The sequence below is a fragment of the Saccharophagus sp. K07 genome (assembly GCF_014336955.1).
Classification (GTDB): Bacteria; Pseudomonadota; Gammaproteobacteria; order Pseudomonadales; family Cellvibrionaceae; genus UBA5868.
The window spans coordinates 515,329-630,671 of the sequence record NZ_QRAI01000002.1; the positions used below are offsets into that span (position 1 = coordinate 515,329).

Below are 115,343 nucleotides of genomic sequence, written 5' to 3' on the forward strand. Positions count from 1 at the left end.
CTGGCGGTACTGTGATTTCTGAAGAAGTTGGTCTGGATCTGGAAAGTGCTTCTCTGGAGCACCTGGGTTCCGCCAAACGCGTCACCATGAACAAAGAAACCACCACTATCGTTGATGGCGCTGGCGATCCGAAAGCGATCCAAGCTCGCGTACAACAAATCCGCACTCAAATCGAAGAAACCTCTTCCGATTACGACCGCGAAAAACTGCAAGAGCGCGTAGCTAAACTGGCTGGCGGTGTTGCGGTGATCAAAGTTGGTGCGGCTACCGAAATCGAAATGAAAGAGAAGAAAGCTCGTGTAGAAGACGCTCTGCACGCTACTCGCGCAGCTGTAGAAGAAGGCGTAGTGCCTGGCGGTGGTACCGCTCTGATCCGCGCAGTAGACGCTATTGCTGACCTGAAAGGTGATAACGAAGACCAAAACGCTGGTATCGCTATAGCTCGTCGCGCTATGGAAGCTCCGCTGCGTCAAATCGTTGCCAACGCTGGTGAAGAGCCTTCCGTAATTGCTGAGCGCGTACGCAACGGCAAAGGTAACTACGGTTACAACGCTGCAACTGGCGAATTCGGCGATATGCTGGAAATGGGTATCCTCGACCCTGCAAAAGTAACCCGCACTGCACTGCAAGCTGCTGGTTCTATTGCTGGTTTGATGATCACCACCGAAGCCATGATCGCAGACCTGCCAGAAGACAAACCAGCTGGCGGCCACGATCACGCTGTGCCTGGCATGGGCGGCATGATGTAATCACCGCTGGTGGAAAAAACGGTCCGAAAGGACCGTTTTTTTTGCCCGATTGGCCCCATTAATGCCTTTGCTTGTATACTTTGGCCCCACTAAACAAAACACCCGATCAGAATAGGACGGAACATCATGACATTCGAATTACCTCCATTACCCTATCCAAAAAATGCATTGGCTCCTCATATTTCTGAAGAAACCCTGGAATATCATTACGGTAAGCACCACAAAGCTTACGTCGACAAATTGAATACTCTGGTTCCCGGCACCCCGTTTGAAGGTAAATCCCTGGAAGAAATCATTAAAACTTCCACTGGCGGCATCTTTAACAACGCTGCACAAATTTGGAACCACACTTTCTATTGGCACTGCTTGAGCCCGAACGGTGGCGGTGAAGCAACTGGTCCTGTTGCAGATGCGATTCGCTCAGCTTTTGGCTCTTTTGAGAAATTCAAAGAAGAATTCACCAATTCCGCGATCAACAATTTCGGTTCATCCTGGACTTGGTTGGTGAAAAAAGCGGACGGCAGCGTTGCGATTGTGAACACCAGCAATGCCGGCACTCCGCTCACCGACGAAAGCGTCAAACCTTTGCTGACCTGCGATTTGTGGGAGCACGCGTACTACATCGACTACCGCAACGCCAGACCGAAATACATTGAAAATTTCTGGGCGCTGGTGAACTGGGACTTTGTAAACGCCAATTTCGCCTAATAGGATTGTGCGCAAAACACAGGAGGCTGCTTGCCTCCTTTTTTTTATCCGCGCAAATTGATCCTATAGTTAGTGAGCGCCCAGGAAACCGTTTTCCGCCGGGCCGGTCCACTGATAGCTGCCGATTTGGAAGTCTTCGTTGTCCGCATGACCCGTGATGTTATTGACTAGGGTGTATGTAGTTGCAGTCACGGGCAATTGGTAGCAATTTATACGCAAATTGAGAGTTAGGCTGAGAGTTACAAGGTGATTCAATGACAGAGCGTCGCGACCCGATTATTTCCACTTTGCCGCTTGATCGGGATGAGTCTCCAACCCAAAAAGGAAAGGCTCAGGCAATTGCCCAATCTACCCGGCCGGTACCACCGCCGGTATCGTCCCGTCCGGTTGTCGTGCGTTCTCCGTTGGGTCCCATAGCACTGATAGTTGCTTTGGCTGCGGCGGGCTTCGCTGGTTTTCTGTATTGGCAACTGGATCAGACGCAACAATCTTTGCAGAAATCTGCAAGTGCTCTTGCAGCGGCAGATGCGCGTATAGTGGCGGCAGATGCACGTATAGCGGAGTTGGAAAAGCGTTTGGCACTGTCCGATGACGAGTCGTCCCAATCCCTCACTGCGCTGCAGGTGCAAGTAAAAGAAAATGCGGGCGAAATTCGCAAGCTTTGGGGTGTTGCCAATGATCGCAATCGCAAAGCGATTACGCAGTTGGAAACCAAAGTGAGCGCACTGGAGAAGAATTTCGCCGGCGTAGACGGAAAAATCAAAACGGCGCTCGCAGACGTTACAGGTGAGTTGAAAGTTTTGAGTGAATTAGTGGACGCGCAGCAGGCGGTTATTAATTCTGCCGATAAAGCCTATAAAACTCAGGCTCAAACCTTGACGAATTTGAGCAATCAATTCGACAAGTTGGATAACGACCTGCGGAAAAAAGTGACTTCTCATGAAGAAGCGATAAAAGCAATCGATGCATTTCGCGTGCAAGTCAATCGCGAGCTCATTCAACTAAAAGGCGGTTAATTTCCTAATTTTTGCATTATTCGAGGTTTAAAAATACATCATGGTCACGGTTATTCGGCAGGACGATCTCATCGCCAGCGTGGAAGATGCCCTGCAATTTATTTCTTATTATCACCCGAAAGATTTTATTGACGCTGTCTACGAGGCGTATCAAAAAGAAGCTAATCCAGCAGCTAAAGATGCGATGGCGCAAATTCTGATTAATTCGCGCATGTGTGCTGAAGGGCATCGTCCGATTTGTCAGGACACCGGCATTGTGACTGCATTTGTTAATGTCGGTATGGATGTTCGCATCGAAGGCGATATGTCGCTTGAAGACATGATCAACGAGGGTGTGCGCCGCGCCTATAAAAATGTCGATAACGTTTTGCGTGCATCCATTTTGGCTGATCCAGACGGTGCGCGAAAAAATACCGGCGACAATACTCCAGCCGTTATCCACTACAAAATTGTGCCCGGCAACACCATTGATATTCACGTTGCCGCTAAAGGTGGTGGTTCGGAAGCGAAATCCAAATTTGCCATGCTCAACCCATCCGACTCTGTGGTGGATTGGGTTTTGAACGTTGTACCACAAATGGGTGCAGGCTGGTGCCCGCCCGGAATGCTCGGTATCGGCATCGGTGGAACTGCGGAGAAAGCCATGCTGCTTGCCAAAGAGGCGCTGCTGGATCCGATCGACATTCATGAGCTGCGCGAGCGCGGACCGAGCAATCGCGCGGAAGAGCTGCGCCTGGAGTTGTTCGACAAGGTGAATGCCTTGGGTATTGGTGCACAAGGCTTGGGCGGATTGACCACGGTGCTCGACGTTAAAGTGAAGGATTACCCAACTCACGCGGCCAATAAGGCGATAGCGGTAATCCCCAACTGCGCGGCGACCCGTCACACCCATTTCACCCTGGATGGCTCCGGGCCCGCTCTGCAAACGCCACCGAGCCTGGAAGACTGGCCTGTTATCACGCGAGAGGCGGGAGCCAATGTTCGCCGCGTCAACCTCGACGGCATTACACGCGAGGAAATTCAGCAGTGGCAACCGGGCGACACCTTGTTGCTCTCCGGCAAACTCTTGACCGGCCGCGATGCTGCTCACAAACGTATGGTGGACATGCTGGCGCGCGGTGAAAAACTGCCGGTGGATTTCACCAACCGCTTCATTTACTACGTAGGCCCAGTTGATCCGGTGAGAGATGAAGTAGTCGGCCCGGCTGGTCCAACCACCGCAACCCGTATGGACAAATTCACCCGTACTGTGTTGGAGAAAACCGGCTTGATTGGCATGATCGGTAAATCCGAGCGCGGGCCCGCGGCGATCGACGCTATCCGCGATCACAAGGCGGTGTACCTGATGGCAGTCGGCGGCGCGGCTTATCTGGTTTCCAAAGCGATTGTCGGCTCCAAGGTGCTGGCATTTGCGGATCTGGGTATGGAAGCCATCTATGAATTTGAAGTGAAAGATATGCCGGTAACGGTTGCGGTAGACAGCCGAGGCGAATCGGTTCACCAGACTGGACCGCGCATCTGGAAAGCCAAGATTGAAGAAGGCTCCATCACGGTCAAATAATCTGCTTATGAGGACCTCTATGAGGTCCTCGTTTTCCCTCTCTTCTCCGTTCTCTCATCTTCCTTCTTTAACATCCACAAAATTTTATTGAGCTCTGATCGAGCAGACGCTTAAAAATATTTGTCCAGGCTGGTCCAAAATGCCTCTTTATTGCGCTAACTTGGCGCAGATTCCGAACTGTGTGCGCGCTCTTGACGCCGTAGGAATTGGAATCGGTTGCTTCATTCCGGTGCATTATGCACTCGCTTTTTTCAGGCTGTAGCAAAAAAGTCAAAAGAAACTTCGATTTAGCTTCTTGAAGCAGCTGCACTATTTTTGCCTTTTATATTTGGCACATTCCTTGATATCCCATAAATAAACCTGCTTTTTAGTAACCGAATTTTTTCTGCAGAACCAATTTTTTTCTGCATATGTCAGACGGGAACGTCGGCTTTTAAAAGCCCTGCTCGATATATCTCGGTATATATAGGAGCGATGATCGCAAGGAAAATTTTCCCCGTGTGCACCACAAAAGTGGAGCGATCTTAGTGAGGCATTGATTTTATCTGCTTTGGGTAACAGTCGTGACCAAAATTCCCAAAGCCGATGGAAGTTGAGCCAAATAGCCAATCTATTTTGGCTTCGAATTAATGTGGGTTGCGTGTTAGAAAGGAAAATTTCTCCAGATGAGCACGCCAAAAGTGATGCAACAGCCTCCAGGAAAAGATGAATGAGCCGTAAAAAACTTGACCCGATTTCCAAAGATCTCTCCAGTACATCCACAGTTCGCAGAACGCTTTTAAAAGCAGCCGGCGCGGCGTCAATCGGCGCTTTTATTAGTCCCGCTATGAGAAGCATAGCCTGGGCTGCTGATGGCGGCGGCCCTGAAACTAAAAAAGCGAAACTGGGTTTTATTGCTTTAACCGATGCAGCACCTTTGTTTGTTGCTCTCGAAAAAGGCATTTTCAGAAAATACGGCATGCCGGAAGTGGAGGTTCTCAAACAGTCTTCCTGGGGAGCGACGCGCGATAATCTGGTTTTAGGTTCGGATAAAAATGGTATTGATGGAGCGCATATTCTGACTCCTATGCCGTATTTGATTTCATCCGGCGCCATGACGGCCAATAATATTTCGACGCCTATGCAGATTGTTGCGCGCTTGAATTTGGGTGGGCAGTGTATTTCGGTCGGCAAAGAATATGCGGATCTGAAATTGGGTGTTGACTCAACATCGTTTAAAGCTGCGTTGGAAGCGAAAAAGAAATCCGGTAGAGCGGTTAATGCTGCCATGACATTCCCGGGCGGCACCCACGATCTTTGGATTCGCTACTGGTTGGCCGCCGGCGGAATTGATCCCGTAAAAGATATTTCCACTATTGTTGTGCCACCTGCGCAGATGGTTGCCAACATGAAAGTTGGCAATATGGATACCTTCTGCGTGTGTGAGCCTTGGAATGCGCAGCTGATCAACCAGAAAATTGGTTACACCGCTATCACAACAAGTGAGCTCTGGAAAAACCATCCGGAAAAATCCTTCGCATTGCGTTCGGATTACGTCGAAAAATATCCCAAAGCCACTCTGGCACTGACCATGGCGGTGATGGAAGCGCAAATGTTTTGTGAAAAGCCGGAAAACAAAGAAGAAGTGGCTCGCATCTGCTCTTCACGCCGCTGGATCAATGCGCCTTACGAAGACATTATCGAGCGCATGAAAGGCAATTTTGATTACGGCAATGGCAAAGTTGTAAAAGACAGCGAATTCCAAATGCGCTATTGGAAAGATCAAGCTTCCTATCCGTTCAAAAGCCACGATCTCTGGTTTTTGACAGAAGATATCCGCTGGGGGTATTTGCCAGCCAACACCGATATCAAGGCTCTGGTGGAGCAAGTCAACCGTGAAGATATATGGCGTCAAGCGGCCAAGTCTTTGGGAGTAGCGGAGAGTGATATTCCTTCATCCACCTCAAGAGGAGTCGAAACCTTCTTCGATGGTAAACAATTCGATCCTGAAAATCCCAAAGCCTACTTGGATAGTCAGCCCATCAAATATCTGAGCTGATGTTTTAATTAAGATTTCCCGCATAGGAATTGACTATGACTTCCATAACCCATTTGCGTGCTGTTACTAAAAAACCTGAGGGTGACTCAGGTTTTATCGCGAAACCTGATGTTGCTGAAACGGCAAAAGCGCCTGCATCATCACCATCAACCAACGAAGTTCCGCCTGTGCAGGAAGTCGCCAAAGAACCTGGCTTTTTTCTGAAGACAAGCAAAAAATTCGTGAGCAACGTTATGCCGCCATTGGTAATGTTGTTTTTATTTGTCGGGCTTTGGGAAATATTATGCTCTACGCCAGATTCGTCACTGCCTTCTTTTTCGCGCACCATTAGTGAAACCAGCGAACTGATCATGCACCCTTTTTACGATAATGGGGGTAATGATGTTGGACTCGGTTGGCAAATTCTCGCAAGCTTAAAACGTGTGGCTTATGGATATAGTCTGGCGGTCTTTGTCGGTATTGCGATTGGTGTTTTGATCGGCCAATTTTCGCTGGCGATGAAAGGCCTGGATCCAATTTTTCAAGTGTTGCGCACTGTTCCGCCGCTGGCTTGGTTGCCTTTATCTCTCGCGGGATTTCAAGACAGTCATCCATCGGCGATTTTTGTGATTTTTATTACGGCGATATGGCCAATCATTATTAATACCTCAGTCGGGGTGCGCAATATTCCTGAGGATTATCGCAATGTTGCGCGGGTCATCCATTTAAAACGCTTCGGCTATTTCTGGAAAATCATGCTGCCCGCTGCAGCGCCTTATATTTTCTCCGGTTTGCGCATCGGTGTTGGTCTGTCCTGGCTGGCAATTGTTGCGGCGGAAATGTTGGTGGGCGGTGTTGGCATTGGTTTCTTTATCTGGGATGCATGGAACTCTTCATTGATCAGCGACATTATCATCGCGTTGATTTATGTCGGCATCGTCGGCTTTATGTTGGATCGATTGGTGGCCTATTTCGGCCAAGTTATTACTCGCGGCACTTCGGCAGGTTGAGGGCACTATCATGAGTTATCTGCGAATTGAAAATGTTGATATGACGTTCAATACCGGTGGACGGTCCAACAATATTTTGAAAAATGTCAATTTGAAGGTGGAGCGCGGTGAATTTATTTCCATCATCGGTCATTCCGGGTGCGGTAAATCCACAGTGTTGAATATTGTTGCGGGTTTATTAAAAGCCACCAATGGCGGGGTAATTTTGGATGGCAAGGAAGTGAATGAGCCGGGACCGGATCGCAGCGTGGTGTTCCAAAACCATTCGCTTTTACCTTGGCTGACGGTTTATGAAAATGTCGCCTTGGCGGTCGATCAGGTATTCGGTCGCAGCAAAACCAAAGCAGAGCGTCACGATTGGATTGTGAAAAATCTGGAGCTTGTGCATATGACTCACGCATTGCACAAACGCCCGGCGGAAATTTCCGGTGGTATGAAGCAGCGGGTTGGTATTGCGCGAGCGCTCGCCATGCAACCCAAGGTTTTGCTGCTCGATGAACCCTTTGGTGCGCTTGATGCGCTTACCCGCGCGAAATTGCAGGATGAGGTTATGCGGATTCAAGTCGAGCTGCAGAACACCATTTTGATGATTACGCACGATGTGGATGAAGCCGTATTGTTGTCCGATCGTATTGTCATGATGACCAATGGCCCGTCGGCAACCGTCGGGGAAATCTTAACCGTTCCTCTGGCTCGTCCGAGAAAACGAGTGGACCTGGTGGAAGATCCGGTTTATCTGCAGTGCCGTGCCACAGTGCTGAAATTTCTCTACGAGCGCCATGCTGTACCAGTCGCTGCGGTGGGGTAAGTCTTAGGTTTTTTCTCTCTAATGTTTCTGCCGCTTTGCCGCCCATAAGGGCGGCTTTTTTTCTCCACACCCCGCACCCCGCACCCCACACCCCACGCACCCAAGCCCTCTAGCGGAACCAATTGAGCGCTGGCTTATTCCTAAGTCGCAGATAGATCTCCGATCATCGGCCATTTGAGGAGCGCGCTTATGACGCAATTAATAAACGAGTCCTGTGAAGCCTGCCGTGTTGGCGCGCCCACACTTTCCGATGAGGAGTTGGCTGAGCTGCGTGCGCAAATTCCTGAGTGGGCGGTGGTAGACGAAGAGGGCATCAAAAAACTGCGCCGGCAATTCAACTTCAGCAACTTTGCTCAGGCTATGTCGTTTGCCCAACAGGTCGGTGACTTGGCAGAAGTCCATAATCACCATCCTGCTATTACGGTGGAGTGGGGCAAGACCACGGTCGTTTGGTGGACGCATAAGATTCGCGGGTTGCATCGCAATGACGCCGTTTTAGCAGCAAAAACTGATGCTTTGATCCAACAGGCCCCAATCCCGTGATCGAAGTCTAATTTGTTTAAAAATTGTTCACACTCTCGTTTGAGGTCTGGGCGAGCAGTTTATAATGCCCCTACAAGATGTCTGGCAATTCAGCAAATAATTAGAACGAGATTGGGGACACACTGATGACTGCCTGTCGTGCGGACGACTTATGACGCGACTGCAAAACCTTAATATCAGCGTCAAGCTTACGCTGATTACTGTCGCAGCCTCGACGGTTGCGCTGCTGTGTGTTCTGGTGGCCTTCGTGGTGCAGGACTTGCGGCTGGTTAAACGCATCAAGGCTGAACAGGTTGAGTCGCAACTATCCATTCTGACGGGCAATCTCGCTAACGCACTGGTGCAGAACGATCTGCATACCGTCGACTATCTCCTGAAAAATGGCACCAGCGTCCACGGCATAATCGCCGCCTCGGTATACGACCGCAACGGTGGGCTGCTGTCTCAATATCCGGTAGTTGCCGGCAAACTTACCCCTCTACCCAACCCCGAAGGTTTCGAATTTTCTTCCGTCAATTACAGCCGGCCGATTATCTGGCGCGGCAGTGAAGTCGGGCGTCTCGAAGTGGAAGTGAGCTATGCGGATATAGAACTGCGCAGTGTCTATATGGGCGCCTACTCCGCCTTGGCTTTTCTATTTGCCCTGGCGATTGCCGCCTTGGTCGCCTGGCTGGTACAGAAAATTGTGTCGCAGCCGCTGTTGCAATTGCACCGCCTGTCCCGTGCTGTCATGGAGACAGGCAATTACAGCTTGCGGGCAGAGGTTCGTAGCAGCGATGAGCTGGGGCAGTTGGGCGAGGCGTTTAATCAAATGCTCAACCAGATTGAACAGCGCGATTTGATGATGGAGCGACAGGTAGTTCAGCGCACTCGCGAATTGCAAAAACTGGCCGAGGAATTTCGCTATCGCGCACTGCACGATACACTCACGGGATTGCCCAATCGCGCTCTGCTGAACGAAGAATTTAACCGTGCTGCCGCGCACGCGCGCCGCGCGGGCAAACAATTCGCTGTCCTGTTATTGGATCTGGATAACTTCAAACACATCAACGACACCTATGGACATGAGGTCGGTGATGAGTTGCTGAAAACTACAGCAAATAAAATTCGCAGCGCTCTGCGCGCTGAAGATATCGTCTGCCGCCTGGGCGGCGATGAATTTATTGTGTTGATCGAAAGTGTACAGAACATCGAGCATATTCAAACCGTTGCCGATGGTCTGTTGCAGGCGATGCAGGACGAATTCAGCGTTGCCAATCGGCGTGTGACAATTGGTTTAAGCATTGGGGCGGCAGTGTTCCCCATGCACGGAACCGATTTGAATGAATTAAAACGCAATGCCGATGTTGCTATGTACTGCGCGAAAGAGGCGGGTAAAAATCGCTTGGCGATTTACGATCCGGCGATGGGAACGGCCAATCTGAATAAACACCGTTTGCACCACGAATTAAAACTGGCTTTGCAGCGCCGCGAGTTGGAACTGTATTTCCAGCCGCAGGTGAATTTGGAAACAAACCAGGTGGCCGGTTGCGAAGTGCTGGTGCGTTGGCATCACCATAAGCGCGGCCTGATGTTGCCGGGAGATTTTTTGTCATTTGCCGAAGAGTCCGGTCTGCTGAAAGCCATTGATCTTCTGGTGTTGCGCGAAGCGTGTCAGCAATGTCAAACATGGCGACTCGAATTCGGTTTAAGTGTTCCGGTTTCGGTTAATATTGCCAACCTGCATTTTCTGGCGGTTGCTGAATTTGCGCAGGAAGTTAGCGCGATTTTGCGTGAAACTGAGTTGCCGCCATCAATGCTGACCATCGAATTTTCCGGCGCAGCATTGCTGCAGGATTCATCCGCCGCAGGCGAGTTGGTCAAGGCGTTGCGGGAACTGGGCGTAAAAGTGGCGCTGGACGGTTTCGGTGCTAGCCTTTTTGCGGTTTCTCATTTGCACGAGATCCAATTGGACTGCATTAAATTGGATCCTTGTTTGTATCGCGGTATTGTGCAAGACCCGGATGCACGTCGCATGGCGAAAGGCTTGGTGGCGTTTACCCGGGAACTCGGTATGAATCTGGTGGTGGAAGGAGTCGAGCAGGAGGAGCAATTGCAGGTGCTGCGCTCGCTCGGTTGTTCCGTTGCCCAGGGATTTGCCTTGGCTTCGCCAATGTCTCACGCATCATTTTTACGTTGGGTAAGACATTTCCACCGCGCAAATGCGTTTAACAAAGAATTTGAGGTAGGTTGAATATGGCTGTGATCCTTCCTTTTAAACGCCCTTCAGCGGAAGAAAAATTCAAAGGCAGAACCCTGTGTCGCGAGGGGTTTCATAAATGGAAGATCGTGACGGAAAAGAAATTCGACGTGAAGCAAGGCAAGCTGGTGACAGTTTATCAGTGCGTCCGCTGTGGTAAACAAAAAGTGGAAGCGCATTAATAAATGGCTATTTAAAAATCAGTTGAATGCATTTTTGAGATAGTTTGAAAGTGGATGCTGATTTACTAAAACGCCCGATTGAGTACATCGGGCGTTTTGTTTTGGGAGAAGGGCTGCATTGATTCTGCAGCGAGAAGGGGTCACCCTTATAATAAAGGGCATATGCTCCTCTATTTAAATTTGATTCCGCTCGCTGGAATCACATCTCCTTTGTACCAAGCCTTGCCATCCCGAAACACCAGATCCCCGTCGGCAAACCAGCGTACCGCCAAGGGATAAATGCGGTGCTCTTGCGCTAGCACGCGTTTGGCGAGCAACTCTTCGGTATCGCCTTGTTCCACCGGCACTTCGGCTTGTACCACGGCAGGTCCGCCGTCCAGTTCGGCTGTTACAAAGTGCACGGTCGCACCGTGGGTGGCATCGCCGGCTTCGATTGCACGTCTATGGGTGTGCAAGCCGGGATAGAGCGGCAGCAGGGAAGGGTGGATATTCAGCATGCGCCCGAGATAGTGGTTGACGAAATCCGCAGTCAAAATCCGCATAAAACCGGCGAGTACCACCAGATCCGGTTGGTAGGAATCGATTTTGTCCCGTAAAGCGGCATCGAATTCCTCGCGGCTGGCAAACGCCTTGTGATCCAACACGGCGGTCGCTATGCCGCTGTTCTGTGCTCTGACCAAACCGTAAGCGTCGGATTTATTGCTGATAACGGCGACGATTTGCGCCGGGTAATCCGCATTGGCGGCGGCATCGATCAACGCCTGCAAATTGCTGCCGCTACCGGAGATAAGGACCACTACACGTGTTTTCATAGAAGGGAAATTCTGGCGTGTTTGGAGTGTTGCCCCTCTGGTGAGGGGCAGTAGCTGATGGCTTATACGATTTCGACGAAGGGTTCTTCTGCGTCAGCGCGCTCGATCTGACCGAGCGTAAAGACTGTTTCGCCAGCGGCTTCCAATGCGCGGCGGGTGTCTTCCGCTGCGTCGGCCGGTACACAAACCACCATACCTATACCGCAGTTAAAGGTGCGATACATTTCCCGCTCAGCCACATTGCCTTGTTGCTGCAGCCAGGCAAACACTTCGGGCAACTGCCAGCTGTTTTTCTGGATAACGGCTTTGGTGTGATCGGGCAGGACGCGCGGAATATTTTCCAGCAGACCGCCGCCAGTGATATGCGCCAGGGCGTTGATCGGGTGGGTCTTCAACACTTGCAGCAGGGATTTGACGTAAATGCGGGTCGGCTCCAGCAGGGCTTCGGCAAGGGTGCGGCCAGCGATCGGCTGATTGAGATCGGCTTTGCTGACTTCCAGGATTTTGCGAATCAGTGAGTAACCATTGGAGTGGGGGCCGCTGGATGCCAAGCCGAGCAGGACGTCACCGGGCTTCACTTTGCTGCCGTCGAGGATTTTGGATTTTTCCACGATACCGACGCAGAAGCCAGCCAGATCGTAGTCTTCGCCTTCATACATACCGGGCATTTCGGCGGTTTCACCACCGACCAGGGCGCAGCCGGACAATTCGCAGCCTTTGCCGATTCCGTTAATCACATCTGCGGCAGTATCGACATCCAGTTTGCCGGTGGCGTAATAGTCGAGGAAGAACAGAGGTTCGGCGCCGCCGACCACCAGATCGTTCACGCACATGGCCACCAGGTCGATACCAATGGTGTCATGCTTGCGCAATTGCATGGCCAAGCGCAGTTTAGTGCCGACGCCGTCAGTGCCCGATACCAGAACGGGCTCCTGGTAACCCTTGGGCAGTTCGAATAGGGCGCCGAATCCACCCAGACCAGCCAATACTTCGGGGCGGCGGGTGCGTTGAGCGACAGATTTGATGCGATCCACCAGTCGCTCACCGGCGTCGATATCCACACCCGCGTCTTTGTAACTTAAGGATTGCTTTTGCGTGTCGCTCATAGAATTGCCCATCTCACAGCTTGCGCCGACTGGCGCGGAAAAAGCCGGCATTCTACCAGCAATGTTCAGGTGGGCGAACAGCCATGATGACTTGGATGCAGGATGGAGCCAAACGAAAGGTTTCATTGGGGGTTGGCAACAGATATTGAAACGGCATGTCTCAGGAGAGACTTGGCTGCTTTAAGTCACTCTGGCGCCTTGTTACAATCGCCCGCTCTTTTTCTATAGGCTCACCGGAACCCTGTTTATGACACTACCCGCGCAGTTGCGGTTTGCGTTTTTCTGCAACCTCTGCCTGATGGTGCTTTTGTCGTACGGTGCTAATTCCTACGCCGATACTTCCAGCTATTTCAGTGCATCCGTCCCCGTCAGTTCCCAATCCACCAGTGAGCGGAACCGCGCCGCGGCGCAAGGTCTGCGCGAGGTGTTGGTGCGTATGTCGGGAGTCACCCAACTCGATGATTACCCCGCAACTCAAGAAGTTCTGAGCAACGCCAGTCGCCATATCCAGCAATTCCAATATGAATTGGTGCGAGGTGGCGATGGACGCCGGGTCGAGCATCTGGTGATGAGTTTTTCGCCCGCCGTTATCGAGCGCATTATCAAAGAAGCCGGTTTGCCCTATTGGCCAGCGAACCGCCCGAGCACCTTGGTGTGGCTGGTGGAGGACGATGCGACAGAAGGCAAACGTCTGATCAATGATCCCAATGGCCCTGTTATGCAGGGGTTGTCCGCTGCCGCCAAACAACGCGGTGTTCCTTTGTTGCTGCCTTTGCTCGACCTGGATGACCAACTGGCGATCTCGGCTGAACAGGTGTGGAGTTTTGACGAAGAGGCCATTCTCAGTGCCTCGGAGAGATATGTTGCAGACACGATTCTGGTCGGACGCTATGCCCGCAGTTTCTCCGGTGAGTGGTGGACTACTTGGCAATATTTCCAACAAGGAGGAAGTCGTCTTTATGAATATCGGGGAGTAGATGCAGCGTTGGTCGGACAGCAGGCGCTGGCTCCACTGGCCGACGAACTCGCCAGCCGTTATGCCCTGGATTCCAAGGCGGAATCCGCTGCCCAGCTGTATATTCAGATCAGCCCCGTCAATGAATTTGGTACCTACCGTAAAGCCTTGGATTATCTCCGCACCCTGGCTGTTGTGAGTTCCTATGACCTGCTCGCCATCACCGACGATACGGTGCTGCTTACATTGCGTTTGAGCGGCTCGCAGAGCCAGTTTTTGAACGCTTTGTCCTTGGATAACAAGCTGCGCGCTCGCGCGCCCGCCGTTGAGTCGACCCCGTGGATGGCCGAAGCTGCCGGAGGACCCGACAAGCCTTTGCAGCTCCAGTGGATTGGGCGTTAGGGGGCGGTTATGGATGGGGTTGGCGAGCACGCGCCAGTTCAATTAAGCCTTGGGGTATCACTCAACGACGACGCCACTTTTGCCAATTTTTACTTGGCAGAAGGCAATGAGCTGGTTGTCTACGCGCTGCGCGAATTCAGCCTGAATCGCGGCGATCAAAATCTGTTGGTGTGGGGCAACCGCGGCGCTGGGCTGACCCATCTTCTGCAAGCCTGCTGTCACTTGGCCTATGAACACAAAATCAGTGTGCAGTACCTGCCGCTGCGCGATCTGGTGGGCTATGCGCCGGAGGATGTTTGTGAGGGGCTCGATAAAGTCAGCCTGGTTTGCCTCGATGGCATAGATGAAATCTGCGGCCATCAAGCGTGGGAGCGGGCGTTGTTTCATCTGTTCAACCGCCTGCGCGACGCGGGCAATCGCTTGTTGATCGCCTCCCATTCCAGTCCGCCGTCGCTGCCGCTGACCTTGCCGGATTTGAAATCCCGTGTGTTGGGCGGCGTGGTGTATCACCTGCACGGACTCAACGATCAGCAAAAGGCCCATGCATTGCAACTACGGGCGAAAGCGCGTGGCATGGACATGTCGGATGAGGTGGCGAAATATATTCTCAGCCGTGCACCGCGCGACACCAACGAACTGTTCAATCTCCTCAATCGCCTGGACGATGCCTCCCTGCAGCAACAGCGCAAGCTGACCATTCCCTTCGTCAAAGAAGTCCTGTCGTACTAACCGATTTCCCATTGTTCGCCGCAACGGATGGTGGTGCCAGCTCCATCTGTTAACACGGAATTCACCCCGAATACAGGCGCTTTGGGTTTGTCGGGCATACCGTTGATTTGCGCCAGTGCTTGAAATGGGTATTGCTCAGGTGAGGGTATTCCGGTGCGCTGATCGACCGTAATCACCGAACAGCGCTGACAGCGATCTTTCAGCGCTATAACCGCGCTGCCTTTGCGCAAAACTTGCGTATTGTGTTCAGCAAAAGCGGGGAGGCCGGAAATCACAATATTGGAGCGGAAGCGCAGTATGTTGACTGGCGGAATATTCGATTGCAGCAGATGCAGATTCAGCGCTTGCAGCGACGCCAAATTGGTCACCAAATAGGGTGAGCCGTCAGCGAAATGGGTGTGGTAGGGGCCAAAGCGCTCGGGATCCACAGGACGCGGCTGGCGTTTGTCGAAATACACCAGTTTGGCTTTATCGACGCCGATGGCCTGGCATATCCAGCGATTGATTTCGGCGTCGGCCGCCAAGCCGCGGCAATGTGAACTCCACACTTGCACGGGTTCACTGTCTCCGGCGGGTGGCGTCAGTGCGATATCACCATCGCCCTTGCAGCTCAAAATCAGCTGGTCGCCGCGCAACGCGGTTTTGATAGTCGCCATACGCGGCAACTTTCGCTGAGTCAAAAACACGCCTTTGTCATCGACGATCATCCACTCCCGGTCGCCTTTTAACCCAGCGACTCCCAATTCCGCGCTGGACAGTTGAATACCGGCCAGGGATTTCACCGGGTAGATCCACAGCTGTTCGATGGTGACAGGCATAAATCAGTGGTCCGATTTTTTGGAGAAATTGGCCAGCTGTTCAGCACTCGCTGGTGTTTGGTATTGTGCTTTCCATTGTTCGTAAGGCATGCCGTAAATGCGTTCGCGCGCTTGTTCATAGTCGACTGTGACGCCTTGGTCGGCTGCTGCTGCCACATACCATTTCGCTAGACAGTTGCGACAAAAACCGGCGAGGTTCATCAGGTCGATGTTCTGCACCTGTTTGTTGTCGTCCAGGTGTTTCAGCAAGCGGCGGAATACCGCAGCTTCTATGGAAGTTTCTTGGTCTGCCATAAATCGTCTCTTTTGATTAACAGGTTAGAGCGAGAGTAAATCGCTCATTGCAATGTAGGGAACTGTATCGCCTGCGCGCACGCAGATATCGGCTTCGATCCAGGCAAGTCCGTCAGCCCAGACGACAGAACTCAACACCCCGGAACTCTGGTTGCTGAAGCGCTGCAATTTGCCGTTTTCCCATTTCACCCGAATCAGTTCCGGGCGTTTGTTGGGGCGGTCGATAGAAAATCCGGAGACTTGCGGACGGAATTCCAATGGTCGATAGGGTTGCCCGCACAAACCGGCAATAAAGGGTTTGATAAAAAGCGCGGCGGTGACAAAAGAGGAAACCGGATTGCCGGGCAGGGCGATAACCGGTGTTTTTCCCGCGGTGTGGTGAATATGGCCAAACGCCAGAGGTTTGCCCGGTTTTAACCGGACTTTCCACAAATTCAATTCACCGGTGCTGGAAATGGCCGCTTTTAAATGGTCTGCATCGCCGACGGAAACTCCGCCGCTGGTGACGATCAAGTCCACCGCTTCCGCCCATTCAGATAAGAGGTGGCGGGTTTTCTCCAGATCGTCTTCGACGCGGCCCTTAAATACGACTTCACAGCCCCAGTCCTCGAGCAAGGCTGCGAGCATAAATTGGTTGGAGTTGTAGATCTGACCCGGCGCGAGAGTCTGGCCGGGTTCGATCAGTTCAGAGCCGGTACTGAGAAGAGCGATTCGCGGTTTGGCAGCGACCGTGACAACGCTGATACCACACGACGCCAATAAACCGAGATGAACCGCTGTGAGCCTTTCGCCTTTTTTTGCGACTAATTGGCCGCGTTGCAGATCCTGGCCTTGCTGACGAATATTCTCGCTTGGCTTTACCGCCACCCTTACAGTTACGGTTTCCGCTGTTGCGTCACAATCTTCCTGAATCACCACCGCGTTGGCGCCGGGAGGAATTTCCGCCCCGGTAAAAATGCGCGCGGCTGTGCCCTGCTCTAGCGGCTTTGGGGGTGTTCCAGCGGCAATGATTTGGCTGATGGGCAGTGTGCAAGGTGGGGGCGAGGACGGAGCGACCAGGGCATAACCATCCATGGCGCTATTGGCTGCCGGTGGCACATCGACCAGCGCCAGACAATCCTCAGCCAGAATACGTCCGCGCGCTTGCGATAAAGGCAGGGTTTCACTGCGGGCGAGGGCGCTCGCCGCCTGCGCGATTTTTTCCCGGGCAACAAATAAGTCCAACATTCAGAGGCGCACCTGGGCATAAAAATTACAGGGGCGGGTGCGGCTGTCGAGCTGTGCGGCAAGAATCTTGTCCCAGGCGGTTTGGCAGGCGTTGGTGGACCCAGGCAGGCAGAAAATCAATGTGCGATTGGCGAGTCCGCCCAGGGCGCGGGATTGAATGGTCGAGGTGCCAATTTCACTAAAGGAAATATGGCGAAACAATTCACCAAAGCCTTCGATTTGTTTATCCAGCAGCGGCGTTACTGCCTCCGGTGTACTGTCGCGACCGGCGAATCCCGTGCCGCCGGTAATCAGCACCACTTGCGCCTCCGGCTCTGCAATCCAGGCGGAAACCACGGCGCGTATCTGATAAATGTCATCTTTGATCAGCTCGCGTTTATGCAGGCGATGACCTGCGTCAGTTAGGCGTTGCACCAGGGTATCGCCTGATTTGTCCTCGGCGAGAGTGCGGGTATCCGAAACGGTCAGCACGCAAATATTGAGAGGATGAAATTCGCTGGTGTGCGACATAGAGAATCCTTGTGCTCAGCCGCCGGTAGCGTTCATAAAACGCAATATCTGCGGCGGCTCTTCGAGATTGAAATGGTGGCGTTCAGGTTTGAGTCTTAAAGCAGCCACAAGGGCCTCGGCCAAACGCTCTTCCTGCTGCCCGGGCGGTGTATCGCGCAATATCGAGCGCAAATCGGCGCTGTGCTCATTGCCCAGGCATAACAGAATGCGGCCTTCGGCGCTGACTCTAACGCGATTGCAGGTGCTGCAAAAGTTGTGGCTGTGGGGCGAGATGAAGCCTATGCGGTTGGCGTAGCCCTGTGCCGCCCAATAACGGGCGGGGCCGCCGGTATCATCGTCAATTGCTTTCAATGAAAAGACCGATTCCAGCTGCGCGCGTATTTCCGCGCTGCTGACAAATTCGTCCAGCCGCTTGTGGTCGTCGATTTCTCCCAGCGGCATTTCTTCGATAAAGCTGATATCCAGGCCTTGCTCCAGAGCGAAGCGGGCGAGTGGTACCACTTCGTCCAGGTTGAAATGGCGCATCACCACGGTGTTGAGTTTGATGCGCTGAAAACCGGCGCGGCGGGCGGCGTCTATACCGCGCAGCACATGGTTCAAATCGCCAGTGCGGGTAATATCGTGAAAACGGTGGGGTTGGAGGGAATCCAGACTGATATTGACGCGATGTACCCCGGCATCCACCAGCGCAGCGGCGTATTGATCCAGGCGCGCGCCGTTGGTGGTCAGGCTCAGGTCGCGGTAACCGAGCCTGCCGACATTCTGGAATAGATGAAGAACGTCGCGGCGAACCAGCGGTTCACCGCCGGTAATGCGCAGTTTATCGCCGCCGAGCTGACGAAATACTTTTGCGATCAGCGTCAGCTCTTCCAGAGAAAGGACCTGGCTGCGCGGCAGAAAGGTCATGTCTTCCGCCATGCAGTAACGACAGCGAAAATCGCAGCGGTCTGTCACGGAGAGTCGCAGATAGCGGATTTGGCGACCGAAGGGGTCTGTCAGGCTGGGCTCAATCATGCGGGTTATTATGCAGACTCCCCTGGTTAAAGAAAATCGAAAGCATTGGTCTAGTGCATAGACCTCGCCAATCCGAATCCGGTTTACTTTCGCCCTCAAATGGCGCGTTTCACTTCCCTGGTGTTATCGCCAAAAGCACTATTGATCATAAATGGTGCTTAATCGTAAATCAGTTGGGACAATTTGGTGCGCATATGGATATGGTTTTTCGATCATGAGTGCTACTTGTTGGTGCCAAAATGCTTTTATTAGGTGCATACAAAATCGAGCGATTTGCACAGCTGGATTGCCTCTTCTCAAAATCAGTGATCTAAGGCTCTGTTTTTACACGGCAAAAAATAATCCTTCCACGCATTCGCAAGCTGGTACATCACTTGCTATTTCCCTGCCACTGGTTTGAGTGCGTTTATTAAAAATATTCTTCTGCATCTTTTTGATGCTTCGACAAATAAACCCGTAGCACTTTATTTGCGGCGCTTACCGGATATTTTTTTAAATGCTCAAGCTTTTCGAATCTCGGTAGATCACCGCAGCATCACCTTCGCGAATTCGCTGCTGCATCGCTTTTTGGAGTATCGCATATGAAGAAGCAAAAAATTGTCGTGGTAGGCAACGGCATGGTGGGACACAAATTTATCGATACTCTGCTGGCATCATCGAACGCGGATCAGTATCAAATCGTCACTATCGCGGAAGAACCGCGTCTCGCGTATGACCGTGTGCAATTAAGCGCCTATTTTTCCGGTTCTACCGCGGAAGATTTGATGCTCACTTCGGAAACCTACTATCAAGAAAAAGGCGTCAGCTACAAACTCAATGAAAAAGTCGTGGAGCTGAAACCGGAAGAAAATTGTGTTGTAACCGCCAGTGGCCACAAAGAAACCTATGACCAATTAGTGCTGGCCACAGGTTCTTATCCTTTTGTTCCTCCTGTACCTGGAAGGGAGCAACCGCACTGCTTGGTCTACCGCACGATCGAAGATTTGGAAGCGATTACCGCATCGGCCAAACAAAGCAAAGTTGGTGTTGTGGTCGGTGGTGGTTTGCTGGGTTTGGAAGCGGCCAACGCATTAAAAAATCTCGGACTGGAAACGCATGTTGTGGAATTCGCACCGCGTCTGATGGCTGTGCAGCTGGACGAAGGTGGCGGTCAAGTACTGCGCAGTAAAATCGAAAAGCTCGGCGTTAAAGTCCATACCGAAAAAAATACCCAGGAAATTGTTGCCGGGGAAAAATGCCGCTACCGCATGATTTTTGCCGATGGCAATTATCTCGAAACCGATATGATTTTATTCTCCGCCGGTATTCGTCCGCGCGATGAGCTCGCGCGCAAATTCGGTTTGGGCGTCGGTGAGCGCGGCGGTATCGTCATCAACAATTATTGTCAGACCACTGTCCCGAATATTTACGCTATAGGTGAGTGCGCCCTGTGGAGCAACCGCATTTTTGGCTTGGTGGCTCCGGGATATCAAATGGCCCGCGTGGCGGTCTCCCATATCACTGGTGGCACAGAGCAATTTTTAGGTGCGGACATGAGCACCAAACTGAAATTGCTCGGTGTTGAAGTGGCCAGTATCGGTGATGCACAGGCGCGCACTCCCGGTGCTCTCAGTTATGTTTATCAGGACGGTATCAACGAAATATACAAACGCTTGGTGCTGTCGCCCGATGGCAAAAAATTGATTGGTGCGGTGCTGGTCGGTGATTCCTCTGCCTACGGCAATTTGCTGCAAATTTGCCTGAATCATATGGAGGTGCCGGAATCTCCGGAGCAACTGATTGTGCCGGCATCCGACGGCCAAGCCGCTACAGGTCTCGGTGTTGATGCTCTGCCGGAAACTGCCACCATTTGTTCCTGTCACGACGTCAGCAAAGGTGCGATTTGTTGCGCGGTGCGCGATGGCGCAACCACTATAGGGGCGATCAAAAGCTCCACCAAAGCAGGTACGGGGTGCGGCGGTTGCGTCGCTTTGGCAACTCAGGTAATGAACAGCGAACTTACCAAACTTGGTGTCGATATTTGCACCGATGTCTGTGAGCATTTTTCATATACACGACAAGAGTTGTATCACCTGGTGCGGGTGGGAAATATCCGCACGTTTGAAGAATTGATAGAAAAACACGGACGCGGTTTGGGTTGTGATATTTGTAAACCCTTGGTGGCCTCTATTTTGGCGAGCTGCTGGAATGAGTTGATTATGAAAAATGAACTCGCTCATCTGCAGGACACCAATGACTATTTTATGGCGAATATGCAGAAAAGCGGCACCTATTCCATTGTGCCGCGCGTAGCCGGTGGCGAAATTACGCCAGATAAATTAATTGCCCTGGGAATGGTAGGCAAAAAATATCGCCTGTACACCAAAATTACCGGTGGTCAGCGCATAGATTTATTTGGTGCGCAGCTCGAAGATTTGCCGGCGATCTGGCAGGAATTGATCGACGCCGGTTTTGAAACCGGGCACGCCTACGGCAAAGCGGTCAGAACCGTGAAATCCTGTGTGGGTAGTACCTGGTGCCGCTATGGCGTGCTCGACAGCGTCGGCATGGCTATCGCGATTGAAGAGCGCTACAAAGGTTTGCGCGCACCGCACAAACTGAAATTTGCTGTCTCCGGCTGTACACGTGAATGTGCTGAAGCGCAGAGCAAAGACGTTGGTGTTATCGCCACCGAAAATGGCTGGAGCCTGTATGTCTGCGGTAACGGTGGAATGAAGCCGCGTCATGCGGATTTATTTGCTACCGGATTGGACGACCAAACCTTATTGAAATATATCGATCGCTTTTTGATGTTCTACGTGCGCACGGCCGACCGCCTGCAACGCACATCCGTCTGGATGGACAACCTGGAAGGCGGACTCAAATATCTGAAGAGCGTCATTATCGACGACAAACTCGGCGTAGGCGCTGAGCTGGAAAAAGAAATGCAAATGGTGATAGACGCCTATCAATGCGAATGGAAATCCACTATCAGCGATCCTGAGAAATTAAAGCGTTTCCGCACATTTGTTAACAGTAACAAGCGCGATAACACGGTTGTGTTTGTTGAAGAGCGTGAGCAAATCCGTCCGGCCAACGAAGAAGAAATCGTTCGCTTTGTTGAAGCCAATGAATTGGAAACAGCCTGATAATCGAGCTAAGTAAAAGAATGAGAGAGAAATCTTTATGAATTCAGCAGAACGGCTTGCAGAGGATTGGATGGATATCTGTGATAGCTCAGATGTTCTTCCCAATCTGGGTGTCCGCGCCTTGGTTAACGATGAACAAATTGCGATTTACCGGGTGCAGGGCCAGCTATATGCCATAGGCTCCATAGATCCCTTTAGTGGTGCCGCCGTGTTATCACGCGGCATAGTCGGCGATGTAAAGGGTCAGCTGGTGGTGGCTTCACCTATTTATAAACAACATTTCAACCTCGCGACCGGCGTTTGTCTTGAAGAGCCGTCCGTGCGGGTAAAGTCCTACCCCGTGCGTGAAATCGCGGGTCGCGTTCAAGTATTGGTATAGCTTCTGTAAAAAATTGTTACCCCCGATTCCCCTCTCGCACTCGTTTAGGCGGCGTAAGCCGCTTTTTTTATTTTGTGCCATCTCAATGTTTTCCCGGTCTATCTCTGCAGCTGAGCCGCAGGCCATTTTTTGCGATAGTGTCAGCTTTTTCCGCAATCCAGATCACCCTATTGACGCCGGGTCCGGCGTGCCCAGGGGATCTGTGTTATAACTTATGGGTCTTACTAGCTCTCCGGCGAGCATGCGAACGCATCGGGGAACCCCCACCGGAGCTCAGGAACTAAGCGTATGGGCGAGATTCGCTCCGCTGAATGATCATCGGTTTTGCATGGTGTGCACGTAACCTCGGGTCCGGTGCAGCCAGCACAAAAATAAGGAACAGGTATGGCCCGCCGGCGTGTACTTATTGTTGATGACTCCAAGACTGCGCAGGCGCGCCTGCGCAAAATGCTTGAGCGCTTCGATCTGGAAGTGGACACGGTTATGTCCGCAGAAGAAGCCTTGGGTTACCTCTCTTATCGTCAGCCAGCTGTCATTTTTCTTGACCACCATATGGAGGGGATGGACGGTCTGGAGGCACTCAAGATCATCAAATCCAACCCCGGCACGGCCTTGATTCCCGTGATCATGTATACATCTGAGCAAGGAGATGTATACGTCGGCCAGGCTCGGGCGTTAGGGGCGATCGACATCCTCGGCAAAGAGGTGATGAAGTATGCCAACCTGGAAAAGGTTCTCGGCAGCTTGGGCATCAGCCCCAGAGGGGTGGAGGAGCCAACGGCGGAAGCCACAGAACCGCTGCTGACGGATGCCGTGGAAGAGAAGCCCCTGGTGAAGCCGCTGTTAACCTCCTTTGATGCAGTGGAAGATCCGGAACCGGAAGCGGTTCCCCACAGTGATCTGGATCAGGTGCAGAAGCAGATCAGCCGGCTATTCGAGATACATATCGCCAAAGTCCGTCAGGAAATCGAAGATAGCACCAAATTCCTGCTGCGCCGCCTGGCGAAGGACGCGCAGGAGAAGAACCGCGCAACCAACCGCGCTGCGAACGTGACGCCGGAAAAAGCGCCGGAACCCGCCGTACCTCTGGAACCTTTTGTTGAACCTCCAGCAGAAAGATCGGGTTTATCGAATTTTTTCCTCGGCATCATTTTGCTCGGTATCGCATTTCTCGGTTATCACATCTATGTGAACAATCGTCATCAGGAGTTACTGGCATCCCAATACGAGGAGCTGATTAAACGCACGCGGGCACAGGAAGAGCTGGTCAATCGTCTCTTAAGTAATGTCAGCGGTGACGCGGATGCCACGGGTGCGGCAGCAGGTTCATTCGCCGATCGCCAGATTCTGCTGGATGCCCTCAGTTGGGCCGTCAATGTGAATACGCAAATTGCCTTCGGCGAAATTCCGCTGGGCGACCAGCGGATTTATATGCTGGGAGAATTGCTGGCGCTTTTGAAAGCGGCCAATTTTAATGGTGCAGTTTATCTGGATATTCACTTGGGCAATTTCTGTGTGGTGGAAGATCCCAGCGGCCGATTTATTCTGCCGGAGCCGGAAAGCAATCTCGATGAATGCATGTTTCTGGCCAATCGTGTACCGGAAGTGGCGGTTAATGACCAGGTGTCCGTGGGGTTTTTAAATTATTTGCACAGTGCACCGATTTTGCTGGAGGGCAATATCGAAGTTGAATTGTCATCTCACGCTTACTCTATTCCGCGCTACACCTACCCGGCGATAACGAACGCGGTGAGCGCTGGCGAATGGAATGCGATCGCGCAGAAAAATAACCGCATTTCTGTCTCCTTCTCTGCGAATTAATCTATCCAAATCCGACACGGACGTCGGATTCTGAACTTGATCAATAACGTTGATGTCGTCCTGCTTCGCGTTTTGGCGTAACCAGAATGCGGAACTGTTAAATCCGTTGTGATTTTTTGCATCGGACTGGAAAAGATTTTCTGGCCGAGTCACCATTGCGGGCCCTCAGAAATGTTATATCCCCTACGATGGATTTCGTGCCTTCTTTCCCAATCTTTTGCCGTTTGACAACTTTGGCGCTCGTTGCCAGCTTTGGCGCGAATGCAAATGCCATATCGTTTTTACCCTTCGATGCCAATTCCATGGCGATGGGTGGTGCTGGGGCCGTGACTGGTGTAGGAGGCGATCGACCCTATTTAAATCCCGCTGTTATTGCCGGCTTACAAAATTCTCATGGTTGGGATGCGTATTTGGGCACGCGAGTGGTTGACCGGGAGCATTTCATCGAGACGTTTGAAGAGATCGAAGAGAATTTTGAGCGCCTGCAACTGGAGAAAAAATTCCGCAATGCGCGCAATGCGTTTAGTAATGGCGACCTAGATACAAAAGTATTGCGTGACTTGGCAGCAACGGCGAATCATGTGCTCGATGAAGTCAATAAATTGCCCGACCGTTATATTCGTATAGCTGCCTCCGGTGGCGCGCATGCACTGAGTAAACATCGGACGTTTGCTGTGGGTGCGTTTATCAGTCATTACCAAGTGCTGAGTGGTGTGGTGAAAAATGACCCAGAGGACATCATCCGCATCAGTCGTCTTGCCGATACCGCATTTTCCCTCGCAGATACCATCGATAGTTCCAGACGTGTTGAGGACCTTTACCACCGTGTCGACTGGCCGGGAATCGAAGATCGTTTGCGCGAGTCGGCGGACAGCAGCTCAGTCGACGATGAGCTGCTGAATTACGAACAATTGGAAGGTGTTCGCCCGCTGCTAAAGGCTATCGACAACTACAAGGGTTATCTCAAAACGGTGAATGAGGATACCCCTGCCAAGGAGTTGCACCTCCGGGCAAAACAGCTGGAGATTCTCGCACGCCAAGTGGACTGGGATTATGTAGAGCAATTGATTCAGCAATCGGCTGACAAATGGGAATTGCACGATCAACTGCGCGATCCGAAACAAATTCCCGGCGTAGTGCCTTTTTTGGCAGCGTTACAAAATCTGCGACAGAGTTTGAAGCAGCTGGACCAGCATTTTGATTTGCAAGGGATGGCGAAGTTTTTAGCTGACGAAAGCGTTAGGGAAAATATCCAAGAAATGGAACTGGACGACGTGGATCTGCGCAATTTTCTTCGCCACGAGATTCCCAAGGATATTAATAGTCGAATTATTTATGTCGGTGCCGAAGTCACCGAAAAAGCGCTCAACTTTTCCATCATGCCCGAGCAGTTGGAAGGCTTTGCCTTCGGTCTAAATGTAAAGCAACAGGAATATTCTTCTATTGCGTTTGTGCAACGTGTGGATGAGTTTGAATTGGATGAATACAAACTGGACCACACACGATTGGATTACCAATTCTGGAATCTGGATGCCGGTTTTACCTACGCCGCTGCAAACTATTGGTCATTTGGTGCGGTGATCAAAAATATCGTATCTAAAGAACTGAAAAATCGCTTCGGTGATACTATTCACGTAAGGCCGATCGTGCGCGCAGGGCTAACTTTGGGTACTGATGATGCGTTGCTGGCAATAGATGCGGATCTGACCCGCAATGAGCCTCTGGGTTTTGATGGCGATAAACAATTTATCAGTATCGGCTCGCAATTCCGTCTCTGGGGGCCTCAAATGGTGAGGCTGGGTTACCAGTACAATACGGTCGACCGTACCGGATTGCCCAGCATCGGATTAGGCGTCGCATTTAAAAATGGCAGTTTTAATATTGCGGCGACCTACGCAGAAAAATATCCAGAAGCTGGGCTGGCATTGCAGTTTGGCATGATGTTTTAGACCGCCCGAAAGTGATTACCACGGCAGCCATTGTTGCGGCAGGCGTTGCTGTTGTATCAGCGATGCTATATCCATACTGATTGCCACACCGGCGTGAACAAAAAAACCTCCCCAGATCGAGCGGGAGCGCAAGGCGAGCATGCCGAGAAAAAGTCCGAAAAATATTGCTCCGGTTGCTTCCAACCAGGGCTTGGGAAAATGGATCATCAAATAGGGCACGACCATGATCCAGATTGCGGAAGACCCGTAATGCGGCCGCAATGTTTGCACCATATAGCCGCGATAGAAGAATTCCAGACAGGCAAATTGCAGCAGATAAAAAAATTCCCAAGCAATAAAATCCAACCAGCTGCGACTTGCCTGAGCGTAAAACGGATAGTGGTTAACGAAATCGTCGCGGTGGCTTACCAGTACCACCAAAATCAGTATCGGGCTCAACAACACCAGATAACCGCGCCAGTGTTTGTGGGTTTCGCCCCAGCGCCAGCCGTAATCGATCAGACGTTGCTGAAAAAACACTCGCAACACAAAAGCGGGAATCAAAACATAGGCAATTACGTGCCACCCGCTCCACCAGACGTAGCGACCTAAATCATAAAATCCCGTTTGATCCAGTTTGGCTATCCAATAATCGCCTGCATGACCTTGCCAAAGTGCAATTTGTGTCAGGGCAGCAACCATAGAGGATGAATTTTTGGCGTAATTCAACAAGAGCAGTGCTACACAGGTGCTGAATAAAACGATCAGCGTAGTGCGCGATGTGCTTGCGCGATCTGCAGTATAAGACGGTGGCTCGCGGTCGATTTGATCGAGTGTGCGAAAAACGGAAAGTGGGTTGAGGTAAAACGGTAACATCATATTTCTCTATTAGTGCCACATTGTGGCTTTGTGGTGTTTTTCTTAGGCCAACACAGTCCCTATTAGCGAAAGTCCAGACAAAATAGTGACCACTTCAAAAACGCGCTTGATCACCGGGTTGCCTTTTTGAATGGCGAGGTGTGCACCCCAATAACCGCCGATCACTGAACCGAGAATCAACGCGGGTAACCAGGACCATTGGGCCGGTGTCAGCATAGTCAAGGTCAGTGCGCCTGTACCATTCCAGAAAAGTCCAACCAATACCATGGTATAGGCAGTGGCGCGTTTATAGTCCAGGCCGAACCATCCCACCAGCAGTAGAGTGACGAACAGTCCTGTGCCGGATGTCAAAGAGCCGTTGAGAAAACCGAGTAGAAAAAGCCAGATCCCGCCTAAGAGCATGCCGCGTTTATCGCGGTTGCGCGGCTGCCAGACCTGACCGAAATTGGTTTGCACAAAGGAAAAAATGCCCAGGCCAATGGTGAGCAATCCCAGGGATATGCGTGCGGCATTTTCCGGCAAATTGAGAACCGTACGCGCGCCCACAATAACGCCCGGTATGCCGCAGGCGAGAATAAATAGCGCAAACGGCAATTCCAGATGTCCCTGTTTGCCGTGTTTGATGCTGGCGCCAACTCCCAGAGCGACCGTGGCAATTTTGTGAGTAGCAAGGGCGGTGGCAAAGGGCAGGCCGAGAAATATCAGCGCTGGTAGCTGTACTAAGCCTGCGCCGCCGCCGGCGAGAGACGATAAAACATTGGCGGCGACGGAAATCAAAAATAACAAAACTTGCTCAACCAACATGTCGATCATGTGGTGCACTCCTGCATAAATGGCGCTTGCTCAAGGCAGGTTTTGAGAGGCAGGGCAGGGTAGCAGCTGTCCTGAAGTCGCCGGATAAATTTTAAGGTTTGAAAGGCATCAAACCAGTGATGTATAGCGCGCTCACATTCGCCAGCGGTTTTTATTTGCCGCTCAATATGGCCCCACAATTCGTCAATGTTCGCTTGGTTTAGAGCGTTTTGAATAAAATCAGGCAAATTTGCGAGAGGGTTTTCCTGCTGCTGAATACAACCCCAAATATTAGGGATATGGGAAATCCATTGACGCAGTGCGAGGAAAACTTTTGGTGCGTAATAGGTGAAATGCTCATCGGGATTGGCAAGCGCAAGAATTTTTTCCACCGCAGGCCCGGTTCCAAACGGGACCCGGGTTGAGACGCGCGATTCAATTGCAATTTGAATTTCGCGGATATAAGAGACTGCTCCCAATTTTGCCAATTTATTTAAAAGATAAAAATCTTCGCCGCCCGCTTTTTTTGGAAAACCTCTGGCTTCGCAATAGGCTTTTGCGCGGATTGCCACGGCGCTGCCGATCGTGGGAAACGCATAAGGCGAGCCTGCCCAGTGCAAACCGCAAACGTAATAATCCAGCGCGCGTTCATAAAGCTGGGTGGCCCGGTAAACGTCAGTGTTTCCGCCGGGAGAGATATGTTTGGTTGCAAAAACTGCAGCACTTGCTTCAGACGAACCAAGTGTGGATTGAGCGGAAAAATAATTTGTCGGTAAATGCGCATCCGCGTCAGTCGTATAAATCCATTCCGAATTGCAGCGGCCACGAGCCACTAATGCCGCTGCCAAATCGCAACCGAGTTTGCGTGCGAGGCCAACCCCGTATTGCGAATCGATGGTATTGCCTGCGCTAAAACGATCCACCACCAGCCAATGCAGTCCCTCGATATTTTCCCGACAGAGCGTGAGGTTGTCGTTCCGCCAAATCACTTCGCGCTGTAGAAAAAAATCCGCAAGCGCGCGATTTTGCGGTTCTTCGGGACCCGGCGGTTGGTTGATAACGGCAATAACCAGCGTTTGGGTGCGACCGAGATCACCCGCCACAAAACGTTGCGGAAAAGCCGTGGTTTCGCGATAAAACGGCACCACCAGAATATTGTCAATGGCAATTCCCGGAAAGGTTTCCAACGCCTGCGTTTCCGCTTCCGCGTAGCGGTCCAGATATTTGGCGATGGATTTGGGCTGGCGCATTGTCAGTGCAGTGCCGCTATGATCGGCAGACTTGCAACTATCTTGGCTTCCTCATCCAGCAATTGATCCAGGCGCGCACGTATTTCTGTTTCCGGAAAATACAGCTGCGCCAGTTTGATAAATAAATCTTCGTGGCGCGCTTCTGATTCGGTAATGGCTTTGTAGAATTTTTTGAGATCGCCGGGCGGCAGAGCTTCGGCAATCAGACCGAAGCGTTCGCAGCCGCGCGCTTCGACTATGCTGCCGATCAATAAGCGGTCGAGCAAATACACTTCTTTGCCGGTGCGCGTGTGCTCGCGCAGCGCGTTGACGTAAGGATCTTTCTGGTCGGCGCCGAGGCGCAAGCCGCGCTGGTGAATAATTTTTACCACCTCGCGAAAATGCGTCATTTCTTCCAGCGCCAGATCGACCATGGCCGTGACGATTTCCGGTTTATCCGGATAGTGAGACAGCATGGCGACCGCCATGCCGGAGGCTTTTTTCTCGGCCGCAGCGTGATCGATCAAAAAAGCGTCAAAGTCAGCCAAGACAGCTTCGGTCCAGGCAGGGAGCGTTTGGTAGCGAAGTGAGTACATGGAATTAACGGAGGTCGTTCAAATCGGGCGCGTATTATAGGCCCAGACGACTCCGTTTCGTCTGCTGGCAGACAGGGGCGCTGCAAAGGCGGGCAGACGTCACAATGGATTCGGTTATAATGCCGGCCTTTCAATCTCAACAGGATATGATTGCGCCCATGATTATCAAACCGAAAGTTCGTGGATTCATCTGCACCAACGCTCATCCGGAAGGTTGCGCCGCCAATGTGCGCGAACAGATCGCCTACGTGAAGAAGTCCGGCACCATCGCCAATGGACCGAAAAACGTGCTGGTGATCGGTGCATCGACAGGTTATGGCTTGGCTTCCCGCATTACGGCAGCTTTCGGCTGTGGCGCAAACACCCTGGGTATCTTCTTCGAAAAACCACCGACCGAAAGCAAAACTGCCTCTGCCGGTTACTACAACGCAGCCGCGTTTGAGAAAGAAGCTCACGCAGCGGGCTTGTACGCCAAGAGCATCAATGGCGATGCATTTTCCCAGGAGATCAAAGACAAGACTCTGGAAATCTTGAAGAACGATTTGGGCAAAGTGGATCTGGTGGTTTACAGCCTTGCAGCTCCGCGCCGCACCGATCCTGTCACTGGCGAAGTTTACAGTTCATCTCTCAAGCCGATCGGCCAAGCCTACACAGCCAAGAACCTCAACACCGATACGTTGAAAATTTCCGAAGTTACGCTGCAGCCCGCGACGGAAGAAGAAATCCTCGGCACCGTTAAAGTCATGGGCGGTGAAGATTGGGAATTGTGGATCAAAGCCCTGGCCGACGCCGATTTGCTCGCGCCTAATTTCCAGACCGTTGCCTACACCTACCTGGGCGAAAAAATCACTTGGCCGATTTATGGCAAAGCGACCATCGGTAAAGCGAAAGAAGATCTGGATCGCGCCGCAACGGCCATCAATGCCTCTGCCGCCAAATTGAATGGCAAGGCCTATGTCGCTGTGCTGAAAGCGCTGGTCACTCAGGCGAGTTCTGCGATTCCTATCATGCCGCTCTACATCTCTCTGTTGTACAAAGTGATGAAAGAAGAGGGCACGCACGAGGGTTGTATCGAGCAGTTGTATCGCCTGTTTACTGAAGGTCTCTACACCGACACGCCGCGCCTGGACGACCACAAGCGTCTGCGCATGGACAACCTGGAGCTGAATCCGGAAGTTCAAGCCAAGGTCGAGAATTTGTGGCCGCAGGTGACCGAAGAAAATCTCTTCGAACTGACCGATTACAAAGGCTACAACGCCGAGTTCCTGAAACTGTTCGGTTTTGGGGTGCAAGGCGTGGACTATGAAGCGGATATCAGTCCAATCGTACCGGCGGATTTTCTCTAATCTTTAGAGGTGCTGTCGCTTGAGTAACCCAGCAGCGCCTTAGTGCTGCTGTTCTGGGTAAATCCATGCGATAGCACCCGCTTTTGAGTCTTCATGAGCACACCTCGTTTTCGTTCTGCACTCTTACACCCCAAGTACTGGATTACCTGGCTAGGCTTTTTAGTGTGGTACGCCCTGAGCTGGTTGCCATACCGAGTGCAATACCAGCTGGGGCGAGCCTTGGGATGGCTGCTGTATCACTTAGCCAAACGGCGCCGACAGATCGCCCGTGCCAACCTCGATTTATGTTTCCCCTCCTGGACCGAAGAACAGCGCGAAGCCGTTACGCGGGGAGTCATCACGTCCATCGGTATCGCTTTTTTTGAAACTGGCATTGCCTGGTTCTGGCCCAAATGGCGTTTGCAGCGTCTCTACACCATCGAAGGTCTGGAGCATCTGGAAGCGGCGAGAGATAACGGCACTGGCGTGATTTTGATGGCCTTTCACTTCACCCATATCGATATAGGGGCGAAGTTGTTGGGCTTGAGATTCTCCATCGATGGTACTTACCGTCCGCACAACAATCCGGTCTACGACTACATCCAGCGCACTGGCCGTGAGCGCCACACCATGCAGGGGCAGGCGATTCCGCGGGATGATGTCAGGGCAATGGTGAAGGCGCTGCGCAATGGCCGGGCCATCTGGTACGCCCCCGATCAGGACTACGGGGCAAAACACTCTATTTTTGTGCCCCTGTTTGGCATCCCGGCGGCGACTGTGACCGCTACTAGCCAACTCGCCCGTCTCGGCAAAGCGCAGGTCATTGCCTTTACCCAGACCCGCAAACCCGATGGCCGCGGCTACCATCTGAAAATTTATTCACCCCTGCAGGATTTCCCCTCGGGCGACGAAGTGGCGGATACTGTGCGCATCAATCAGTTTGTTGAAGCACGGATTCTGGAGCAGCCGGAGCAGTACCTGTGGGTTCACCGGCGATTCAAAACCCGTCCGCCCGGCGAACCCGATCTTTATGAGCAGGCGGGCGTGATACGCAAGCGCCGCCGCAAATAAAGCGTTCCCTGGCACTCGGCCGCATGATTCCAGCTTGAGTGTTGCAGGGACCGCCATTACCATAGCCAGCTTTTCCCCACCAGCAGCACAAGCGCGGAGATCAACATGTTTCAAGGCAGCATGGTCGCTTTGGTTACACCCATGCGAGATGACGGTTCATTGGACTGGGAATCCATGGCCGCCTTGATCGATTGGCATATAGAACAGGGCACTCACGCCATTGTCACCGTCGGCACCACCGGCGAGTCGGCCACTCTGGATATGCAAGAACATGTCGAAGTGATCCGCCGCACCGTGGATATGGTGAATCACCGAATTCCGGTTATTGCTGGCACTGGCGCCAACTCCACTTCTGAAGCTTTGGAGCTGACCCAGGCCGCGAAAGATGCAAAAGCCGATGCCTGCCTGTTGGTGACTCCCTATTACAACAAGCCAACTCAGGAAGGTTTGTTCCAGCATCACGCCTATATTGCCCAGCGTGTTGCCATTCCGCAGATTCTCTATAACGTTCCCGGCCGCACTGCGGTCGACATGCTGCCGGAAACCGTCGCCCGCTTGGCTGCCGTGGACAATATCGTCGGCATCAAAGAGGCTACCGGTAATCTCCAGCGCGCCAAGGAAATCCGCGAGCGAGTGCCGCAGGATTTCCTCCTGTTGTCCGGTGATGATGCGACTGCAGTGGATTTGATTGAACTTGGTGGCTTGGGCGAGATCTCTGTGACAGCCAACGTGGCGCCGCGTCTGGTAGCCCAAATGTGCGAAAAAGCGATCGCCGGTAACATGGCTGAAGCTCGCGCCATTAATGATCGCCTTATGCCGCTGCATAAAAGTCTTTTTTTGGAATCCAACCCGATTCCGGTGAAATGGGCTCTTGCACAGATGGGAAAAATTGCCGCTGGTATTCGCCTGCCAATGACGCCGCTTTCTGAGCGTTTTCACGAGCCTTTGCGCCAGGCAATGATTGCGGCGGGCATTCTGTAAAAGCGTTCCACCAGCCTTCGGAAACGGGCGCTGCTGGTACTTGGTTATCAACCGTTTCCACGATGATTAGAATTTTTCGATGATACGCAAAACACTAAATTCCGCTTTCTCCGCCCGTATTGTTCTGCTCGCGATTTCCCTAACCCTTCCTTTAAGCGGCTGTATATTCCGCGACCGCAGCCAAGAGTATCAACGTTCGGGCTCCATCAAAGAAATCACCTTGCCGGAAGGGGTTTCCAGCGTCCCACTTGAGCCTCTTTATCCAATTCCAGAAGTTCGCGAGCAAGAGAGCACTACGTTCTATGATATTCGCACAGACGGATTTGTGGTGCCGCGCCCTGAGCCTATATCCGCCGCTGGCGAGAAGGCGCGAATCAAAATTCAAAAAGTGGGTGACCGCCGTTGGATTCTGATCGATGCACCTGCTGCGCAGGTTTGGCCGCTGACACAAAGTTTTCTATCGCGCTCAGGAATTGAGGTGGCGGAGAGTTCGCCGAATACAGGCTTGGTGGTAACTGATTGGGTGATATTTAAATCCGACCCGCAAATCAAAAATCAATACCGTATTCGTATTGAAAAAGGGCTGCGTCCGGAAAGTACTGAAATTCACATTCTGCAACGCCACGCCGATGTAGACGCCAAAGATGTAGCTCCCTGGGGTGGGAAGTCGTTGAATGTAGAGCGCGAATCCTGGTTGCTGGAAGAACTGGCCAATGCGCTGGCGGGCGATATCGACAATAAAGCCGCATCTCTCTTGGGGCAGTCAGTCGGTGGCCAAGTCAAAGCAGAACTCTTTATTGATGGCACTGAACCGGCCATGAGATTGCGTCTGGAGCACTCTCGCGCTTGGGCGTCTTTGGCGCATGCCTTGACGCAAGAAGGCTATATCTTGTGGGATGAGTCCGCTGATCAACGCGTGTTTTACGCCCAGTTCCTCGACCCCGCCAAAAAACGCAACTGGTTTATCCGTTTGTTTACCTTCGAGCCAAAATCGAATGCGAAAGAACGGCGTTATCCGTTGAACGAAATCCTCGCCAATTTGGCTCCAAAGGAAGAAGTGCGCAGTTTGTTTAATGGTGTGTTAAACGTCGCTTTCTCTGATGGCTTGGAAGACGCCTTTGGATATCTGGTGGTGTTGCAGCGAGAAGGTGGCGACGTGGTGGTCAAAATTCGCGATGCCCGCGGCTCGCGCATTAACCTTGCGGATAACAAACGTATGTTATCCATCCTGCGTCGTAATCTGATTTAAATCTTCATCATGCTGCGCTTTGCCTCCCTTGGCAGCGGCAGTAGCGGCAATGCGACTATCGTGAGCGACGGAACAACTCATATATTGGTCGATTGTGGCTTCAGTGTGCGGGAAACGACTTATCGCCTAAGCCGTTTAGGGTTGGCCTTAACGGATCTCACCGCGTTGCTGGTCACCCATGAGCACAGTGATCATATTCGCGGCGTTCCGCTCCTCGCGCGGCGCTGCGCTATTCCTGTGTATATGACGCGCGGGACTTACGAATCCCGCGCCCTCGGCAATATTCCGCAATTAACGCTAATTTCCTCTGATCAGCCGTTCGCCATTGGCGAAATCACAGTACAGCCAGTGCCGGTTCCGCATGATGCCCGTGAGCCGGTGCAGTATGTATTTCGCCGGGCTGGAAGAAGCTTGGGAATTCTTACGGATCTGGGCAGTATCGATCACTGTGTGCTCGCGGCTTACGGCGGTTGCGACGCATTGTTGTTAGAGGCCAATCACGACCGGCATATGCTGGCAGTCGGTCCATATCCAATGTCATTAAAACGACGTGTGGCCGGCCCCTGGGGACATTTGAGCAATGAACAAGCGGTCGCCTTTCTTGAGCAGATCGATACCGATCGCTTGCAGCATCTGGTTGTTGGGCATATATCGAGAAAAAATAATTCTATAGCCCTGGCGGCGGCTGCTCTTGCCACTCTATCGAAACCACTTTGCGCGCCTGCTTTTGCTTGTCAGGACGAGGGATTTGGGTGGCTCCAGGTCGTTTAAAACGAACCTGTCAAGCCCTTGACTCGAATCTTTTCCACATTTGTTTCCTGCCATCCTGCTTTTGCCTGCTAGGAGACTTCAGTTGCCACTCCAAGTCGATCGATTTTTATAAATATATGAAAATAAAAGAATTTTTATTTTTGGTTAAATAAAAGACAGATTGCGCGAAGGCACTGATAACGCGGCTCAGCGGGCGTTACCAAAAGTTATCCCACAGAAATATCCACAGCTAATGTGTGTATGTGATGATTGTGGATAAGTCTGTGAGTAATGCTTTGGAAGCTTGGGGAGCAACTATGGATTAGTAGCTACTGTCACAGCATTGTGCACAGCAGCGTTGAGCATTCGGTGCTATAACTTCTGGAGAAATAAAAACAGTCGAGGAGAGTTCCGTGGAAGAGCGTAGGCGCTATGAGCGGAAAGCATCCGCTTTTCGGGTCGAAATCACACATCCTTCATTTGGCACCATTGTTGGCTTCACCATGGACATTTCCGATGGTGGGGCTCAGGTCTCCATCGAAAACCATCCGACGCCCCCAGTGGGCACGGTCGTGAACGTGGTTTTCAAAAAAATCATTGGCCCTGTTAACGCAGAGCCCGTTCCTATGAAAGTGATGCACAGTCATAGAAACATTATAGGTCTGATGTTTGTGAAGTAATGGCTGAATTAGCTGTCACAGTGCTTGGGCGGAACTATGGTGAGTTCTGCCTGTTCCAAAGAGATCAACTGGTCGCACCGCAGAGCCGGATTATCATTGAGTTTCAGCAAGCGTAGCTTTTTCAATTGGTTCAAGCTGCTGATGTCCTGAAGATCGTTAAAAGAAACGTCCAATTCTTCCAGCGATGAAAAATGATCTAGCCCGGTAAGGCTTTTTACCCCGGCGTGGCGACAGGTCAGTCGGACGAGTGCGTCTGCCGACGTTATCTTTTGATCAATAATCGTTTGTTTAACGCAATTCAGCAGCGCTTCGTCCGCCAGGGAAAATTGGCTGTAGAGCGCTGGTGGAGTGTAAATAGGCTGTTCGTTCAGTGTCACGGCGTAGCGTCCGCAGGCGCACAGCGCTGCAGCGATGGAAATAGTAGAAATAATCTTGATCGGCATCGCACGGCTGTTCATAGCGTTTCCTTTGAAATAGAGCGGGGGAGAAATTTGTTGGATGGTAGCAAGTTCAGCAACGATTCATAAGCGCCTGCTAAATTCATAGGGCCTGCTAAATTGTCATTGCAGTCCCTCTGAGGGTCGTTAAAATACCGCGGCCCACGGGTCCGCAGGCGTCTGTGACATTTATGCGGGCCTGAGAAAAGCACGACAAATTAAAACGAATTAACTGGAGACATCCTATGCGTAAATTAACTGTGGCTTTGCTGGCCTTAGTATTGGCAGCTTGTACCACCCTGGATCCATACACTGGGGAAACAAAAACCAGTAATGCTGCAAAAGGGGCTGGTGTAGGTGCGGTTGCTGGCGCTGTAGTAGGTGCTGCAACATCCAGTAAAAGCGACCGTAAAAAAGGCGTATTGACTGGCGCAGTTGCAGGAGCTGCTATTGGCGGTGGAGTGGGTGTTTACATGGATAACCAGGAAAAAGCTCTGCGTGAACGTCTCGCAGGTTCCGGTGTTCAAGTGCGTCGCGAAGGCAACAACATTCAACTGATCATGCCTGGCAACATTACTTTCGCTACCAATCGAAGCGATATCCGCAGCGACTTTTATCCAGTTCTGGATTCTGTTGCGCAAGTGTTGGCGGAATTCAAAAAGACCCGCATTAAAGTTTCTGGACATACCGATAACACTGGCGGTGCCGATCTTAACCAGCGTTTGAGTGAAGATCGTGCAGCAAGCGTCAAAAACTATCTGATTGGCAAAGGTGTTGCGTCTGGTCGAATCAACTCTATCGGCTACTCCTATCGTTATCCTATCGCCTCCAACTCCACGGCATCTGGCCGCGAAGCCAACCGCAGGGTAGAGCTGGAACTCGAGCCAATCGAATAATCCCTCGCTGTAGAGATATCGAAAAAACGGGCTTCGGCCCGTTTTTTTATGTGCTGGATTCTGCATTTTCTGTTTTGGGGTTGACTGATGGATATGGGGTGCTAAATTTTTAGCATGGTGCTAAAAATTTAGCAGGTCAGCTAGATGTCATCCTTTTCACTTCAACAATTGAGTCGGCGTGAGCGGCAAATCATGGAGATTCTCTATGAGCATCAAGCCTGCTCTGCACAAGACATTCAAGATCATTTGCCTGATCCGCCAAGTTATTCCGCCGTGCGCGCATTGCTGGCGCGACTGGTCGAAAAAGACGTTGTGCAATTTCGTCAGGAAGGTGCGCGCTATATCTACTTTCCCAAGGTGGCAGAAAAAAAAGCCCAGCAATCTGCACTCAGTCGTTTGCTCAAAACGTTTTTTAAAGGCTCTCCAGCGCAGGCAGCCAGCGCCTTGCTGGATATGGACGCCGATGCGATGACCGCGCGTGAAATAGAGGAATTGGAAAGAAAAATAAAACAGTTGAAAGCGCGTAAGAATAACGACGACTAACTTCGGCAAATCAGGGCAGCTGCGATGGAAATCGACGTTCTGAATCAAGTTTTTGGGGTTTTGCTAAAAGCATGGATTTTGGTTGCAACTGCGCTGCTTCTTGTTGATAGGAGCCGCAACAGCTCCGCTGGGACATTGCACTCTGTTTTGCTCGTGGTTCTGTTGGGGGTCGGTGCTGTGCCTTTGTTAAATGGCATGATGCCTGTCTTGCATATCTCGATTTTGCCCCCGTGGGCGGAATTAAAAATTCAGTTTTCTTTCGCTCGGGAAGACATAAATTTTTATTTTTCTCTGGCGGCCATTTGCTATTTTGCAGTGATCTGCCTTCTCTGGGCAAAACGCTTTCTTCAAGTATTATTTGTAATCGCTCTGGGATGCCGCGCAAAACGACTTGATATTGCTGATCATGTCGAGCTCGTAAAAGAAATATCCGCAATTTTTTCTGTCCGGCGCTCCATCGATCTGCGTTACTCCGATCATGTGCGCACCCCGTTAACTTATGGCGTCTTTCGTCCCGTGATCTTAATGCCGCGAGAAAGTTTGTTGTGGCGGCATGACAGAGTGCGGCGCTTTCTTTTGCATGAAATGGCACATATTGCTCGCCATGATTGGCTGGCGAAATTTATCGGATACTGTGTTGCGGCATGTTTTTGGATTATTCCATCAGTTTGGGTGCTGCAGCGAAAATTGGAATGGTTGGCAGAACTGGCTTGTGACGACAAGGTTATTACCATAGCGGGAAGACGGACGGATTACGCCGATGATTTGCTGGCCTTGACCAGCGAAGTGCAGCAACCCATAGCCGGCGCAGTTGCACTTACGGAAGCAGGTAGCCATTTTGATCGGATTTCCGCAGTGTTGGATGGCTCTAGGATCCGCCAAACCAGCCAGGTGAAATTCTGTATCTATTCACTTACCTATTGTGCGGCTCTGTTGCTTTGCAGCTCGGTAAAATTATCGCCAATTGCCGCAAATAGTGAGACCGAGTACGAATTTTATTCTCTTAAAACCATGCCGATTGTTGCGGATGCTGGCGAAGAAGGGAAAGACTTTAATTTTGATGATCGCGACCTTCTTCAGCATGAAATTCAGAAGGAAATACTGTCCGTCGCTGATGTTTCATATCCATTCGACTTGGAAGCTCGTGCAAACATTTACGATAGAAATTTGGATCTCGGGCGATTCGATATGGAACTTATGCAGGTAATTACGATTATTCCAGAATATCCACCTGAGGCATTGAAAAAAGCCCAAAAAGGTGTGGTGGAACTTGAGTTTTCAGTATTGCCGGATGGGCGGACAACCGATGTGAGAGTTTTGCGTTCTGAACCCAAAGGAGTATTCGATAAAGTAGCAATTAATGCGGTTCGCCATTATCGATTTACCCCGCGCGCGCAAACAACTGCGAGTATGACCAAAGTATTCGAATTTAAATTGCTTGAGGATGCAAAGTAACTAATCGCCGCAACAACAATAAATTAGCGGCACATTGGAGGTCATCAGATGAGTCTCTCTTCAATTTATCAAGCGTCGAATGCAATCTCATTGCAAAGCACGTCAATAGTGCGGGCGGTGCAAGTTGTGCCTGCTGCTTTTGTCGCAACAATATTGTTGCTTTTTGGTATGGATTACCTGATTAAACAGGAAAACGAATTTATTGAGCCGGAGCATGTGTTCCGCCCAATACCGAATCCGGTTCTCGACGAGCCGGGTCCAATCGAAATTCGCTATGAGCGGCCTAAGCCTCCGGATCCGGTGGAGCTGGAGCCAGCGCCGCCGGTCATTGAAATCGCTTTAGCGCCGACAAATGACTCTAATTTTGTGCCTCCAACCAAAATTGAAAACCCCATACCGCCCAAAATTGGCGCTGTTTCAGGTGATATCCCTGTGCCGACAATGCTGGTGCAGCCTTCCTATCCTGCTGTCGCAGCTAATAAGGGAATAGAGGGATATGTGGACGTGGAATTTGATGTTACCCCAACTGGGGCAACCGACAATATTCGCGTGATCGCGGCGGTGCCTCCCAAGGTCTTTGATGCCGAAACTATAAGAGCAGTGAAACGTTGGAAGTTCAGCCCAGTAATACGCGATGGTCAGCCAATAGCCTATAAAGGGTTGGTGCACCGGGTAAATTTTGAAATGGAGAAGAAATGACGTGCATCCTTGCACATAAAGGTTGCATCCTCGGCGCCCTAGGGCGCCTTTTTTATTCCTGTTCCGCGAGAACTTCGTCAGATGCGTCTAACTCACTGGTGTCAGTGGGGAATCCGTCTGGCAGAGACATCTGCACGCGACGTTTTTCCAGATCGACGCCAGTGACGCGAACCGTGATTACATCATCAAGCGCAAAATGTCGCTCGCCGATCTGAATGGTCATGCGCTTCGCATCAAAAACTTTTTCGACTTTTTTCGGAATCTGTACAAAGCCTTCAAAACCGGTTTCCAGCAGTTTTACGCCGAATCCCTGTTGTGTGACTATGCGAATAACACCTTGTCCTTCAAGTCCAATATGGTTGGAAAGATATTGACCAACCAGAATTTGTTCCAGTTGACGGCATGCCTGGCGACCTTGTTGCAAAGTTTCCCGCAATTCATCCAATACCTTTGCCGGCATTTGCTGAGGTTGTTTGCCGTCCAGAATTTGAATGATGGACCAGTGGTTACACAGATCCACGTAGCGGCGAATGGGCGACGTGATGGTTGCGTAGTGCTTTACGCCCATGGACAAATGCGGTTCTGCTGCGGTGTTGATTTCGCTGTTTTGCATCATGCGCTTCAGTGGTGCCAACAAGGAGCGGTGCTCATCGGAATTTTGCAGCAGGTGAATAAAATCGATATGTCCTTGCAGTTCGTTGATTTGCTCGGAATTAAATTCTTCGCCGAAGTCTTCGCGAATAACTGCGCGTACTTCACCGATGCGTTCCGGGCGGAATCCGAGATGCGTAGTGAAAACACCGGTTTTATGTTGGGCGAGGAATTCGCCCGCGCATATATTTGCGCACAACATGGCTTCTTCGATTAATCGATGCGCGTCATTGCGCTCGCGTTTTTGTACGCTTTCCAACTGCCCTTTGGTGTTGAGGATAAAGTCGTAATCGAGCTGTTCTTCGTAAACCAAATGATGCTGTTGGCGGTATTTCAGACGTACCTGCGCCAATTTGTTGGCTTCTGTCAGCGACTTTTTGACTTCATCATCATCGGTAATAGACGGATTTTCGCCTTGTAAAAATGCGCCTACGTCCAAATAAGAAAGTTTGCCGCGCGAGGTAATTTTGCCGAATTGAAATTGATAATCAGCAATACTGCCGTCGCTGTTGATGTTGATGCGTACCAGCAGGGCGGGGCGGCCGGCATTGGGCAGCAGAGAAAAACTTTCATTTGCCAGTTTTTCCGGCAGCATGGAAAGAGATCTGCCTGGGAGGTAGACGCTCTGAGCGAAATTACGTGCGGTTTTTGCAACAGGTGTACCCGGTGCCACGAAATGGCCGGGATCTGCAATGGCAACCCACAATTGCCAGCCGTTTTCTCCGGTTTTTACGTAGATGGCATCATCCATATCGCTGGTGGTTGATGCATCAATGGTGACAAATGGCAGTGAAGAGAAATCTTCACGTTTTTCAATATTGATGCCTTTGGCAATTTCTTCTGTTTGCGCCAGCGCATCGCGCGACCAAAAACGGTGCAGGCCGAACTGTGCGGTCACAATATTGTGATGAATAAAGTCGTCAGTTGGAGAGCCGAGGCGGGCAACAATTTTGGCAGAAGCTTTACCGTCGTCAAACGGGTGTTTATTCAGTTCTGCCAAGACCCAGTCGTTTTCCTGGCATTTTTTTCTCAACGGAGGGGGAATAAACAGCCAGCGAGCGCCTTGTTCTTCTGCTTGGACGAAGTGGTTGTTTCCCTTGATTTTGTATCGCCCGACAAATTGCTGAGTGCCTATATTCAGCAATTTTTCCAATTCGGCTTCCAGCTGATTTTTATCGTTTTTAACGACATTGACCTTGATGCGGTCGCCGGGCAGAACGCGTTGCATGCGCTCAGGATTGAGAAATGCGGTGCGGCCGTCATCGAGTTTCACAAAACCGAAGCGCCCGTTCGCGCCCACGACAACACCTTCCGCATAATCCTTGCTGGCAAGGATTTCTTTTTTTAACTGCGAAAGTTGGGCGATACTATTTTGGTCTAACATGGAAAACCCCACGGCTGTCTGAGGTGGCGCATCATACCAGCTCGGGCATGAATCGATAAGCTCGGACACGAGCCGTAGCGGCATTTGGCGCCAAATTGGACAAGTCCTAAAAATTCGTAGCAAAAATCTATCGTTTTTACGATAAACGAGAACCTGCGTTTTATGTCAGTTAGCAAGATTTCTTCCGATCAGCTTCAGCCGGGGCGCTATCGCCATTACAAAGGCCACGACTATGAAGTGTTCGGTGTCGCCCGCCATTCGGAAACCGAGGAGCCGTTGGTGGTATACCGCTGCTTGTACGGTGATTTCAGCCTGTGGGTGCGTCCATTGGCGATGTTCCAGGAGTCGGTTTCCGTGGGCGGGGAGAGCGTCGCCCGCTTTACCTATGTCGGACCCATGGAGGAATCGACGGGACTCGGACGTGGCTGACAGCGATCACATATTTATGCAGGCGGCGCTGGCACTTGCTGAGCAGGCGGCGCAAGCAGGAGAGGTTCCAGTGGGAGCGGTGGTTGTACAAAACGGGGAGATCATTGGCCGCGGCTGGAATCGCCCCATCAGCACCAATGACCCGACCGCGCACGCCGAAATTGTGGCTTTGCGGGACGCCGCGCATAACTGCAGCAACTATCGCCTGCCGGAAACAACGCTCTATGTGACCATCGAACCCTGCACTATGTGCGTCGGGGCCATGATCCATGCGCGCGTTCAGCGGGTGGTATTCGGCGCGCCTGAACCCAAAGCAGGTGCTCTGATCAGCCAGCTTCAGTTGGCTGAGGAAACCCACTGGAATCATCGCTTGGAAGTCGCCAGTGGCGTTTGCTCGGAGGAGGCCGCCGATCTTATGCGCTCGTTCTTCCAGTTGCGTCGTCTGCAAGCGAAGAGCAAGCCCGGTTAAGCCTTACATGGATTTGGTGGTGAGGGCGCGCGAGGCGAAATTCTGATTGGCGATGGCTTCGCTGATGATGAAGTTAAAGTCGTCTTCTGGTGGCTCTGAAGCATTCATGACAAGAGCTGCACGGCGATCCTGCTCCAGATCGTTCCAGGCCAATATGGTGTAGAAGTTGCGAATATTCTGCACGTAATCAACGGCTTCCTGCCCGCGCGCGTATCCGTGTTTGGTGAACTTGTAATACTGCCGCTTGGACAGGAGTGGCAGATAATCTTTTACATCACTCCAGCGATTCGGATTGGCGCCGTGTTGTTGCGCCAGAATGCGGGCATCTTCCAGGTGACCAAAGCCAATGTTGTAGGCGGCCAAGGCGAGCCAAATGCGCTCTTCGCCCTTAACACTGGCAGGAATTCGGTCGAGCAGCTTGCGGAAGTAGCGCGTTCCGCCCTCAATGCTTTGTTCGGGATTGAGGCGGTTTTTGATGTTCATTTCCTTGGCTGTGGAAAGCGTCAGCATCATAAAACCGCGCACGCCCGTGGGGGATTTTGCGAGAGGATCCCAGTGGGATTCCTGGTAGCTCAACGCCGCCATCAACAGCCAATCCAGTCCGTTTTCCTCTGCGGCTGCTTTGATTTTGTCGCGCCACTGGGGCAAGCGCTCTTTGATTCGGCTGGCGAATACCAGTGCATCGTTATGATGAATACCCCTGCTGCTGTGGAAGCGCTCCTGCAGGTCAGCCAACGCACCACTTTGCTCCATGGTGGTAAGGAATTCGTTGGCGGCGTCCAGCAGACTGGTGTCGGAAGACTGTGGGAACGCCCAGGCCAAAGGTTCTGCTTCACTGATATTGAAGGCGACTTTGGCTTTTGGATATACGGCAGAGTTGAGTGCAAATGCGTTGGAATCGATTACCGCGTAGTCGATCTTGTGGTTGTGCACCATTTCGAGCAGGTCGAGCATTTCAACATCCGGGCGCTCTTCCCAAGTCAGCTCGGGGTGCTGCTTTTGCAGTTCGCGCAGACGCTCGGCGTGGGAGCTGCCGCTCATCACCACGATCTGTTTGCCTTCAAGGTCTTCCAAAGAGGTTGGGCGACGTGTCCCAGAGTGGTAAATCACCTGCTGAGTGACATAGGCATAGGGGCGACTGAAGGTGACGCTGCGTTGGCGGCGTTCGGTAACGGTGAGTCCAGCAGCGGCGAAGTTTCCTTTGCGACCAACTTCGTCAAAGATGCGGCTGATGTCTTCCTGTTCGACGATTTCCAGCTCCACGCCCAGACGTTTGGCGAAGGTGTTGGCCAGGCTGTATTCGAACCCGGTGAGTCCATCAGTACCTTCGTAATAAGTGGTTGGACCGTTGCGAGAAATGATGGTCAGCTTGCCGCTGGATTGGATTTGTTCGAGAGTGGTCGGCATTCGACTGGCGACCAAGGGGGCTGACACTGCAGCAGCAAATGCCAGCAGTTTGATTTGCTGCGCTAAGCGGCGCAGTCCAAACCAAACAGCTCGGCACTTCTGTTTCAAGTGTTGTTTCAGTTCCATTGATGCTCCCGTCTTTACCGTTATCGTCGCAAGGTTCCTGTCCATCGGGCTGTTAACAGCGACGCAAAATTGTGAAGTTGAACAAATTTTGTTCGATTTTATCTAAACGAAACCTGGCTGCCTAGCTTGCGAAACGGCGGATTTTGCGGTATTGACGAGCAATTCATTATAAAAATCTGTGCGTTAGACAACGTTTGAATATAGGCGCGGTTCCCAAGTGGGATGTCCCCATGCGGCATTTACAGTACAATGCCCACCCGATTTTCTGCCCCCTCTTTTTGAGAAATCTTAGTTATGTTGATATTGCCCGGCGCAGCCGCTCTTTCTTCTTTTCGTCGCGACAAGCTTCTTCAATCGTTACGTGAGCGTCAGCCGGGTATTACGGATGTTGCAGCGGAATATATCCATTTCATCAATCTCGCCGAATCCCTCGAGGGGCATGAGACAGAGCTGCTGGCGCAGCTGCTGACCTACGGACCCAAGTCAGAAAGGGTTGCTCTCAACGGCGGTCTCCTGCTGGTCGTTCCCCGTCCGGGCACTATTTCACCCTGGTCGTCCAAGGCCACGGACATTGCCCACAACGCTGGTCTGCACAAAATCCAGCGTATCGAACGCGGTGTGGCCTATTACATCCAGGGCCAGTTCGATCCCAAAGCAGTGTTGCCGCTTATCCACGACCGTATGGTGGAAGCGGTTTACGCCAGTCTCGACGATGCCGCTGTGTTGTTCGAGCAACACGAGCCCCGGCCGTTGAATATAGTGGACATCCTCAGCGGCGGACGTATTGCCCTGGAAGTTGCCAACACCGAGCTGGGCTTGGCGCTTGCGGAAGACGAAATTGATTATCTGTTCGAAAACTTCCAGCAACTGGGGCGCAATCCGACAGATGTGGAACTGATGATGTTCGCTCAGGCGAACTCTGAGCACTGCCGTCACAAGATTTTTAATGCGAGTTGGACAATCGACGGCAAAGACGAGCCTCTGTCGTTGTTCAAAATGATCAAAAACACCTACGAAAAAGCCGGTGATAACGTACTTTCCGCCTATGCCGATAACGCGTCGGTTATCCGCGGCTGGGAGGCAGGCAGGTTTTATCCGGATCCCACCACGGGTGAATATGGCTTCCATCAGGAGCCGATTCATATCCTGATGAAGGTTGAGACGCACAACCACCCGACCGCCATTGCGCCTTTCCCGGGTGCTGGTACTGGCGCTGGCGGTGAGATCCGCGACGAGGGCGCAGTCGGCAAAGGCTCTAAACCGAAAGTCGGTTTGACCGGCTTTACCGTCTCCAACCTGCGCATTCCAGGTTACGAGCAGCCCTGGGAAGACAATTACGGCAAACCCGATCGCATAGTGTCACCGCTGGACATCATGATCGAAGGACCCCTCGGTGGAGCGGCCTTCAACAACGAATTCGGCCGGCCCAATATCTGCGGTTATTTCCGTACCTTTGAGCAGGATTTTGCCGGCGAGCGTCGCGGCTACCACAAGCCGATCATGATCGCCGGTGGTTACGGCAACATCAAAGAAGAACATATCGAACAGCATCCATTCTCCCCGGGCGCCAAATTGGTAGTCCTCGGTGGACCGGCCATGCTGATTGGTCTGGGCGGCGGCGCAGCCTCGTCCATGGCATCCGGTAGCTCGACTGAATCTCTGGATTTCGCCTCGGTGCAACGCCAGAACCCGGAAATGGAGCGGCGCTGTCAGGAGGTCATTGACCGCTGCTGGGCGCTCGGCGCGGAAAACCCCATTGCCTTTATTCACGACGTAGGCGCGGGCGGTCTTTCCAATGCCTTCCCGGAATTGGTGAAAGACGGTGGTTGCGGCGGACGTTTCGAACTGCGCGAGGTTCCCAATGACGAACCCGGTATGTCGCCATTGGAAATCTGGTGTAACGAATCGCAAGAGCGCTATGTGCTGGCGATTGCACCGGAAAATCTACCGCGTTTTGAAGCCATCTGCCGGCGTGAACGTTGCCCCTATGCAGTAGTAGGGGAGGCGACCTCAGAGAAAACTTTGATCCTCAACGATCGCGAATTCAACTCTCGCCCCATCGATCTGCCTATGTCGGTGTTGTTCGGCAAACCGCCGAAGATGCATCGCACTGCTGAACAAAAGCCTGTAGATGCCGCGCCAGTGGCGCTCGACGACGTCGCGATGGCCCAGGCTGTGGAGCGCGTACTGCAGCATCCCGCCGTTGCCAGCAAACAATTTTTGATCACTATTGGTGACCGTTCTGTGACCGGCCAAGTGGTGCGCGACCAAATGGTCGGTCCCTGGCAAGTGCCAGTGGCAGATTGCGCCGTCACCACCTCGGCATACGATACCTACGCCGGTGAAGCCATGAGCATGGGCGAGCGCACTCCTGCGGCGCTGGTGGACGCGCCTGCGTCCGGCCGTATGGCTATAGGCGAGGCCATCACCAACATTGCAGCAACCCGTATCGGCCAATTAAGCGATATCAAACTGTCCGCCAACTGGATGTGCGCCGCAGGCCACCCGGGCGAGGATGAAAAACTGTTCCGCACGGTGGAAGCCGTGGGAATGGAGTTGTGTCCGCAATTGGGACTGACGATTCCGGTGGGCAAAGACTCCATGTCCATGCGCACCCAGTGGCAGAAAGACGGCAAACAATTGGCAGTCACTGCACCTTTGTCCCTGATTATTTCCGCGTTTGCACCAGTCGTGGACGTGCGCAAAACCGTGACGCCGCAACTGCGCACCGACCTTGGTGAAACTGTGTTGTTGCTGGTGGATGTCAGCGGTGGTCGTCAGCGTTTGGGGGCATCAATTCTCGCGCAGACTTTCCGTCAGATTGGCAATGAAGTGCCGGATCTGGATGAGCCTGAGCAATTGCGCGCATTCTTTAACGGTATCCAGGCCAACTTGGAAGCCGGTGCCATTCTGGCTTACCACGACCGCAGCGACGGTGGTTTGTTGGCGACTCTGGCGGAGATGACCTTCGCCGGTCGTTGCGGGGTTGAAGTGGATCTGGACGCCCTCGGCGGCGATCCGCTGGCGGCGCTCTTCAACGAAGAGTTGGGCGCAGTATTGCAAGTGCGCGCGGCTGATGTCGCCGATGTACAACGCCGCTTGGCGGAAGCTGGTTGTACCACTGTGGTGAACATCGGCCGAGTTACTTTGGAACAGAATTTCACCGTCAACGCCGGTGGCAATATTATTTATCGCTCTACGCGCGCCGCCTTGCAGGCGTTGTGGGCGAAAACCAGTTATCACATTCAAGCCCTGCGCGATAATCCCGAATGCGCCGCACAGGAATTCCAGACCATTCCTGCGGACGATCCGGGCTTGAGCGCGCGCCTGACCTATGATCCGTCAAATGACATTACCGCTCCCTATATCAATCGCGGGGTAAAACCCAAAGTGGCGATTCTGCGTGAGCAGGGGGTAAACGGTCAGGTGGAAATGGCGGCGGCGTTTACCCGTGCGGGCTTTGCCGCAGTTGACGTCCATATGAGCGATATTCTCAGTGGTCGTATCGATCTGTCTGAATTTAAAGGCGTGGCGGCGTGCGGCGGTTTCTCCTATGGCGACGTATTGGGAGCGGGGGAAGGTTGGGCGAAGACTATTTTGTTCAACTCCCAGGCGCGCGATGCCTTTGCCGCTTTTTTCCAACGCGGAGATACCTTCAGCTTGGGTATCTGTAACGGCTGTCAGATGATGTCCAATCTGAAGTCCTTGATTCCCGGCACGGACCACTGGCCGCGCTTTGTGCGCAATTTGTCCGAGCAGTTTGAAGCGCGGGTATCGCTCGTGAAAATCGAGCAGTCGCCGTCCGTGCTGTTGGCCGGAATGGCCGGTTCGCACCTGCCAGTTGCAGTGGCGCATGGCGAAGGTAGGGCGGAATTTGCCGACGAAGAAGCCTTCCGTCGTTGTAACGAAAGCGGCTTGGTGGCAGTGAGATTTATCAATAACCATCTGCAGCCGACCACTCAATATCCGGCAAACCCGAACGGTTCTCCTGCAGGCATTACCAGCCTGACAAGCCGCGATGGCCGCGCCACCATCATGATGCCGCACCCGGAGCGGGTGTTCCGCACTGTGACCAATTCCTGGCAACCGTCAGGTTGGGGCGAAGATGGCGGCTGGTTGCGCCTGTTCCGCAACGCCCGCGTTTTTGTCGATTAACCAATGATCATGGCCTCAGGGAAGAGGCGTGTGAACTCTGGCCAGATGTGCAATTGTTTTATGCTGGCCGCAAATTGAATGGTGTACTTGCTTTATTAAAGCGTAATCGAGATCAGGACTGACCGATGAAAGACGGCCCGGGACAGCCTCCGCATTCTCCTCAGGATCAACAAGCTCCTCAGGACAATAAAACCCGCATCCAAGGACGAGCAGTGGATGCGCGCACGCGCGTACAAGCACCGGCAAAAGCAACACCTGCTGCAGCTCAAGCGGAAATTCAACTCACCCGCATTCGCCAAGCCATTCGTGAACAAAACAGCAGCCAGGGCTTTCTGCGCGCCAAACAAATAGCCGACCGGGCGTTGGCTGCCAATAAAATCATTCTGAATAATCGTTTTGTGCTGGAAGCCACCCTCGGAGCGGGTGGTATGGGTACCGTTTATAAAGCGAAGGACTTGCGCAAGGTCGAAGCGAGCGATCCCAATCCTTATGTGGCCGTTAAAGTTCTTAACGATGATTTCAAAAATCACCCCAATGCATTTATAACGCTGCAGCGGGAAGCGAGCCGGTCACACATTTTGTCGCATCCCAATATTGTCACTGTGCATGACTTCGACCGCGACGGCGACGTTATCTACATGACCATGGAATTGTTGCAGGGCATTGGTTTGGAACCCTTGATCCGGCAACACAAGGGCAAAGGACTGGAAAAAGCCAAAGCGCTGCGCATTGTGCGCGAAATTGGCATTGCGCTGGCGCACGCACATCAAAAACACATTATTCACAGCGATTTAAAACCGGGAAATATTTTTGTCTGCGCCGACGGCGCCAAGGTGCTGGATTTTGGTATTGCGCGTCTGACTTCCCAAACCGCAGCCAGCGATTTTGATGCAGGATCATTGGGCGCGCTGACGCCAGCCTATGCCAGTCTGGAAATGTTCAATGGCGAAGATCCGCATCCTGCCGATGACGTGTACGCCCTGGCGATCATCGCCTATGAATTGCTCGCCGGAGAGCATCCTTATCAGCGCAAACCTGCTGGCATAGCGCTAAAAGAAAAACTGCGCCCCGCACCTATAAAGTCCCTGACCAAACAACAGTGGAAAACCCTTGAGCGCGGTTTGAAATTGCGCCGCGCCGAGCGGATACAAGATATCACCCAGTTTTATAAAGGACTCACCCAGCGCCGTCGTTCTATTAAAGGGTTGTTGGCCGCCACTGTCTTAATCAGTGCTCTGGGTGGAACCATCACTTATCGCTATTTAGTGGGTGATGAATTGGATTCCCGTATCGCGGAAACCTATTCCCGTGGTCAGTCATGTTTGACCAATGGCGATTTCACTTGCGCCTTGGATAGCGCTAAAGCGGTGTTGCAACTGGATGCCAGTCATCAAGCGGCGCGCGCACTGCAAAGCGCCGCCGAAGACCAATTGCAGGCACAGCAACAAAATGAATTGATAGGGCAGTTTGAATCCTGCATTCATTCTGCGGATGAATCCTGTGCAAAGGATGCATTACGTCGCTTGAAAGAAGTTGGGATGACTGCTCGTGCGGCAGAGCTGGAATATCGATTAATCCAATTCCAGAGTCAGCAGGCGCAGGAGCAAATAATGACCCAAGCCAGGGAGTGCGCATCTCAACGCGATTGGGTTTGCATTATCCAATTGTCTGAAAGAGCCCCAGAACTTGGTAATCCTGAATTTTTGGAGTTGGTCACGCAAGCTCAGCAAGCTCGTGCACAAGAACAGCAGGCGCTCGCAGAGCGACGGCGCGAATTTCAATCGCTGGTCAATCGGGCAGAGGCTTGTCTTGCTGCTAAAGATTATTCCTGCGCCGCACGCTACGCCCAAAATGCGTTGTCGTTGGGGGTGGATAGAATCGCGGCGCAAAGTCTGGTGCAACGTATCGATTTTGCTAAAGAGGAATATCAGCGAAATCTGCAACGAGCAGAAAATGTGCTCGCCAAGGGCCAGGCGTGTTTTGCAAAGAAAAATTACAGCTGCGCAATCGCCAGCTCGGAATCCGCCCTGGAATTCGTGCCCGATTACGCCCCGGCATTGGAGTTGCGCCGCGCCTCTCAAAAGGCGGTGGAAGAACTTAAAAGCCAGATTGTTATTGAATAATTTCCGCGCGGAAGCGCATTTTGTGACCTTAAAAAAGGAGCTTTGTATGAAACTGAAAAAAAGTCTGGCAGTTATTGCGACGGTTTGTTTGGCGAGCACTTTAACCACCGGTTTCGGCCTTAAAGATTTGGCCAAGGAAATCAAGCCGGATACGGATAAATGTGAGAAGTCCAGCAACAAGAGCGACTGCAAACGCAAGGAGAATCTCAAAACAGCAGCCAAGGTGGCTGCAGTGGGGATCGCCGCGAAAATCATTTATGACATGGTGATCGATTACCGCAGCAAAAAAGTCGAAGACGAAGATAAGGTTGCTGAAGCTTATAAGTCCAAATTCAAAAATCTACCCGCTACCGCTGAGGTGGTTGCTTATGAATCCAACTTGCGTCCGGGCCAGGTGGTAAAACCGGGAGAGCCTGTGTTGCTGGTTTCGCGTGTGCAAGTTGTACCGGGCAAAGATGGCGCAGCTGTGTTGGTGCAGGAAAAAATTTCCATCTTCGATAACGAAGATCCCAACAAGGTAATTAAGTCATTGGTAAAAAATGTAAGCGGTGCGTCGCAAAAGGGTGGTACTTACGAAAACGAATTTAGTTTCACCTTGCCTGTCGGTATGCCTCAGGGGGTTTATCCGATCCAGACCGCTGTTCTGTTGAACGAAAAAGAAACGAGCACAGAGAAAAACGAAATGCAGGTGGTGCTGCAGGTAATGCAGGATGGACGCTATCTGATTGCCTTGGCTAATTAATCCTTTTTTTTGCCGGGCCGGTTTGGGCTGGCTCGGCGACTTGTCTTTTAGCTTTTTTCTCTTCCTTAAAAGAAATTAATACCGCGGCGCGATATTGATTGCGTCCGTATTTGATCATTTTGGCAAAGTCCGAGATTGGCACAGGTACGTAGACCGTATCCACGGCCGATTTCCATTCGTCTTCATCTACCTCAGGGTCATTGAAATAAGCGAAGTCGTCGTCGAGGTTCACCAGCCAGATCCAGTGTGGGCCTTTGCTGCGGTTCATGCGGTAGGTGCTGATCAACAAAATGATTTGTTGGCCAGCACGCAGCGCCTGCCGTATGGCTTCGATATCTTTCGGAAATGGCTCCACTTCGATGCGGTATTCCTGCGCTTGCCGTGCGAAATCGTGGTGAATCAATTCGATGATTTTTTTCTTTTTCGGGCTGCGTACGGAGTCCAGGAACGGTGGGTCTTCATTGGCCAACCACAACCGGGCTTTATAGCCGCGCCTATGGGCGGCTATGGCAAGTCCGTAAGGCGAGGTGCCGCCATGACCGGTGGTCATAAAAATGGTGGTAGCTTCCCGCCAGATATTAAATTCTTCTATCTGACTTACCGGTTGGTTTGGGTTGAGTTTTTTGGCCGCCATTAATAAAGAAGCGGGGCCGCAGGTAAATTCGGTGGTCTGGGTGTAATACGGCAATTGTGACGGGATCTGGCGGTCGATTTGCAGACGTTTTTCCAAGCGGAAACCGTCGTTGCCGTCTTCATAATAATGATGCAAGCGGCGAATAGGCTCATAGCCGAGAGACTGATAAAGCTTGCGGGCGCCGTGGTTGTCCTCGGCAACTTCGAGACGAATAAAAAGGGCGTTGTGCTTACGCGCAGAGGCTTCCATGGTGAGAATCAGTTGCCGGGCGAACCCTTTGCCTCGTTCCTGAGGAGCTACCGCAAGAGAATAAATACGGGCGAGCGATGTGCCCCGGTGAAACAGAACCAATCCATAGGCGACGAGTGGTGAGGATGCTCCGTCGGACAATTTTTCACTATTTGACTGGTCAATTACCCAGATTTCTGCTTGGCTTTTTGTAAGAAAATAACGAAAACTTCTTTTACTGATTCGATCGTGAGTAAAGCAGAGATTTTCGAGTCTAACGAGTTCTTGGAGGTCGTCCAGAGACGCAATGCGGGGGAGATTAGAGTTCATAAAAATAGTACTTGATAAGTTGCAAGATTTTGCCACACTTGCGCGCAACCGCAAGCGGTTTATCCCTCCGGACCCCAGAGTATATGGCCCAACTAAAAATCATTATTGAAAACGCGTCGGATTGGGCGGCTTTTTATCCATCCGAAGACGTTGTGCTTGCCAAAGACTATCTCGCACAACCGACGTCCAAAGAACGCTATAAAGTTATCAATCTTTGCCGCCAGTACACCTATTTGAGTACGGGCTATTACTGCTCCTTGCTGGCGGAAGCGCGCCATCATCAGGTTATTCCAGCAGTCAAACATATTCAGGACCTCTCGCGCCGTATTTGGCTTGGCGTTATCAATATCGATGCGCAAAAACAACTGTCGGATGTCGCTGGTGATGCCAAAGAGCACCAGATAATGGTGTACTTCGGTTTTACTGCCGAACCGCAGCTGGCGGACCTTGCGCGGCAGATTTTTGAGCAGGTACCAGTGCCAATTTTAAAGGTAGTATTCCACCGCAAAGATGCCACTTGGCGCTTGGCCTCGTTAGAGGCGGGTGCGCTTAACGCCTTGACCGAAACACAGCAAACGGATTTCGCCAACGCTCTCGATAACTATAGTCACTTGGTTTGGCGCAAGGCGAAAACACGTAAAAATTATCGCTATGACATGGCGATTCTTGTCGATCCCAATGAACCCTTTCCGCCGAGCAACCCGGTTGCCATTAAGCGGTTCATAAAAGCGGCCAAAAAGCACGACATCATGGCCGAGACTATTACGCGCAAAGATATCGGCAAACTGTCGGAATACGATGCGCTGTTTATTCGCACCACCACATCGGTTAACCATTACACCTATAAATTCGCCCGGCTCGCTCAGGCGGAAGGGCTGGTGGTCATGGACGATCCGGATTCAATTCTGCGTTGCACCAACAAAATTTATCTCGCGCAGCTGTTGGAAACCCACGGACTGCCGACGCCTAAAACCCGAATTTTGATGAAGTCGGATCTTCACAGGATCGACGATGTCATCAATGATCTCGGCCTGCCTATGGTGTTGAAAGTACCGGATGGTTCCTTTTCAGTTGGCGTCAAGAAGGTCAAAACCAAAGAAGAACTGGTGGAACAACTGAGAGCGATGTTTAAAAACAGCGCTTTGATGTTGGCTCAGACTTACACCTATACGGAATTCGACTGGCGTATCGGCATTTTGAATAATCAGCCTTTGTACGCCTGTCGCTATTACATGGTGAAAAACCACTGGCAGATTTACAACCACAGTGGCGATGGCAAAAAAACCGGTGGTTTTGATGCTATGCCGACATTTGAAGTGCCCAAACACGTGCTCAAAGCGGCCATCAATGCAACCAAGCCAATCGGCGACGGCTTTTATGGTGTGGACCTCAAGCAAAACGGCAAAGAGGTATACATCATCGAAGTGAACGATAACCCCTCCATCGAATCCGCCGTTGAAGACAAGTTTTTGGAAGGCGAACTTTATGACGCTGTCATGGCAGAGTTTCGCCGCCGCCTAGACGAGCGGTAATTTTCCTGCTACATAATCACTTCCTGCATCTGCATCGCCTCCTCCCGCCGTAACTGTTAAAGGGTTACGGCTTCCTCGAAAAAAACCATAGCTTGATGCCCGCTGTACTGGATTTATGTTCCGCTGTGCTTATTGGGGCTGATTATCGCGTCCCTGTTATCTGGTTTGTGCAAACTGCCGGGCAACAGGGAAATTTTCATCATGACTGGCGCGCCCACCTTTCCGTGTTTGCATAAAGGCGCGTTTACAAAAGGTATTGAGCATGAGTTCGAAACATTCTGCCGGTGCAGAGCTGTTTGCCGGTCGTGGCGAGATGGCTGATCTATTGCGGAGTTTTCCTTGGGAATCCACTTCGCTTGGTCCGGCAGAGACTTGGCCGCAAAGTTTAAAAACCGCCATTTGTATCATGATGACCTCCCGCCAGCCAATTTGGATTGGCTGGGGGCAGGACTTGATCTATTTCTACAACGATCCCTATAAATCCGTTATTGGTGGTCGCCATCCATGGGCTTTAGGGAAGCCTGTTAAAGAAGTATGGGGGGAAATCTGGGCAGAAATCGGACCTATGCTGGCGACCGCCATGTCAGGAACTGAAGGCACCTATGTCGAAGAACAGCTGCTGATCATGGAAAGGAATGGTTATCCGGAGGAAACCTATTACACCTTTTCCTACAGTCCCATTCCCGATGACAACAATAACGTTGGGGGGATTATTTGTGCGAATACGGACGATACCCAGCGGGTGATCAGTGAGCGCCAGCTTGCGCTGTTAAGTTATTTGGCTGCACAAATCGTCGATACCAAGTCATGGCGCAGCGCTTGCGAAAATAGCATGGCGGCGTTGCGTTCCAATCAGTACGATCTGCCGTTTGCTGCGCTTTATCTTAAAGAAGCTGACGGCATGGCCTATTCTTTGTGCGGCGTATCGGGCATTGAACGCGATCATCCGGCTGCGCCATCACAATTGACAGCAGAGTCTTCTCCATGGCCGCTGGATAATGTCGTTCATCAAATTACCCTGATTGATCTTCTGGCTCAGCATTTTGGTAATTTACCAACAGGTGTATGGAAAGAAGCGCCTAAATCCGCAGCAATTTTGCCCATTCTCCCAAATGGAGAAACGGGGCGATCCGGTTTTTTATTGGTTGGGCTGAATCCATTTCGACTTTTTGATGACAATTACCAAAGCTTTTTGGGATTGGTGGCGGGGCAAATTTCCGCTGCTATTGCCAATGCGCTTGCCTATGAGGAAGAGCGCAAAAGAGCCGAAGCGCTTGCCGAAATTGATAAAGCCAAAACCATCTTTTTTTCCAATGTTTCCCATGAATTCCGCACGCCGCTGACATTAATGCTCGGCCCGCTCAAGCATGTACTCGACAATAATGAATTGCGTGAAGATATCCGGATGGACCTGAAAGTTGTGCATCGCAACGGCTTGCGCTTATTGAAACTGGTAAATTCATTACTGGATTTTTCCCGCGTTGAAGCCGGGCGAATGCAGGCGGTTTATGCACCGGAGGATTTGGCTGTTCTCACCGCTGATCTGGCCAGTAATTTTCGCTCTGCCTGTGAACGGACGGGATTGGATTTATCGATTGACTGCGCGCCACTTCCTCAGCCTGTTTACGTTGATCGGGATTTGTGGGAAAAAATCGTTTTCAATTTGTTATCCAACGCTTTCAAATTTACCTTTAAGGGCGGCATCGGCGTAGTTTTACGAGCCAAGTCTGACTCGGCCATTTTGCAAGTTTCCGATACGGGCGTCGGTATTGCGCAGGAAGATCAAGCAAAGATATTTGAAAGATTTCGCCGCGTAGAAAATTCCAGTGGGCGTTCTCATGAAGGAACGGGTATTGGATTGGCTTTGGTTAAAGAGCTGGTAAAACTGCACGGCGGGTCGATTCATCTAAACAGTGCCGCCGGTCGTGGAACGACTTTTACCGTTGAAATTCCCTTCGGCAAAAATCATCTGCCACAGGACCAAATTAGCGGTGAGCGCGCCAAAGTCAGCACTGCTACGCGCGCAGAAGCATTTGTGGAAGAAGCTTTGCGCTGGTTGCCGGACAATGCAGCATCGACAGCGGAATCGACTAACCAGCGCCAGCGTATTTTATTGGCAGATGACAATGCGGATATGCGCGTTTATATCCAGCGAATACTAAGTGATGCGTACCATGTGGTTGCAGTGGGGGATGGGCGCGCGGTTCTGGAAGAAATCAAACGGCAGCGCCCCGATTTGATTCTCTCCGATGTGATGATGCCTAAGCTGGATGGTTTTGGTTTGTTGAAAGAATTGCGTGGCAAACGCGAAACTCGGGATATTCCCATTATTTTGCTGTCCGCCCGCGCTGGTGAAGAAGCGCGTATTGAAGGGCTGGAGGCCGGTGCCGACGATTATCTCGTCAAACCTTTCAGTGCGCGCGAGTTAAAAGCTCGGGTGCAGGGAATTTTAATGAAGGAGGAAGAGCGCTACGAACAAGAACAGCATTTTCATATGATTGCTGACAGCTCACCTGCGATTCTTTGGACCACAAATGCAGAGGGCGAGTGTACTTATTTAAGTCGTCAATGGTACGAGCTGACCGGTGGAGTAGCACCGCAAGATCTCGGTTTTGAATGGTTTAAAAAAATACATGCCAATGATTTTGAGGTAGAGGAATTTTTAATCGCTACTGCAGAACGCAGGCCGTTTCGCAGTGAATTTCGTTTGCGCCAAAAGAATGGTGAATATATTTGGGTGATCAGTGCCGGATCTCCACGCTACGATAATCAAAATCGGTTTATTGGTTTTGTTGGCTGTGTATTTGATATTACGGATCGACGGCGAATGGAAATCGTCATGGACGGGCAGAGACGTGCACTGGAAATGAGTGTTGCCGGTGTGCCTTTGACAGAAATTCTCGACGTTTTTGCCAAAACGGTGGAGTTGCAATCCAGCAGTGATGTTTATGCGTCCATTTTATTGTTGGATGAAACCGGCGAGCGACTATGGCACGGCGCAGCGCCGAGCTTGCCCGAATCCTACAATCGCAGCGTTAATGGAATATTTGTCCGTCCTGATGCGGGATCCTGTGGAACAGCAGTATATCGCCGGGAAAATGTGATGGTGGGCGATATAGAACGCGACCCGCTGTGGCGTGATTTCAAAGACTTGGCCCTCTCCCACAATCTGCGCGCTTGCTGGTCTATGCCGATTTTTTCCACCGAAGGAAAACCGCTCGCCACCTTTGCGCTGTATTACGCCAATACTATGACAAGCCCATCGCCAGGTGATCGTTTGGCGGTGGAAGTTTTGGGTGGTACTGCAGCCTTGATTATTGATAAAAATATCGATATGCGTCTGCGGCGGGAGGCAGAACAAAAATTGCGGGAAAGTGAGGCAGCCTTGCGCGAAGCGGACAAACGCAAAGATGAATTTCTCGCAACTCTTGCGCACGAATTGCGCAATCCTTTGGCCCCTATCAGCAAGGCGCTAAAAATCATGGATATGTCTCATAACCCCAGTGCAGTCAATGAAATGCGCGAATTAATCAATCGCCAGTTGGTACAAATGGTGCGTTTGGTGGACGATTTGATGGATGTGTCGCGCATTACCTGCGGTAAAGTCGAGTTGCGCAAAGAGCGATTGTCTCTATCACGTGTGTTGCAAAATACCATTGAGGTTGTGCAATCCATGGTTGTCGAAAGGCAGCAAACCTTGCGATTACATTTCCCTGAAGACGAAATTTGGCTGGACGCGGACTTTACGCGTTTGTCGCAGATTTTTACCAATATTCTGAATAATGCTTCCAAGTACACACCCGTTGGTGGTCTTATTGAGGTGACTGTAGAAACCAATGGTGCTGAGGTGGTGGTGAGCGTGCAGGACAACGGCATGGGCATTCCGCCGGATAAATTGCCATTTATTTTCGAAATGTTTTCTCAAGTGGCGGACCACCTGGATAGAACTCACGGCGGCTTGGGAATCGGCCTGACTTTGGTGGAGCAATTGTTGCGTATGCACGGCGGTCGTGTCGAAGCCTTTAGCGATGGCTTGGGTAAAGGCAGTCGCTTTACCGTGACATTACCACGTGCACAAAGCTCGGCACCTGACGACCAAGTACAGCCGCCTATTCAAAATAAATCATCCAGTGAGTTGCGCATATTGGTGGTGGATGACAATCGGGAATCGGCAAAAACGCTTGCCCAACTTATCGATTTGCTTGGCCACACAACAAAGACCGCGTTCGACGGCCCCACTGCTATTGAAATTGCCGCGGAATATCGCCCCGACCTTATTTTGATGGATATAGGCATGCCCGATATGAACGGCTATGAAGCCTGTCGTTTGCTGCGAAAAAATCCTGCGTTGGATTCCACCGTTGTGGTTGCTCAAACCGGCTGGAGCGAAAAACGCCACAACCATATGTCGAAAGACGCGGGCTTCGATCTCCACTTGGTTAAACCTATCGATTTATCCGTATTGCAGGATTTATTGGCCGATGTGGTAGCTAAGCGTGCGGAGGGTAGCGAGCGTTTTTTGGTCGAACAAGTTGTTGATGAAGTCGGCGGCGTACCTCGTTAGCATGTTGCAGATTACACAAAACAGCTGCTGCGGTTGCTAAGAATGTTTTTTGGTAAACCGCGTCGCCGGCGCAGTCAGTGGATCATCCGGCCAGGGATGTTTGGGGTAGCGGCCTTTCATTTCTTTTTTCACTTCGTGATAGCTGGTACGCCAAAAACCCGCTAAATCCTGCGTTACTTGCAAGGGTCTTTGTGCGGGTGATAACAAGTGAATCAATAATGCGACCCGCCCGAGGGCAATGCGTGGAGTGGTTTCGCAGCCGAACATTTCCTGCAGTTTGACGGCGAGCACTGGCGGATTCTGACAGTAATCAATGGAGATACGGGAGCCGGAGGGGACTTGGATATGAGCCGGCGCCCATTCATCGAGTTTTTGCGGCAGTGGCCAAGGCAGCAGGCTGGTCAGAGCTGCGGATAGATCCACGCGGCGCAGGTCGTCCAGCTTATTGATATTGTCGAGGAAGGGCGTTAACCAATCTTCCAAAGTCGCCAGCAATCCCTCATCGGAAACATCCGGCCATTGAACGCTATCCATATCGTTAACATGTTCGCGCAACAGATTGACCCGCGCGCGCCATTGTTGGTGGTGTTCTTCCCAGGGCAAAAGCGCGAGTCCTTCCTGGCGAATCATATTGGCGAGCGCCTGGCGTCTGCGCTCCGGATTGATGTCCTGCAGTTTTTCGCTGCGCCAAATAATCGCACCGACCGTAAAGCGCCGCTCTGCGACAAAGCGCTCCTGGGTTTTGTCCCAATCGAGAATTTCCCGCGTATCGACCAATTCTTTGAGTTCATCGTCGAGCAGGCGCGCGTCGAGTGCGGCCGCGGCGAAGATACGGTCGTCACCGCGCCCGGCCAGTCCACCGACTTCCGCTATTGCGAGCCAAGGTTCCCGCGCCAGTGGATCGGCCTCGCCCAATTGTGCGCCGCGGCCGTTGCTGAGCTGGTACATCGGTTTGCCGGCATGTCGTTGGCGGGCAATTCGATCCGGATAGGCCAGGGCGAGCAGCAGTCCGCAGGGTGTGCTGACATCGGCTTTGGCTTGTTTGGCGGGCAGTGCTGCGCGGTATTGTTGCGCCTGTTTGCGCGCTCGCTGCGCCCAGGCGCCGCCGCCGGAGGACTCCAGCTGGTTTACCCAACGCTCGACATCTGATCCTAAAAAACCTGGCCGACCGGTCTCTTCAATTGCCGCCGCCAGGGTGCAGGCGGTTTCCACAAGGCCAAGATCGGCGGCGCGCAGCATCATATGGGCTAAGCGCGGATGGGCGGGGAATTCCGCCATCAGTCGGCCGTGCGCGGTCAGTTTGGGCTGAGAACTTTCGCGCTCTATGGCGCCAAGTGCGCGCAATAAATCCAGCGCTTGGGCAAAAGCTGCGGCTGGAGGAGGGGTCAGCCAGGCCAGGGATGTGGGGTCATCCACGCCGAAGGCCAGCATTTGCAGGGCCACTGGCGCGAGGTCCGCCTGTTCGATTTCCGCTTTGGCGAAGGGCGCAAGTACTTCATCGGCACGCCACAGCCGGTAACAAAAGCCCGGGCCGAGTCGCCCTGCGCGCCCTGCGCGCTGGGTGGCGGAGGCCTGGGAAATCCGTGTGGTATGCAACCGGGTCAGACCTGAGCGCGGATCGAATGCGGGTTCGCGACGCCAGCCGCCGTCGATCACCACTTCCACCCCCTCGATGGTCAAGCTGGTTTCGGCGATATCGGTACTTAATACCACTTTGCGCTTATAGGGCGATTTAACCGGATTGATAGCGGTTTGTTGCTGTTCCAGTGACAAGGTGCCGTATAGCGGGGCCAGCTGAACATCGGCAGCAATCTTGTCGACGAGCATTTCCTGTAGCGCCAGAATTTCCTTTTGCCCCGGCAGAAACACCAGCAGGCTGCCTGAATGTTGCGCCAGTGCCTGCTGGACGGTTTGCGCCAGCGCCGCCAGCCATTCCGGCTCCTGCGGGCGGGCGCGGCTGCCGACGTAGGTGGTTTGCACCGGAAACATCCGCCCTTCGCTGCGGATAACGGGGGCATTCAAGAGAATTGCGATAGGACCGCCGTCGAGAGTGGCGGACATCACGATGATTTTCAGCGGGTCGTTGCTATCGCGCAGCAATTCTCGCCCCTGCAAAGCCAGGGCGAGGCCGAGGTCGGTGTCGAGGCTGCGCTCATGGAATTCGTCGAAGATCAGCGCGCTGTAGTCACTCAGGCCCGGGTCGTCCTGCAGCAGGCGGGTGAGAACACCGCCGGTGACAACTTCGATGCGGGTTTTGGCGCTGACCCGGGTTTCCTGGCGGATGCGATAGCCGACGCGCTCACCGACCGCTTCGCCCAACAGATCCGCCATGCGCTGGGCGGCCGAGCGCGCCGCCATACGGCGCGGCTCCAGCATCAATATGCGACCGCGCAGCCAGCTCTGGTCGAGCAGAGCCAGTGGCACCTGGGTGGTTTTGCCTGCGCCCGGCGGAGCTTCCAGCACCAACTGATCGCACTGCTGCAATGACTGGGTGATGTCTGCAAGTACTGAGAAAATCGGCAGATCAGGTGATTGGCTCATGGAAAATCAGTAGGACGCATGGCGGCTAAAAGTGCGCGGCAGTGTATGAACTCGAATCCGCAAGCGTCAAGGCAGTGAGGATTTGCCCATCGCGGTTTTGCAGTGCAAAAGCCGGTTGTTATGATGCCGGGCCCGAGGCGGAAAATACGTGGACTTTTTTCATGGGAAAAACACGGCGTAAATGGTTTACGAGTTATCGTTTTTGCACGCTGCTGTGCTGGATGGGATGGTTATGGCTGCAATGTCTGTCGGTCAGTGCCCGAACACTGCCGCAGAATCTCTCTTTCCGCCATATTCTGCCCGACCAGTTGGAAGCCATAGGGTATTTAACCGCTATAGCTCAGGATCACGATGGTTTTATCTGGTTTGGCGGCGACAATGGCCTGGCGCGGTATGACGGCTACGGTCTTACCTTTTACCGCCATCAGGAAGGTGTCGCCGGTTCCCTCAGCAATAGTTTCGTCAATCATCTGCTGGTAACCCGCGACGGCGAACTCTGGATTGCCACTCAGGCGGGGTTGAATCGCTATATCGCCGATACGGACTCCTTCGAGGTGTATCTGCACGAATCCGAATCCGCCACTGGTCAAAGCGTCAACGATGGCCGCTTTCTCCTGGAAGACAGTGAAGGGCGTTTTTGGATAGGCACACGCGGCGGATTTATCCGGTTTTTCCGCGAAACCGGAAAGTTTACGCGTTATTTTTATGACCCTTATCCGAAAAAGGGCGGCGACAGCGTGGTGTCAGCGCTGGCTGAGGATAAAAACGGCTATATCTGGATCGGCAACCACACTGGCGGGCTCAGCCGGTTTGATCCAAAAGAAATTGCGTTTCAGCATTTTCGCCACGATCCGGAAAATCCATCCAGTCTCAGCCACAATGACGTGCGCTCCTTATTTGTCGACAGCCAGAATCGCCTTTGGGTCGGCACCTATCGCGGCGGCCTTAACCGATTTGTGCACGAAAAAGAGCGATTTGTTCGCTATCCCTACGACACCAGCGAGAAAACCGAAGCGGTTTGGACTATTTCGGAAGATCGCGACGGCAATATCTGGGTGGGCGATGGCGGTGTGCTGATGGTGATGGATCCGGACACAGGTGCGTCGCGTCGTTTTGGCTACCGCGAGGGCGATCCCCATGGTCCAGGCAATCATGTGGCCATGGTGTTTTTCGAAGACCGCGCCGGGGATTTGTGGATTGGCTATTTCCCCTCCGGAGTGGATATGGTGGACCGCCAGGCGTCGGTATTTCGCAATTTCACCTATAACCCTAACGACCCCAATACAGTTCCGGAAGGCGGTATTTTGGCCACTTTTCAGGATGCGCAGGGAAATATCTGGATCGGTGGGGGATATGGTTTGAGCTTGTTTAATCGCGAGGAATTAACCTTCACCACCTATCGCCACGATCCGGATGACCCGACTTCTATTCAAGGTGGCGACACCATTTTAAGTATTACGGGCGATCCCAGTGGTGATCTTTGGATTGGTGTGTGGGCAGCGGGATTACACCGGTTTAATCCGGAAACCGGAACATTTCGCCAATATATGCCAGATCCGTCTGCGCCCGGCAGCTTATTGGGCAGAGAGCCTTGGGATTTACTGGTGGATCGCGACAATAATCTCTGGATTGCCACGGAGGAGGGCATCAATCGCTACAACCGCTCCACTGATGATTTCACCCATTTCACGCCGCATCCAAGTCAAATCGATGGCGATACCAGTTTTTACACCCGCGTTCTTTACGAAGACTCGCGCGGCAATCTGTGGGTCGGTTCAACCCGCGGATTATTTTTGCTCGATCGCGTCAGCGGGGAATTCGAACGCTTTCGTCATCGCCCGGGCGCCAGCAATAGTCTGAGTTCAGATTTCGTTAAGGCGATTTACGAAGACGGCAAGGGAAATTTATGGTTGGGAACGCACGGCGGTGGGTTGAATCGTATGGATGTTGCCAATCGCCGATTTACCGCCTACCGACAGGAGCAGGGGCTGCCGGATGATGTTGTCACGGGCATTATCGAAGATGATCAAAATAATCTTTGGGTGAGTACTCATAAAGGGTTAGCGCGATTTGATCCGGCAGCCCGATTATTCCGCTCCTACGATAAACGCCACGGATTGCCGGGAAATTTATTTAATCGCGACACGCCAAGCAAAATTCACACAGGCGAATTGCTATTCGGTAGCAGCAAAGGACTCACCTTATTTAATCCGACGGAACTGCATGACAATTCTTATGTGCCGCCAGTTGTAATTACCGATTTTCAGATTTTTAACAAGCCCGTTGCCATAGGTGTTCCAGGCTCACCCTTGACCAAAGCGCCGTATCGAATCGATACCATTCATTTGAATTATGATCAATCGGTATTTTCATTTTCATTTGCCGCGTTGAATTACCGTTCGTCAGAGGAAAATCAATACGCCTATAAATTGGAAGGCTTTGATAAAACCTGGCAAAACGTTGGCAAAAAACGCACCGCCACCTATACAAACCTCGATCCAGGAACCTATACCTTTTATGTAAGTGGCTCAAATAACGAAGGTTTATGGAGCCAAACAGGTGCACAAGTCAAAATAGTGGTATCTCCACCGCTGTGGCGGACTTGGTGGGCCTACTTGTTGTATGGCTTTATAACGATTTTGCTGATTTATCTGGTGATGTATTTTCAACTGAAAAAACAGGCATTCGAGCGCGAGCACACGTTGAATCAACGGTTGCAGGAACTGGATAAATTAAAAGATGAATTTCTCGCTAACACCTCGCATGAATTGCGCACCCCGCTCAACGGCATCATAGGTTTGTCAGAATCGCTGCTCGACGGCGCTGCAGGCCCGGTGCCAGAGCCTATGAAAAAATATCTGGAAATGATCGCCTACAGCGGTAAACGTTTGGCGAATCTGGTGAATGATATTCTGGATTTTTCCAAACTGAAAAATCACACACTGCAATTACATCCGCGACCGGTCAAAGTGCATGAGTCCGTGCAGCTGTTGCTGAAAATTACCGAGCCGCTGGTCAACGGCAAACCCATTGAGTTGATCAATGCTGTGCCGGAAACCATTCCACCGGTTTTGGCGGATGAAGGGCGTCTGCAGCAAATTCTCTATAACCTGGTGGGCAATGCCGTGAAATTTACCGACCAGGGGTCCATCACGGTCAGTGCCAGGCACGAGAACAAAACAGTGGTAATTGATGTGGTTGACACAGGTATTGGTATTCCAGAAGACCAAGTGGAAAAAATCTTTGAATCCTTCGAGCAAGTGGACGGCACCGATAACCGAAAATACGGCGGCACGGGCCTGGGCCTCGCGATTACCAAACGGCTGGTGGAATTGCACGGCGGTAGCATCAGTGCGAGTTCAACCTTGGGTGCGGGGTCGAGATTTAGAGTGCGACTGCCCATTGCGTAGATGTATCGTCTCGATGCAGCGGAGCTTAAACGCAGCACAATGAATTAACTGGAACTTGTCATTCGCAAAATTCGTCAAACAACCATAAATAAAAAATGGTGTGTTGCGTATGGCACAATTGATCCAGGTGACACCGCGGGGTCTTTATTGCCCACAGGGAAATTTCTATGTTGATCCCTGGGGTGAGACGGAAACCGCGATTATTACCCATGCGCATTCCGATCATGCGCGCTTCGGCTCGCAACATTATTTTGCCAGCGTCAATTCACTTCCTATTCTGCAGCATCGTTTGCCGCAGGCTCCACATTTGCATCCCCTGGAATATGGCGAACGCCGGCAATTTGGTGATGTCATTGTTTCGCTCCATCCGGCCGGACATATCCTGGGTTCCGCGCAAGTGCGTATCGAGGCGGAAGGCGAAGTGTGGGTGGTGACCGGTGACTATAAACGTTGTGACGATCCGAGCTGTGAGCCTTTTGAAATTGTGCCGAGTGATGTTTTGATCACCGAAGCGACCTTTGGTGCGCCGGTCTATCAATGGCAGGCCGGAGATCAAACCGTAGCGGAAATTTTTCAGTGGTGGAGCGATAACCGCGATCAGGGTATTACGTCGTTATTATTTTGTTACGCCCTCGGCAAAGCCCAGCGAATATTGGCGGAATTGACGCGTTTTACCGACGAACCTGTCTATACCCACGGCGCGGTGGAAACCCTGACCAATATTTACCGCAAAGCGGGCATCGAAATGTTGCCCACAATACCTACCACTGATTTAGCCAAAAATCATTCCTATGCGGGTGCTTTAGTGTTGGCACCACCATCTGCGCATCGGTCAGTGTGGATGAAACGGTTTAAAAATATTTCCACGGGATTTGCATCTGGTTGGATGCGCGTGCGCGGGCATAGACGCAGGCGTGGTTATCAGCGCGGTTTTGTATTATCCGATCACGCCGACTGGCCGAGCTTATTGCGTACGGTGCGGGAGTGCGGTGCGCAAAAAATCTATGTCACTCACGGTTACAAGGATCTGCTCGCCCGCTATCTCAGCCACGAAGGCATGGAAGCACATTCGCTCGATACCCTTTTTACCGGAGATGAAATGGAAGCCGAGGTGCGGATGTGAAGCGGTTTGTCGAATTATTTCAAGCACTGGATACCACCACTTCCACCAACGCAAAAGTGGCGGCAATGGTGAATTATTTTCAGGATGCCAGCGCGGGCGACGCCGCCTGGGCTGCATTTTTTCTGATGGGCGAGCGCATGAAGCGGTTTATTTCATCCCGCGATTTGCAAAATTGGGCGCTGGAATTCACCGCTATGCCCGACTGGTTATTCGAGGATTCCTATCATACGGTAGGTGATACTGCAGAAACCATCGCGCTGCTTGTCGGCCATCCCCGATCCCATCTGGACAATCGCACTTTGCGCCAGTGGATGGAAGGGGAAATTCTGCCGCTGATGCAATTGGAAAAAACAGAGCAGGGCGAGCGCATCAAACAATGGTGGCAATTATTGAGTGTCGCGGAATGTTTTGTTCTCAATAAAATTCTGACCGGTGCTTTCCGTGTCGGCGTATCCAAAACCTTGGTATTGCGCGCTCTCGCGGAAGTGGCGCATTTGGATCCTGCTGTGATTGCCCACCGTTTTGTCGGTGCGTGGCAGCCGAATGCAGAATTTTTCCAGCAAGCGATGAGCGTGGAAGGCCATTCCCGCGCAAGCCCGCGACCCTATCCATTTTATTTGGCTTATCCGCTGGAGCAAAACCTGGAATCCATCGGCGAACCACAGGAGTGGTCAGCGGAATGGAAATGGGACGGAATTCGCGGACAGATGATGCAGCAAAATGGCGAAGTGCTGATCTGGTCGCGCGGCGAGGAACTGGTCACCGAACAATTTCCGGAATTGGTGGAATTGGCTTATCAATTACCGGACGGCGCAGTTCTGGATGGCGAAATTCTCGCTTGGATGGAAAATGCACCTATGGATTTTGCCGCCTTGCAAAAACGTTTAGGGCGAAAAAAGCCGGGCAGCAGTGTGCTGCAGAAAAACCCGGTTATTTTTATGGCCTATGATCTCTTGCAATGGCAGGAAGAAGATTGGCGTGATAGGCCTTTGCAACAACGCAGGCAACAATTGCAAAAGATTGTCGAAACGGTTGCTAACCCGCGTTTGCAATTATCGCCATCGATTTCCTTTTCCTCCTGGAATGAATTAACCGCGTTGCGCGATAGATCGCGGCATCACGGTGTTGAAGGTTTGATGCTTAAGCGTCTCGATTCGACTTATCAGGTCGGGCGGAAAAAGGGCGATTGGTGGAAATGGAAAATCGAACCTTACACCATTGATGCAGTGCTCCTGTACGCCCAGCCGGGGGCGGGAAGGCGGGCAAATTTATATACGGATTACACTTTTGCCTTATGGCAAGGTGATGAGCTGGTGCCGGTGGCCAAAGCCTATTTCGGTTTGACCGATGCGGAAATCAATCGTGTGGATAATTGGATTCGTCGCAATACAGTTGAGCGGCTTGGACCCGTGCGCTCGGTCAAACCGGAATTGGTGTTTGAATTGGCTTTTGAAAATATCGCCCTGTCTAATCGGCATAAATCTGGTGTGGCGGTGCGTTTCCCGCGCATTAAACGCTGGCGTGAGGACAAGCCTTATCAAGAAGCCGATACCCTGGAAAATTTAAAATCCCTGATTCATATAACACCAGCCGAACAATCGAGACAATCCGCCCGATGAAACGCGCTGCGCGAAAACGCTCCGGCGAAAATTCCTGGGTGCGCATCGAAAATTGGTTTGCCGCGCAAGGCTGGCAGCCGCTGCCATTTCAGCGCCGTGCATGGCAGGAACAAATTCAAAGTCGAAGCGGCCTGATTTATGTACCGACAGGATCCGGCAAAACCTACGCTGCAGTATTTACGACCTTGGCTCGCCTTCTGGAAATTGCCGCAGAAGGATTGCAATTGCTCTATATCACCCCGCTGCGCGCATTGAGTCGCGATGTGGAAAAGGCAATCGCCAAACCCTGCTCTGATTTGGGTTTGGATATCCGCATAGAAACCCGTACCGGTGATACCAAAGCTTCATTGCGCCGCAAACAAAAGCAGAATTTGCCGCATATTTTAATTACCACGCCTGAATCTTTTGCTTTATTGCTCTCTTATCCGGAGGCGCGCGAACAGTTTCGCCAGACCAAAATGGTTGTGGTAGACGAATGGCATGAATTAGTCGGAGGCAAACGCGGAATTTTGTTGGAGCTGGGATTGGCGCGGTTGCGTCATTATTCCCCCTTGGTGCAAACCTGGGCCTTGTCGGCAACTTTGGCTGATCCAGAAAGTGCAGCTCAATTAGCGTTGGGTACTTTGCAAAAACCGGTCATTATTAATGCGGAAATTGATCGCGCTGTGTATTTGCGATTCCTAATTCCCGATCAGGTGGACAGCTTTCCATGGGCTGGCCATCTGGGGCTGACCATGCGGGATAAGTTGGTGGCGGATCTGGATATAGGGCGCAGCACTCTGATTTTCACCAATACCCGTTATCAGGCGGAAAAATGGTATCAGGAAATTCTCGATGCGCGTCCGGAGTGGGCGGGACTGATGGCTTTACACCACGGCTCCATCGATGAACGTTCGCGCAATTTTGTGGAATCGGGGTTGAAATCCGGCTTGATCAAGCTTGTCGTTTGCACCTCGTCATTGGATTTGGGAGTGGATTTTCCCCAGGTGGAGAGGGTTTATCAGATTGGTTCGCCCAAAGGTATTGCTCGAACCATTCAACGGGCTGGGCGCGCTCATCACCGTATCGGCGAATCCTGCGAAATTACCTGCGTGCCTACTCACGCACTCGAATTATTGGAGTTTGCTGCGACGCGCAGTGCTATAGAAAAAGGCGAGGTGGAATCTCGCCCGCGTTTACAAAAGCCCTACGATGTTTTGGCGCAACATTTGGTGTCTTGCGCTGCAGGTGATGGTTTTATGCCCGCAGAATTGTTTGCGGAAATTAAAACCGCCACATCCTACCGGGATTTAACCTGGCAGGAATTTGAATGGGTGTTGGCTCTGGTTGAGCACGGTGGTCAGAACCTTAGCTCCTACAGCGAATATCATAAAATCGCCCGCGATCCTGCCGGGCGTTATCGAATTGTCACTCCGCGCCTCGCTCATATTCATCGCATGAATATAGGAACCATTCATTCGGATGCGCAGCTTAAGGTGAAATTTTTACGCGGCAAAAGTTTAGGTTTGATTGAAGAAGGTTTTATCAGTCGCTTAAAGAAGGGCGATCGTTTTGTCTTCGCAGGCCGCACTCTGGAATTGTTTCGCGTGGAAGACGATACAGTGCTGGTGCGCTTGAGTGAAAAAAGCAGTCGCGCCATCACCAAATGGCCCGGCAGCCGTTTGCCGATCTCGGAATCCTTGAGTGAGGAAATCCGCCAAATTCTGACAAGCGAAAAAAAAGCGCGACAGACATCGCCGGAATTAGCCGCAGTGGGGGTGATTCTCGAGCGCCAGGCACAATTATCCGCAGTGCCCGAATCGCACCAGTTATTGGCGGAAACATGTCGCACGCGCGAGGGATATCATTTATTTCTCTATCCCTTTGATAGTCGTCTCGTACACGAAGGTCTAGCGCCATTATTGGCCTATCGCTTTACCCGCGCGACCAGAGCGACATTTTCGTTAACCGTAAATGATTATGGGATGGAATTGCTGAGTCGCGAGGTCTTTCCGTTTGAAGAACTACTAAAGCCGGAAATTTTCAGCATTGAAAATTTAGCGGACGATATTTTAGCCAGCCTGAATATCAGCAGTATGGCTAAACGGCAATTTCGCGATATTGCGCGCATCACAGGTCTAGTCAATCAAAATTATCCCGGTCGTCGCCACCTTGCGCGTCAGTTACAAGCCAGTGCGTCACTTTTATTTGACGTATTTCAGCGTTATGAGCCGGACAATTTATTGTTGCGACAGGCGGAGCGGGAAGCTTTGGACCAGTTTTTTGAACAATCCCGCTTACAACGCACCTTACAAAGATTGGGATCCGCCGAATTGATAATTCGCCATATTCCCCACCCCTTTTGGATTTCCTTTGTTGACGGAGCGCGTATCGTCGCATTTGACCAATGAATCCATTGCCGAGCGCGTGGCAAAACTCGTCCGGCAGTGGTCGAAACCATGATCGGCGCGCATAGCCTATCCATACATGGACAAACCCTGAGCCTATTGCCGCAAAGAGCGCTCTATTGGCACGAAGAAAAAACGTTGATAGTGGCGGATGTGCATATCGGCAAATCCCAGACATTTCAGCGCGCTGGTATAGCAGTGCCGGGGCAGGTATTACAGGAAGATCTTAATCGTTTGACCCAGCTTGTATCGTCTGCATCTGCAGATCGTTTGCTGATACTCGGCGATTTTGTTCATCACCGCAGTGGTTTGACCAAACGTGTTTGTGAGGAGGTGGAGCAGTGGTGTGAAAATTTAAATGCGGAAATTATGGTAATCGTCGGCAACCACGATAGGCCGAATCGCCGTTTTTTATCTTCTCTGCCGCTTGTATTGCAGGAGCACGGTTGGGATTGTGGGCCATTTGGTTTTTATCATGATGAAGCGGATAAGCCTTCAAAATCAGATCAATTTTTATTTTTTGGTCACACCCATCCGGTGATTTTTAAGAATGGTTTGCGCTTGCCGGTATTTGCGTTTTATCGGACCCATTGCATTATGCCGGCGTTTAGTATTTTTACCGGAGGCTCGCCGCTGGAGCGGCGAGGGTTGGTGCAGGCATTTATTCCGTTGGAGGACGAAGCGGTGGCTGTTTTAACCTCACTCCCTCCCGACAATTAAAAACTATAAATTCGGCGATGGTGCTAAGCGCTCTGGTAAATGCTGGCGAAATTCGGCGGGATTAAATTGCGTCATATTTTTGCCTATTTCAAAACTGATGTCGTCTGCCAGTTGATCACTGAAGCGCGAGCGCAGCTCGCCTAACATATGAGGCTCCGCCACCAGTCCGAGCTTATAGAAAGAGCCGTTTTTATGTTCCGCTTCTAGAAAATGCGTAAGATCGCGGGCAAATTCCTGGATGCGTTTGTCTTTGGGGTTTGTGCGAGGTTGAGCGGAGCCGTGGTTGCGACGGCTGAGATTATCGCTGACCAAATCTTGTTCTGGCAAAATTGTGTCCGGTTGAATAAAGGTTTTGATTTCCTCCCAGTTTTTTCCCAATGGCTCGGTTTTAAAAACACGGGCTTTATGTGCATCGGCGGTTAGTATCCAAATTTCATTTTTCATAATGCCTCCGCTCGGTTAATTTGGAACGACTTTTAAAAAAGCGACAAAGGACAAATAGCCGCTTTTTATGAATTATCACTCTGCTTATGAAGTAAGACTTTATTCGCCCAGTTTTGTTGCAGCAAATACGACTATTGCAATTGGAATCCCGGGGTTGGGGTAAGTTCTGGTTTGTTAAGTTTTAATGGCGCGGACTTTTCTATAGGGCCATACTTGTCAAGAAAAACGCTAGCGGAGCAAATATGGAAAAACATCGTATTCACCGGGTCGGCTGGTTGCGAGCGGCGGTGCTTGGGGCAAATGACGGAATTGTGTCTACGGCGAGTCTGGTTATGGGGGTTGCTGCTGCCGGAAGCGATTCGAGCACTGTGTTATTGACGGGGGTGGCGGGATTGGTTTCCGGGGCCATGTCCATGGCGGCAGGTGAATACGTCTCGGTCAGCTCTCAGGCGGATACCGAAAAAGCGGATCTCGATTTGGAACGTCGCGAGCTGGAGCGCGACCCAGTGTATGAGCATCAGGAGATGGTGCAAATTTACATTAATCGAGGCTTGGATCGGCAGCTCGCGGAACAGGTCACCACGCAACTGATGGAACATGATGCTCTAGGTGCTCATGCGCGCGATGAGCTTGGTATCTCCGTCAATACTCGCGCCCGGCCAGTTCAGGCGGCGCTGGCGTCAGCAGCATCCTTTTCCTCTGGAGCCTCCTTGCCCTTGGCAGTCGTCTTACTGTCGCCGTCTGGAATATTGCAATGGACTGTCGCGGTGAGCTGCCTGCTGTTTCTCGGCCTGCTCGGTGGCATTGCCGCGAAAGCCGGTGGCGCACCGGTTGTGCGCGCGGCGCTGCGCGTCTGCGGCTGGAGCGCTCTGGCGATGGCCGCCACTAGCGCGGTGGGGAGCTTATTTGGCGTAGCGGTTTAGTTCTGTTCCCTAGAGACTATTTATGGCGCCAAGATAGTTTATGGCGCCAGGTTGGTTCACGGCACAAGGCTAGCCCGACAATTTTGGCTGGGTATAATGCCAGCCGTTTTTGTAAGGGTTGTCAGCGTCTGCGTCATGAGTTTTCTCGCCCGGCTTCGCCAGCAGCAAAGCCCTGTATCACCGGCAGGATTGCAACTTTGCTATTTCCTTGAACAGCGCGCCCCAGCAAGCCTGACTCTCACGTTGCGCTTGGCCACGGTCGAAAACGACCTGTTGCGCGAATTCGGTCAGCCCTATGAGATCCAGCCGGCGCACCTGCAATTGCCGCCGCCGTTTATCAATCCCCAAGATCTCGCCGTTTTACGCACCTTGATTCAGCAGGACAGCGGCTGGATCGGGCGCTCTGCTGGCGATCTCGGCGCGCCCGATGACCACTTCCTCAAGCAAATCATCGATACGCAAAAAAGCTTCACCGCCTCGTCCGCGGAAGGTGCTAAGGCGTTGCATTGGGGCACCCCAATTGAATTGATGCCCCAATGGCAAATCGATAGCGCCGGCGAGCAAAAATTGCTGTGGTCCTGCCCGCGCGGGGCTGAGCTGTGGGCGACGCACTCCATTGGCGTTGTAGTGCAAGGCCAGCAGGTGCGACCGGCCATCAGTAATCTGGTGGATAAGGCCCTCGCGGAAATTCGCAACTCGGTCGCAATCGCTCCTGGAGACCTAGAGCGATTTATCGAGCAATACCAGGATCACTGGTCAGAGCTTGGGCTACCACTGCCGCGAATACTCCACTCGCGCCATTGCGAGGCACATGTTCAATCCGTTCTCGCTTGTCACGCGGATGACACCTTTTCCGTCAGATTCCGCTATACGGCAGATTCGCTTTGTTTTTATTCAGACTGGGTAGAAGACGCGCGTTTTTGGACAGGCGAAGAGCTGCTGGTTGTCGCGCGGCAATGCGAGACAGAAAACACCGCTATTGCGCAACTTGCCCGCTATCTCGACAGCCACTTTGCCGGGCAACTGCGCCAAGAAGCATCCAATCGCTGGCGCCCTGCCGGCAAGCAGCAATGGAAACAGCTGCTGCTCGAACATCGCGCGCATCTGGAAAAACTCGGTTTAGTCGTCGACTTCGCTCCAGGGTTTCGCCACGCCTATGTGGCCCCCAGCCGCTGGCAGGTTGCTTTGGGACAGAAAGAGAACAGCTGGCAGCTCGAACTCGATCTGACGATTGACGAGAAAAAATACGACCTGTTAATGCTGCTTAAACGCTTGCGGGCGCTTAACCAAAGCCTGCAGGGGGATCACACCGAGCTGCATATCGACGGAAAAATCCTGGTGCTGCCCGCAGGTGTATTGGGCGCGCTGGCCGAGGAATTGGAAGATCTCAGCGAATGGTACGGCGGCGACGGTATTCCCCGCAGCCAGATGTATCGTTTGAACGAACTGCGCAAATCCCTGCCGGATGAGGCGGAATGGAGTGGCGAACTGACGCTGTTGCATCAGGCCGAACAGCTGCAGCAATCCCCGGAATTATTGGACCCCGCCGCCAGTGGCGTGCAAGCCGAACTGCGCTCCTATCAATGGCTGGGCGTGTGCTGGTTACAACACCTCAAACGCACCGGCTTTAACGGCCTGCTGGCTGATGACATGGGCTTGGGTAAAACCCTGCAAACCCTGGCGCATCTCAGCCTGGAGGAAAAACAGGGAGTTCTGGCCGCGCCCGCTTTGATCGTTGCGCCCACCAGTTTGTTATCCAACTGGGCGCGCGAGGCCAAGCGCTTCTGCCCGCATCTGCGGGTGCATATAGTCCACGGTGGCCAGCGGCATCAAAATTGGCCCAAGCGCGAACCGCATATATTGATAACAAGTTATAACCTGGTAGTGCGGGATCTGGATTTTTGGCTGCAGAAATCCCTCAGCTGGCTGGTGTTGGATGAGGCGCAGGCAATTAAAAATCCTGCGACACAAATTAGCCAATCTGTGCGCCAACTGCGTGCACAAAATCGCCTCTGTTTGTCCGGTACGCCGGTGGAAAATCATCTGGGTGAACTCTGGGCCTTGATGGAATTTCTCTGCCCGGGAGTATTGGGCAGTCAGCGACAATTCAAGTCCTATTACCAAAAACCCATTGAACAGGAAGGACGTGCCGACCGTTTGCAGTTGTTATTGCAACGGGTTGCGCCATTGCTGTTGCGACGCACAAAAAACCAGGTGGCGCGAGATTTGCCACCGAAAACGGTGGTTCAGCAACTGATTCCGCTTGGCGAAGATCAGAGCCTGTTTTATCAGCAGTTAAAACGGGAAGGTTGGAGCAATCTGGCCTTGGAGCTGGAGAAAGTCGATAACCCCGGCCAGAAACAAATTCTCCTGTTAACAGCTTTAACGCGTTTGCGTCAAGCCTGTTGCGATCCAAAACTTTTGCGCCAGGACAAGGTGTCGTCCGCAAAAACCGAATATTGTTTAGAGATGCTGCAGTCCTTGGTTGCCGAGGGCAGGGCGGCGCTGGTGTTTTCCCAGTTCACCAGTATGTTGGACATATTGGCGGAGGAGCTGGAGCAGCGGCAGATTTCCTATTTAAAACTGACAGGCCAGAGCCGCAACCGTGCTGAACTGGTGGAAGCTTTCCAAAAAGGTGAAGCGCCGGTGTTTTTGATCAGCTTGAAAGCGGGTGGAGTCGGTTTGAATCTGACGCGTGCGGATACGGTGATTCATTTTGACCCATGGTGGAACGCCGCCGCGGAAGAGCAGGCAGCCGACCGCGCCCACCGTATAGGTCAAACCCAGCCGGTGTTCGTTTACAAGTTAATTGCGGAAAACACTATTGAAGAGAAAATTGCGCAGCTGCAGGAAAACAAAGCCTTGCTGAGCGCGCAAGTCAATCGCCAGGCGCAAGACAGCGGTATCGAGTTCGCGTTGAAACTCGAAGATCTGTTGCGTTTATGGCAGGACGATGAAGTGTCTGTTTGATCTCGTCCGACAAAATAATAATTGGAGAACAAAAACCTTATGGCTGACATAGCAACTGTTGATTCTCAAGTAAGCCAGCAGGGACAGTTTTGCTTATTGGATTGGATGCTGGCTGAAAATTTTATTCCTTACGCAGCCTATGAAGATTGGCGTTACGGGCGAGTAGAAACGCTCGATGACGCTTTTACGCTCGCCCTGGACGATTTACGCCGTTTGTTACAGCAGGCACAACAAACCTGCCGTGAATTGAAATTGCAGCAGGAGGCGCAAACCTTTTACGCCTGGAATGGCCAGCAGCGTGCGCCACTGCGCATCAGCAAAGATGCAGAGTGGCACAACTTGTTGGCGGCGCGCTGGACCTCGCCCAAAGATGCGCCGCAAATGGACTTATTTATGGACAACTCCGCTGCCATTGCGGAGAACCAGGTGCTCGACGCCTTGGCCAACCGACAATTCGACAGCGCCAATGAAGCCTTGCAACGATTGGCCAAATTAAATGCCAGCCATCGCAAACTCGGTGGCTATCAGGATCTGATTAATTACGGGCTGCATTGCAGCGCCAATACCAATATCGAACAAGAAAATTTGGCAGCGGAATTTTACGGCCTCGACCAGGAAGTGGCGCCGCTTGCTAGCGAATTGTTGGGAAACAAAAAAAGAGATTTTCTCGCCTTTGCCTGGCGCCGGCTTGCCGATAATCTGCAGCAGCATGCGTTTTCTTCTGCAGAGCCGGATTTGCACATCAGCTACGCCTACAAACAAATTCCGGACTGGCAGGCATTGGTGCAAAGTCTGGAAAAAGAACCGGCGCTGTTTGACTCGCCTATATTGTTGGCGCGGCTTGCCCACGGCTTTTTTCAGTGTCAGCAGGTGAATGCGTTTTATCTTTTGTGGGGATTATTGTTCGAACGTTTCCCCAGCGACGGTGAGCGTCTGATCGGCCAGCAGGGCGAATTATTGGTGGAGCGCTGGGACCAATTTCTCGCTTTCGACGAAGATTGGCCCGCAGAGTTGTTCCTTGGATTTTTATTGATCCAGCAACCGGGATTGGTTGCGGTCATGGACAATCTGCCGGTTCTGCAGCGGGTGGAAATCGACAATGCCGTTAACCGCGCGGCGCTCAATCTGGTGCGCGCACGTTTGGCCGAGAAGGATGAACGTTCAGAGCGGGAGGCCTTAAAAAACCTCAGCCCGACCATGTTGAGTTTTTATATGAATAAACGCGACTGGTTTGCGTCTTTGAAAATGGGCGGGTATCGCAGGAGATAAAAAAGCCGTCCAACTGGACGGCTTTCTAATTCTATTCGTCTACGAAAATATCTTTATAGGAACAAAATATTGAAGCGTATATCACGGGGATCAGAACAAGAAAGCCCAAGCCCAGCGTGAATATCGCAAGAACAGCCAGGACCATCAAGACGAGACCATAAAGTAAAAAAGGCACCATATTTCTCCAGCAGCCTTTAAAACTCATGGACATCGCCTCAAACACGGGCACTTTGTGCAGCACTATAAGAGCGGGCGAAAACCACGCCGCCATAATGATCGGAGTGTAGAGAGCGAGAATAACAAGGCTAATAAGCGGAATGAGAAGGAGGTCTAAACTTCCCGTCGACAATGATAACAAGGGGGTCAGAACCATAACTGCAACCAAGGCGACAATTACAAGCACAAAGGTTGCTGCCATCAGCACCACACCTAGGAGCAGAAGCGGACCTAACTCTTCGCTGAATCCAGCAAATAAGTGGCTGATTTTCAGCGGCTCCCGGTCGTGCAGAGCTTTGCATCCCAGCATCAATCCACCGACCCACAAATAGGTTGTGAGCGAAACGACAAAATTGATCACCGGCAGTATGCTGAGCCCAACCATCAGCAAAATTCCAATAATCGTGATTGCGATCCAGATGCCTGCACCCTGTTTAAAATAATTAAACCCGTCGACCAACCACTGTACACCTTGACTGGCATTTACCGTGCGAGGGGCGTGGAGCTCAAACTCACCTTTTTCGTAAGGAACCGTGAGGTCTGCGTTTGGGGCAGAGTAGGGGTTTGGATTACTCATAATGGCTCCCTTGATTGATGGGGCACCCAAGGCCCTCCAACTCAAAAGTTTTCATATTAGCCGTTCTCCATTAATCATCGCTTAAGTCAACAGCGCGCACTTTGGTATCGAGGCCGCCGAACGCCTCCTGTAGCGCATCGAGAAATTCTTTTAATTCCATGGTCATGATAGAGAAGTCGACATCGAATTCTTCCGCCGCGCTTTCCGGGTGGCGATCTGTCGCTTTATCGAGAATGCGCTCGCTGAATTTCAGGCGTTTGATGGCCAACTCGTGATCGATCACACACTCGATGGAGTCCTGCCAAGTCAGCGCCAATTTGCGTACCGTCATATTGGTTTTTAAATGATTGAGCAATTCTTCCGCAGTTAAATCGTGCTTTTTGCAGCGAATCACTCGACCGTCGTCGCGTGGCGCTTCCAGTTCACATTCATCGCCCAAGGCAAATCCTGCAGGCGGTTGTGAATTGGCGAGCCAGTGGGTCATGGTCTGGCTGGGAATTTGTTTGGTGGCAAAAGGAATCACCGGCAAGCTGCCCACAACATCGCGCAAGGCGCTGAGCAGTTCTTCTGCACGTTTGGCAGACGATGCGTTGACCACGATCCAATTGTCCTGTGGCGCTATGTAGGCAAATTGCAATTGTGAGCGCACCAGCGCGCGTGGCAGCAGGGAAAAAATAATTTCTTCTTTGAGATTTTGTTTTTCCGCGCGGCCGACATTGCGGCCTTCTTCCTGACTTATGGCGGCAACTTTTTCTTCCAATTGTTCACGCACCACTGAGCCGGGCAGGATTTTTTCCTGGCGTTTGGCGCAAATCATCATATAACCGTTGGTGGCATGGACCAGTTGTTTACCGTGGCGCCCGAGCGGCGGCACCCAACCGTAAACAGAAAGATCCTGTTTGCCGCAGGGCTGAAATGCTTTTTGTTCCAGTGCTGCATCCAGCTCATCCGGCGATAAAGTAAAAGGTTTCGTCAAGCGATAGACGCGCAGATTTTTAAACCACATAAAAATTCGATTCCAAAAAATAAAAGCGCTGGCGATATGTTTTTATGTTCAAGGCCAGGCTGAAAAAATTGATGGTGTTTAAGAAAAAACAAGCCCGAAAATTCGGGCTTGTCGAGAAAAATTAGTATTGATAATGGAGCTTACATTTTTTCCATGACTTCGATGCCGAGCAATTCAAGACCCGCGCGCAGGGTTTGTGCAACCGAGTCGCTCAAAATCAAGCGGCTGTTGCGAATTTCTACGTCGACGCCGTCTTTCAGAATAGGACAGGCTTCGTAGAAAGTCATAAACAAACTGGCGAGATCATACAAATAAGTGCACAGCAAATGCGGCATGGCTTCTTGCGCAACCTGATCAACGGTTTCGCCGTATTGCAGAAGTTTCAGCGCCAGGGCTTTTTCCTGCGGCTCGACTAATTGCAGTTGTGCTTCCAACTCGGCGGGATTAATACCAGCTTTGCGGAAAATACTGCGAATGCGCGTGTAGGCGTATTGCAGATAGGGCCCAGTGTTGCCCTCAAAGCTCAACATCTGATCCCAATTAAATACGTAATCGAGCGTGCGCGTTTTGCTGAGGTCGGCGTATTTCACTGCGCCTATCCCCACTTTGCGGGCAACTTCGGCTTTTTCTTCGGCGGTGAGTTCGGTGTCCTGAATCACCTTGGATGCACGCTCCACTGCTTCGTGGAGAAGCTCGGCGAGTTTTACGGTGCCGCCGGTGCGGGTTTTAAACGGCTTGCCGTCGGATCCCATCATGGTGCCGAAGGGGCAGTGCTCCAGTTTGACTTGTTCAGAGGCAAAACCTGCTTTGCGTGCGATGGTGTAAACCTGCTGCATATGCAGAGCTTGGCGCGCGTCGCTGAACACCATGATTCGCGCTGCACCCAAGGTACCGACGCGGAAGCGAATCGCCGCGAGATCCGACGTGGAATAGAGATAGCCGCCGTCTTTTTTCTGCACGATCACCGGCGATGGATTGCCATTTTTATCGGCCAATTCCTGCAGAAATACCACCTGAGCACCCTGGTCTTCCTGGGCGAGGCCCTGGTTTTTCAGTTCTTCCACCAACACCGGCAGGTCGGGGTTGTAAAAGCTTTCGCCGCGCACATGCTCAGGTGTGAGCGACACATTGAGCAGTTCATAAATCTCTTCGCAGTGGGCGAGGGAGACTTCGCGGAATTTGTGCCACAGCTTCAACACTTCCGCATCGCCCGCTTGCAAACGCACCACATATTGACGGGCGAGGTCGGCAAAAGCCTGATCTTCGTCAAAGTGCTTTTTGGCCTTTTGATAAAAATGTTCCAGGTCTTGCAGTGCCAGTTCGGCGCGCTCGTCTTGCTGCAGCTGGGCTTCGAGTTCGGCGATCAACATGCCGAACTGAGTGCCCCAGTCGCCCACGTGGTTTTGGCGGATAACGTTATGGCCTTGGCTTTCCAAAACGCGCACCACGGCGTCGCCGATAATGGTCGAACGCAGATGGCCGACGTGCATTTCTTTAGCGAGGTTAGGACCTGAGTAATCCACCACAATGGTTTGCGGCTCCAGGCCCTGGGCTAAACTGGCGTAAGGTGGTTGGTCGAGCAGCAGCTTGGCAAGCCAGGCGGAGTCCAGGCTGATGTTGATAAAACCGGGACCGGCGATCTCGACTTTCTGGGCGATGCCGTCCAGTTTGAGTTCGGCGACGATCTTCTGCGCGAGTTCGCGCGGGTTGCTGCCCACTTTTTTGGCAGCGCCCATAGCGCCGTTGATCTGGTAATCTCCGAACGCGGGATTTTTGCTCGGCGCGACATGTGGTTCGCACTCGGCGGGAATTCCGGCAGCGAGCATGGCATTTTGAGCAAGCTCGGTGAGCAGGGCACGAATGGTCATAAATTGAACGTCTGTGATTTGGTGAGCAGGCGATTGTAACGGCCTCCCGGGTAGATGCAAGCTGCGGCAGAGGCAACAAAACAGGAGAGAGCGCATGACCGAAACAGGTGAAATCGCAGTGGAGCGGCGCGGTGCCGTTCTCGAACTGATGCTCAACCGGCCAGAGCGCAAAAATGCGCTCAACTTTGCCATGTACAGCCGCCTTACCGAGGAGCTGACCCAGGCGGCCAGGGATCCACAGGTTCGCGTGGTCATACTGCACGGCGCAGGCGGTAGTTTTACCAGCGGCAACGATCTGCAGGATTTTGCCCGCGGCTTGAATCTCTCTCCGGAAGATTCGCCCATAGTGCAATTTATGCTCGCCCTGCGCGACTTCCCCAAACCTTTTATAGCGGCGGTCACCGGCGTTGCCGTCGGCATTGGAACCACCCTGCTGCTGCACAGCGATTTCGCCTACGCCAGTCCCGCCAGCGAATTTCGTACGCCCTTTGCGCAATTGGGCTTGTGCCCGGAATATGCCGCCTCTTTGTTCTTGCCGCGTCTGGTCGGCCATAGAAAAGCCAACGAGTGGTTGATGCTCGGTAAGACCTTCAACGCCCAACAGGCGGCGGAGGCGGGCGTGATCAACGAAGTAGTTGAAGACCCGCTGGCGACTGCGCGCAAGGTGGCAGAGCAAATCACCCAAATGGCCCCCGCTGCCGTGCGCGCCACCAAGGCACTTTTGCGTCAACCGGTTGCCGATGATGTACGGCAGATCATGGAAGAAGAAATTCGCGTTTTCAGCGAGCGCCTGCGCAGCCCCGAATTTGCTGAAGCCGCTGCTGCATTTTTCGAAAAGCGCGCGCCGGATTTTTCCCGTTTTGAATAATTAAGGAGAGGATTTTATGTTGACTCTGGATTTTACTGGTTCAACGGTGCTGGTGGTTGGTGGCACCAGCGGTATCAATCGCGGCATCGCGGAAGCTTTTGCCAAACACGGCGCCAAGGTCGCAGTGGCGAGTCGCAATCCGCAAAAAGTGGCGGATACAGTGGCAGCCTTGCAGGAATTGGGCGCGCAAGCCACAGGATTCAGCGCCGATGTGCGTGACTACGATTCTGTGGTCGCGGGAGTAAATCAGGTAGTCGCAGCGTTTGGTCCTATCGATATTTTGATTTCCGGTGCCGCCGGCAACTTCCCCGCCATGGCGGACAAAATGTCGCCCAACGGCTTTAAATCGGTGGTGGAAATCGATTTGTTGGGCACTTACCACGTGGTGCGCGCGGTTTATCCGCATCTGCGCCGCCCGGGGGCGAGCATTATCAATATCTCCGCACCCCAGGCGGTGGTCGGCATGGTCGGGCAAGCGCATGTGTGTGCGGCCAAGGCCGGTGTCGATATGATCACGCGCACTCTGGCGTTGGAGTGGGGGGTAGAGGGTATTCGCGTAAACAGCATTATTCCCGGACCAATTGATGGCACCGAAGGTATGCGCCGCCTGGCGCCGACGCCGGAAATTCACGACGCCTGTCGCAAATCCGTGCCGCTCAAACGTATGGGCGTGCCGGAGGATATTGCCAACGCCTGCCTGTTTTTAAGCTCGCCCTTGGCTTCTTATATTCACGGCGTGATTCTGCCCGTCGACGGTGGTTGGGTATTGGGCGGATACGCGGCTGTGGCCTCCGCTATGGAACCGCTTCTGCGGGCGATGCCAGCAAGGGATAAAAATTAAGAGCCGACTAGGGATAAAGCATTAACGCCAAGGAATAACAACAATGAAAGCAGCGCTAAACTTTGTTTTTCTCGTTTTATTCGCCCCACTGACTTTTGCCGAAGAGGAGCGAACACGGGAGGAGTGGCGAGCACAGTTGGTGGAAGCTGCGCGGGAACAGACGCGCTACACCTTGCATTACGACGGTTCCTATCAGCGCATCGCCTATCCTATGGGTGATGTGCCGATTGATCGTGGTGTGTGCACGGATGTGGTAATTCGCGCGTACCGCGCATTAGGCAAGGACCTGCAGCAGCTGGTGCACGAGGATATGCAAGCGCATTTTGCGCTCTACCCGAAAAACTGGGGCTTGAGCCGACCGGATCGCAATATAGATCACCGCCGTGTGCCCAATCTGCAAACCTATTTCAAGCGCTTCGGGCAAAGTCTTCCGGTAACGGAAAATTCAGATTTGCAACCGGGTGATTTGCTTACCTGGATGTTGCCGGGTAATTTGCCGCATATAGGCGTAGTGTCCGACCGTCGCTCAGCCGACGGTAAAAGACCGCTGATTATCCATAATATTGGAGTGGGTGTGCAGGAAGAGGATGCACTCAATGTTGCGCCTCTTACCGGACACTATCGATTTATCCCATAAAAACGTCTGCTAGAATGCCGGCGTTTTTCCTTATTTGTGTGAGATTTATGGCTTCCATTTCTTCCAATGACGACACTATGGCCGAACAGTTGATTCTGAAATTCAGTTGTCAGGATCAGCCAGGCATAGTGGCATCTGTGGCGAGTTTGTTTTCCCTGCAGGGATTTAATATTCGCGAATCATCCCAGTTCGAGGATATTCACACGCGGCAGTTTTTTATGCGCACTGTGTTGGAGTCTGTCGAAGGCCCGAAAAAAATGGCTGATATCAAATCGGCATTTTCCGCTGTCGCCAAACGTTACGGCATGAATTGGGAAATTTACGATGGCGCCTACAAGCCGCGCATGGTGATTGCGGTATCGCAATGGGGACATTGTTTGAATGCGCTGCTCAACAGTTGGAAGCAGGGATCTCTGCCGGTGGAAATTACCGGGGTGATTTCCAACCACCGCGATATGCAATCTTTAGTTGAGTGGTACGGGCTTCCTTACCATTACGCGCCAGTGACCAAAGACAATAAGGCGGAACAGGAAAAACAAATTCTGCAATTGATCGAAGACACCAAAGCGGATTTTCTGGTGCTCGCGCGCTATATGCAGATTCTGTCCGACGACTTGTGCAAGCACGTGGCCGGTCGGGCGATCAATATCCACCACTCATTTTTGCCCGGTTTTAAAGGCGCTAAACCCTATCATCAAGCCTACGATCGCGGCGTGAAATTGATTGGTGCAACTGCGCATTACGTCACCGCGGAATTGGATGAAGGTCCGATCATCGAACAAGCGGTGGAGCGCGTATCACACTCGCAGACACCAGAACAATTGGTGGAACTCGGCCGCGATATTGAAGCAGTGGTGTTGCAACGGGCGGTGCGCTGGCATGCTGAGCACCGGGTATTGTTGAACGGCAGTAAGACTGTGGTGTTTTCGCCTTAAGCGGGAATCAAAAAATCAGCCGGGCGCAAAATAGCTCGGCTGATTTTTGTTTAGTACAGGCTGATAATCAAATCGTTCTTAATCAAAAACTGAATGGCAGCCACGGCGTTAAAACCGGGATCTGTCATGCGTGCATCCATTAATGCACTGTTGAGTGTCTCACCTGCGTCAATTGCATCGAGAACTTTAATCAAACCCACGTCCACTCTGTGCACTTCCACCTGTAATTTTGGCCGAATAATCACCACCTCTTGCGGCGATTCAACTGACAGTGGTTTTGCCGAAAATTGCGAGCTATGAGAGCGCCAAATATCGTAAATGGCGTAGGGAGAGGACATCCAAAAACACGCCGGATGCAATTGGATTCGCCGCGCGGCTAATTGCTCGGGGCTCAAATCGGTAAAAATCCGTGTGTTCATCGCCGTAGCATCAATCGCTTGCTTGGCTTTGAAACAACCGTAATCCAGTGTTGCTACATCGGGAAGATGTGGCAGCTTTTCTTCCGTGGGATAAAGCTCAAGGAAGGGCGCAAAGGGTTCGCCTATCAAGATAGGGTCAACATTTTGCGGTTGGCTTTGCAGAAAAAACGCCCGCGCAGCTTTGTTGAATTCCTCGTCCCCCATAACACCGACAGTGGTCGGATATACCGAGCGCAGAATATCAGTCAGCCCGCGCAAAGCGCGCTCACGATAAGCGGCAAATTGTTTGAGTGTGCGCGGAGAATTCGTCAGATGCGGAATTTCTGCAACCAGAGCGGGATCGAGTTCGGTACTGAACAAGGCTTTGGTAAAAGCCTCCTGAAAATTGGCAAGGCTCATAAAGTGACTTCCTTCACTTTCGGTTTGCGCTCGACCTCGGCAATGATTTGATCTGCCTTTTTCGCCTGCTCAACCAGCACGCTGAGTTCCGGCACATTTTCGTCCCATTCAATCAGGGTCGCGACTGGCGCGGGCAATTGCGTCAGCGCTTCGCGATACAGCTGCCAAACCGGTTTGCATATAGTGGTGCTTTGATCGTCCACCAGCAGAACGTAGTCGTCATCCAGTGGCATCAGGGAGTGGCCGGATAAGTGAATCTCTTTTACCGCCGCCAATGGGTATTGCTGCAGCTCTCTGAAAGGGTCTTTGCCCAAGTTCAGACAGGACAAATACAGGTTGGTGATATCCAGCAACAGCCCGCAGCCGCTGGCGCGCACCAGTTCGGATAAAAACACACCTTCACTGAATTCGTCGTCGAGGCTCAACAAGCGCGCCGGGTTCTCTACCAGAATGCGCCGGCCCAGGGTGTTCTGCACAGTGCGCACGTTGAAACTCACCTGGTCGAGACTTTCCAAGGTGTAGGGCAGGGGGAACATGCTGTGGAAGTAACCGCGCTGCCAGCGGCTCCAGGCCAGATGGTCGGAGAACTGGGCAGGTCTATAGCGCTCTACCAAGGCCGCTATATCTTGCAGATGTTTGCTGTTGACGCTCTCGGCAGACCCGAGTGAAAGGCTGCGGGAATTCATGGCGAGAGGGTAAATGGCGGCAATCCGTTCCAAATAGTGATGCGAGGCACCGCCTAATCCCAGGTAGTCTTCAGGATGAATTTCCAACCAACCCACATCCGGCTGTGAGTTGAGGATCTCCTGATAGTGTTGTGGCCGCAGGCTGATGCCCGCTCGCTTAGGTAATTTTTCCATGATTAGCGGCGATGAGGACCTCTTAGAATGGGCTCGATTATAGATCGAATCAAAGCCGCCCATTCAAGAGTTTATGGCACAACTGGTCACAAATTCGGCTCGAATGGGTGCGTTGCGGAATAACAACGCACCCAAATGTGCTACAGATCCGTATTGGCGGAGCAGAATTTGCGAATGAGATGCTGAGTGGAGGAGTCCCAATCGCCAGGGATATCAGTGGTTTCTATGGCGATATTTACGTGGGTACCCAAAAGTTTGCCCAGCTCAACGCCCCATTGGTCGAACGAGTTGATATCCAACAGAACACCCAAGGTATAAACCTTGTGTTCGTAAGCGGCGATCAGTGCGCCGAGGGTTTCTGGAGTCAACTGCTCCAGCAGCAGGGTGTTGCTCGGACGGTTGCCCGGATGAACCTTGTGCGGCGCCAGGAAAGCGATCTCTTCATCACTAAAGCCTTGGGCTTTCAGTTCTGTTTTGGCCATTTCCAGGCTGCGACCAGTCAAAAGCGCCTGACTTTGCGCAACGCAGTTGGCAAACAACAGGCGGTGCTGATGCTTCAGATTGTCGTGGCCTTTGAGGGTGGCAATAAAGTCGATGGGCACCAGACTGGTTCCCTGGTGGAGCAACTGGTGGAAGGAGTGCTGACCGTTGGTGCCCTCGGTACCCCACACAATGGCGCCAGTGGGATAGTCCACGGGTTTGCCATCGCGGGTTACGCTCTTGCCGTTGCTCTCCATCTCCAGCTGTTGCAGGTAAGACGGCAGCAGGGCGAGATGGTGTGCATAAGGCAGTATGGCCTGGGTGGTGGAACCCATAAATTCGCCGTACCAGAACATCAACAAGCCAAGAATCACCGGCAGGTTCTTCTCCAAGGGCGCTTCGGCGAAGTGTTTATCCATGGCTTCTGCGCCAGCGCGCAGACGGTTGAAGTTATCCATACCCACAGCAAAGGCGATGGACATGCCGATTGCGGACCACAGAGAGTAACGCCCGCCGACCCAGTCCCAAATTGGGTAGACATTCTCTTCGGCGATACCGAATTCCACTGCTTTATCAACGCGCGAAGATATGGCTACGAAGTGTTTGGCCAGATCCTGCTGGGCGCAGCCAGCTTCGAGCATCCAGGCGCGCGCACTCAGAGCGTTTTCGCGGGTTTCCTGGGTGGAGAAAGATTTAGAGGCAACCAGGAACAGGGTAGAGGCCGGGTTGAGCTTGGCCAGCAGATCACTTAGCTCAGCACCATCAATATTGGCGACAAAGTGAACATTTACTTTGTTGAGGTGATAGGGAGTCAAAGCTTTGGCCACCATGCGTGGACCGAGGTCGGAACCGCCGATGCCGATATTGACTACGTCAGTGATTTTTTCGCCGGTATAGCCTTTCCAGGATCCGCTGTGCACAGCCTCGATCAGGCCGGACATTTTGGCCAGCGTTTCCGCGACGGCTTTTTGTTCCGGGGTGGTGGGGGCGCCAGTGTGGCGCAGCGCGGTGTGCAGGGCTGGGCGGTCTTCGGTGCCGTTGACGTGCTCACCTTTCAACAGGCGTTTGATGGCGCCGCTCAGATCCGCCTGACGGGCAACTTCCAGCAGAAGTTGCAGGGTTTCGGTCGTAATGTGGTTCTTCGAGTAATCCAGTTCAATGCCGGCAGCGCTGACACTGAAGCGGGCACAGCGATTAGTATCGTCAGCGAAAAGCTGGGCCAAGGTCTGGGATTTCCAGATCTCTCGATGCTGTTCCAGTTGTGGCCAGACGGTATATCGATCAGAAAGTTTGCTGTAGGACATGAAATACTCCGGGATGAGGGGTCGGTCAGCATTGCCCCATCGTTTGTTTAGTAGGCACGCGTTACGGAGAAACGCGCGAGGTCGGCCATGGCCTGACGGTATTTATTGTCAGGCATGACCCGCAAAGCTTCAGCCGCAGCTGCGGCATGTTCCTGCGCCTTGCGGCGAGTGTACTCCAGGCTGCCACATTCCTTTACCAGCGCCAGTACGTCACGCAAATGCTCCACACCTCCATGAGTGATCGCCTCCTGAATCAAAGCTCGTTCGGCGCCTTGCGTATGCGCTAGTGCGTGAATCAGTGGCAAGGTCGGCTTACCTTCTGCAAGGTCGTCGCCGATGTTCTTGCCCATGGTTTCCTGATCGCCTTCGTAGTCGAGCAGATCGTCGACCAATTGAAAGGCGAGCCCGAGATGGTGGCCAAATTGCCAGGCGGCATCGCGCTGCTGCTGAGGAGCGTCCGCCAGAACGGCGGCGGTGCTGCAGGCGGCTTCAAACAGCGCGGCGGTCTTTTTATGGATGACGGCAAAGTAATCCGCTTCGGTAACCTGCGGATTTTTCGCGTTGATCAATTGCTGGACTTCGCCTTCGGAGATGACGTTGGTGGTATCCGACAGAATGGCCATGATCTCCATGCTGCCCAGGCGCACCAGCATCTGAAACGCGCGCGAATAGAGAAAGTCGCCGACAAGAACGCTGGGCGCATTGCCAAACTGGGCGTTGGCGGTCGGTTTGCCGCGGCGCAGATTCGACATATCCACCACGTCGTCGTGTAGCAGCGTAGCGGTATGGATGAATTCAATGATGGTGGCCAGCTCGATATGGCGGCGCTGTGGGTACTCCAGACAATTAGCGGTCAGCAGCACCAAAATGGGTCGCAGCCGCTTGCCGCCGCTGTCGACTATGTAATGCCCAATGTTTTCCACCAGGCCAACGTCGGAATGCAATTGTTCAATGATCAAATCGTTGACCGCAGATAAGTCGTCAGCGATAGCTTGTTGAAAAGGCAGCATCTGGAAGGATTTCTTATGGCCTGGATTTTGGGGGTGGATGCTAGGGGGGCGGTCCCTGACTGTCAAGGTTTGCGCCTGTGGCGGGCTAAGCGGCACCTAGCTTGGACGAGTGATTTTAGCTGATTTCCGGCAAAACCTCGTTTCACTGTTGTTAAGATGCGCCGGCCGGTTTTGCAGGCGTATTCGGCTGATGAGGGAGTGCTTATAGTCGAAAATAGACTAAATCAGGAGCGGTTCGACATTAGGATAAGTTCTGGGCAGCTCAATAACTGCCACATGGCAATCAAGATTGGCCTCGCCGATAATTTAAAAATGTACCGATCGAGTGTATCAGGGAATATGAAAAAGCATTTTAAATGGCTAAGTCTCGGATTTTCTCTATTTGCTGTTTTGGCATTTATTTGTCAAACCGAAATAGAAGAGTCTTATTATGTGTGGCGCTTTGATAAAATTGCAGGCGTAGAAAAGGTGGAAAAATACTATAACTACGAGGGGCATGTCGTCTGGTCAGCTTGAAAAGCTTAACAAAGCGCCTACAGGATAGGCGCTTTTTATTTGTATTTACCAATCACTTACTCGCATCCCAAACCCGCCCGGAGGCAGTTCCGCTTTTTTCAACCAGAAAAACCTCAACCGCAAATACCTGATAGGTTGGATCGTCGCTGGCGTCGAAGTTATTTAAGTCAGGGAGTTTCCAGCCATTTTGTTCCCAGGCTTTTGCGTGGTCGGCAAAAATAATTTTGTGATCGACACCGAGCGGCATTTGTTCTTTGGGTTTGCTCCAATATTGGTAGAAAGTTGCAGTGTTGTTGATGGATGGTTTTTCTTTGCGAACAGTGCGGTAGGTGGTGTACTCGACGCCATTGCTGACAAACGTAATTCCTTGTTCACCACCTTGTGCCGGTGTGCGCACCCAGCGTTGAATAATGTAGTACTCAACCAAATGCGCAGGATCCTGGTGGTCCATTTCTTTGTTGTAGCCCCAACCGTAGAGCGTTACATAGCTCGCACCTGAGTCTTCATTAAGGTGGTAGCCGATTACGCGATTTTTATCGCCGTGTTCCCAACCCGGGCCGCCGACATAGTTGTAGTTGCCGCCAATCCAATTAATGGTGAAATTTCCTTGCTCGTCTAATTTAAGCGATGCCTCACCACCGTCTTTCCAATGGGTAAAAAACACATTGCCTACATGACCTGTGGCATGGCTTTGGGTAAGCAGTGTTTCGCCGCTAAAGCGCTGGGTATACGCCTTGAATTTGGTGATCGGTGGTTTGCCGCTATTTGTTTTGCCGGTATCTGAGGTAACAGCCGCTGGCGGAGTTGAGGTGCAGCCCGCAAGTCCCATGATCATGGCGCAGGCAAGGACAGATTGTGCAAAACAGCGTTTCATAGGGTTCTCCAGGTGTCAGCAAACGGGCTGTGTTTATGGTTATGTGAGTTTCGCCTGGTGGCTAAGGGATGCATTATAGAAGGCAAAAGGGAACTTGGCTGATTTTTGCTAATTAAGCGACCACTCGCTTTTGCCGAAGAAGCTTTGGACAAGCGAGTGGCCTCCTCGATGCTACGATTTATGCCGGGGTTCTTGCTGTTTCATCATAGTTTTGGCAACCAAACTATCCGGAGTGATATTGCTTGCGGCAATTTGGGCTTTATTTTTCAAGCCGGAAATCACCATGTCATCACCGTTCATCAGGGCATCAAATCCGTCTTTGGCGACTTTGGCAGGATCTGCCAAATCCTGTTCGAGTATTTTGGAATCTTCCATATGGGCCTTGCGAAAGAAATCCGTATCGGTCGCGCCGGGCAATAAAGAAGTAATGGTCACGCCGGAATCGGCCACTTCTGCGCGAATAGCTTCAGTAAAAGAATGAATAAACGCTTTAGTGCCGTGATAGACCGCCTGATAAGGGCCGGGGACTTTGCCGGCTATGGAGGCGACGTTAAGAATTTTTCCTTCGTGGCGCTGGACCATTTCACGTAAATACAATTTGGTAAGAACCAGATAAGCTCCTATATTGAGCTGCAGCATATCCAATTCGTGCTGCACGTCCGTTTCGACAAATTTTCCATAAAAACCTTGCGCAGCGTCGTTAACCAAAACGTCGACACTAATGCCGAGCTGATGAATTTCCTCATATATCTCAAACGGTGCTTCGCGTCGAAACAGATCCTTGGGCAAAGTAACAACTGAAATGCCATAGGATTGCGCAAATTCATTCGCTACCGCCTTTAGATCGGCTTCGGTACGCGCTACCAGGATCAGGTTATAAGCATTCTGTGCAAATATTTTTGCTAATTCATAACCGATACCACTGGTGGCGCCAGTAATCAACGCATATTTGGGTTGAAGATGCGAGACCATAGTTACCTCCTGCGTTTTATAGGTGGGAAGATAATAAATGTGACTTCGTTGTGAAATTAATGTTCTATGGAAATTGCAAGAAATGGTTTGAACGTGCTAAGGATGGGCTAATAGTGCTAGAAATGGATTATTAAAACTCCTCTAAATAATTTTCAAATTTATGTAAAGTCTTCATGTCTTATGTCTCGTTCATCTGTTTTTCAATTAAAAATGCTTTGTTTTCCGCGGTTTTATGGGTTGGCATACAAATCGCAAATCAAGTGCCGTGCAAAAAGAAATGAATCATAGGTGATGGCATTAACAAAATTATTCTCCATCGCGATTCGGTATTTAAAGAAATAGATGAGGTGAAGATATGAAAACGTTTAACATAAAAAAATTGGCAATTTCAGCGGCGATTGCAAGTGTGGCTACATTAGGTGTTTCTGCCATGGCGGAGAACACCGATGTCGATCAAAGCCAGGTGCAGCAGGTAGAGGAAATTCAATCCACGACCTACCCTGAAACTTCTTCAGATCCAAGCTTTTCTGAGTCTCGCTCTGGCAATCCGGGATCATCGCTCCCATCCAATATCAACACTGAGGATGAGACCGTAACGAACCCTAATGTTGAAGGTTATTCAGACCGTTCTGATATGAGTGGTCCCGATATGGAAGGTACTCAGGACAGAGTTAGTGGTCAGCCCGCCATTGAACAATCTCAGCCAGCAAGTTCGAGCCCATCGAGCTCCAGCCAACTTGCAGCACAAGCTGAAAGCTCCATTCAATTTGAACCAAATTCCGTCAGCTTGACCCAGCAAGCCGAGCGCGAATTGGAGAGAGCGTCACAACAGCTCGATAAAAGCAAGCCTGTTGCATTGATCGTTGCGGTTGACGATGCAGCGTCTGCCGGATCCAGCAGCGCAGGTATCAATCAAGATAGCTCAGCCGGTTATCCCGCTCAGGATTCAGTAGCCGGTACTGGCGCTGGCATGGGCTCTGACCCGGCGCAGACTCAGCAGGAAAATCGATCACAGCTGGTTTCCATGTACCGCGCGGAAAATATCCGTGACTATCTGGAAGAAAAAGGCTTTAACGTCGTGCAATGGAATCTGGAAAGCGAGTCTACGGGTGCCCAGAATATCGGTGTATCCCGACTGGATAACCGCGCTGATGCCCAAAGTCAGGATGTTCAGCAGCTGCGAGTGGTAGTCAGTGGCGAAATCGCGACTGAAGGTCTGAGCGGTGCGGCTGACTTTGAATAACGATTGGCTTGAATAAAAGGGAACTCCCAAAGGGAATTAACCGAAACACCCGGCCTGCAGGCTGGGTGTTTTTTTGTAGGCCCGAGATTTTTTGCTGATTTAAGAGCGTCGGGCTTTGGCGTAGAATGGGTGCCTTGCAACCTTTTAGTGGAGAATCCTTGCATGAAAAAGATAGTGTTGGCAGTGGTCGCTAGCATTATGTTGGTGAGTTGCTCATCGGCTTATTACAAAACCATGGAAAAATTTGGCGTCCACAAAAGGGATATTCTGGTGGACCGTGTTGAGGATGCCCGGGATTCTCAGCGTGAGGGAGAAAAACAATTTGCATCCGCGCTTGAACAATTCAAGTCTGTAGTGGCTGTCGATGGCGGAAATCTGGAAAAAGTGTATGACAAGCTCAACGGCGAGTATGAAAAAAGCAAAAGTGCCGCCGATGACATCCGTAAACGCATAGACGATATAGAATCGGTGGCCAATGCTTTATTCAAAGAATGGGAAAGTGAGCTGAAGGACTATACGAACAAACAACTGCGCGATGAAAGTCAGAGGAAGCTCAAAACCACCAAAACAAAATACCAGCAGTTGCTGGCTACAATGCGCAAAACCGAGAGCCGCTTGGATCCAGTGCTGAAGGCGATGAACGATCAGGTGTTATACCTCAAGCATAATTTGAACGCGCGTGCGATTCAGTCGCTGAAGCAGGAAGTTGTAAAAATTGACAAGGACGTGGATGTGCTGCTCGCTGCGATTCGCAAATCCGTAGCGGAAGCAGACGCATTTATTCGAGAAATGAAAGAATAATTCAAAGCTGAATAAAAAGCGCCTCCAGGCGCTTTTTTTATGCCGAGAATTTATCAAATAAATACAAATCTGGCATTAAAATCGCTGCTAACTCTCCGAAGTTCACACTATCGCCTTAAACGCAGCAGGCGATTAACGAAACAGGAGAGAGGTAGATAGCATGAAAATGAAATTAAAAACTCTTGCAGCGACAATGCTTGTGGCTGGTGTGCTTACCGGATGTAATGATCGTGCAGAACGCAGCGCATATACACCTCCGGAACCATCAGCAGTAGAAGATTCCACAATCGCGGAGACAGATCGTCAAAATCCCATTACGAATCGCGATGCAGTAGGTGATGGCAATTATGACGATGGTCGATACGGATCAGCCGCGCAGCGTGACAGAGATCTGGCTGAAATTGATCACCATGAAGTCGTGAAATTCAAAGGCGCCACTATGGAGCCCGCGTCTGAAGACAAATTGCAAGGCTTGGTTGAGTCCTTGGATAAAGACAAACCTGTTGAAGTAATTGTTGCAATAGAGGAAGGTGCGATCCAATCCCAGCCTCCAACTGCTCCTGGCGCAGTAACACCAGATACCGCTGATCCGTCTCAACAAACTCAAACCGGTGCGGCTTTTGCCGAACAGGTGGATGAATTGAGAACGTTTATGCAAGAACAAGGTGTAAAAGTTGTGCAATGGCGCTTTGAAGGGTCATCGCAAGATCCTGCATCCATTGAACAGCCTGGTTTAACCCAGGACCAGCAAATGGAAATGTCTCAGGAAGATATGCAACAAGTTCGTATAGTAATTTCCAACGACTTTGAATAAAACATAAAAACAGAGTTTTCCTCCCCTAATGAGGGGAGGATCTTTATAAACATGGTGGTAAATAAAATATCGGCGTCGCTATAACCAAGGTTGCAATTGCAGATGCCCAATATAAGCCCGCCGCAATTTTTGCTGCTGCTCTCCAGCACCAAATGCCCGCCCAAAATAAAAAACCACCAATAACAGCGGCGCTTATAATCAGCGCTGTATTAAAAACAGTCGCAGCGGTGAATCTACCTATATCGGCAAACCGGTAATTGCAGTAGAGCGAAAGGGCTGCATAAATGGCGACAAACCAAACGCTCCAGATGCCAAGACCAATAACCAGATGTGCAGGATGGGACGGCGATAATTTCACGCAGCACCTCCAGCAAATACGCCAAACGCCAACCAAAACGTGATCACTCTATACAACCACAGGGGATACAAAACGGAGACTTCATAAGGCTGGTTTGCGCTGATATAACCCCGTTTGGCTCGAATGGCCTGGAGAATAGTGGCGATCGCCATAATCGCGCCGTGTAGCGCCAGATACGAAAACAGCAGCAATAAAACCGAGTCATGCGCCGATGATCGAGGCTGCAGATCTGGCAAAAATGCCCAAGCTAAACTTAGCAAATGGCACATGCCCAGTAGGCCGACCAGCCATAACCCAACACCAAAAGACTGACTATTTCCGCGGTGCAGACGCTGTCTTAGAGCGTGGTAAATGACTACCGCCAAGGTGAGAAAAATCCCGCTGATCAACAATAGCGGAAATGAGACAGGATGTTCCGCTGGCGTTGTCCAGGAGGGCGCAACAGTCCATAAATAAAACCAGCCAAATAACAGAGAAAGATAAAAACTGCCGTCCGCAATTAATGACACCACTGCGCCCCAAACGCCAACGCCATTTTGTGTTCGGGTGTAAGTCGGAATATCCGCTAAGTCGGCAGGGCTGGTTTTAGGGTGGCCGGAATTAATCCAACTCCAGCGGAAAATCAGGGCAAAACTCGCCACAGCGGCAAGCGCTGCCACAGGATACCAACGCGCCAATAAGCAGATGCAGACAATGGCAAGAGCGCTGGCAAGCTGCAGCGGTAGCCAGGAATTGCTCGGAATACGAATCAGCTCGCGCACTTGCGCGTCACTGTTGCTGGTGCCGAGAATTTCCCGATGGTCGTCGATGGCGCGCGCCAAATAACCTTCGCCCTTGGCCAAGGAATCCGCCAAATCCGGTTTTGTCCACAACGGATGTCGATCGTTAATATGCGGAATGCTGACGAAATTGTAGGAGGAGGGTGGTGTCGTGGTTGCCCATTCGAGCGTATCCGCATTCCATGGATTGTGTTTGGCGCGACTGCCAAAACGAAAATGGAGAAAAAAATCCAGCAGAATAATTCCAATACCGAGCGCCATAATAAATCCACCGATAGAAGACAGCAGATTCAGCCAATCCCAGCCAACGCCCGCAGGGTAGGTATAAACGCGCCGCGGCATACCGAGCAGGCCGGTGAGGTGCATCAATAAAAACGTTGCGTTAAAGCCGATAAATGTCAACCAAAAACCCCAGGCACCGAGTGTTTTTGACGGCATTTTTCCGGAAAAATGTGGCAGCCAGTAATAAAACCCGGCGATCAATGGAAAAACCATGCCGCCGACCAAAACATAATGCATATGGGCAACGACAAAATGAGTGTCGTGCACCTGCCAGTCAAACGGCACAGTCGCGAGCATAACGCCGGTCAAACCGCCGCAGACAAAAATCACCAGAAAACCAAAAATCCATAACATCGGCAGGCTGAACACCACGCGCCCACTCATTAAAGTCGCCAGCCAAGCAAAAATCTGAATACCGGTGGGTATGGCGACCAGCATGCTGGCAACGGAAAAAAATGCCTGCGCCAACTGTGGAATTCCCACGGTGAACATATGGTGAACCCACAAGCCGAAACTGATAAAACCCATGGTGATCACGGATAAAACAATCCAGCCGTAACCCACGAGTGGCCGCTGAGCGAAAACGGGAATTATGGTGGACACAATGCCTGCCGCCGGCAGAAACAGGATGTAAACCTCCGGATGACCAAACAACCAGAACAGGTGCTGCCACAACAGCGGATCACCACCGCCTTCCACTGCAAAAAAGATAAGGCCGGCAGAGCGCTCCAATTCCAACATAATGCTGCCGAGAATCAGCGGCGGAAAACCGAACAAAATCATCAGTGCCATGCCGAGGATGTACCAGCAAAACACCGGCATTTTGTAGAGCGTCATACCGGGCGCACGCATGCGCAAAATGGTGACGACCAATTCCACTCCGGCAGAAACCGCCGAAATTTCCACGAAGGTAATACCCAGTAGCCAAAAATCCGGGCCGCGATCCGGGCTGAAAAATCCGTCGCTCAGCGGTGTATACATAAACCAGCCGGAACTCGGTGCCATATTCCACAGCAAACTGGAGCAGAGAATGATGCCGCCGAATAAATAACAGAAATAACCGAGAGCGCCCAACCGAGGAAAAGCCAAATCGCGCGTGCCGATCATTTTCGGTATCAAATACATCGCCAAACCTTCCAATACCGGAATGGCGAATAAAAACATCATCACCGTGCCGTGCATGGTGAAAATCTGGTTGTACAGGTGGGGATCTATAAGAGTTTGTTCCGGCAACGCCAGTTGGGCGCGCACCAGCATCGCCAGCACTCCGCCGATCAGAAAAAAAACCGTCCCTGTAATCATGAAACGTATGCCGACGGAAGTGTGGTTCACTCCCGCCAAAGTGCGCCACCCCGGCGGATTTGACCAGATTCGCTCCAACTTTTCGTGCAGGCTGGAATCAGTCACCATTGGCTCCCTCCTGCCAGCGGCGAAAATCCTTGAGTGAATGTGCCATCACCACGAACTGCATATGCGCGTGGTGCAACCCACAGAATTCCGCACACTGGCCGCGATACAGTCCGGGCTCGTCTGCTTGCAGCCGCAGAATGGTGACGCGACCGGGCACTGCGTCGAGTTTGCCAGCCAGTCGCGGTACCCAGAAGGAGTGCAAAACATCAGCAGTGGAAAGATGAATATCCACCGGCTGACCTACCGGAATATGTAACTCGTTACGCAAGCGGAGGCCGGTATCGGGATAGTGGATTTCCCAATACCACTGGTGACCGACAACGTTAATGCTCAAAACGTTGTCTGCGCTCGGGATGGGCAACATGCGGTAGCCGGTAGGTACGCTGACGAACAACAAGGCTGCGATGGTGAACAGAGGCAAAAGAACACCTCCGCCGATAATCCAGCGATTATGGTGGATCGGTTTATCGTTGTCGGCTGGAGCTCTGCGCAGAGCGAACCACCACAGGGAAATCACGGCGATAAATACCAGGGAAAACCAAGTAAACATGCCCCACCAGAGTGAGGCGGCGCCGCTGGCGGACGGGCCGGCGGGATCAAGAGCGGAGTAGGGGCCGGAGCAAGCGGTCAGCAATACCGCGGCGGCGCTAAGCAATCCAAAGCGAGGAACCTTATGGATCACGAACCCATTATCAGTCGCATGTCCCTCGGCGCTCATCCTATCCATCCCATGTTGATTCATTTTCCCGTCGCTGCGCTGATTGGACTGATCGCGGCGGACAGTGCTTATTTGATTACGAGTGATTTTTTCTGGGCGCGCATGGGCTTGTGGCTCAGCGGTGTGGGTGCCTTTGGCGGTTGGATTTCCGGATTTGTCGGTTTGGTTGATCTGGTGACCGTGCGTCGCATCCGCCGGCTGATCACAGCTTGGTGTCATGCCACTCTCGCGGTAATGCTCCTCTCCCTGGCATCGCTCAATTGGTTGCTGCGCCTCAATGGCGCGGAAGACTATATCTGGCCTTGGGGATTGTATGTGTCGCTTCTGACAGGCGCCTTGATTGCAGTGACCAGTTTTCTCGGCGGTCAACTTGTCTATGAACGAGCGGTTGGCGTGGACATTGAAGTGGCTGTGGAACGCTCGGCAAAACATTGAGCGGCTCATGGCAACATATCCTCGGCCGGTTTAGCCAATACAACCCAAAGAATTCCTCCAATCAGCACCCATAGCCCAACATTCAGCATGCGACACCAGCGCACTATGGGTTTTTGCGTGCGCTCCTGCGTGTGTAGCAACAACAATCCCGCCAGCGTATGACACACGGCTAGCCCAGCCACCAAAGTGAGTTTGGCGATCAGCCAGACTTCTGTTGTGCGGTTGAGCAGAAAAACCACGGTGCCAGACATAATCGCCAGCAGCGCGGCGGGAGTGGCGATAGTGGTAAAGACAAAACGCGCGACGCTGCCGTATTTGTGTTCAGGCTCGCTGATTTCGATACCGCGCGAATGAATCCCTGCAATCAAGGCCGGAAGATAGAGCAAAGTCCCACACCAGAAGATGAGGGCGATGATGTGCAAGGCGAGAAACCAGATCAACGAACGTCTCCATTAGCGGCGCCATGGAAACATAGGCTGGCGCAGCTTTCGGTTCCGTTCGTTATCCAACAGGTTTTTCCGAGAAGGCGGTGAGATTAAGGAACTATGCCGAAGGGGGTCAATTAGCCCATACGTTCCATCAGTTCTTTAACAGCAAATCCGCCACCGCCAATCAAAACGCCGAAATAAACGATGGCGGCGATATTTGCCAAATGGCCGAACAGAATTGCCACACCATCCCGCTGTAACAATCCAATTGCGTAAAACAGCAGTGCAATACCCGGCACAGTGTTGCTAAACGGAATAAAACCGAATGGAGCCATTAATAAAAGGGCCGCGAGAATAAATACCAGGTTATTGAAAATATCTGCCACGCGCCCTTCGGCCAAAGCTGCAAGGCGGTGAGCGCGGCTGACCTTCTCCAAACGGCGCACCCAGGTTAAACCGCGCATCAGCGCCGGACGCAACTTGTCGGCAGGTAAGGGGCGCTCCCGGACCTTTTGCGGCAGCCACATAGGCCGGTTGAATAAACGGCTAATTCCCACCAACAAAATAGCCGCTCCAAAAACCGTGCTGACACCCGGAATGGACACAGGAATCAGAAACACCAGGGTCAATAACGCGCTCATCAACAACAAACCCTGCGCCCCGAAGCGATCTGTGATTTCGCTCAGTCTGAATTTATCTTCCGGCAGGTTTTGAATAATGTCTTCCATCTGATTGCCCAGCGACTGGGGAGCGGCCTTATCGGTCATTTTCAATCCTCAAAATGAATTGTGTCTCACAGAGGATTTAGCAGGCTTTGTGCCACTCACATAGCCATCTCTGTTATCTGAAAACTACATCGATTAGCGATATGCTCGCGCAACCATTGGTGCGCCGGGTCGCGATGAAGCCACTCGGGCCAGAGCATGACTAATCTCGAAGCTGGGCGTTTCGAAGGGTGGCTCAACCGATTGCAGCGCGGCGTGTGTGGGAGGCAAGTGGTCACAGTCTGCAGACAATGGATTCCCGCTGTCGCGAGAATGACGAAGGGGAAGGTTGATTACGAGTCCCTCTGTCATTTCGCGTAGCGGGGATCCATGCTTGATTCGTGGTCACGAAAGCCCACTTGGCCTGTCATCTTCGCGCAGCGGGGATCCATGCTTGGCTCGTGGTATGAAAGTCCTGTCATCCTTGCGCAGCGGGGATCTATGCGCTTGTTAGGTTGATCAGTCTGCTTGAATGTCTGTCATCCTCGCGCAGCGGGGATCCATGGGCGAGGGAGTGCTGACAGGGCCATCCGTAGCGGGTTGAAGCTCCAGCAAAGATTGTCATTCCGGTCCTTTCACTCCTAAAAGCGTAACCCAGTCCCGCGGTCTGAACTCTAGCCCTGGCAGTCCACCCGCTTTTCTGGGAGAATGCGCGACTATTTTGCACAGATTTTGTCCAATTCCCTTCTTACCCCTGACGATACTTGACCCGCTGTTATGATCAAACGAGCCGAACATCTGTTCTCCCGCCCCAAGTTCTGGGCCGAATGTTTCGGACCCGCGCCGTTTCTGCCGATGTCGCGCGCAGAGATGGACCAATTGGGTTGGGATTCCTGCGACATCATCATTATTAGTGGTGATGCATACGTGGATCACCCCAGCTTTGGTACCGCGGTGATCGGTCGACTGCTGGAAAGTCAGGGCTTCCGCGTCGGGGTTATCGCCCAGCCGGACTGGCGCTCTGCCGAGCCGTTTAAGGCGCTGGGCAAGCCCAACCTGTTCTTCGGGGTGTCTGCGGGCAATATGGACTCCATGATCAACCGCTACACCGCCGACCTGCGCCTGCGCTCTGACGACGCCTACACCCCGAACAATGAAGGCGGCAAGCGCCCGGACCGTTCCGTGATCGTCTACAGCCAGCGCTGTCGCGAAGCCTATTACGATGTGCCCATTGTGATCGGCGGCATCGAGGCCAGCCTGCGCCGTATCGCCCAGTACGACTACTGGAGTGACCAAGTGCGCCGCTCGGTTCTCATCGATTCCGGCGCCGATATTCTGCTGTACGGCAATGCGGAGCGGGCGGTGGTGGAAGTGGCTCACAGCTTCGCTGCCGGCAAAACCATTGAGGATATGCAGTTTATTCGCGGAACGGCCGTGGTGCGCGACGCGGTGCCGGAAGGTTGGGACGTTATAGATTCATCGCGGGTCGACTGGCCGAAAAATATCGATGCGCTGCCGAACCCCTATGAATGGAAAGATCAGACCACGCAAAGCTGTAAAACCGAAGAAACGGTCGACCCCAACGAAGAGCAGGTGGTACGCATTATTCCCATGCCGCTGCACCGCCAGTACGAATTGAACGAAGAAAAAACCTGTATCCGTCTGCCGTCCTACGAAAAAGTGCGCAATGACCGCGTGCTCTATTCGCACACCTCGCGGGTTTTGCATATGGAATCCAACCCGCATAACGCGCGCGCCTTGGTGCAAAAACACGGCACCAAGGAGGTGTGGATCAACCCGCCGCCGATTCCGCTGGAAACCGATGAAATGGACGGCGTTTTTGGCCTGCCTTACGCCCGCGTGCCGCATCCGAGTTACGGCAAAGCGACCATTCCGGCCTACGACATGATTAAAACATCCGTGAATATCATGCGCGGCTGTTTTGGCGGTTGTACCTTCTGTTCGATCACCGAACACGAAGGGCGCATTATTCAAAGCCGTTCGGAAGAATCGATCCTTAAGGAAATTGAAGAAATTCGCGATAAAGTGCCCGGCTTTACCGGCACCATTTCCGACTTGGGCGGCCCTACGGCGAATATGTATAAATTGAGCTGTAAAGACCCGAATATTCTGGCCAATTGCCGCCGCCTGTCCTGCGTGTTCCCGGGTATTTGCAAAAACCTGATTACCGACCATTCGCCGACCACCAATCTGTATCGCAAAGCGCGGGCAATTCCCGGTGTAAAACGCGTCGCTATTGCATCCGGTCTGCGCTATGACTTGGCGGTGCAGGATCCGGAATACGTCAAAGAATTGGTGACGCATCACGTCGGCGGTTATTTAAAAATTGCTCCCGAGCACACGGAAGATGGCCCGCTCAATAAAATGATGAAGCCGGGCATTGGCACCTACGAAAGCTTCAAGGAAATGTTCGAGAAATTCTCGCGCGAAGCGGGCAAAAAGCAGTATTTGATTCCTTATTTCATCGCCGCTCACCCGGGCTGTGAAGATGAGGACATGATCAACCTGGCATTCTGGTTGAAGAAAAATAATTACCGTTTGGATCAAGTGCAGACGTTTTATCCGTCACCTATGTCCCTGGCCACCGCCATGTACTATTCGGAAAAAGATCCGCTGCACAAAGTCACCTATAAAAGTCACAGCGTGCGCACTCCGCGCACCATCGAACAACGCCGCTTCCAAAAAGCCTTATTGCGTTTCCACGACGAGAAAAACTGGCCAATGCTGCGCGAACAATTCCGCAAAATGGGGCGCGCGGATTTGATTGGTGATGGTCCTAAAGCGCTGATTCCGGATGAGCCGAAAACCAAACGTTTATCGGCCAATAATCAGGCCAAAATGCGCACCAAATTAAATAATGCCGCGCGCAAGTCCAAAGGGCGCGGTGTACGCCGGTAAGATCTGAGTTGCCAGTCGCGACTCTATTTGCAAGAGAAAGTTATCGATGGCAGAAGTCATTTTAAAAACACCACAAGAATTGGAAGTAATGCGCGAATCCGGCCGTTTGTTGGCGTCGGTATTTGGCTATTTGGATCAGTACATCAAGGAAGGTATCTCCACCATGGATATCAATAACCTGGCGGAAGACTATATCGTCAACCAACTGCATGCCCGTCCGGCCAGCAAGGGACAGTATGGTTTTCAATATGTTCTCAATACCTCAATCAATCATGTGGTGTGCCACGGGGTTCCTTCGGAGACGCAGAAGCTGGAATCCGGCGATATCATCAATGTCGATATCACTTTAGAAAAAGGTGGGTTTATTGCCGATTCCAGCAAAATGTACATGATCGGCGATGTCGGCCCGCACGCCAGAAAACTGGTGGAAAAGACCTACGAGGCTATGTGGGAGGGGATAAAAGTGGTGAAGCCGGGCGCAACCCTGGGCGACATTGGCCATGCCATCCAACATTGCGCCACTCTCAATGGTTATTCGGTTGTGCGCGACTATTGCGGACACGGCATCGGCAGACAGATGCACGAAGCCCCGCAAGTACTGCACTACGGTTTGAAAGGCAAAGGACTGGTATTGAAAGAGGGCATGACCTTCACCATCGAGCCCATGATCAACCAGGGTAAAGCGAAGGTGAAAGTGAAAAAAGACGGCTGGACCGTTGTGACCTGCGATAAAAAACTGTCCGCCCAGTGGGAGCACACCATTGCAGTTACCGCCGATGGTTATGAAGTTTTGACTCTGCGGGAAGAAGAGCGACAAAAAGCCGCGATTTAAATCGCGGCTTTTTTTTGCAGCTTGCGAATATGTAGCTCGCAAACCCACAAGCCTAATGCGGCGACAATCGCCGCACCTATCAAAGTTCCCCAAAATACTCCCAAAGGTCCGCCCCAGGCTGCGCCAAAATAGGCAAATGGAATTGTGCCTAGCGTGGCTTTGCCGAAATTAAATTGAGTTGCGTAGGTAGCAGCACGTAGATTATTAAACAGAGCATTGGTGACAAAGGTGATGCCGTTAAAGACAAAAATCAGGCTAAAGCCGTAACAAAACCAGCGCACTATATCGGCGGTCAAACCGTCTATTTTGAATGCTGTAATCAAATAGGGCGTTGCGAGAAACAGCAGGGCGGTCGCTACTGCGCAATAGAGCAAAATAAAAAACACGCTTTTATAAAACGTTTCGAAAACGCGCCCGAATTGCAGTGCGCCGAGGTTTTGCGCAGCAATGGGACCTACGACGCCGGAGAGGGCAAACAAACCCGCAAAGACCACCGGCTGCAGGCGACCGACGATCGCTTGGCCGGCGACTGCGGCATCGCCGAAACCGGCCATAACGTAGGTGACGTACATCAGGCCAATAGGCGTGGAGAGGTTGGTTAATATGGCGGGAAAGGCGATGGAAAAATACCCCCCCATATCGCGGTTTAAATGGTTTGGTTCGACTTTACTAACCAGTTGATGATGCCGGAATACGATCCACAAGCCATAACCCGCCATGGCGAGCCGCGCCAATACGGTTGCCACTGCTGCGCCTTTGATTTCCCATCCCAAGGCAAAAATAAAAATGGGATCGAGTACTGCATTCACCGCCGCCGCAATAAGTGACAGGTTCATTGCGCTTTTGGCTTCACCAAGGGCGCGCAATACACCGGAACAGGCCATGGCGATCGTCATCACCGGCATGCTGAGCAGAATAATCGTTAAATAGTCGATCGCGAGATCCTTCGCTGCCCCACTGGCGCCGAGCCAGTCCAGGATTTGTCCCTTGCACAATAACAGGATCACCATGGTGGGAATGGTGATGGCCAGGATGGCGAGAAAACTGTGCGTAATCTGGCGTTTCGCCAGGGCCTTGTCGCCTTTGCCAACCGCTTGTGCCAGAAGCGCGCCGCAGCCGATGGACAGGCCCACGCCGAGGGAGAGGGTAAAAAACAAAATGGATCCGGCGTAGCCAATGGCAGCGTTGATTTCGATCTGGCCAAGCAAACTCAAAAAATACATATCGACCAGATCGACAAGATAGAGCGCGATCAGACCGATGGTGCCCGACCAGGTCATCACATTGATGTGGCGATAGATGGATCCTTGAGTAAATTTCGCTTGCATGCGCGACTACCGGAAAAAAAGAGGCAAGTGTATCCCCGAGCTAACCTGGCAGAAAGCGAGGCGCACGGCGGTGATGCGTGGCGGGATGGCACTGGAATCGATTCGTGATTCAAAGCGCAAAGTCTAACATGTGTGAGCCAAGCGAAACATTTGCGCCGAGTTGCTTCTGTTCAAAAAACAATCGCTTGAGTACAATGCGCGGCCTGTCAGATAGGGGTTCCCATGAGTCAGCTTGTTATCGCCGCACTATACAAATTTGTCAGCCTGCCAGATTTCCGTGATCTGCAGCAGCCGTTGTTGGATTTCTGCAATTCCCGTGAGATCAAGGGTACCTTGCTGCTGGCCCACGAAGGCATCAACGGCACGGTCGCCGGCACCCGTGAAGCGATTGACGATCTGCTCAGTTATCTGAAAAGCGACCCGCGCCTCGCTGATCTCGACCATAAGGAGTCCTTCGATGACGGCACGCCGTTCTTTCGCATGAAGGTCAAGCTGAAAAAAGAAATTGTCACCATGGGCGTGGAAGACATAGATCCGACCAAAGATGCCGGAACCTATGTGGAACCCAAAGATTGGAACGCGCTCATCAGCGATCCGGACGTGGTGTTGGTGGATACGCGCAACGATTACGAATACGAGGTGGGTACCTTCGAAGGCGCGATCAATCCGAAAACGGAAACTTTCCGCGAATTGCCCAAATTCGTCGCGCAAAATCTTGATCCTGCCAAACATAAAAAAGTCGCCATGTTTTGCACTGGCGGCATCCGCTGCGAAAAATCCACAGCTTATTTAAAACAGCAGGGATTTTCCGAGGTGTATCACTTGAAAGGCGGCATTCTGAAATATTTGGAAGAAGTGCCGGAAGAAAAGAGCTTGTGGCGCGGTGAATGTTTTGTTTTTGACAACCGCGTGGCGGTCAATCACAAGTTGGAAAAGGGTGGTTACAACCTTTGCCCGGGTTGCCGTTTGCCGGTGAGAGAAGAAGACAAACAATCCGAAAAATATCTGGAGGGCATTGCCTGCCCGCGTTGTTTCGATAAACAAACACCAGCGCAGCGCGCGCGTTTTGCCGAGCGCCAAAAACAAATGGAGCTGGCCAAAAAACGCAATCAACCCCATATAGGCGCGCCACCGCCGGAACGGCAAATCCGTGCAAAAAAAGAATGTCAGCTTGAACAAGAATAAAAAAAGGCCCCAAATAGGGCCTTTTTGGTTTATGTAGGATGGGCACATAAAGTTATGACCCTCATCTAAATCCTCTCCCAGAGGGAGAGGATTTGATGGCCGCAAACCCCCTCTCCCTTCGGGATAGGGCAGGGGTGAGGGCGGCACGTGAATGCCCTCTAAAACAAAACGCCCGATGAAAAACACCGGGCGTTTGCGTAATCACAGTCTGTTTATTTCAAGACTGGAGTGAATTTAATCGCGCAATTTCTTTTCTTTAATGCGCTCGAGACTCAAAACATTGCTGCGGTCGGTAAGCTCTTTTAGACGATCGCTGTCAACCAACGCCATATGTGAACGCACTTCCTCGTCGTCATTCAATTGTGCGGTGTAGCTGTGCCAGCTTACCCAATAGCCGGTCGCGGGATAGCTGCCGTGCAGGCGATCGACGTAAGTGCGTGCATCAAAGGTTTTAGTCGTAGCACTTTTTTTGCCGCCAACTTCAGCAGGGGTAGGGCTGTATTCCGCCATGCCGAAGGGGCGCTTGAGATCGATCAAAGCCTGATAATCCTTGATACTGAGCGAATCGTCGCGCGCAATACCCGCGACTACATCCACAAACGCGTCTCCGGGATATGCCCAGGTAGCACTTTTGCCTGCGGGGCCCGCATTGCCGGAATAACTTTCACCTGGGCTGTATACCCACAACAGATTGTTGAGTCCTTTCTCTTTGAAATAGGTGTACATGTCTTCCCAAAGATCCGTATATAAGCTGGCGTCAGCCGAGTCGCCGCTGACATGGCTTGCACGGCTTCCCCACCAATAGATATCCCGGTTCATTTCTGGCAGAGGGCGCCATAAGACGGCCACCCCAGCGTCTTGAAGATCCTTCAGGGCATCGGCAATGACATCGAGACGATCGCGCCACGCGTCATATGCCGACGTGGAATCGTCCAGCAAACTGTCGAGATCGACATCGCTGGTGTACAGAAGGGTGGAGGAATCCCATGGATTGCGCGGCATCCAGCTGATGCTGACCAAGCCACCTTCGCGCCAGTGGGTTTTGAGTTTTTCGTTGCCCTGTTTCAGCTGATCGAGAGTAAATATTTGATCGTGTTCATAATCTATGGCCACCAGTCCAGGCGTGTGAGTGGTGGCGCTATCGACACCGCTGATCAGGCGGGTGTAGGAGCGATCGCTGGTTTCGGTCGCGATCTGATTGCCAAAACCGGCGTTTTGACCCATGACGTAACCGTCAAAAGAAATACTCGAGCAGGTCAAACCCGCCAGCATTTTGAACACGCGGCGCGCTTCAGCGGTGAGATTCGGATTGGACGCCTCTTCCGCGCACGGCGGTGGATTGGGATCTTTGCTGCCGCTGTGGGTGCGGTTGTAGCCGGTTTTACAGCCTGCCAGAAAGACCAGGGCGGCGAGACTGGCCACTGGTAATATTTTTCTCATAGTTGTACTCCGTTAGGTGACGCGGTCATGCCAACGCCTTTTTTATCCGCGACAGTGCGCGCAATTGTCGCAGAAACAGACCGTGTTCTGTGCATTTTTGAATTGTAGCGAAATGTAAATCCGTCGGATGGCGGATGATCAGTGGGGAGGGCCCATCAAAACTCCATTTCCGGAACAATCTCCGGTACGACAAGCTCGCCTGCGGTGAGTTTCGCTATGGCGTCGACCGAGACCCCCGGCGCGCGCTCGATCAGCCAGAATTTGCCATCGCGAATTTCCACATACGCAAGATCGGTCACCACTTTTTTGATACAGCCGGCACCGGTCAGAGGCAGGGTGCATTGTGGGAGTAATTTGGATTCGCCGTCTTTGCTAGCGTGGGTCATAGTGACGACTATATTTTCCGCCCCCGCCACCAAATCCATCGCCCCTCCCATGCCCTTCACCAGTTTTCCCGGGATCATCCATGAGGCGATATTGCCCATCACATCGACTTCAAACGCACCGAGAACCGTAAGGTCTACGTGGCCGCCGCGGATCATGGCGAAGGATTGCGCAGAATCGAAAATAGAGGCGCCTGTGACCGCGGTTACTGTTTGTTTGCCAGCGTTGATCATATCCGGGTCCACTTCGTCCTCGGTGGGGAAGGGGCCCATGCCGAGCAGACCGTTTTCCGATTGCAGCATCACCTGCATGCCTTTAGGAATGTAATTGGCGACCAGTGTGGGAATGCCGATACCGAGGTTGACGTAGTAGCCGTCGCGCAATTCCCGGGCGACACGCATAGCGATTTGTTCACGAGTCAACATATCAAGCCTCCTGCCGCACGGTGCGGCGTTCGATGCGTTTTTCGAAGGTGCCCTGAATCACCCGGTCGACATAAATGCCTGGGGTGTGGATGTTGTCCATATCCAGCTCGCCAGGCTCGACGATTTCCTCGACTTCCACCACTGTGATTTTTCCCGCCGTCGCTGCCAGCGGATTGAAATTGCGCGCGGTATGGCGATAGATCACGTTGCCGAAGCGATCGGCTTTCCAGCCTTTGACTATGGCGAAATCGCCGGTAATGGATTCTTCGAGAATGTATTGGCGCCCGTGAAATTCGCGCACTTCCTTGCCTTCACCAATGGGCGTGCCGTAGCCGGTGGCAGTAAAAAACGCGGGGATGCCTGCGCCGCCTGCGCGGATTTTTTCCGCCAGAGTGCCTTGCGGCGTTAATTCCACTTCCAGCTCGCCGCTGAGCAACTGCTGCTCAAACAGCGCATTTTCACCGACGTAAGACGAGATCATTTTTTTGATCTGGCGGCCTTCCAATAAAATGCCGAGGCCAAAACCGTCGACACCGCAATTGTTGGAGACCACCGTAAGATCGCGCACCCCCATTTTTTTGATCTGGGCGATCAACCCCTCGGGAATGCCGCACAAACCAAATCCGCCTGCAATAATTGTCATGCCGTCCGCCAGACCGGCGAGCGCCTGGTCGTAGGTGGTCACCACTTTGTCGAGACCGGCCATGCTGTCACCCCCATTTGGTTATGGCTGAAATGATTGAACTTCAGGAAGCAAGCCTTGGATTTATGCTGCGTTCGGCTGGCTTTTGTGAACTTGTTAGGAAAATGTCGGGTTAGGGTAGTGTGATATTGTTCGCGGGTCTATCCCCTGCACAGCTTTCGCTGGTGCAAACCCAGGCGTTAAATCCATAGCGTTTCCATTAAGGCTGCGAGTTATGAATTCCGCTCCACCTATCCATAAATTTGTTTTGATCGGCATGCCTGGCGCGGGTAAAACCACGGTCGGGCAAAAGTTGGCGCAACAGTTGGGCATCGACTTTGTCGATACCGATCAATTATTGGAGCAGTACTTTGGCGAATCCCTGCAAAGCCAGCTGGATCGCCTGGGTTATCTCGCCATGCGGCAGAGGGAAGAACAGTTTGTCGCCACTTGCGCTTTGCCTGCACGCGCCGTTGTGGCCACTGGTGGTAGTGTGGTGTACGGCCCGTCCGCCATGAATCGCTTAAAACAGGACGGGCTGATCCTGTATCTGGCGCTGTCGCTGGAGACGGTCAAACGCCGTGTCGACAACTGGCAGCAGCGCGGCTTTTCCTGCGCACCGGGACAAGGTTTGCAGAACGTCTATGAAGAACGGCTACCGCTTTATCGTCGTTATGCGGATGTGACCCTGGAGTGCGATGACTTGACCGTGGATGAAGCGGTCGAGGCGTTAAAGAAAGTTTGCAATAACCAATCTCCCTAATAGCTAAAACCGTGATTCGCGCAGGCTGTATTCGCATCGGGGGCCGGCTATAATCCGCGCACATTTCCATCCTAAGCCGTACCGCTATAGTTGCGCTGCGCGTGAGACTCTTTATGTTTGAGCGTATTTCCACGTTGCCCGCCGACCCGATCCTGGGGCTGATGGGTCTTTTCCGTAATGATCCCAACCCACGCAAAGTTGATCTCGGTGTTGGTATTTATAAGAACGAGCGCGGCGAAACCCCCGTACTCCCCTCAATCGCCGAAGCGGAAAGGCGGTTGATTTCCCGGCAGACCAGCAAAGCCTATGTCGGTTTGGCTGGCAATACCACCTTTAACGCCGCCATGAGCGAGTTGCTGCTCGGCCCAGCCAAAGGCTTGGCGGAAGGTCGGTTTGCCGCAGTGCAGGCGCCCGGTGGATGCGGCGCGCTGCGAGTGGCGGCGGAGCTGATCAAGGTCGCCAATCCTTCAGCCACCATCTGGGTGAGCAATCCCACCTGGGGCAATCATATTCCGCTGCTGGGGAATGCCGGCCTCGCCATTCGCCAATATCCTTATTTTGATGCGGCCACGTCTGGCGTCGATTTTGCGGCCATGATGTCGGCCCTGGCCGAGGTAAAAGCGGGCGATTTCGTCTTGCTGCACGGCTGCTGCCACAACCCCACAGGCGCCGATCTCAGCCCTGCGCAATGGCGTGAAGTGGCGGCGCTCGCGCAGAAGGTCGGCTTTATCCCTTTCGTCGATATCGCCTACCAGGGCTTTGCGGACGACTTGGATGCGGATGCCTATGGTCTGCGTTACTTGGTCGACAATCTTCCGGAAGTCGTAGTCGCAGCCTCCAGCTCCAAGAACTTCGGTGTCTATCGGGAGCGGGTAGGACTGGTCGGCTTGATGGCTCCTACCCCGGCAATCGCCAATGCGGCAATGAGTCATATGCTGGCCATTGCGCGCGGTATTTACTCCATGCCGCCAGATCATGGTGCGGCCTTGGTCGCCGAGGTTTTGACCGATGCAGCGCTGCGCGCCCGTTGGATTGAAGAAGTTGCTGAAATGCGCAACCGCATCAACGGATTGCGTCGTGAGTTCAGCGACGCAATGCGCGCTAGACTTGATTCAAATCGGTTTGACTTTGTGCAACTGCAGAAAGGAATGTTCTCGTACCTCGGTCTGACTGAAGTTGAAGTGTTGCGACTGCGGGAAAAATATTCGATCTATATGCTCAACTCGGCGCGAACCAGTATCTCCGGTCTCAACCGCGAGAATTTCGATTACGTCTGTGACGCAGTCGCCAACGTGGTTCGTGGGAGCGATTAAGATCACACTAGTGAAATCGAGGCGGACAAGTGACCCGGGGAGGGATGGAAATTGGCTTCTCGGGTTTATATACTGCTCAAAAAGTGTCCGCAGATCGCACCAATTAACCCTTATTGGATGACCAGCTTCACGGACGATCAGTAGTTAACGGACGATTATCTACTGGATTATTAGTGTCTATTGGATGATTCAGCATCCTCCTTGGTTTTTGTGGAGAGGAGGAAGTTTAATTGAGGCTCAATGTCATCTAACACCCAAAAAGTACACGTTAGCGAGTTGCGTGTCGGTATGTTTGTCAGCCGCCTGGACCGCGATTGGCTGGAAACACCTTTTCTCTTGCAAGGGTTCCACATAGAAGAGGAAGGTGATATCGACGTGATTGCTGAGTATTGCCAATACGTCTATATCGACGACGACAAGAGCGTTAAACCAAAAGCTAGCGAACACAGCTCCAATGTCGGCACGGCCCGCCAAGTGCGGGTCAATCCCAATATTTTTCAGCCGGAAGTCCCCCTGGAAGATGAACATCGCCGGGTAATGGGGACCTTCCGTCAAGCCCGCAGCCTCACTAAAACCCTGTTGGACGACATACGTCTCGGCGGCGCTATTAATACCGAGCAGGCTCGTCACACAGTCAACGAATGCGTGCAGTCCGTCATCCGCCATCCCGACGCCTTGTTGTGGATGTCAAAAATGCGTGATGAAAACGAATACACGGCTGAGCACTGTCTCAACGTCTGTATTTTGGCAATAGCCTTTGGCCGCCATTTGGGTATGGAGGAATCGGAATTACAGAACCTGGGAATGTGCGGTCTGTTGCACGATGTCGGCAAAATGAAAATTCCGCCGGAAATTCTCAACAAACCGGACAGACTGACTGTCGACGAGATGCGCATCATGATGGCGCACACAGTACACGGCAGAAATTTATTACTGAGTTCGTCCGGCATTTACACCGGTGCCATTGACGTCGCCTTGAGCCACCACGAGCGCATTGATGGCAAAGGTTATCCGCGCCAGTTATCCGGCAACAGTATTTCGCGTTTTTCCAAAATCATTGCCATTGTGGACGCATACGATGCCATGACGGCAGATCGCTGTTACCAGACAGCGCGCACTTCAACAGAAGCCATCAAAATCATCTACAAAGATCGCGGTACCCATTTCGACGAGCAGCTCGCGCTGAAATTCCTGCAGATGGTGGGACTCTATCCGGCGGGTAGTATCGTCGAACTCTATTCCGGCGAAGTCGGCATGGTCATAGAGTCCAACCCGCGCTATCGCCACCTTCCGCGCATCGTGATGTTGCGCGACAAAGATAAACAACCGCTGCCCAAGGAAGTCATGGTCGATCTGTCCCTGGTCGAAAAAGGCGAGCTGAGCAAGGATTACCTGATCAAGCAGGTGTGGAAAGATAAAACCTTCGGCATCACCTTGAAGAATTATCTGGAGCGCGGTTTGTTTATGGCGTGAATGGCTTTTATAGCTGACATTCACGACATCCGTTTCTTTCCGCTAAATTAGTACTGACTTCTCCGTTCAGCGGCGTGCGAGCAGAGGTGTAGCCAATCAGCTGTATGTTATTCAAGCACCAAGAGTAATCTTACGAATTTTTTCTTGACTTCTAAAATTCCTCATCTTGTGTTGTTTTTTGCGTAAATATTTTTCGGGTGTCAATTTTTTGACGATTTGAGATTTAAATTCGCATAAATTCTTCCGCTCTCTGACTTGCAGCAATGCAGGTTCCTTCTATTCTCATTCTATGTCCCGAGAATGCGTTGCTGTTCTCGGTTTACATTAATTTGCGCTAGCTGTGGGCGCGTTAAATAATTAGAAGGAAACATACAAGATGAATTTGCGACGTTATTTTATGATAGGCGCAGCCGCAGTGGCGGTAAGCATTCAGGGATGTGGTTGTGATAGCAATAAAAAACGCACATCCAACCCAACAACACCGCCAGCTGAATCGACAGTAACGATTCAAGGGACAGCTGGTAAAGGTATTTTGCAGAATTTTACGGCAACAGCGCATATTTTTTCGGGCAACGTGGACGAACCTATTGCGTCTGGGATTACTCAAACAGATGGTACCTACCGTTTAGAAATCCCACGCCAAAATATCGGCTCACCAATTATTGTTAGGGTCGCGCCCAGATCCGACTCCACCATGATTTGCGATTTGCCGCAAGGTTGTGGAGACAATGAGTTTGGTGAACCCACTCCAGTGGATGACGATTTTCAGTTGAGTGCCATTGTGCCGAGCGTTTCGGAAAATCAAAACGTTAACCTCAGTGCATTCACAACAATCGCCACTTCTTTAGTTCTTGATCAAGCCCAGTCCGGTGATAATTTAGATACGATTCGCCGTTATATTGCAGAAAGTAACTCGCAAGTGGCTAACCGTTTTGGCATTTCGTCCGACCTTACTGGGTTGCCGGTTATCGATATCACTAATCCCAATCAAGCGAATACGATTCAAGGTCTTTCAGACAGAGAAACCGCTCGTTATAACGCGTTAAACTCAGGTCTTTTGTCAGCTTTGATGAATGACAACCCAGAGAGCAGCATGGGAAGTGCGTTGAACCAATTTGTTGCTGACTATGTGGAGCGTGGTGTTGCTGGAAACACATCTAGAGATAGTGACACGAGTTTCGCTGAGATTGTGCGCCAAGCGGCTGAGGCTTTGAGGATTGTGGGAGAAAGAGCGGGTGAAAGCAGCAATCTTAACTTGCAGCCCTTGACACAAGAGTTAACTACAGAAGCGGATTTGGCTTCCAATGAAGAGCCAGATGAATTTGATCAAGGCACGCCTAGCGATACTGATCCCGATGCAAGCGCGCGTGAAAAAGCGATTGCGATGGTAACGGATTTGCGCAATTTGATTTTCTCGTTCGGTGAACAAAGTATTGAGGGCGGCACGATTGGTGCGATTGCCGATGATTTTGCTTTACAAATTGAAGGCGCGGAAATGGCATCCAGCGGTGATGCGGGCGCATTGGTTGAAGCGCTGACTTTAGCGGCTTCTGCATTGGATGATGCAAACCGTGCCTATCAAGCTAACAACGCATTAACCTCTTATGTAAGCGACACTGGAATTACAGTTGCTATTGAAGCGGGTGATGATGCTGTTTCCTTCGAAATTGACGAAACCATAACGGCTGTTAATCCATCCGTTAAATTGACTTTGAGCTCAACCAATGCGTTGGACTTGAACGATAGTGAGACAGATGCCTCTGCGTCTGGCGAATACACTATCTCTGGCAGTGCCGAAACCGACGCTTTGACATTGATCATTTCTCAAGGCTCTTTCAGTGTTAACTATGAAGGGGCAAAAGAGGCCGTAACTGAAAATCACGAGTTGAGCAATTTGCAGTTACGTCTAGCCGCACAACTCAAACAAAATGTTGAGCTGCCAATCGTTTTAACAGGGCGTTTAGAGGCGACGGTTAGCAATGTTGAGCTTGAATCAACATCTGCTACTGGCGGCGACAGCACAGAGGCGTCTTTGGGAACTGTAGCGTTTTCTTTTAATGGCTCTGTTGGTAATTCCGCTGGTGAAACTGCGCAATTTGCATTGGCTTTGTCTGGTGATGCAAAAGGCATGAGTTTGACGGAAGCTTGGGTCAATGGCACTAAGTCGGTAACCACAGAAACCGAAGAGCAATTTGCGGATGCATCTGGCAGTTTGCACTTTACTGCGAAATTAACCGGCATTCCTAATGCGGTCGTGATCAGCTTCAGTGCATCGCGTACAGCTTTAGAGGCTGCGGAAACATCGCTTAATGTGCGTTATTCTGGCAAACAATTCCGCTTTAGCATGGATGTCGAAGCGGGTGAGCCCAAAGGTTACCTCACGATCACTAACCAAGATGGTGTGATCTTACGTCTGCGCCAAGTCAAAACCGGTAACAAATTGGTAGCGGAAGGTGATGTGGCTTATCAAGGTGTTGTGTACGGTGTCATCGAAGAGCGAACTGGCCTAGTGGTTGTACGTTTTGGCGACGAATTGGAAACACTGTATTAATTCAAACGCTGTTGTTTGATGCTGTCGAACAGGGATGTTCACTTTCATGTCGATTATCATTGCGCTGGCAAACGCTGTTTGCCAGCCTCTTAAATCTGCTTACCACGTACTCCTTTGTTATTCAGCTTGATTCCGTTGCCGGCAATTGTTTTTGGTAGGTTATAGAGATTATTTCCCAATAAAATTCGCCTGCTTCCGTTTTGACAACAGCTTCATCACCGACCTTTTTACGCAATAAAGCTCTGGCCATAGGCGAATCGACGGAGATGTAATTTTTCTCACCAAAAATTTCATCGTAACCAACGATGCGAAATTCTTTAGTTTCGCCTTCCTCATTTTCGATTTTGACCCAGCTGCCAAAATAGACCGTGCCCTCTTGTTCTTTGGCGTAGGGGACTACTTTTAATGAATCAATTCGTTTGCGCAGGTAGCGCACCCTGCGGTCAATTTCACGCAATCTTTTTTTGTTGTATTGATAGTCCGCATTCTCGCTCCGATCGCCGAGACTGGCCGCCCAAGTCACTTTTTTGGTCACTTCCGGCCGCTCAGTGCGCCACAGGTAATCCAGCTCAGCTTTGAGTTTGGCGAGCCCTTCTTCGGTTATTAGTGGTGTGCTCATATTTAAAAAGAAAAATTATTAAAAATGGATTGTCTGCTAAATGCCTCAAGGCTTACGGCGTAACTTGAGGCCAGTTGTAAATCTGGATCATCTCTTCCTGCGCGTTATCGCCTGCAAGATGAAAAATGGTGCGATAGAAACTTAATTCAACATCCAGCTGATGCTGGATCGTCTGCGCGCTGCGAAAGCCGTGACCCTCGTCGGCGTAGGTGATATAGGCGACGGGAACACCGGCTTGGCGCACGGCAGCCACCATTTGTTCGGCTTGATCCGGCGGTACGACTTTATCGAGCAGTCCCTGAAATACCAGTAGCGGGCAGCGGATATTGGCCGCTTTGTGCAGGGGCGATCGCTGAATATAAAGATCGCGCATGGCGGGGTAGGGGCCGATCAGACTGTCGAGATAATGCGCTTCGAATTTATGGGTGTCGGTGGCGAGCGTTTCCAGATCGCCAATGCCATACAGGCAGACGCCCGCGTTAAACACCTGCCGTTCGGTAAGCGCCACTAATACGCTGTAGCCCCCGGCACTACTGCCGCGAATAATCTTTTGCTGCGGATGCACCCATCCTTGCGCGGTGGCATATTCCGCCGCTGCGCAGAGGTCATCGACTTCCACTACACCCCATTGCTGATCCAGCGCTTGCCGATATGGGCGACCGAATCCTGTGCTACCGCGGTAGTTGACGTCGAACACGGCAAAACCGCGCTGGGTCCAGTATTGAATTTTTAAATTAAGCGATGGATCTGCAGCGGCAGTGGGGCCGCCATGACCAATCACGATCAGCGGTGGAAGCCCGTCTTCTGGAGCGGCAAATTCGGCGTTGGCCGGCGGATAAAAGAAACCGTATGCGTGTTCGCCATTGGTCGTTGGAAAAGTCACCGCATGGCCTTTGGCAATATCGTCGGCCGCCAAGGGCGACTGCTCGGTCAAGGTGGTGATCTCGTCACCACTGATCAACCACAAGCTCTGCGCCGACGTTGCACTACCGCCGATGACGGCAGCCTGGCCATTGCCGGCGGCTATATATTGCACGGAGCAGCATTCCGGCAGCAGCGGTGTTATTTGCCACTCACTTGCTTGCCGGTCGAGTCGGGCGAGGTGCCAGGAACCTTGTTGGGTGTAGCAAGCCAGCAGACTGTCGTTGCTCAAAAAGCCGTAGTGCGCCTGGCCGCACACCCACTGCGGTGGCGCGAAATCGGCATCCAGGGAAACGACCTGAGTGGTTTGGCGATTTGCTGGATCGATCTGGTAGAGATTCCACCAACCACTGCGATCGGAAATCCAATACAGCTTGCCATCAGGAGACCAGCGCGGCTGAACAATGCTTTCATTGCCCGCATCGCCAGCCAGGCAAATAGCGTCGCCGAAAGCGTGATCTTCCTGAAGCGGGCGGAGCCAAAGGCGGGTTGCCTGCCAGGGCATGGAAGGGTGATCCCAGGTGATATAGGCCAGCCAGCGACCATCGGGAGAGGCTTGCGCCGAGGTGACAAAATCGTGGCCGGCCTCGATCACACGCTGTTGAGAGGTAGCTAAGTCCAAACGCACCAGATGGTTGGTTGGCTCATGTGAGCCACCGCTATGGTTTTCGCACACGGCAAAAAGCCATTGTCGGGCCGCACAATAATGCAGATCGCCATAGCGGCAGGATTCAGTGGAGGTCAGGGACGTGATGGTGCTGTCGTGCTGATTCAGCTGGTAAATCTGCTGATCTTCTCCATTAACGAAAAACAGTTTGTTATCGCCAACGGTGAAGCTGCCGCCGCCGTATTCGTGAATTTTGGTGCGGGCACTCCAGGGATTGGGTAGCAGTTCTTTGATGCTGCCGTCTGGGCTGCGGCACAGAATGGTTTGCCGGCCTTTTTCGGTGGGGCGGGTTTCCAGCCAGTACAAGGATTTTCCCTGCCATTGCGGTTCGCCCTGTTTTACGGAGTTGCCGGCGACGAATTCCCCCGT

Annotated in this window: 95 protein-coding genes (2 of these 95 only partly in view); 57 read left to right on the forward strand and 38 right to left on the reverse strand. The window is 51.9% G+C overall.

Annotation, left to right across the window (positions count from 1 at the left end; all coding sequences use genetic code 11):
• Nucleotides 1-749, forward strand: the end of a protein-coding gene (gene groL, locus DWB84_RS08745) for a chaperonin GroEL (RefSeq protein WP_187409377.1). The gene continues 886 nt to the left of window position 1, outside the view; only the last 749 of its 1,635 coding nucleotides appear in the window; its start codon lies beyond the left edge, outside the window; the stop codon is at nucleotides 747-749.
• Nucleotides 750-875: 126 nt separating this feature from the next.
• On the forward strand, nucleotides 876-1,457 hold the full coding sequence (sodB, locus tag DWB84_RS08750; protein ID WP_187409378.1) for a superoxide dismutase [Fe]: 582 nt from the start codon (nucleotides 876-878) through the stop codon (nucleotides 1,455-1,457).
• A gap of 69 nt (nucleotides 1,458-1,526) precedes the next feature.
• On the opposite strand, the gene DWB84_RS19025 is transcribed toward sodB, so the two are convergent.
• Nucleotides 1,527-1,649: a hypothetical protein gene (locus DWB84_RS19025; protein ID WP_255428906.1), complete on the reverse strand. Its 123-nt coding sequence runs from the start codon at nucleotides 1,647-1,649 to the stop codon at nucleotides 1,527-1,529.
• 62 nt (nucleotides 1,650-1,711) lie between these two features.
• On the opposite strand from DWB84_RS19025, the gene DWB84_RS08755 reads away from it, so the two are divergent.
• The 8 genes from DWB84_RS08755 (at nucleotide 1,712) to DWB84_RS08790 (ending at nucleotide 10,833) form a co-directional block, all read left to right on the forward strand.
• Complete coding sequence (locus tag DWB84_RS08755; RefSeq protein WP_187409379.1) at nucleotides 1,712-2,473, forward strand: hypothetical protein; 762 nt, start codon at nucleotides 1,712-1,714, stop codon at nucleotides 2,471-2,473.
• 40 nt (nucleotides 2,474-2,513) lie between these two features.
• On the forward strand, nucleotides 2,514-4,034 hold the full coding sequence (locus DWB84_RS08760; protein WP_187409380.1) for a fumarate hydratase: 1,521 nt from the start codon (nucleotides 2,514-2,516) through the stop codon (nucleotides 4,032-4,034).
• Nucleotides 4,035-4,743: 709 nt separating this feature from the next.
• Nucleotides 4,744-6,072: a CmpA/NrtA family ABC transporter substrate-binding protein gene (locus tag DWB84_RS08765; protein ID WP_187409381.1), complete on the forward strand. Its 1,329-nt coding sequence runs from the start codon at nucleotides 4,744-4,746 to the stop codon at nucleotides 6,070-6,072.
• A gap of 35 nt (nucleotides 6,073-6,107) precedes the next feature.
• Complete coding sequence (gene ntrB, locus DWB84_RS08770) at nucleotides 6,108-7,061, forward strand: nitrate ABC transporter permease (protein ID WP_255428907.1); 954 nt, start codon at nucleotides 6,108-6,110, stop codon at nucleotides 7,059-7,061.
• A gap of 10 nt (nucleotides 7,062-7,071) precedes the next feature.
• Nucleotides 7,072-7,869 carry an ABC transporter ATP-binding protein gene (locus DWB84_RS08775; protein WP_187409382.1) on the forward strand — a complete coding sequence of 266 codons (798 nt, stop codon included), beginning with the start codon at nucleotides 7,072-7,074 and terminating at the stop codon, nucleotides 7,867-7,869.
• A gap of 189 nt (nucleotides 7,870-8,058) precedes the next feature.
• Nucleotides 8,059-8,412: a 4a-hydroxytetrahydrobiopterin dehydratase gene (locus DWB84_RS08780; RefSeq protein ID WP_187409383.1), complete on the forward strand. Its 354-nt coding sequence runs from the start codon at nucleotides 8,059-8,061 to the stop codon at nucleotides 8,410-8,412.
• Nucleotides 8,413-8,563: 151 nt separating this feature from the next.
• The gene (locus tag DWB84_RS08785; protein WP_187409384.1) at nucleotides 8,564-10,645 is read left to right on the forward strand and encodes an EAL domain-containing protein; all 2,082 of its coding nucleotides are present in this window, start codon (nucleotides 8,564-8,566) and stop codon (nucleotides 10,643-10,645) included.
• 2 nt (nucleotides 10,646-10,647) lie between these two features.
• Nucleotides 10,648-10,833: a hypothetical protein gene (locus DWB84_RS08790; protein WP_187409385.1), complete on the forward strand. Its 186-nt coding sequence runs from the start codon at nucleotides 10,648-10,650 to the stop codon at nucleotides 10,831-10,833.
• A 170-nt stretch (nucleotides 10,834-11,003) separates the two neighbouring features.
• Here the strand turns inward: DWB84_RS08790 and purN are convergent, their stop codons facing one another.
• A complete protein-coding gene (gene purN / locus DWB84_RS08795) occupies nucleotides 11,004-11,645 on the reverse strand; it encodes a phosphoribosylglycinamide formyltransferase (RefSeq protein ID WP_187409386.1) in 642 nt (213 codons plus the stop codon).
• A gap of 62 nt (nucleotides 11,646-11,707) precedes the next feature.
• Nucleotides 11,708-12,751 (reverse strand): phosphoribosylformylglycinamidine cyclo-ligase, encoded by a 1,044-nt coding sequence (gene purM / locus DWB84_RS08800; protein ID WP_187409387.1) that lies wholly within the window; start codon nucleotides 12,749-12,751, stop codon nucleotides 11,708-11,710.
• Between the two features lie 247 nt (nucleotides 12,752-12,998).
• Here purM and DWB84_RS08805 point away from each other — a divergent pair, with 247 nt between their 5' ends.
• Both DWB84_RS08805 and hda read left to right on the forward strand, forming a co-directional pair.
• Entirely contained in the window at nucleotides 12,999-14,108 is a 1,110-nt protein-coding gene (locus DWB84_RS08805; RefSeq protein ID WP_187409388.1) for a DUF2066 domain-containing protein, read from the forward strand.
• 9 nt (nucleotides 14,109-14,117) lie between these two features.
• Entirely contained in the window at nucleotides 14,118-14,837 is a 720-nt protein-coding gene (gene hda / locus DWB84_RS08810; RefSeq protein ID WP_187409389.1) for a DnaA regulatory inactivator Hda, read from the forward strand.
• On the opposite strand, the gene DWB84_RS08815 is transcribed toward hda, so the two are convergent.
• From DWB84_RS08815 to moaA, 5 genes are read right to left on the reverse strand one after another with little or no spacing between them, the layout of a single operon-like run.
• Nucleotides 14,834-15,655, reverse strand: a complete 822-nt coding sequence (locus DWB84_RS08815) for an MOSC domain-containing protein (protein ID WP_187409390.1) — start codon at nucleotides 15,653-15,655, stop codon at nucleotides 14,834-14,836. The genes hda and DWB84_RS08815 overlap by 4 nt on opposite strands.
• A gap of 3 nt (nucleotides 15,656-15,658) precedes the next feature.
• Entirely contained in the window at nucleotides 15,659-15,949 is a 291-nt protein-coding gene (locus DWB84_RS08820) for a DUF1244 domain-containing protein (protein ID WP_187409391.1), read from the reverse strand.
• 24 nt (nucleotides 15,950-15,973) lie between these two features.
• A complete protein-coding gene (glp, locus tag DWB84_RS08825) occupies nucleotides 15,974-17,176 on the reverse strand; it encodes a gephyrin-like molybdotransferase Glp (protein WP_187409392.1) in 1,203 nt (400 codons plus the stop codon).
• The gene (gene moaB / locus DWB84_RS08830; RefSeq protein WP_187409393.1) at nucleotides 17,177-17,686 is read right to left on the reverse strand and encodes a molybdenum cofactor biosynthesis protein B; all 510 of its coding nucleotides are present in this window, start codon (nucleotides 17,684-17,686) and stop codon (nucleotides 17,177-17,179) included.
• A gap of 15 nt (nucleotides 17,687-17,701) precedes the next feature.
• Nucleotides 17,702-18,700: a GTP 3',8-cyclase MoaA gene (gene moaA / locus DWB84_RS08835; RefSeq protein ID WP_187409394.1), complete on the reverse strand. Its 999-nt coding sequence runs from the start codon at nucleotides 18,698-18,700 to the stop codon at nucleotides 17,702-17,704.
• Between the two features lie 581 nt (nucleotides 18,701-19,281).
• Here moaA and nirB point away from each other — a divergent pair.
• The 4 genes from nirB to traF all read left to right on the forward strand — a co-directional run bounded on the left by nirB (nucleotide 19,282) and on the right by traF (nucleotide 25,977).
• Nucleotides 19,282-21,828 carry a nitrite reductase large subunit NirB gene (nirB, locus tag DWB84_RS08840; RefSeq protein ID WP_187409395.1) on the forward strand — a complete coding sequence of 849 codons (2,547 nt, stop codon included), beginning with the start codon at nucleotides 19,282-19,284 and terminating at the stop codon, nucleotides 21,826-21,828.
• Nucleotides 21,829-21,865: 37 nt separating this feature from the next.
• Complete coding sequence (nirD, locus tag DWB84_RS08845; RefSeq protein WP_187409396.1) at nucleotides 21,866-22,207, forward strand: nitrite reductase small subunit NirD; 342 nt, start codon at nucleotides 21,866-21,868, stop codon at nucleotides 22,205-22,207.
• A gap of 384 nt (nucleotides 22,208-22,591) precedes the next feature.
• A complete protein-coding gene (locus tag DWB84_RS08850; protein ID WP_187409397.1) occupies nucleotides 22,592-24,028 on the forward strand; it encodes a PleD family two-component system response regulator in 1,437 nt (478 codons plus the stop codon).
• Between the two features lie 197 nt (nucleotides 24,029-24,225).
• Nucleotides 24,226-25,977 (forward strand): conjugal transfer protein TraF, encoded by a 1,752-nt coding sequence (traF, locus tag DWB84_RS08855; RefSeq protein WP_187409398.1) that lies wholly within the window; start codon nucleotides 24,226-24,228, stop codon nucleotides 25,975-25,977.
• Nucleotides 25,978-25,992: 15 nt separating this feature from the next.
• Here the strand turns inward: traF and DWB84_RS08860 are convergent, their stop codons facing one another.
• Genes DWB84_RS08860 through DWB84_RS08875 form a run of 4 tightly spaced genes read right to left on the reverse strand, consistent with a single transcriptional unit; the run spans nucleotide 25,993 to nucleotide 29,452 of the window.
• Entirely contained in the window at nucleotides 25,993-26,835 is an 843-nt protein-coding gene (locus tag DWB84_RS08860) for a CPBP family intramembrane glutamic endopeptidase (RefSeq protein WP_187409399.1), read from the reverse strand.
• A gap of 42 nt (nucleotides 26,836-26,877) precedes the next feature.
• Nucleotides 26,878-27,648, reverse strand: a complete 771-nt coding sequence (locus DWB84_RS08865) for a sulfite exporter TauE/SafE family protein (RefSeq protein WP_187409400.1) — start codon at nucleotides 27,646-27,648, stop codon at nucleotides 26,878-26,880.
• Nucleotides 27,645-28,877 carry a glycosyltransferase family 2 protein gene (locus tag DWB84_RS08870; protein ID WP_187409401.1) on the reverse strand — a complete coding sequence of 411 codons (1,233 nt, stop codon included), beginning with the start codon at nucleotides 28,875-28,877 and terminating at the stop codon, nucleotides 27,645-27,647. The genes DWB84_RS08865 and DWB84_RS08870 overlap by 4 nt, the downstream gene beginning before the upstream one ends.
• A gap of 2 nt (nucleotides 28,878-28,879) precedes the next feature.
• Nucleotides 28,880-29,452: a tRNA-(ms[2]io[6]A)-hydroxylase gene (locus DWB84_RS08875; RefSeq protein WP_187409402.1), complete on the reverse strand. Its 573-nt coding sequence runs from the start codon at nucleotides 29,450-29,452 to the stop codon at nucleotides 28,880-28,882.
• A 158-nt stretch (nucleotides 29,453-29,610) separates the two neighbouring features.
• On the opposite strand from DWB84_RS08875, the gene fabV reads away from it, so the two are divergent.
• The 6 genes from fabV to DWB84_RS08905 all read left to right on the forward strand — a co-directional run bounded on the left by fabV (nucleotide 29,611) and on the right by DWB84_RS08905 (nucleotide 35,508).
• On the forward strand, nucleotides 29,611-30,798 hold the full coding sequence (gene fabV, locus DWB84_RS08880; RefSeq protein ID WP_187409403.1) for an enoyl-ACP reductase FabV: 1,188 nt from the start codon (nucleotides 29,611-29,613) through the stop codon (nucleotides 30,796-30,798).
• Between the two features lie 93 nt (nucleotides 30,799-30,891).
• Nucleotides 30,892-31,848, forward strand: coding sequence for an LpxL/LpxP family Kdo(2)-lipid IV(A) lauroyl/palmitoleoyl acyltransferase (gene lpxL / locus DWB84_RS08885; protein WP_187409404.1), 957 nt, complete (start codon nucleotides 30,892-30,894; stop codon nucleotides 31,846-31,848).
• 105 nt (nucleotides 31,849-31,953) lie between these two features.
• Nucleotides 31,954-32,829 carry a 4-hydroxy-tetrahydrodipicolinate synthase gene (dapA, locus tag DWB84_RS08890; RefSeq protein WP_187409405.1) on the forward strand — a complete coding sequence of 292 codons (876 nt, stop codon included), beginning with the start codon at nucleotides 31,954-31,956 and terminating at the stop codon, nucleotides 32,827-32,829.
• Between the two features lie 79 nt (nucleotides 32,830-32,908).
• On the forward strand, nucleotides 32,909-34,078 hold the full coding sequence (bamC, locus tag DWB84_RS08895; RefSeq protein ID WP_187409406.1) for an outer membrane protein assembly factor BamC: 1,170 nt from the start codon (nucleotides 32,909-32,911) through the stop codon (nucleotides 34,076-34,078).
• 6 nt (nucleotides 34,079-34,084) lie between these two features.
• Nucleotides 34,085-34,849, forward strand: coding sequence for an MBL fold metallo-hydrolase (locus tag DWB84_RS08900; RefSeq protein ID WP_370589701.1), 765 nt, complete (start codon nucleotides 34,085-34,087; stop codon nucleotides 34,847-34,849).
• 392 nt (nucleotides 34,850-35,241) lie between these two features.
• Nucleotides 35,242-35,508, forward strand: a complete 267-nt coding sequence (locus DWB84_RS08905) for a PilZ domain-containing protein (protein WP_187409408.1) — start codon at nucleotides 35,242-35,244, stop codon at nucleotides 35,506-35,508.
• A gap of 8 nt (nucleotides 35,509-35,516) precedes the next feature.
• Here the strand turns inward: DWB84_RS08905 and DWB84_RS08910 are convergent, their stop codons facing one another.
• A complete protein-coding gene (locus DWB84_RS08910; RefSeq protein WP_187409409.1) occupies nucleotides 35,517-35,966 on the reverse strand; it encodes a hypothetical protein in 450 nt (149 codons plus the stop codon).
• A 224-nt stretch (nucleotides 35,967-36,190) separates the two neighbouring features.
• On the opposite strand from DWB84_RS08910, the gene DWB84_RS08915 reads away from it, so the two are divergent.
• The 4 genes from DWB84_RS08915 (at nucleotide 36,191) to DWB84_RS08930 (ending at nucleotide 39,538) form a co-directional block, all read left to right on the forward strand.
• A complete protein-coding gene (locus tag DWB84_RS08915; protein WP_187409410.1) occupies nucleotides 36,191-36,841 on the forward strand; it encodes an OmpA family protein in 651 nt (216 codons plus the stop codon).
• Between the two features lie 144 nt (nucleotides 36,842-36,985).
• Nucleotides 36,986-37,384: a BlaI/MecI/CopY family transcriptional regulator gene (locus DWB84_RS08920; RefSeq protein WP_187409411.1), complete on the forward strand. Its 399-nt coding sequence runs from the start codon at nucleotides 36,986-36,988 to the stop codon at nucleotides 37,382-37,384.
• Between the two features lie 24 nt (nucleotides 37,385-37,408).
• The gene (locus DWB84_RS08925; RefSeq protein WP_187409412.1) at nucleotides 37,409-38,839 is read left to right on the forward strand and encodes a M56 family metallopeptidase; all 1,431 of its coding nucleotides are present in this window, start codon (nucleotides 37,409-37,411) and stop codon (nucleotides 38,837-38,839) included.
• A gap of 48 nt (nucleotides 38,840-38,887) precedes the next feature.
• A complete protein-coding gene (locus DWB84_RS08930) occupies nucleotides 38,888-39,538 on the forward strand; it encodes an energy transducer TonB (RefSeq protein WP_187409413.1) in 651 nt (216 codons plus the stop codon).
• A gap of 52 nt (nucleotides 39,539-39,590) precedes the next feature.
• Here DWB84_RS08930 and DWB84_RS08935 read toward each other — a convergent pair whose 3' ends face one another.
• Nucleotides 39,591-41,573, reverse strand: coding sequence for a VacB/RNase II family 3'-5' exoribonuclease (locus DWB84_RS08935; protein WP_187409414.1), 1,983 nt, complete (start codon nucleotides 41,571-41,573; stop codon nucleotides 39,591-39,593).
• Between the two features lie 162 nt (nucleotides 41,574-41,735).
• On the opposite strand from DWB84_RS08935, the gene DWB84_RS08940 reads away from it, so the two are divergent.
• Nucleotides 41,736-42,002 (forward strand): DUF1653 domain-containing protein, encoded by a 267-nt coding sequence (locus DWB84_RS08940; protein ID WP_187409415.1) that lies wholly within the window; start codon nucleotides 41,736-41,738, stop codon nucleotides 42,000-42,002.
• A complete protein-coding gene (tadA, locus tag DWB84_RS08945) occupies nucleotides 41,995-42,471 on the forward strand; it encodes a tRNA adenosine(34) deaminase TadA (protein ID WP_370589692.1) in 477 nt (158 codons plus the stop codon). The genes DWB84_RS08940 and tadA overlap by 8 nt, the downstream gene beginning before the upstream one ends.
• Before the next feature lie 3 nt (nucleotides 42,472-42,474).
• On the opposite strand, the gene mltF is transcribed toward tadA, so the two are convergent.
• The gene (gene mltF / locus DWB84_RS08950; RefSeq protein ID WP_187409417.1) at nucleotides 42,475-44,004 is read right to left on the reverse strand and encodes a membrane-bound lytic murein transglycosylase MltF; all 1,530 of its coding nucleotides are present in this window, start codon (nucleotides 44,002-44,004) and stop codon (nucleotides 42,475-42,477) included.
• 294 nt (nucleotides 44,005-44,298) lie between these two features.
• Here mltF and purL point away from each other — a divergent pair, with 294 nt between their 5' ends.
• The 3 genes from purL (at nucleotide 44,299) to DWB84_RS08965 (ending at nucleotide 51,024) form a co-directional block, all read left to right on the forward strand.
• Nucleotides 44,299-48,159, forward strand: a complete 3,861-nt coding sequence (gene purL, locus DWB84_RS08955) for a phosphoribosylformylglycinamidine synthase (RefSeq protein ID WP_187409418.1) — start codon at nucleotides 44,299-44,301, stop codon at nucleotides 48,157-48,159.
• A 125-nt stretch (nucleotides 48,160-48,284) separates the two neighbouring features.
• Nucleotides 48,285-50,282, forward strand: coding sequence for a serine/threonine-protein kinase (locus tag DWB84_RS08960; protein WP_187409419.1), 1,998 nt, complete (start codon nucleotides 48,285-48,287; stop codon nucleotides 50,280-50,282).
• A gap of 46 nt (nucleotides 50,283-50,328) precedes the next feature.
• Nucleotides 50,329-51,024 carry a hypothetical protein gene (locus DWB84_RS08965; RefSeq protein WP_187409420.1) on the forward strand — a complete coding sequence of 232 codons (696 nt, stop codon included), beginning with the start codon at nucleotides 50,329-50,331 and terminating at the stop codon, nucleotides 51,022-51,024.
• Here the strand turns inward: DWB84_RS08965 and DWB84_RS08970 are convergent.
• Nucleotides 51,017-52,216 (reverse strand): GNAT family N-acetyltransferase/peptidase C39 family protein, encoded by a 1,200-nt coding sequence (locus tag DWB84_RS08970; protein ID WP_187409421.1) that lies wholly within the window; start codon nucleotides 52,214-52,216, stop codon nucleotides 51,017-51,019. The two genes, DWB84_RS08965 and DWB84_RS08970, sit on opposite strands and share 8 nt — an antisense overlap.
• Before the next feature lie 83 nt (nucleotides 52,217-52,299).
• Between DWB84_RS08970 and DWB84_RS08975 the strand changes: the two genes are divergently transcribed.
• Both DWB84_RS08975 and DWB84_RS08980 read left to right on the forward strand, forming a co-directional pair.
• A complete protein-coding gene (locus DWB84_RS08975; RefSeq protein ID WP_187409422.1) occupies nucleotides 52,300-53,748 on the forward strand; it encodes a RimK family protein in 1,449 nt (482 codons plus the stop codon).
• A gap of 262 nt (nucleotides 53,749-54,010) precedes the next feature.
• On the forward strand, nucleotides 54,011-58,312 hold the full coding sequence (locus tag DWB84_RS08980; RefSeq protein WP_187409423.1) for an ATP-binding protein: 4,302 nt from the start codon (nucleotides 54,011-54,013) through the stop codon (nucleotides 58,310-58,312).
• Nucleotides 58,313-58,348: 36 nt separating this feature from the next.
• Here DWB84_RS08980 and hrpB read toward each other — a convergent pair whose 3' ends face one another.
• Nucleotides 58,349-60,853 (reverse strand): ATP-dependent helicase HrpB, encoded by a 2,505-nt coding sequence (gene hrpB, locus DWB84_RS08985; RefSeq protein ID WP_187409424.1) that lies wholly within the window; start codon nucleotides 60,851-60,853, stop codon nucleotides 58,349-58,351.
• A 161-nt stretch (nucleotides 60,854-61,014) separates the two neighbouring features.
• Between hrpB and DWB84_RS08990 the strand changes: the two genes are divergently transcribed.
• The 5 genes from DWB84_RS08990 (at nucleotide 61,015) to pdeM (ending at nucleotide 70,112) form a co-directional block, all read left to right on the forward strand.
• On the forward strand, nucleotides 61,015-64,263 hold the full coding sequence (locus DWB84_RS08990) for a sensor histidine kinase (RefSeq protein ID WP_187409425.1): 3,249 nt from the start codon (nucleotides 61,015-61,017) through the stop codon (nucleotides 64,261-64,263).
• 109 nt (nucleotides 64,264-64,372) lie between these two features.
• Entirely contained in the window at nucleotides 64,373-65,386 is a 1,014-nt protein-coding gene (locus tag DWB84_RS08995) for a ligase-associated DNA damage response exonuclease (protein ID WP_187409426.1), read from the forward strand.
• Nucleotides 65,383-67,005 carry an ATP-dependent DNA ligase gene (locus tag DWB84_RS09000; RefSeq protein WP_187409427.1) on the forward strand — a complete coding sequence of 541 codons (1,623 nt, stop codon included), beginning with the start codon at nucleotides 65,383-65,385 and terminating at the stop codon, nucleotides 67,003-67,005. The genes DWB84_RS08995 and DWB84_RS09000 overlap by 4 nt, the downstream gene beginning before the upstream one ends.
• Entirely contained in the window at nucleotides 67,002-69,395 is a 2,394-nt protein-coding gene (locus DWB84_RS09005; protein WP_222868099.1) for a ligase-associated DNA damage response DEXH box helicase, read from the forward strand. The genes DWB84_RS09000 and DWB84_RS09005 overlap by 4 nt, the downstream gene beginning before the upstream one ends.
• Nucleotides 69,396-69,443: 48 nt before the next feature.
• Entirely contained in the window at nucleotides 69,444-70,112 is a 669-nt protein-coding gene (gene pdeM, locus DWB84_RS09010) for a ligase-associated DNA damage response endonuclease PdeM (RefSeq protein ID WP_187409428.1), read from the forward strand.
• Between the two features lie 3 nt (nucleotides 70,113-70,115).
• On the opposite strand, the gene DWB84_RS09015 is transcribed toward pdeM, so the two are convergent.
• Nucleotides 70,116-70,556, reverse strand: coding sequence for a host attachment protein (locus DWB84_RS09015; protein WP_187409429.1), 441 nt, complete (start codon nucleotides 70,554-70,556; stop codon nucleotides 70,116-70,118).
• A 242-nt stretch (nucleotides 70,557-70,798) separates the two neighbouring features.
• Here DWB84_RS09015 and DWB84_RS09020 point away from each other — a divergent pair, with 242 nt between their 5' ends.
• The 3 genes from DWB84_RS09020 to DWB84_RS09030 all read left to right on the forward strand — a co-directional run bounded on the left by DWB84_RS09020 (nucleotide 70,799) and on the right by DWB84_RS09030 (nucleotide 75,718).
• The gene (locus DWB84_RS09020; protein ID WP_187409430.1) at nucleotides 70,799-71,479 is read left to right on the forward strand and encodes a VIT family protein; all 681 of its coding nucleotides are present in this window, start codon (nucleotides 70,799-70,801) and stop codon (nucleotides 71,477-71,479) included.
• Nucleotides 71,480-71,575: 96 nt separating this feature from the next.
• On the forward strand, nucleotides 71,576-74,449 hold the full coding sequence (locus DWB84_RS09025) for a DEAD/DEAH box helicase (protein WP_187409431.1): 2,874 nt from the start codon (nucleotides 71,576-71,578) through the stop codon (nucleotides 74,447-74,449).
• Between the two features lie 39 nt (nucleotides 74,450-74,488).
• Nucleotides 74,489-75,718 carry a hypothetical protein gene (locus tag DWB84_RS09030; RefSeq protein WP_187409432.1) on the forward strand — a complete coding sequence of 410 codons (1,230 nt, stop codon included), beginning with the start codon at nucleotides 74,489-74,491 and terminating at the stop codon, nucleotides 75,716-75,718.
• Nucleotides 75,719-75,749: 31 nt separating this feature from the next.
• On the opposite strand, the gene DWB84_RS09035 is transcribed toward DWB84_RS09030, so the two are convergent.
• From DWB84_RS09035 to argS, 3 genes are all read right to left on the reverse strand, one after another.
• On the reverse strand, nucleotides 75,750-76,511 hold the full coding sequence (locus DWB84_RS09035) for a BPSS1780 family membrane protein (RefSeq protein ID WP_187409433.1): 762 nt from the start codon (nucleotides 76,509-76,511) through the stop codon (nucleotides 75,750-75,752).
• A gap of 70 nt (nucleotides 76,512-76,581) precedes the next feature.
• Nucleotides 76,582-77,517: a recombination-associated protein RdgC gene (rdgC, locus tag DWB84_RS09040; RefSeq protein ID WP_187409434.1), complete on the reverse strand. Its 936-nt coding sequence runs from the start codon at nucleotides 77,515-77,517 to the stop codon at nucleotides 76,582-76,584.
• A 140-nt stretch (nucleotides 77,518-77,657) separates the two neighbouring features.
• Nucleotides 77,658-79,385, reverse strand: coding sequence for an arginine--tRNA ligase (gene argS, locus DWB84_RS09045; protein WP_187409435.1), 1,728 nt, complete (start codon nucleotides 79,383-79,385; stop codon nucleotides 77,658-77,660).
• A gap of 94 nt (nucleotides 79,386-79,479) precedes the next feature.
• Here argS and DWB84_RS09050 point away from each other — a divergent pair, with 94 nt between their 5' ends.
• The 4 genes from DWB84_RS09050 to purU are packed head-to-tail and all read left to right on the forward strand — an operon-like array spanning nucleotide 79,480 to nucleotide 82,666.
• On the forward strand, nucleotides 79,480-80,253 hold the full coding sequence (locus DWB84_RS09050) for an enoyl-CoA hydratase-related protein (protein WP_187409436.1): 774 nt from the start codon (nucleotides 79,480-79,482) through the stop codon (nucleotides 80,251-80,253).
• Nucleotides 80,254-80,269: 16 nt separating this feature from the next.
• Nucleotides 80,270-81,094 carry an SDR family oxidoreductase gene (locus DWB84_RS09055; RefSeq protein WP_187409437.1) on the forward strand — a complete coding sequence of 275 codons (825 nt, stop codon included), beginning with the start codon at nucleotides 80,270-80,272 and terminating at the stop codon, nucleotides 81,092-81,094.
• Between the two features lie 43 nt (nucleotides 81,095-81,137).
• Nucleotides 81,138-81,731 carry a DUF1287 domain-containing protein gene (locus DWB84_RS09060; RefSeq protein ID WP_187409438.1) on the forward strand — a complete coding sequence of 198 codons (594 nt, stop codon included), beginning with the start codon at nucleotides 81,138-81,140 and terminating at the stop codon, nucleotides 81,729-81,731.
• 47 nt (nucleotides 81,732-81,778) lie between these two features.
• Nucleotides 81,779-82,666 (forward strand): formyltetrahydrofolate deformylase, encoded by an 888-nt coding sequence (purU, locus tag DWB84_RS09065; RefSeq protein ID WP_255428908.1) that lies wholly within the window; start codon nucleotides 81,779-81,781, stop codon nucleotides 82,664-82,666.
• Nucleotides 82,667-82,716: 50 nt separating this feature from the next.
• Here purU and DWB84_RS09070 read toward each other — a convergent pair whose 3' ends face one another.
• The 4 genes from DWB84_RS09070 to ispB all read right to left on the reverse strand — a co-directional run bounded on the left by DWB84_RS09070 (nucleotide 82,717) and on the right by ispB (nucleotide 87,138).
• A complete protein-coding gene (locus tag DWB84_RS09070) occupies nucleotides 82,717-83,484 on the reverse strand; it encodes a DNA-binding domain-containing protein (protein WP_187409439.1) in 768 nt (255 codons plus the stop codon).
• The gene (locus DWB84_RS09075; RefSeq protein WP_255428909.1) at nucleotides 83,481-84,344 is read right to left on the reverse strand and encodes a DUF692 family multinuclear iron-containing protein; all 864 of its coding nucleotides are present in this window, start codon (nucleotides 84,342-84,344) and stop codon (nucleotides 83,481-83,483) included. Before DWB84_RS09075 ends, DWB84_RS09070 begins: the two co-directional genes overlap by 4 nt.
• 140 nt (nucleotides 84,345-84,484) lie before the next feature.
• Nucleotides 84,485-86,128: a glucose-6-phosphate isomerase gene (gene pgi, locus DWB84_RS09080; protein WP_187409440.1), complete on the reverse strand. Its 1,644-nt coding sequence runs from the start codon at nucleotides 86,126-86,128 to the stop codon at nucleotides 84,485-84,487.
• Nucleotides 86,129-86,175: 47 nt separating this feature from the next.
• Nucleotides 86,176-87,138 (reverse strand): octaprenyl diphosphate synthase, encoded by a 963-nt coding sequence (ispB, locus tag DWB84_RS09085; RefSeq protein WP_187409441.1) that lies wholly within the window; start codon nucleotides 87,136-87,138, stop codon nucleotides 86,176-86,178.
• A gap of 276 nt (nucleotides 87,139-87,414) precedes the next feature.
• Here ispB and DWB84_RS09090 point away from each other — a divergent pair, with 276 nt between their 5' ends.
• Nucleotides 87,415-87,654, forward strand: a complete 240-nt coding sequence (locus DWB84_RS09090; protein WP_187409442.1) for a hypothetical protein — start codon at nucleotides 87,415-87,417, stop codon at nucleotides 87,652-87,654.
• 52 nt (nucleotides 87,655-87,706) lie between these two features.
• Here the strand turns inward: DWB84_RS09090 and DWB84_RS09095 are convergent, their stop codons facing one another.
• Nucleotides 87,707-88,528 (reverse strand): glycoside hydrolase family 11 protein, encoded by an 822-nt coding sequence (locus tag DWB84_RS09095; RefSeq protein WP_187409443.1) that lies wholly within the window; start codon nucleotides 88,526-88,528, stop codon nucleotides 87,707-87,709.
• Between the two features lie 171 nt (nucleotides 88,529-88,699).
• Nucleotides 88,700-89,500: an SDR family oxidoreductase gene (locus DWB84_RS09100; RefSeq protein ID WP_187409444.1), complete on the reverse strand. Its 801-nt coding sequence runs from the start codon at nucleotides 89,498-89,500 to the stop codon at nucleotides 88,700-88,702.
• Nucleotides 89,501-89,855: 355 nt separating this feature from the next.
• Here DWB84_RS09100 and DWB84_RS09105 point away from each other — a divergent pair, with 355 nt between their 5' ends.
• The 3 genes from DWB84_RS09105 to DWB84_RS09115 all read left to right on the forward strand — a co-directional run bounded on the left by DWB84_RS09105 (nucleotide 89,856) and on the right by DWB84_RS09115 (nucleotide 92,358).
• The gene (locus DWB84_RS09105) at nucleotides 89,856-90,743 is read left to right on the forward strand and encodes a hypothetical protein (protein ID WP_187409445.1); all 888 of its coding nucleotides are present in this window, start codon (nucleotides 89,856-89,858) and stop codon (nucleotides 90,741-90,743) included.
• A gap of 162 nt (nucleotides 90,744-90,905) precedes the next feature.
• Nucleotides 90,906-91,544 (forward strand): DUF2959 domain-containing protein, encoded by a 639-nt coding sequence (locus DWB84_RS09110; protein WP_187409446.1) that lies wholly within the window; start codon nucleotides 90,906-90,908, stop codon nucleotides 91,542-91,544.
• A 160-nt stretch (nucleotides 91,545-91,704) separates the two neighbouring features.
• The gene (locus tag DWB84_RS09115; RefSeq protein ID WP_187409447.1) at nucleotides 91,705-92,358 is read left to right on the forward strand and encodes a hypothetical protein; all 654 of its coding nucleotides are present in this window, start codon (nucleotides 91,705-91,707) and stop codon (nucleotides 92,356-92,358) included.
• 43 nt (nucleotides 92,359-92,401) lie between these two features.
• Here DWB84_RS09115 and DWB84_RS09120 read toward each other — a convergent pair whose 3' ends face one another.
• From DWB84_RS09120 to coxB, 3 genes are read right to left on the reverse strand one after another with little or no spacing between them, the layout of a single operon-like run.
• Nucleotides 92,402-92,716, reverse strand: a complete 315-nt coding sequence (locus tag DWB84_RS09120; RefSeq protein WP_187409448.1) for a hypothetical protein — start codon at nucleotides 92,714-92,716, stop codon at nucleotides 92,402-92,404.
• Nucleotides 92,713-95,187, reverse strand: coding sequence for a cytochrome c oxidase subunit I (ctaD, locus tag DWB84_RS09125; RefSeq protein WP_187409449.1), 2,475 nt, complete (start codon nucleotides 95,185-95,187; stop codon nucleotides 92,713-92,715). The genes DWB84_RS09120 and ctaD overlap by 4 nt, the downstream gene beginning before the upstream one ends.
• Nucleotides 95,177-95,869 carry a cytochrome c oxidase subunit II gene (gene coxB, locus DWB84_RS09130; RefSeq protein ID WP_222868101.1) on the reverse strand — a complete coding sequence of 231 codons (693 nt, stop codon included), beginning with the start codon at nucleotides 95,867-95,869 and terminating at the stop codon, nucleotides 95,177-95,179. Before coxB ends, ctaD begins: the two co-directional genes overlap by 11 nt.
• On the opposite strand from coxB, the gene DWB84_RS09135 reads away from it, so the two are divergent.
• Entirely contained in the window at nucleotides 95,861-96,340 is a 480-nt protein-coding gene (locus DWB84_RS09135; protein WP_187409451.1) for a DUF2231 domain-containing protein, read from the forward strand. The two genes, coxB and DWB84_RS09135, sit on opposite strands and share 9 nt — an antisense overlap.
• Before the next feature lie 5 nt (nucleotides 96,341-96,345).
• Here DWB84_RS09135 and DWB84_RS09140 read toward each other — a convergent pair whose 3' ends face one another.
• Together DWB84_RS09140 and DWB84_RS09145 are read right to left on the reverse strand one after the other, a co-directional pair.
• Nucleotides 96,346-96,780, reverse strand: a complete 435-nt coding sequence (locus tag DWB84_RS09140) for a CopD family protein (protein ID WP_187409452.1) — start codon at nucleotides 96,778-96,780, stop codon at nucleotides 96,346-96,348.
• A gap of 122 nt (nucleotides 96,781-96,902) precedes the next feature.
• Entirely contained in the window at nucleotides 96,903-97,535 is a 633-nt protein-coding gene (locus DWB84_RS09145; protein WP_187409453.1) for an exopolysaccharide biosynthesis protein, read from the reverse strand.
• Nucleotides 97,536-98,249: 714 nt separating this feature from the next.
• Between DWB84_RS09145 and DWB84_RS09150 the strand changes: the two genes are divergently transcribed.
• The gene (locus tag DWB84_RS09150) at nucleotides 98,250-100,391 is read left to right on the forward strand and encodes a YgiQ family radical SAM protein (RefSeq protein ID WP_187409454.1); all 2,142 of its coding nucleotides are present in this window, start codon (nucleotides 98,250-98,252) and stop codon (nucleotides 100,389-100,391) included.
• 46 nt (nucleotides 100,392-100,437) lie between these two features.
• Nucleotides 100,438-101,223 carry a type I methionyl aminopeptidase gene (map, locus tag DWB84_RS09155; RefSeq protein ID WP_187409455.1) on the forward strand — a complete coding sequence of 262 codons (786 nt, stop codon included), beginning with the start codon at nucleotides 100,438-100,440 and terminating at the stop codon, nucleotides 101,221-101,223.
• Here map and DWB84_RS09160 read toward each other — a convergent pair.
• On the reverse strand, nucleotides 101,220-102,551 hold the full coding sequence (locus DWB84_RS09160; protein WP_187409456.1) for an MATE family efflux transporter: 1,332 nt from the start codon (nucleotides 102,549-102,551) through the stop codon (nucleotides 101,220-101,222). The genes map and DWB84_RS09160 overlap by 4 nt on opposite strands.
• 222 nt (nucleotides 102,552-102,773) lie before the next feature.
• Here DWB84_RS09160 and DWB84_RS09165 point away from each other — a divergent pair, with 222 nt between their 5' ends.
• Entirely contained in the window at nucleotides 102,774-103,736 is a 963-nt protein-coding gene (locus DWB84_RS09165) for a rhodanese-related sulfurtransferase (protein ID WP_187409457.1), read from the forward strand.
• Nucleotides 103,737-103,970: 234 nt separating this feature from the next.
• On the opposite strand, the gene DWB84_RS09170 is transcribed toward DWB84_RS09165, so the two are convergent.
• The 3 genes from DWB84_RS09170 to DWB84_RS09180 all read right to left on the reverse strand — a co-directional run bounded on the left by DWB84_RS09170 (nucleotide 103,971) and on the right by DWB84_RS09180 (nucleotide 106,691).
• Entirely contained in the window at nucleotides 103,971-105,176 is a 1,206-nt protein-coding gene (locus DWB84_RS09170; RefSeq protein WP_187409458.1) for a glycosyl hydrolase, read from the reverse strand.
• 155 nt (nucleotides 105,177-105,331) lie between these two features.
• Nucleotides 105,332-105,985, reverse strand: a complete 654-nt coding sequence (locus DWB84_RS09175) for a CoA transferase subunit B (protein ID WP_187409459.1) — start codon at nucleotides 105,983-105,985, stop codon at nucleotides 105,332-105,334.
• 1 nt (nucleotide 105,986) lies between these two features.
• The gene (locus DWB84_RS09180; RefSeq protein WP_187409460.1) at nucleotides 105,987-106,691 is read right to left on the reverse strand and encodes a CoA transferase subunit A; all 705 of its coding nucleotides are present in this window, start codon (nucleotides 106,689-106,691) and stop codon (nucleotides 105,987-105,989) included.
• Nucleotides 106,692-106,902: 211 nt separating this feature from the next.
• On the opposite strand from DWB84_RS09180, the gene DWB84_RS09185 reads away from it, so the two are divergent.
• The 4 genes from DWB84_RS09185 (at nucleotide 106,903) to DWB84_RS09200 (ending at nucleotide 112,767) form a co-directional block, all read left to right on the forward strand.
• Nucleotides 106,903-107,430, forward strand: a complete 528-nt coding sequence (locus DWB84_RS09185; protein WP_187409461.1) for a shikimate kinase — start codon at nucleotides 106,903-106,905, stop codon at nucleotides 107,428-107,430.
• A 113-nt stretch (nucleotides 107,431-107,543) separates the two neighbouring features.
• The gene (locus tag DWB84_RS09190) at nucleotides 107,544-108,743 is read left to right on the forward strand and encodes an amino acid aminotransferase (RefSeq protein ID WP_187409462.1); all 1,200 of its coding nucleotides are present in this window, start codon (nucleotides 107,544-107,546) and stop codon (nucleotides 108,741-108,743) included.
• A 240-nt stretch (nucleotides 108,744-108,983) separates the two neighbouring features.
• Nucleotides 108,984-110,216: an HD-GYP domain-containing protein gene (locus DWB84_RS09195; RefSeq protein WP_187409463.1), complete on the forward strand. Its 1,233-nt coding sequence runs from the start codon at nucleotides 108,984-108,986 to the stop codon at nucleotides 110,214-110,216.
• Between the two features lie 376 nt (nucleotides 110,217-110,592).
• A complete protein-coding gene (locus DWB84_RS09200) occupies nucleotides 110,593-112,767 on the forward strand; it encodes a hypothetical protein (RefSeq protein WP_187409464.1) in 2,175 nt (724 codons plus the stop codon).
• 121 nt (nucleotides 112,768-112,888) lie between these two features.
• Here DWB84_RS09200 and greB read toward each other — a convergent pair whose 3' ends face one another.
• Together greB and DWB84_RS09210 are read right to left on the reverse strand one after the other, a co-directional pair.
• Entirely contained in the window at nucleotides 112,889-113,386 is a 498-nt protein-coding gene (gene greB / locus DWB84_RS09205) for a transcription elongation factor GreB (protein ID WP_187409465.1), read from the reverse strand.
• 52 nt (nucleotides 113,387-113,438) lie between these two features.
• Nucleotides 113,439-115,343, reverse strand: partial view of a S9 family peptidase gene (locus DWB84_RS09210; RefSeq protein ID WP_187409466.1) — the 3' portion only. Its footprint extends 42 nt past the window's final position; the window shows 1,905 of its 1,947 coding nt (coding positions 43-1,947); its start codon lies beyond the right edge, outside the window; its stop codon occupies nucleotides 113,439-113,441.

Bases quoted from the DNA above. Each gene is read 5' to 3' on its own strand.
- pdeM (WP_187409428.1), top strand. From the start codon at position 69,444: ATGATCGGCGCGCATAGCCTATCCATACATGGACAAACCCTGAGCCTA.
- DWB84_RS09165 (WP_187409457.1), top strand. From the start codon at position 102,774: ATGAGTCAGCTTGTTATCGCCGCACTATACAAATTTGTCAGCCTGCCA.
- argS (WP_187409435.1), bottom strand. From the start codon at position 79,385: ATGACCATTCGTGCCCTGCTCACCGAGCTTGCTCAAAATGCCATGCTC.
- DWB84_RS08785 (WP_187409384.1), top strand. From the start codon at position 8,564: ATGACGCGACTGCAAAACCTTAATATCAGCGTCAAGCTTACGCTGATT.
- purN (WP_187409386.1), bottom strand. From the start codon at position 11,645: ATGAAAACACGTGTAGTGGTCCTTATCTCCGGTAGCGGCAGCAATTTG.
- DWB84_RS09170 (WP_187409458.1), bottom strand. From the start codon at position 105,176: ATGAGAAAAATATTACCAGTGGCCAGTCTCGCCGCCCTGGTCTTTCTG.
- fabV (WP_187409403.1), top strand. From the start codon at position 29,611: ATGATTATCAAACCGAAAGTTCGTGGATTCATCTGCACCAACGCTCAT.
- DWB84_RS08760 (WP_187409380.1), top strand. From the start codon at position 2,514: ATGGTCACGGTTATTCGGCAGGACGATCTCATCGCCAGCGTGGAAGAT.
- DWB84_RS08815 (WP_187409390.1), bottom strand. From the start codon at position 15,655: ATGCCTGTCACCATCGAACAGCTGTGGATCTACCCGGTGAAATCCCTG.
- DWB84_RS08925 (WP_187409412.1), top strand. From the start codon at position 37,409: ATGGAAATCGACGTTCTGAATCAAGTTTTTGGGGTTTTGCTAAAAGCA.
- DWB84_RS09135 (WP_187409451.1), top strand. From the start codon at position 95,861: ATGGATCACGAACCCATTATCAGTCGCATGTCCCTCGGCGCTCATCCT.
- DWB84_RS08935 (WP_187409414.1), bottom strand. From the start codon at position 41,573: ATGTTAGACCAAAATAGTATCGCCCAACTTTCGCAGTTAAAAAAAGAA.
- rdgC (WP_187409434.1), bottom strand. From the start codon at position 77,517: ATGTGGTTTAAAAATCTGCGCGTCTATCGCTTGACGAAACCTTTTACT.
- glp (WP_187409392.1), bottom strand. From the start codon at position 17,176: ATGTTGGACTTATTTGTTGCCCGGGAAAAAATCGCGCAGGCGGCGAGC.
- DWB84_RS08820 (WP_187409391.1), bottom strand. From the start codon at position 15,949: ATGGCAGACCAAGAAACTTCCATAGAAGCTGCGGTATTCCGCCGCTTG.
- DWB84_RS09200 (WP_187409464.1), top strand. From the start codon at position 110,593: ATGAATTTGCGACGTTATTTTATGATAGGCGCAGCCGCAGTGGCGGTA.
- DWB84_RS09185 (WP_187409461.1), top strand. From the start codon at position 106,903: ATGAATTCCGCTCCACCTATCCATAAATTTGTTTTGATCGGCATGCCT.
- DWB84_RS08780 (WP_187409383.1), top strand. From the start codon at position 8,059: ATGACGCAATTAATAAACGAGTCCTGTGAAGCCTGCCGTGTTGGCGCG.
- DWB84_RS09050 (WP_187409436.1), top strand. From the start codon at position 79,480: ATGACCGAAACAGGTGAAATCGCAGTGGAGCGGCGCGGTGCCGTTCTC.
- DWB84_RS08860 (WP_187409399.1), bottom strand. From the start codon at position 26,835: ATGATGTTACCGTTTTACCTCAACCCACTTTCCGTTTTTCGCACACTC.
- DWB84_RS08920 (WP_187409411.1), top strand. From the start codon at position 36,986: ATGTCATCCTTTTCACTTCAACAATTGAGTCGGCGTGAGCGGCAAATC.
- ctaD (WP_187409449.1), bottom strand. From the start codon at position 95,187: ATGGTGACTGATTCCAGCCTGCACGAAAAGTTGGAGCGAATCTGGTCA.
- DWB84_RS08865 (WP_187409400.1), bottom strand. From the start codon at position 27,648: ATGATCGACATGTTGGTTGAGCAAGTTTTGTTATTTTTGATTTCCGTC.
- DWB84_RS08790 (WP_187409385.1), top strand. From the start codon at position 10,648: ATGGCTGTGATCCTTCCTTTTAAACGCCCTTCAGCGGAAGAAAAATTC.
- DWB84_RS08910 (WP_187409409.1), bottom strand. From the start codon at position 35,966: ATGAACAGCCGTGCGATGCCGATCAAGATTATTTCTACTATTTCCATC.
- map (WP_187409455.1), top strand. From the start codon at position 100,438: ATGGCAGAAGTCATTTTAAAAACACCACAAGAATTGGAAGTAATGCGC.
- DWB84_RS09100 (WP_187409444.1), bottom strand. From the start codon at position 89,500: ATGGTCTCGCATCTTCAACCCAAATATGCGTTGATTACTGGCGCCACC.
- DWB84_RS09020 (WP_187409430.1), top strand. From the start codon at position 70,799: ATGGAAAAACATCGTATTCACCGGGTCGGCTGGTTGCGAGCGGCGGTG.
- DWB84_RS09060 (WP_187409438.1), top strand. From the start codon at position 81,138: ATGAAAGCAGCGCTAAACTTTGTTTTTCTCGTTTTATTCGCCCCACTG.
- DWB84_RS09090 (WP_187409442.1), top strand. From the start codon at position 87,415: ATGGCAATCAAGATTGGCCTCGCCGATAATTTAAAAATGTACCGATCG.
- ispB (WP_187409441.1), bottom strand. From the start codon at position 87,138: ATGCTGCCTTTTCAACAAGCTATCGCTGACGACTTATCTGCGGTCAAC.
- DWB84_RS08975 (WP_187409422.1), top strand. From the start codon at position 52,300: ATGGCCCAACTAAAAATCATTATTGAAAACGCGTCGGATTGGGCGGCT.
- DWB84_RS09005 (WP_222868099.1), top strand. From the start codon at position 67,002: ATGAAACGCGCTGCGCGAAAACGCTCCGGCGAAAATTCCTGGGTGCGC.
- DWB84_RS08960 (WP_187409419.1), top strand. From the start codon at position 48,285: ATGAAAGACGGCCCGGGACAGCCTCCGCATTCTCCTCAGGATCAACAA.
- DWB84_RS09110 (WP_187409446.1), top strand. From the start codon at position 90,906: ATGAAAAAGATAGTGTTGGCAGTGGTCGCTAGCATTATGTTGGTGAGT.
- nirD (WP_187409396.1), top strand. From the start codon at position 21,866: ATGAATTCAGCAGAACGGCTTGCAGAGGATTGGATGGATATCTGTGAT.
- DWB84_RS08765 (WP_187409381.1), top strand. From the start codon at position 4,744: ATGAGCCGTAAAAAACTTGACCCGATTTCCAAAGATCTCTCCAGTACA.
- pgi (WP_187409440.1), bottom strand. From the start codon at position 86,128: ATGTCCTACAGCAAACTTTCTGATCGATATACCGTCTGGCCACAACTG.
- DWB84_RS09030 (WP_187409432.1), top strand. From the start codon at position 74,489: ATGGCTGACATAGCAACTGTTGATTCTCAAGTAAGCCAGCAGGGACAG.
- DWB84_RS09160 (WP_187409456.1), bottom strand. From the start codon at position 102,551: ATGCAAGCGAAATTTACTCAAGGATCCATCTATCGCCACATCAATGTG.
- DWB84_RS09055 (WP_187409437.1), top strand. From the start codon at position 80,270: ATGTTGACTCTGGATTTTACTGGTTCAACGGTGCTGGTGGTTGGTGGC.
- DWB84_RS09180 (WP_187409460.1), bottom strand. From the start codon at position 106,691: ATGGCCGGTCTCGACAAAGTGGTGACCACCTACGACCAGGCGCTCGCC.
- DWB84_RS08775 (WP_187409382.1), top strand. From the start codon at position 7,072: ATGAGTTATCTGCGAATTGAAAATGTTGATATGACGTTCAATACCGGT.
- DWB84_RS09175 (WP_187409459.1), bottom strand. From the start codon at position 105,985: ATGTTGACTCGTGAACAAATCGCTATGCGTGTCGCCCGGGAATTGCGC.
- DWB84_RS08995 (WP_187409426.1), top strand. From the start codon at position 64,373: ATGGCACAATTGATCCAGGTGACACCGCGGGGTCTTTATTGCCCACAG.
- sodB (WP_187409378.1), top strand. From the start codon at position 876: ATGACATTCGAATTACCTCCATTACCCTATCCAAAAAATGCATTGGCT.
- bamC (WP_187409406.1), top strand. From the start codon at position 32,909: ATGATACGCAAAACACTAAATTCCGCTTTCTCCGCCCGTATTGTTCTG.
- DWB84_RS09115 (WP_187409447.1), top strand. From the start codon at position 91,705: ATGAAAATGAAATTAAAAACTCTTGCAGCGACAATGCTTGTGGCTGGT.
- lpxL (WP_187409404.1), top strand. From the start codon at position 30,892: ATGAGCACACCTCGTTTTCGTTCTGCACTCTTACACCCCAAGTACTGG.
- DWB84_RS08980 (WP_187409423.1), top strand. From the start codon at position 54,011: ATGAGTTCGAAACATTCTGCCGGTGCAGAGCTGTTTGCCGGTCGTGGC.
- mltF (WP_187409417.1), bottom strand. From the start codon at position 44,004: ATGGAACTGAAACAACACTTGAAACAGAAGTGCCGAGCTGTTTGGTTT.
- DWB84_RS08940 (WP_187409415.1), top strand. From the start codon at position 41,736: ATGTCAGTTAGCAAGATTTCTTCCGATCAGCTTCAGCCGGGGCGCTAT.
- DWB84_RS08805 (WP_187409388.1), top strand. From the start codon at position 12,999: ATGACACTACCCGCGCAGTTGCGGTTTGCGTTTTTCTGCAACCTCTGC.
- DWB84_RS09105 (WP_187409445.1), top strand. From the start codon at position 89,856: ATGAAAACGTTTAACATAAAAAAATTGGCAATTTCAGCGGCGATTGCA.
- DWB84_RS09150 (WP_187409454.1), top strand. From the start codon at position 98,250: ATGATCAAACGAGCCGAACATCTGTTCTCCCGCCCCAAGTTCTGGGCC.
- DWB84_RS09095 (WP_187409443.1), bottom strand. From the start codon at position 88,528: ATGAAACGCTGTTTTGCACAATCTGTCCTTGCCTGCGCCATGATCATG.
- DWB84_RS08915 (WP_187409410.1), top strand. From the start codon at position 36,191: ATGCGTAAATTAACTGTGGCTTTGCTGGCCTTAGTATTGGCAGCTTGT.
- DWB84_RS08970 (WP_187409421.1), bottom strand. From the start codon at position 52,216: ATGAACTCTAATCTCCCCCGCATTGCGTCTCTGGACGACCTCCAAGAA.
- DWB84_RS08990 (WP_187409425.1), top strand. From the start codon at position 61,015: ATGGGAAAAACACGGCGTAAATGGTTTACGAGTTATCGTTTTTGCACG.
- DWB84_RS08755 (WP_187409379.1), top strand. From the start codon at position 1,712: ATGACAGAGCGTCGCGACCCGATTATTTCCACTTTGCCGCTTGATCGG.
- moaA (WP_187409394.1), bottom strand. From the start codon at position 18,700: ATGATTGAGCCCAGCCTGACAGACCCCTTCGGTCGCCAAATCCGCTAT.
- moaB (WP_187409393.1), bottom strand. From the start codon at position 17,686: ATGTCGCACACCAGCGAATTTCATCCTCTCAATATTTGCGTGCTGACC.
- nirB (WP_187409395.1), top strand. From the start codon at position 19,282: ATGAAGAAGCAAAAAATTGTCGTGGTAGGCAACGGCATGGTGGGACAC.
- DWB84_RS09015 (WP_187409429.1), bottom strand. From the start codon at position 70,556: ATGAAAAATGAAATTTGGATACTAACCGCCGATGCACATAAAGCCCGT.
- hrpB (WP_187409424.1), bottom strand. From the start codon at position 60,853: ATGAGCCAATCACCTGATCTGCCGATTTTCTCAGTACTTGCAGACATC.
- dapA (WP_187409405.1), top strand. From the start codon at position 31,954: ATGTTTCAAGGCAGCATGGTCGCTTTGGTTACACCCATGCGAGATGAC.
- greB (WP_187409465.1), bottom strand. From the start codon at position 113,386: ATGAGCACACCACTAATAACCGAAGAAGGGCTCGCCAAACTCAAAGCT.
- DWB84_RS09025 (WP_187409431.1), top strand. From the start codon at position 71,576: ATGCCAGCCGTTTTTGTAAGGGTTGTCAGCGTCTGCGTCATGAGTTTT.
- DWB84_RS09035 (WP_187409433.1), bottom strand. From the start codon at position 76,511: ATGAGTAATCCAAACCCCTACTCTGCCCCAAACGCAGACCTCACGGTT.
- DWB84_RS09070 (WP_187409439.1), bottom strand. From the start codon at position 83,484: ATGAGCCTTGCCAATTTTCAGGAGGCTTTTACCAAAGCCTTGTTCAGT.
- purL (WP_187409418.1), top strand. From the start codon at position 44,299: ATGTTGATATTGCCCGGCGCAGCCGCTCTTTCTTCTTTTCGTCGCGAC.
- hda (WP_187409389.1), top strand. From the start codon at position 14,118: ATGGATGGGGTTGGCGAGCACGCGCCAGTTCAATTAAGCCTTGGGGTA.
- purM (WP_187409387.1), bottom strand. From the start codon at position 12,751: ATGAGCGACACGCAAAAGCAATCCTTAAGTTACAAAGACGCGGGTGTG.
- DWB84_RS08965 (WP_187409420.1), top strand. From the start codon at position 50,329: ATGAAACTGAAAAAAAGTCTGGCAGTTATTGCGACGGTTTGTTTGGCG.
- DWB84_RS09195 (WP_187409463.1), top strand. From the start codon at position 108,984: ATGTCATCTAACACCCAAAAAGTACACGTTAGCGAGTTGCGTGTCGGT.
- DWB84_RS09190 (WP_187409462.1), top strand. From the start codon at position 107,544: ATGTTTGAGCGTATTTCCACGTTGCCCGCCGACCCGATCCTGGGGCTG.
- DWB84_RS08870 (WP_187409401.1), bottom strand. From the start codon at position 28,877: ATGCGCCAGCCCAAATCCATCGCCAAATATCTGGACCGCTACGCGGAA.
- DWB84_RS08875 (WP_187409402.1), bottom strand. From the start codon at position 29,452: ATGTACTCACTTCGCTACCAAACGCTCCCTGCCTGGACCGAAGCTGTC.
- DWB84_RS09075 (WP_255428909.1), bottom strand. From the start codon at position 84,344: ATGGAAAAATTACCTAAGCGAGCGGGCATCAGCCTGCGGCCACAACAC.
- DWB84_RS08930 (WP_187409413.1), top strand. From the start codon at position 38,888: ATGAGTCTCTCTTCAATTTATCAAGCGTCGAATGCAATCTCATTGCAA.
- DWB84_RS08850 (WP_187409397.1), top strand. From the start codon at position 22,592: ATGGCCCGCCGGCGTGTACTTATTGTTGATGACTCCAAGACTGCGCAG.
- ntrB (WP_255428907.1), top strand. From the start codon at position 6,108: ATGACTTCCATAACCCATTTGCGTGCTGTTACTAAAAAACCTGAGGGT.
- purU (WP_255428908.1), top strand. From the start codon at position 81,779: ATGGCTTCCATTTCTTCCAATGACGACACTATGGCCGAACAGTTGATT.
- DWB84_RS09145 (WP_187409453.1), bottom strand. From the start codon at position 97,535: ATGACCGATAAGGCCGCTCCCCAGTCGCTGGGCAATCAGATGGAAGAC.